This is a genomic window from Providencia sp. PROV223, assembly GCF_028479245.1.
In the GTDB taxonomy this organism is placed as follows: Bacteria; Pseudomonadota; Gammaproteobacteria; order Enterobacterales; family Enterobacteriaceae; genus Providencia; species Providencia rettgeri.
Genome location: NZ_JAMPNG010000003.1, coordinates 57,672 through 173,014 on the forward strand (window position 1 = coordinate 57,672; position 115,343 = coordinate 173,014).

101 protein-coding genes, 1 pseudogene and 1 riboswitch (2 of these 103 cut by a window edge) are annotated in these 115,343 nt (G+C 40.6%); of the genes and pseudogenes, 33 read left to right on the forward strand and 69 right to left on the reverse strand.

The window, feature by feature from the left end; genetic code table 11:
* The 20 genes from ftsZ to leuO all read right to left on the reverse strand — a co-directional run.
* Window positions 1-829 carry the 5' portion of a cell division protein FtsZ gene (gene ftsZ, locus PR767_RS05270; RefSeq protein ID WP_004262022.1) on the reverse strand. It extends 329 nt beyond the left edge of the window, so 829 of the gene's 1,158 nt are visible here — the first part of the coding sequence; its start codon is at window positions 827-829; the stop codon falls past the left edge of the window.
* Window positions 830-889: 60 nt separating this feature from the next.
* A complete protein-coding gene (gene ftsA, locus PR767_RS05275) occupies window positions 890-2,146 on the reverse strand; it encodes a cell division protein FtsA (protein ID WP_004262024.1) in 1,257 nt (418 codons plus the stop codon).
* Between the two features lie 35 nt (window positions 2,147-2,181).
* Window positions 2,182-2,988, reverse strand: a complete 807-nt coding sequence (gene ftsQ / locus PR767_RS05280) for a cell division protein FtsQ (RefSeq protein ID WP_004913170.1) — start codon at window positions 2,986-2,988, stop codon at window positions 2,182-2,184.
* 1 nt (window position 2,989) lies between these two features.
* Entirely contained in the window at window positions 2,990-3,910 is a 921-nt protein-coding gene (locus PR767_RS05285; RefSeq protein ID WP_004913172.1) for a D-alanine--D-alanine ligase, read from the reverse strand.
* A 2-nt stretch (window positions 3,911-3,912) separates the two neighbouring features.
* Window positions 3,913-5,376, reverse strand: a complete 1,464-nt coding sequence (murC, locus tag PR767_RS05290; protein ID WP_004913175.1) for a UDP-N-acetylmuramate--L-alanine ligase — start codon at window positions 5,374-5,376, stop codon at window positions 3,913-3,915.
* 46 nt (window positions 5,377-5,422) lie between these two features.
* The gene (gene murG / locus PR767_RS05295) at window positions 5,423-6,496 is read right to left on the reverse strand and encodes an undecaprenyldiphospho-muramoylpentapeptide beta-N-acetylglucosaminyltransferase (protein ID WP_004913177.1); all 1,074 of its coding nucleotides are present in this window, start codon (window positions 6,494-6,496) and stop codon (window positions 5,423-5,425) included.
* Complete coding sequence (gene ftsW / locus PR767_RS05300; RefSeq protein ID WP_109912942.1) at window positions 6,493-7,686, reverse strand: cell division protein FtsW; 1,194 nt, start codon at window positions 7,684-7,686, stop codon at window positions 6,493-6,495. Before ftsW ends, murG begins: the two co-directional genes overlap by 4 nt.
* Window positions 7,686-8,996 carry a UDP-N-acetylmuramoyl-L-alanine--D-glutamate ligase gene (gene murD / locus PR767_RS05305; protein WP_004913186.1) on the reverse strand — a complete coding sequence of 437 codons (1,311 nt, stop codon included), beginning with the start codon at window positions 8,994-8,996 and terminating at the stop codon, window positions 7,686-7,688. Before murD ends, ftsW begins: the two co-directional genes overlap by 1 nt.
* Window position 8,997: 1 nt before the next feature.
* Window positions 8,998-10,080 (reverse strand): phospho-N-acetylmuramoyl-pentapeptide-transferase, encoded by a 1,083-nt coding sequence (gene mraY / locus PR767_RS05310; protein ID WP_272519980.1) that lies wholly within the window; start codon window positions 10,078-10,080, stop codon window positions 8,998-9,000.
* Complete coding sequence (gene murF / locus PR767_RS05315) at window positions 10,074-11,438, reverse strand: UDP-N-acetylmuramoyl-tripeptide--D-alanyl-D-alanine ligase (RefSeq protein WP_272519981.1); 1,365 nt, start codon at window positions 11,436-11,438, stop codon at window positions 10,074-10,076. Before murF ends, mraY begins: the two co-directional genes overlap by 7 nt.
* Window positions 11,435-12,922 carry a UDP-N-acetylmuramoyl-L-alanyl-D-glutamate--2,6-diaminopimelate ligase gene (gene murE, locus PR767_RS05320; RefSeq protein WP_004913192.1) on the reverse strand — a complete coding sequence of 496 codons (1,488 nt, stop codon included), beginning with the start codon at window positions 12,920-12,922 and terminating at the stop codon, window positions 11,435-11,437. The genes murF and murE overlap by 4 nt, the downstream gene beginning before the upstream one ends.
* Complete coding sequence (gene ftsI / locus PR767_RS05325; RefSeq protein WP_004913194.1) at window positions 12,909-14,675, reverse strand: peptidoglycan glycosyltransferase FtsI; 1,767 nt, start codon at window positions 14,673-14,675, stop codon at window positions 12,909-12,911. Before ftsI ends, murE begins: the two co-directional genes overlap by 14 nt.
* Window positions 14,676-14,686: 11 nt before the next feature.
* Window positions 14,687-15,007, reverse strand: coding sequence for a cell division protein FtsL (gene ftsL, locus PR767_RS05330; protein WP_004913196.1), 321 nt, complete (start codon window positions 15,005-15,007; stop codon window positions 14,687-14,689).
* Window positions 15,007-15,960, reverse strand: a complete 954-nt coding sequence (gene rsmH, locus PR767_RS05335) for a 16S rRNA (cytosine(1402)-N(4))-methyltransferase RsmH (protein WP_272519982.1) — start codon at window positions 15,958-15,960, stop codon at window positions 15,007-15,009. Before rsmH ends, ftsL begins: the two co-directional genes overlap by 1 nt.
* Before the next feature lie 2 nt (window positions 15,961-15,962).
* The gene (gene mraZ, locus PR767_RS05340) at window positions 15,963-16,421 is read right to left on the reverse strand and encodes a division/cell wall cluster transcriptional repressor MraZ (protein ID WP_004262043.1); all 459 of its coding nucleotides are present in this window, start codon (window positions 16,419-16,421) and stop codon (window positions 15,963-15,965) included.
* Window positions 16,422-17,120: 699 nt separating this feature from the next.
* Complete coding sequence (gene cra / locus PR767_RS05345; RefSeq protein ID WP_272519983.1) at window positions 17,121-18,131, reverse strand: catabolite repressor/activator; 1,011 nt, start codon at window positions 18,129-18,131, stop codon at window positions 17,121-17,123.
* A gap of 84 nt (window positions 18,132-18,215) precedes the next feature.
* Complete coding sequence (gene ilvN / locus PR767_RS05350) at window positions 18,216-18,707, reverse strand: acetolactate synthase small subunit (protein WP_004262045.1); 492 nt, start codon at window positions 18,705-18,707, stop codon at window positions 18,216-18,218.
* Between the two features lie 2 nt (window positions 18,708-18,709).
* Complete coding sequence (gene ilvI / locus PR767_RS05355; RefSeq protein WP_004913206.1) at window positions 18,710-20,437, reverse strand: acetolactate synthase 3 large subunit; 1,728 nt, start codon at window positions 20,435-20,437, stop codon at window positions 18,710-18,712.
* 370 nt (window positions 20,438-20,807) lie between these two features.
* Window positions 20,808-22,640 carry an AMP-dependent synthetase/ligase gene (locus PR767_RS05360; RefSeq protein ID WP_196719844.1) on the reverse strand — a complete coding sequence of 611 codons (1,833 nt, stop codon included), beginning with the start codon at window positions 22,638-22,640 and terminating at the stop codon, window positions 20,808-20,810.
* Window positions 22,641-22,996: 356 nt separating this feature from the next.
* Complete coding sequence (leuO, locus tag PR767_RS05365) at window positions 22,997-23,965, reverse strand: transcriptional regulator LeuO (RefSeq protein ID WP_004913213.1); 969 nt, start codon at window positions 23,963-23,965, stop codon at window positions 22,997-22,999.
* Between the two features lie 894 nt (window positions 23,966-24,859).
* Between leuO and leuA the strand changes: the two genes are divergently transcribed.
* The 7 genes from leuA (at window position 24,860) to PR767_RS05400 (ending at window position 33,781) form a co-directional block, all read left to right on the forward strand.
* Window positions 24,860-26,437, forward strand: coding sequence for a 2-isopropylmalate synthase (leuA, locus tag PR767_RS05370; RefSeq protein WP_004262054.1), 1,578 nt, complete (start codon window positions 24,860-24,862; stop codon window positions 26,435-26,437).
* Window positions 26,438-26,439: 2 nt separating this feature from the next.
* Window positions 26,440-27,528, forward strand: coding sequence for a 3-isopropylmalate dehydrogenase (gene leuB, locus PR767_RS05375; protein WP_004913217.1), 1,089 nt, complete (start codon window positions 26,440-26,442; stop codon window positions 27,526-27,528).
* A 1-nt stretch (window position 27,529) separates the two neighbouring features.
* Window positions 27,530-28,933, forward strand: coding sequence for a 3-isopropylmalate dehydratase large subunit (gene leuC, locus PR767_RS05380; RefSeq protein WP_004913219.1), 1,404 nt, complete (start codon window positions 27,530-27,532; stop codon window positions 28,931-28,933).
* A gap of 7 nt (window positions 28,934-28,940) precedes the next feature.
* Entirely contained in the window at window positions 28,941-29,546 is a 606-nt protein-coding gene (leuD, locus tag PR767_RS05385) for a 3-isopropylmalate dehydratase small subunit (RefSeq protein ID WP_109912697.1), read from the forward strand.
* Between the two features lie 500 nt (window positions 29,547-30,046).
* Window positions 30,047-31,726, forward strand: coding sequence for an HTH-type transcriptional regulator SgrR (gene sgrR, locus PR767_RS05390; protein ID WP_004913225.1), 1,680 nt, complete (start codon window positions 30,047-30,049; stop codon window positions 31,724-31,726).
* Window positions 31,727-32,286: 560 nt separating this feature from the next.
* Complete coding sequence (mutH, locus tag PR767_RS05395; RefSeq protein WP_272519985.1) at window positions 32,287-32,973, forward strand: DNA mismatch repair endonuclease MutH; 687 nt, start codon at window positions 32,287-32,289, stop codon at window positions 32,971-32,973.
* A 76-nt stretch (window positions 32,974-33,049) separates the two neighbouring features.
* On the forward strand, window positions 33,050-33,781 hold the full coding sequence (locus tag PR767_RS05400) for a TerC family protein (RefSeq protein WP_004913230.1): 732 nt from the start codon (window positions 33,050-33,052) through the stop codon (window positions 33,779-33,781).
* On the opposite strand, the gene PR767_RS05405 is transcribed toward PR767_RS05400, so the two are convergent.
* On the reverse strand, window positions 33,778-34,026 hold the full coding sequence (locus PR767_RS05405) for a helix-hairpin-helix domain-containing protein (protein ID WP_110732106.1): 249 nt from the start codon (window positions 34,024-34,026) through the stop codon (window positions 33,778-33,780). The two genes, PR767_RS05400 and PR767_RS05405, sit on opposite strands and share 4 nt — an antisense overlap.
* Before the next feature lie 164 nt (window positions 34,027-34,190).
* On the opposite strand from PR767_RS05405, the gene PR767_RS05410 reads away from it, so the two are divergent.
* Window positions 34,191-35,066, forward strand: coding sequence for an alpha/beta fold hydrolase (locus tag PR767_RS05410; RefSeq protein WP_272519986.1), 876 nt, complete (start codon window positions 34,191-34,193; stop codon window positions 35,064-35,066).
* 62 nt (window positions 35,067-35,128) lie between these two features.
* Here the strand turns inward: PR767_RS05410 and PR767_RS05415 are convergent, their stop codons facing one another.
* From PR767_RS05415 to speA, 3 genes are all read right to left on the reverse strand, one after another.
* Window positions 35,129-35,908, reverse strand: a complete 780-nt coding sequence (locus tag PR767_RS05415; protein ID WP_004913238.1) for an acetoin reductase — start codon at window positions 35,906-35,908, stop codon at window positions 35,129-35,131.
* A 336-nt stretch (window positions 35,909-36,244) separates the two neighbouring features.
* Window positions 36,245-37,165, reverse strand: a complete 921-nt coding sequence (speB, locus tag PR767_RS05420; RefSeq protein ID WP_109912701.1) for an agmatinase — start codon at window positions 37,163-37,165, stop codon at window positions 36,245-36,247.
* A gap of 293 nt (window positions 37,166-37,458) precedes the next feature.
* The gene (speA, locus tag PR767_RS05425) at window positions 37,459-39,363 is read right to left on the reverse strand and encodes a biosynthetic arginine decarboxylase (RefSeq protein WP_004262076.1); all 1,905 of its coding nucleotides are present in this window, start codon (window positions 39,361-39,363) and stop codon (window positions 37,459-37,461) included.
* A 719-nt stretch (window positions 39,364-40,082) separates the two neighbouring features.
* Here speA and metK point away from each other — a divergent pair.
* Window positions 40,083-41,234 carry a methionine adenosyltransferase gene (gene metK, locus PR767_RS05430; protein WP_004262078.1) on the forward strand — a complete coding sequence of 384 codons (1,152 nt, stop codon included), beginning with the start codon at window positions 40,083-40,085 and terminating at the stop codon, window positions 41,232-41,234.
* A 173-nt stretch (window positions 41,235-41,407) separates the two neighbouring features.
* Here metK and PR767_RS05435 read toward each other — a convergent pair whose 3' ends face one another.
* Genes PR767_RS05435 through PR767_RS05445 form a run of 3 tightly spaced genes read right to left on the reverse strand, consistent with a single transcriptional unit; the run spans window position 41,408 to window position 42,588 of the window.
* The gene (locus PR767_RS05435; RefSeq protein WP_004262080.1) at window positions 41,408-41,818 is read right to left on the reverse strand and encodes a DUF6691 family protein; all 411 of its coding nucleotides are present in this window, start codon (window positions 41,816-41,818) and stop codon (window positions 41,408-41,410) included.
* A gap of 4 nt (window positions 41,819-41,822) precedes the next feature.
* On the reverse strand, window positions 41,823-42,260 hold the full coding sequence (locus PR767_RS05440) for a YeeE/YedE family protein (RefSeq protein ID WP_115166866.1): 438 nt from the start codon (window positions 42,258-42,260) through the stop codon (window positions 41,823-41,825).
* A gap of 1 nt (window position 42,261) precedes the next feature.
* Entirely contained in the window at window positions 42,262-42,588 is a 327-nt protein-coding gene (locus tag PR767_RS05445) for an ArsR/SmtB family transcription factor (RefSeq protein WP_110732107.1), read from the reverse strand.
* 106 nt (window positions 42,589-42,694) lie between these two features.
* Here PR767_RS05445 and PR767_RS05450 point away from each other — a divergent pair, with 106 nt between their 5' ends.
* Window positions 42,695-43,228 (forward strand): SprT family zinc-dependent metalloprotease, encoded by a 534-nt coding sequence (locus PR767_RS05450; RefSeq protein WP_147318185.1) that lies wholly within the window; start codon window positions 42,695-42,697, stop codon window positions 43,226-43,228.
* A gap of 32 nt (window positions 43,229-43,260) precedes the next feature.
* Here the strand turns inward: PR767_RS05450 and PR767_RS05455 are convergent, their stop codons facing one another.
* Entirely contained in the window at window positions 43,261-44,331 is a 1,071-nt protein-coding gene (locus PR767_RS05455) for a magnesium transporter (RefSeq protein ID WP_210838740.1), read from the reverse strand.
* A gap of 73 nt (window positions 44,332-44,404) precedes the next feature.
* Window positions 44,405-44,576, reverse strand: a riboswitch (M-box (ykoK) riboswitch).
* Window positions 44,577-45,161: 585 nt separating this feature from the next.
* Here PR767_RS05455 and PR767_RS05460 point away from each other — a divergent pair.
* Entirely contained in the window at window positions 45,162-45,398 is a 237-nt protein-coding gene (locus PR767_RS05460) for a HEAT repeat domain-containing protein (protein ID WP_004913253.1), read from the forward strand.
* A gap of 101 nt (window positions 45,399-45,499) precedes the next feature.
* Here PR767_RS05460 and hcr read toward each other — a convergent pair whose 3' ends face one another.
* A complete protein-coding gene (hcr, locus tag PR767_RS05465) occupies window positions 45,500-46,504 on the reverse strand; it encodes an NADH oxidoreductase (protein ID WP_004913257.1) in 1,005 nt (334 codons plus the stop codon).
* A gap of 75 nt (window positions 46,505-46,579) precedes the next feature.
* Entirely contained in the window at window positions 46,580-48,232 is a 1,653-nt protein-coding gene (hcp, locus tag PR767_RS05470) for a hydroxylamine reductase (RefSeq protein ID WP_272519987.1), read from the reverse strand.
* Between the two features lie 305 nt (window positions 48,233-48,537).
* On the opposite strand from hcp, the gene clcA reads away from it, so the two are divergent.
* A complete protein-coding gene (gene clcA, locus PR767_RS05475; protein WP_004913264.1) occupies window positions 48,538-49,935 on the forward strand; it encodes a H(+)/Cl(-) exchange transporter ClcA in 1,398 nt (465 codons plus the stop codon).
* Window positions 49,936-50,006: 71 nt separating this feature from the next.
* Here the strand turns inward: clcA and tehB are convergent, their stop codons facing one another.
* The 5 genes from tehB to PR767_RS05500 form a co-directional block, all read right to left on the reverse strand.
* A complete protein-coding gene (tehB, locus tag PR767_RS05480) occupies window positions 50,007-50,894 on the reverse strand; it encodes an SAM-dependent methyltransferase TehB (RefSeq protein WP_272519988.1) in 888 nt (295 codons plus the stop codon).
* A 121-nt stretch (window positions 50,895-51,015) separates the two neighbouring features.
* A complete protein-coding gene (locus PR767_RS05485; RefSeq protein ID WP_272519989.1) occupies window positions 51,016-52,095 on the reverse strand; it encodes a linear amide C-N hydrolase in 1,080 nt (359 codons plus the stop codon).
* Between the two features lie 174 nt (window positions 52,096-52,269).
* Window positions 52,270-53,043: a topoisomerase IV gene (locus PR767_RS05490; RefSeq protein WP_272519990.1), complete on the reverse strand. Its 774-nt coding sequence runs from the start codon at window positions 53,041-53,043 to the stop codon at window positions 52,270-52,272.
* A 319-nt stretch (window positions 53,044-53,362) separates the two neighbouring features.
* On the reverse strand, window positions 53,363-53,941 hold the full coding sequence (locus tag PR767_RS05495; protein ID WP_042851639.1) for a YceI family protein: 579 nt from the start codon (window positions 53,939-53,941) through the stop codon (window positions 53,363-53,365).
* Window positions 53,942-53,954: 13 nt separating this feature from the next.
* Window positions 53,955-54,512 carry a cytochrome b gene (locus PR767_RS05500; protein WP_272519991.1) on the reverse strand — a complete coding sequence of 186 codons (558 nt, stop codon included), beginning with the start codon at window positions 54,510-54,512 and terminating at the stop codon, window positions 53,955-53,957.
* Between the two features lie 383 nt (window positions 54,513-54,895).
* Here PR767_RS05500 and PR767_RS05505 point away from each other — a divergent pair, with 383 nt between their 5' ends.
* Window positions 54,896-55,525: a glutathione S-transferase family protein gene (locus tag PR767_RS05505; protein WP_272519992.1), complete on the forward strand. Its 630-nt coding sequence runs from the start codon at window positions 54,896-54,898 to the stop codon at window positions 55,523-55,525.
* Window positions 55,526-55,666: 141 nt separating this feature from the next.
* On the opposite strand, the gene PR767_RS05510 is transcribed toward PR767_RS05505, so the two are convergent.
* Window positions 55,667-56,287, reverse strand: coding sequence for a malonate decarboxylase holo-ACP synthase (locus PR767_RS05510; RefSeq protein WP_272519993.1), 621 nt, complete (start codon window positions 56,285-56,287; stop codon window positions 55,667-55,669).
* 210 nt (window positions 56,288-56,497) lie between these two features.
* Here PR767_RS05510 and PR767_RS05515 point away from each other — a divergent pair, with 210 nt between their 5' ends.
* Window positions 56,498-57,466: an FUSC family protein gene (locus PR767_RS05515; protein ID WP_004913289.1), complete on the forward strand. Its 969-nt coding sequence runs from the start codon at window positions 56,498-56,500 to the stop codon at window positions 57,464-57,466.
* 140 nt (window positions 57,467-57,606) lie between these two features.
* On the forward strand, window positions 57,607-58,248 hold the full coding sequence (locus PR767_RS05520; protein WP_004913290.1) for an NAD(P)-dependent oxidoreductase: 642 nt from the start codon (window positions 57,607-57,609) through the stop codon (window positions 58,246-58,248).
* Between the two features lie 84 nt (window positions 58,249-58,332).
* On the opposite strand, the gene iolB is transcribed toward PR767_RS05520, so the two are convergent.
* The 9 genes from iolB to PR767_RS05565 form a co-directional block, all read right to left on the reverse strand.
* Entirely contained in the window at window positions 58,333-59,163 is an 831-nt protein-coding gene (gene iolB / locus PR767_RS05525; protein ID WP_004913292.1) for a 5-deoxy-glucuronate isomerase, read from the reverse strand.
* A gap of 187 nt (window positions 59,164-59,350) precedes the next feature.
* On the reverse strand, window positions 59,351-60,244 hold the full coding sequence (iolE, locus tag PR767_RS05530) for a myo-inosose-2 dehydratase (protein ID WP_272519994.1): 894 nt from the start codon (window positions 60,242-60,244) through the stop codon (window positions 59,351-59,353).
* A gap of 30 nt (window positions 60,245-60,274) precedes the next feature.
* The gene (locus PR767_RS05535; RefSeq protein WP_272519995.1) at window positions 60,275-62,179 is read right to left on the reverse strand and encodes a bifunctional 5-dehydro-2-deoxygluconokinase/5-dehydro-2-deoxyphosphogluconate aldolase; all 1,905 of its coding nucleotides are present in this window, start codon (window positions 62,177-62,179) and stop codon (window positions 60,275-60,277) included.
* Window positions 62,180-62,204: 25 nt separating this feature from the next.
* Window positions 62,205-63,338, reverse strand: coding sequence for a Gfo/Idh/MocA family protein (locus tag PR767_RS05540; RefSeq protein WP_004913299.1), 1,134 nt, complete (start codon window positions 63,336-63,338; stop codon window positions 62,205-62,207).
* 316 nt (window positions 63,339-63,654) lie between these two features.
* On the reverse strand, window positions 63,655-64,083 hold the full coding sequence (locus PR767_RS05545; RefSeq protein ID WP_004262128.1) for a PTS sugar transporter subunit IIA: 429 nt from the start codon (window positions 64,081-64,083) through the stop codon (window positions 63,655-63,657).
* Window positions 64,084-64,137: 54 nt separating this feature from the next.
* Window positions 64,138-65,544: a sugar porter family MFS transporter gene (locus PR767_RS05550; RefSeq protein WP_004913304.1), complete on the reverse strand. Its 1,407-nt coding sequence runs from the start codon at window positions 65,542-65,544 to the stop codon at window positions 64,138-64,140.
* Between the two features lie 392 nt (window positions 65,545-65,936).
* The gene (iolG, locus tag PR767_RS05555) at window positions 65,937-66,923 is read right to left on the reverse strand and encodes an inositol 2-dehydrogenase (protein ID WP_004262138.1); all 987 of its coding nucleotides are present in this window, start codon (window positions 66,921-66,923) and stop codon (window positions 65,937-65,939) included.
* A 582-nt stretch (window positions 66,924-67,505) separates the two neighbouring features.
* Window positions 67,506-69,443: a 3D-(3,5/4)-trihydroxycyclohexane-1,2-dione acylhydrolase (decyclizing) gene (iolD, locus tag PR767_RS05560; protein ID WP_110732113.1), complete on the reverse strand. Its 1,938-nt coding sequence runs from the start codon at window positions 69,441-69,443 to the stop codon at window positions 67,506-67,508.
* Between the two features lie 12 nt (window positions 69,444-69,455).
* A complete protein-coding gene (locus PR767_RS05565) occupies window positions 69,456-70,967 on the reverse strand; it encodes a CoA-acylating methylmalonate-semialdehyde dehydrogenase (RefSeq protein WP_004913311.1) in 1,512 nt (503 codons plus the stop codon).
* A gap of 393 nt (window positions 70,968-71,360) precedes the next feature.
* On the opposite strand from PR767_RS05565, the gene PR767_RS05570 reads away from it, so the two are divergent.
* Together PR767_RS05570 and PR767_RS05575 are read left to right on the forward strand one after the other, a co-directional pair.
* Window positions 71,361-72,197 (forward strand): MurR/RpiR family transcriptional regulator, encoded by an 837-nt coding sequence (locus PR767_RS05570; protein ID WP_004913314.1) that lies wholly within the window; start codon window positions 71,361-71,363, stop codon window positions 72,195-72,197.
* A gap of 232 nt (window positions 72,198-72,429) precedes the next feature.
* On the forward strand, window positions 72,430-73,425 hold the full coding sequence (locus tag PR767_RS05575) for a hypothetical protein (protein ID WP_004913317.1): 996 nt from the start codon (window positions 72,430-72,432) through the stop codon (window positions 73,423-73,425).
* A 110-nt stretch (window positions 73,426-73,535) separates the two neighbouring features.
* Here the strand turns inward: PR767_RS05575 and PR767_RS05580 are convergent, their stop codons facing one another.
* Complete coding sequence (locus PR767_RS05580) at window positions 73,536-73,790, reverse strand: helix-turn-helix domain-containing protein (protein ID WP_004913320.1); 255 nt, start codon at window positions 73,788-73,790, stop codon at window positions 73,536-73,538.
* Between the two features lie 908 nt (window positions 73,791-74,698).
* On the opposite strand from PR767_RS05580, the gene PR767_RS05585 reads away from it, so the two are divergent.
* Window positions 74,699-75,583 (forward strand): helix-turn-helix domain-containing protein, encoded by an 885-nt coding sequence (locus PR767_RS05585; protein WP_004913323.1) that lies wholly within the window; start codon window positions 74,699-74,701, stop codon window positions 75,581-75,583.
* A gap of 50 nt (window positions 75,584-75,633) precedes the next feature.
* Here PR767_RS05585 and PR767_RS05590 read toward each other — a convergent pair.
* The 19 genes and pseudogenes from PR767_RS05590 to napF all read right to left on the reverse strand — a co-directional run bounded on the left by PR767_RS05590 (window position 75,634) and on the right by napF (window position 94,416).
* Window positions 75,634-77,667: pseudogene (locus tag PR767_RS05590) on the reverse strand (TonB-dependent copper receptor).
* 179 nt (window positions 77,668-77,846) lie between these two features.
* Entirely contained in the window at window positions 77,847-78,179 is a 333-nt protein-coding gene (locus tag PR767_RS05595) for a DUF2946 domain-containing protein (protein ID WP_371021336.1), read from the reverse strand.
* Between the two features lie 407 nt (window positions 78,180-78,586).
* The gene (locus PR767_RS05600) at window positions 78,587-79,618 is read right to left on the reverse strand and encodes a phosphotriesterase family protein (RefSeq protein ID WP_004913332.1); all 1,032 of its coding nucleotides are present in this window, start codon (window positions 79,616-79,618) and stop codon (window positions 78,587-78,589) included.
* A gap of 1 nt (window position 79,619) precedes the next feature.
* A complete protein-coding gene (locus PR767_RS05605; protein ID WP_004913337.1) occupies window positions 79,620-80,585 on the reverse strand; it encodes a DMT family transporter in 966 nt (321 codons plus the stop codon).
* 119 nt (window positions 80,586-80,704) lie between these two features.
* Entirely contained in the window at window positions 80,705-81,442 is a 738-nt protein-coding gene (locus PR767_RS05610) for a glutamine amidotransferase (RefSeq protein WP_109912712.1), read from the reverse strand.
* Between the two features lie 26 nt (window positions 81,443-81,468).
* On the reverse strand, window positions 81,469-82,689 hold the full coding sequence (locus tag PR767_RS05615; RefSeq protein WP_109912713.1) for a PfkB family carbohydrate kinase: 1,221 nt from the start codon (window positions 82,687-82,689) through the stop codon (window positions 81,469-81,471).
* Window positions 82,690-83,341: 652 nt separating this feature from the next.
* Complete coding sequence (locus tag PR767_RS05620; RefSeq protein ID WP_109912714.1) at window positions 83,342-84,415, reverse strand: cytochrome c-type biogenesis protein CcmH; 1,074 nt, start codon at window positions 84,413-84,415, stop codon at window positions 83,342-83,344.
* Entirely contained in the window at window positions 84,412-84,969 is a 558-nt protein-coding gene (gene dsbE / locus PR767_RS05625; protein ID WP_004262204.1) for a thiol:disulfide interchange protein DsbE, read from the reverse strand. The genes PR767_RS05620 and dsbE overlap by 4 nt, the downstream gene beginning before the upstream one ends.
* A complete protein-coding gene (locus PR767_RS05630; RefSeq protein WP_272519996.1) occupies window positions 84,966-86,897 on the reverse strand; it encodes a heme lyase CcmF/NrfE family subunit in 1,932 nt (643 codons plus the stop codon). Before PR767_RS05630 ends, dsbE begins: the two co-directional genes overlap by 4 nt.
* A complete protein-coding gene (gene ccmE / locus PR767_RS05635) occupies window positions 86,894-87,385 on the reverse strand; it encodes a cytochrome c maturation protein CcmE (protein WP_004913345.1) in 492 nt (163 codons plus the stop codon). The genes PR767_RS05630 and ccmE overlap by 4 nt, the downstream gene beginning before the upstream one ends.
* Window positions 87,382-87,594, reverse strand: a complete 213-nt coding sequence (gene ccmD / locus PR767_RS05640) for a heme exporter protein CcmD (protein WP_004262214.1) — start codon at window positions 87,592-87,594, stop codon at window positions 87,382-87,384. Before ccmD ends, ccmE begins: the two co-directional genes overlap by 4 nt.
* Window positions 87,591-88,331: a heme ABC transporter permease gene (locus PR767_RS05645; protein ID WP_004913347.1), complete on the reverse strand. Its 741-nt coding sequence runs from the start codon at window positions 88,329-88,331 to the stop codon at window positions 87,591-87,593. The genes ccmD and PR767_RS05645 overlap by 4 nt, the downstream gene beginning before the upstream one ends.
* Before the next feature lie 197 nt (window positions 88,332-88,528).
* Window positions 88,529-89,167: a cytochrome c-type protein NapC gene (napC, locus tag PR767_RS05650; RefSeq protein WP_109912715.1), complete on the reverse strand. Its 639-nt coding sequence runs from the start codon at window positions 89,165-89,167 to the stop codon at window positions 88,529-88,531.
* A gap of 9 nt (window positions 89,168-89,176) precedes the next feature.
* Window positions 89,177-89,626, reverse strand: a complete 450-nt coding sequence (gene napB / locus PR767_RS05655) for a nitrate reductase cytochrome c-type subunit (protein ID WP_004913351.1) — start codon at window positions 89,624-89,626, stop codon at window positions 89,177-89,179.
* Complete coding sequence (gene napH, locus PR767_RS05660) at window positions 89,623-90,486, reverse strand: quinol dehydrogenase ferredoxin subunit NapH (protein WP_004262229.1); 864 nt, start codon at window positions 90,484-90,486, stop codon at window positions 89,623-89,625. The genes napB and napH overlap by 4 nt, the downstream gene beginning before the upstream one ends.
* A complete protein-coding gene (gene napG / locus PR767_RS05665; protein WP_004262231.1) occupies window positions 90,473-91,183 on the reverse strand; it encodes a ferredoxin-type protein NapG in 711 nt (236 codons plus the stop codon). The genes napH and napG overlap by 14 nt, the downstream gene beginning before the upstream one ends.
* Window positions 91,184-91,189: 6 nt before the next feature.
* Entirely contained in the window at window positions 91,190-93,676 is a 2,487-nt protein-coding gene (gene napA / locus PR767_RS05670) for a nitrate reductase catalytic subunit NapA (protein ID WP_272519997.1), read from the reverse strand.
* Window positions 93,657-93,935, reverse strand: a complete 279-nt coding sequence (gene napD / locus PR767_RS05675) for a chaperone NapD (protein ID WP_004913364.1) — start codon at window positions 93,933-93,935, stop codon at window positions 93,657-93,659. The genes napA and napD overlap by 20 nt, the downstream gene beginning before the upstream one ends.
* Window positions 93,925-94,416 carry a ferredoxin-type protein NapF gene (napF, locus tag PR767_RS05680; RefSeq protein WP_004262238.1) on the reverse strand — a complete coding sequence of 164 codons (492 nt, stop codon included), beginning with the start codon at window positions 94,414-94,416 and terminating at the stop codon, window positions 93,925-93,927. The genes napD and napF overlap by 11 nt, the downstream gene beginning before the upstream one ends.
* Window positions 94,417-95,222: 806 nt before the next feature.
* Here napF and nrfA point away from each other — a divergent pair.
* From nrfA to yegD, 8 genes are all read left to right on the forward strand, one after another.
* Complete coding sequence (nrfA, locus tag PR767_RS05685; RefSeq protein WP_004913367.1) at window positions 95,223-96,656, forward strand: ammonia-forming nitrite reductase cytochrome c552 subunit; 1,434 nt, start codon at window positions 95,223-95,225, stop codon at window positions 96,654-96,656.
* 47 nt (window positions 96,657-96,703) lie between these two features.
* Entirely contained in the window at window positions 96,704-97,273 is a 570-nt protein-coding gene (nrfB, locus tag PR767_RS05690; RefSeq protein WP_004913368.1) for a cytochrome c nitrite reductase pentaheme subunit, read from the forward strand.
* On the forward strand, window positions 97,270-97,941 hold the full coding sequence (gene nrfC / locus PR767_RS05695) for a cytochrome c nitrite reductase Fe-S protein (RefSeq protein ID WP_004913371.1): 672 nt from the start codon (window positions 97,270-97,272) through the stop codon (window positions 97,939-97,941). The genes nrfB and nrfC overlap by 4 nt, the downstream gene beginning before the upstream one ends.
* Window positions 97,938-98,894 carry a cytochrome c nitrite reductase subunit NrfD gene (nrfD, locus tag PR767_RS05700; protein WP_004913373.1) on the forward strand — a complete coding sequence of 319 codons (957 nt, stop codon included), beginning with the start codon at window positions 97,938-97,940 and terminating at the stop codon, window positions 98,892-98,894. The genes nrfC and nrfD overlap by 4 nt, the downstream gene beginning before the upstream one ends.
* A 24-nt stretch (window positions 98,895-98,918) precedes the next feature.
* A complete protein-coding gene (locus PR767_RS05705; RefSeq protein ID WP_272519998.1) occupies window positions 98,919-100,793 on the forward strand; it encodes a heme lyase CcmF/NrfE family subunit in 1,875 nt (624 codons plus the stop codon).
* Window positions 100,786-101,832: a heme lyase NrfEFG subunit NrfF gene (gene nrfF, locus PR767_RS05710; protein ID WP_272519999.1), complete on the forward strand. Its 1,047-nt coding sequence runs from the start codon at window positions 100,786-100,788 to the stop codon at window positions 101,830-101,832. The genes PR767_RS05705 and nrfF overlap by 8 nt, the downstream gene beginning before the upstream one ends.
* Window positions 101,833-102,161: 329 nt before the next feature.
* A complete protein-coding gene (locus PR767_RS05715; protein WP_117162786.1) occupies window positions 102,162-102,560 on the forward strand; it encodes a hypothetical protein in 399 nt (132 codons plus the stop codon).
* A gap of 407 nt (window positions 102,561-102,967) precedes the next feature.
* A complete protein-coding gene (gene yegD / locus PR767_RS05720) occupies window positions 102,968-104,320 on the forward strand; it encodes a molecular chaperone (RefSeq protein WP_272520000.1) in 1,353 nt (450 codons plus the stop codon).
* Window positions 104,321-104,402: 82 nt separating this feature from the next.
* On the opposite strand, the gene PR767_RS05725 is transcribed toward yegD, so the two are convergent.
* Together PR767_RS05725 and PR767_RS05730 are read right to left on the reverse strand one after the other, a co-directional pair.
* Window positions 104,403-104,882 carry a DUF4822 domain-containing protein gene (locus PR767_RS05725; protein ID WP_004913390.1) on the reverse strand — a complete coding sequence of 160 codons (480 nt, stop codon included), beginning with the start codon at window positions 104,880-104,882 and terminating at the stop codon, window positions 104,403-104,405.
* A 185-nt stretch (window positions 104,883-105,067) separates the two neighbouring features.
* The gene (locus PR767_RS05730; RefSeq protein WP_272520001.1) at window positions 105,068-105,928 is read right to left on the reverse strand and encodes a LysR family transcriptional regulator; all 861 of its coding nucleotides are present in this window, start codon (window positions 105,926-105,928) and stop codon (window positions 105,068-105,070) included.
* A 109-nt stretch (window positions 105,929-106,037) separates the two neighbouring features.
* On the opposite strand from PR767_RS05730, the gene PR767_RS05735 reads away from it, so the two are divergent.
* The 7 genes from PR767_RS05735 (at window position 106,038) to dmsD (ending at window position 113,519) form a co-directional block, all read left to right on the forward strand.
* Window positions 106,038-106,508, forward strand: coding sequence for a multidrug/biocide efflux PACE transporter (locus tag PR767_RS05735; RefSeq protein WP_272520002.1), 471 nt, complete (start codon window positions 106,038-106,040; stop codon window positions 106,506-106,508).
* 378 nt (window positions 106,509-106,886) lie between these two features.
* Complete coding sequence (locus PR767_RS05740) at window positions 106,887-107,354, forward strand: hypothetical protein (RefSeq protein WP_272520003.1); 468 nt, start codon at window positions 106,887-106,889, stop codon at window positions 107,352-107,354.
* Between the two features lie 292 nt (window positions 107,355-107,646).
* On the forward strand, window positions 107,647-108,390 hold the full coding sequence (locus PR767_RS05745; RefSeq protein ID WP_004913397.1) for an energy transducer TonB: 744 nt from the start codon (window positions 107,647-107,649) through the stop codon (window positions 108,388-108,390).
* A 476-nt stretch (window positions 108,391-108,866) separates the two neighbouring features.
* Window positions 108,867-111,293, forward strand: coding sequence for a selenate/tellurate reductase subunit YnfF (gene ynfF / locus PR767_RS05750; RefSeq protein WP_147318183.1), 2,427 nt, complete (start codon window positions 108,867-108,869; stop codon window positions 111,291-111,293).
* Window positions 111,294-111,303: 10 nt separating this feature from the next.
* Window positions 111,304-111,921 (forward strand): DMSO/selenate family reductase complex B subunit, encoded by a 618-nt coding sequence (locus PR767_RS05755; RefSeq protein ID WP_004913401.1) that lies wholly within the window; start codon window positions 111,304-111,306, stop codon window positions 111,919-111,921.
* A 1-nt stretch (window position 111,922) separates the two neighbouring features.
* A complete protein-coding gene (locus PR767_RS05760) occupies window positions 111,923-112,780 on the forward strand; it encodes a DmsC/YnfH family molybdoenzyme membrane anchor subunit (protein WP_109912725.1) in 858 nt (285 codons plus the stop codon).
* Window positions 112,781-112,901: 121 nt separating this feature from the next.
* Window positions 112,902-113,519 (forward strand): Tat proofreading chaperone DmsD, encoded by a 618-nt coding sequence (gene dmsD / locus PR767_RS05765; protein ID WP_004913405.1) that lies wholly within the window; start codon window positions 112,902-112,904, stop codon window positions 113,517-113,519.
* A gap of 144 nt (window positions 113,520-113,663) precedes the next feature.
* Here the strand turns inward: dmsD and PR767_RS05770 are convergent, their stop codons facing one another.
* Both PR767_RS05770 and PR767_RS05775 read right to left on the reverse strand, forming a co-directional pair.
* The gene (locus PR767_RS05770; protein ID WP_004913408.1) at window positions 113,664-114,806 is read right to left on the reverse strand and encodes a trans-sulfuration enzyme family protein; all 1,143 of its coding nucleotides are present in this window, start codon (window positions 114,804-114,806) and stop codon (window positions 113,664-113,666) included.
* Window positions 114,807-114,829: 23 nt separating this feature from the next.
* Window positions 114,830-115,343 carry the 3' portion of a D-cysteine desulfhydrase gene (locus tag PR767_RS05775; RefSeq protein WP_004913413.1) on the reverse strand. The gene runs 485 nt beyond the window's last position, so only the last 514 of its 999 coding nucleotides appear in the window; its start codon lies beyond the right edge, outside the window — the gene reads right to left on this strand; it ends in the stop codon at window positions 114,830-114,832.

Genomic DNA, 115,343 nt, shown 5'->3' on the forward strand with positions numbered 1-115,343 from the left:
TTTCAAACTCATCCAAGCGCAGGTCGAAACCAGCTGTAATGTTAACCAACACACCACGAGCGCCAGACAGGTCAATGTCTTCCAATAATGGGCTAGAAATGGCCATTTCAGCGGCTTCTTCTGCACGGTCTTCACCGCGAGCTACACCTGACCCCATCATCGCGTAGCCCATTTCTGACATCACAGTACGCACGTCAGCAAAGTCTACGTTCATTAAACCTGGGCGAGTAATCAGTTCAGCGATACCTTGTACTGCACCTTTTAGTACGTCATTTGCCGCACCGAAAGCATCCAGTAATGAGATACCACGACCAAGTACTTTTAATAATTTATCATTTGGGATAGTGATCAATGAGTCAACATGTTTTGACAACTCAGTGATACCCGCTTCTGCGAATGCCATGCGCTTTTTACCTTCGAAATTGAAAGGCTTAGTCACAACAGCAACTGTCAGAATACCCAATTCTTTGGCAACTTCGGCAACAACCGGAGCTGCACCAGTCCCTGTACCGCCGCCCATACCCGCTGCGATAAAGACCATATCTGCGCCATCTAAAGCATTACGCAGCGCCTCACGGTCTTCTTCAGCGGCATTACGGCCGACTTCAGGGTTTGCACCCGCACCCAGACCTTTGGTAATACCTGTACCGATCTGGATAGTTTGTCCAACTGCGGTTTTACGCAGCGCCTGTGCGTCTGTATTGACAGCGAAGAACTCAACGCCTTCAATACGTTCACGCACCATGTGTTCAACGGCGTTGCCGCCGCCGCCGCCAACGCCGATGACTTTAATCACCGCATCGTTGGTTAGCTCCATTGGTTCAAACATAATGTCTCTCCGTTTTGTGCTTACTACTTTTGAAGCTAATAATATGCTTCTTTATCAAAATTAAAATTCTTTTCTCAGCCAACTGGTTATTTTACTAAACCACCCGCTAACTGATGCACGTTTTTCTACTTCGGTATCATCACCTAAATGGCTTTCTTTACCGTAATGCAGAAGCCCTACCGCTGTTGAATAATATGGCTCCTGCGCGTAATCCGTTAATCCTGTGATGTTGAGCGGTGTACCAATACGCACTTGCGTATGGAACACTTTTTGAGCGCACTCGACTAAACCATCGATCTGCGCAGCTCCACCAGTCAACACGATACCAGCTGCCAAATGGTGTTTGACACCTTGTTGACGTAACTGTTCCTGTAAATTTAAAATTTCTTCATTTACTAAATTTAACAGCTCAGTATACCTTGGCTCGATCACTTCTGCTAAGGTTTGACGCTGTAAACTTCTTGGTGGTCGCCCACCAACACTTGGTACTTCAACGGTTTCATCTTTACTGACGATAGAACCGACTGCACAACCATGGCGCACTTTAATGGCTTCTGCATCACTGGGTGGCGTTCCAAACGCATATGCGATGTCACTTGTCACCACATTGCCTGCATATGGAATCACTTTCGTATGGCGTAAAGCCCCACCAGTATAAACCGCCATGTCCATTGTGCCGCCACCGATATCGACGACACATACACCTAATTCACGCTCATCTTCCGTTAAAACGCTATAACTTGCAGCGAGACCGGCAAAAATAAGCTGATCAACTTTTAACCCACAACGTTCAACGGCTTTGACGATATTCTTCGCCATATCGTTATGGCAGGTGATCAAATGAACTTTTGCTTGCATACGTACACCCGATAGACCAACTGGGTTTTTAATCCCTTCTTGGTAATCTATTGCAAATTCCTGTGGTATTACGTGCAAAATTCTGTGTTCATCACGTACACGTACCGATTTTGCTGTATGCACAACACTGTCAACATCTTCTTGCGTCACTTCTTCTTCTGAAACTGGCACCATACCAATCTCATTTTGACAACTGACGTGCTTACCTGATAGCGCAAGGTAAACCGATGAAATTTGGCAGTCAGCCATTAATTCGGCCTGATCAATGGCTCTTTGTACACATTTTACCACTGATTCAAGGTCGTTTACGCCACCTTTGTCCATTCCACGAGATGGACAACTTCCCACCCCAATAATATTAACCATACCATCGGGCAGAATTTCGCCAACAAGGGCTGATACCTTGGAAGTTCCAATTTCAAGGCCTACCACTAATTTTCTGTCCGTTGCTTTAATCATTTTTTCTGCCTAATTTTTGTTATTAGTCATCGTCTTTATTGTAACTCCGGTGGAGCATCGACCAATAGTGGCGCCCAGCCCACCGCAGCACCACTGGAATAACGTAAGTCAACATAGTCAACGCGTTTATCCGTTGTTTGCTGCAAAAGCGGATACAGTTCAAGGAACCGATTTAACCGCTCTGACACATCTTTCTTACCTAATTCGATTCTAACATCGTTGTCTAAAATAATTTGCCAGGCATTTCTGGCTGTCATCGATAATGATTTTAGCTTTAGGTTATGTGCTGCTAACGTGTTCTTAAAAACTGCAAATTCTTTAAGGACATCTTTTTGGCTACCTTGTGGCCCATACAGCAACACATAATCCCCTTTACCATTTTCGCTAACTGGCAAGTTAAATACTCTGCCTTGTTCATCTACCATGTTTTGATCATTCCACCTAGCGAATGGGCGGTATTCAACAATGTGAATTTTCAATTCATCTGGCCATTGTTTACGCACCGTCACTTGGCGTACCCATGGCATCATGCTTATTTGGTTCTGGATAGCGTTGACATCAACGGTCATAAATGTCCCCGGCTGCCCTAAAGCTAAAATGGCCTTTCTGACATCATCATTTGTGGTGTAATGGCGCTCCCCCGTTAACACCAATTTAGACATCGGCAACCTGTCAGCATCTTTCATCCAAGTCATCACCATCCAACCACTCCAGAGGATAGTGCCAAGCACAAATAGGAAGAAAAATAACCCACCTAAAAATGCACCATTACTCGGTCCTGAACGTGGATCCTCGTCATTATTCTGATTATGATGCCTAACGTTTAGTGCTGCTTGTGACATATCAACGAGCCAATTTTAAAATTTGTACAACTAACTGTGAAAAACTCATACCAGCCTGTCGAGCTGCCATCGGTACTAGACTATGGCTTGTCATACCCGGTGATGTATTAACTTCCAGCAGATAAAATTGACCATCATTATCTTGCATTACATCAACTCGTCCCCAGCCTTCGCAGCCAACGGCTTGGTAAGCTTTCAGTGCTAATTCTGCGAGCTCAGATTCGAGCTGTTCACCTAAACCACTTGGGCAAAAATATTGAGTTTCATCAGATAAATATTTTGCTTCGTAGTCATAAAAAATACCCGGTGGTTGAATACGAATTGACGGTAACGTGTTATCTCCCAACACAGCAACCGTGAACTCTGGGCCACTCAGCCATTTTTCAATTAACAACGTTTCATCAAATTGAAACGCGAGGTCCAAAGCAGCCGGCAATGACTCTAGGCTATCAACTTTACTCATGCCAACACTAGAACCTTCTAGACTAGGTTTCACAATCAGAGGTAGCCCTAACAATTGCACTTTAGCGACAATTTGCTCATGAGATGCCTGCTTATACTGCTGCTGTGTTAAGTAAACATATGGCGATACACTTAACCCTGCACCTTGCCATAATTGTTTTGTTCTCAGCTTATCCATACTCAGCGCTGAAGCCATAACACCACTACCGGTATAAGGGAGGTTTAGTGTTTCTAACAACCCTTGTAATGTACCGTCTTCACCACCTCGGCCATGTAACGCAATAAAAACTTTATTAAAACCTGCATCTTTCAAGGTTTCTACAGGGAAATCTTGGGGGTCAATAGGATGAGCATCAACACCTGCTTGGCGTAACCCCGCCAGCACAGCATTTCCTGACTGAAGTGAAACTTCACGTTCAGCAGATGAGCCTCCTAATAGAACCGCAACTTTCTCTGTCATTTTTATTCCTCAACCATCGGTGGCTGTAATTTTGCTTCAGCTAGGTTTTTAGCTATTTTACCAATATTTCCTGCGCCTTGAACTAAAATTAAATCATTTTCATCAAGAGTTTGAGCTAATATATGCGGAATTTGTTCAGTATCGGCAACATAAATAGGATCAATCTGACCACGACCACGAATTGTTCTACACAATGAGCGGCTATCTGCACCCGGTACATGCTTTTCACCCGCTGAATAGACATCTAGCATTAGCAGTACATCTACCTGCCCTAAAACATTCACAAAATCATCGTATAAGTCACGAGTACGGGTATAACGATGTGGTTGGAATACCATAACAATGCGTTTATCTGGCCAACCCGCTCTCGCGGCTTTAATCGTTGCATCCACTTCTGTTGGGTGGTGGCCATAGTCATCGACTAGCATCACTTCACCCTCTTTGCCATTCACATTACGCAGAGGGAAATTCCCTAAGAAATCAAAGCGGCGCCCCGTACCTTGAAACTCAACTAGTGCAGATAAAATATGTAAATCGTCAATACCTTCTTCTGTGGCAACAGCTACTGCGGCTGTCGCATTGAGCGCATTGTGACGTCCCGGTGCATTTAGAACCACAGTCAGCTCTGGCATATTTTCACGAGCAATGGTGAAAAAGCCTTGATTTCCTTTTTGCTCATATTGCGTAATACGCACATCAGCATCTTCACTAAAACCATAAGTAGTAATGTAGCGACCAATTTTAGGTAGCAACGAACGAATGACAGGGTCATCAATACACATTACTGCACGCCCGTAGAACGGCAGATTATGCAAGAAATTAATAAATGTATTCGTTAAATTATCGAAGTCGCCTTGGTAAGTATCCATATGGTCAGCTTCGATATTTGTCACGACCGCAACTAACGGTTGCAAATGTAAAAACGATGCATCGCTTTCATCGGCTTCTGCAATCAAGTAACGGCTACTACCTAAACGCGCGTGCGTTCCTGCTGATTTAACTAACCCCCCATTCACAAATGTGGGGTCAAGACCTGCTTGTGCATAAATCCCAGAAATCATTGCTGTAGTGGTCGTTTTCCCGTGGGTACCTGCAACGGCAATACCATGGCGGTAACGCATTAATTCAGCCAACATTTCCGCACGACGAATAACAGGAATACGCAATTCTTTGGCGGCTTGAATTTCAGGGTTCTCACTCGAGATAGCCGTTGATACGACAACAACACTCGCGTCTTCAACGTTCTCTGGGCGGTGATTAAAGTAAATCGTTGCCCCTAATGCGGTTAATTGTTGAGTCACTGCATTCGGTGCTAAATCTGAACCACTAATTTCATAGCCTTCATTTGCCAACACTTCAGCGATACCACCCATGCCAGCACCGCCGATGCCGACAAAATGGATGTGCCTAACTCTTCTCATTTCTGGCACTGATGTTCTTAATTTCGCTAATTGTTGTGTATTCACTATATTTCTTCGCTTCTAATTAATTCGATATCAATTATGGCTAATATTATTTAGCCACTTCGCAAATCACGGTAGCAACTCGCTCAGTTGCGTCTGTAATTGCACAGCTATGCGCTTTTTCGGCCATTGAGAGTAATTCGTTTCTATCCCATTCTTCTAATAAGCTCGCCACAGCATCTGCGGTAAATTGTGATTGTTCTAAAATTTTAGCCGCTCCCGCTTTTTCTAGCGGTAATGCATTCCAATATTGTTGACGATCTTTATGTTGAAAAGGCACAAAAATAGCCGGTAAACCTGCGGCTGCAATTTCACTCACTGTTAATGCACCTGACCGACAGACAACAATATCTGCCCATGCGTAAGCTTGCGCCATATCATCAATAAATTCAGTAACTTTATACTCGGAATTGACTGAAACTTGCATATGTTCATTATACAATGCTTCTGTCGATTCCTTACTGCCTTTTCCCGCTTGATGCCAGATATTTAACTGTTTGCCTACTTTTTCAGCAACTCGCGGCATCACTTGATTTAGAATTCGAGCCCCTTGGCTGCCACCAACAACTAATACACGTATAGCACCTTCACGACCAGCTAAACGAACCTGTGGCGCAGGTAGTGCTAAAACATCTTCACGTACTGGATTACCGACAACTGGTGCGTTAGGAAATGCCCCCGGAAAGGCTTGTAATACTCTTTTTGCAATTCGAGATAACCATTTGTTCGTTAAACCCGCGATACCATTTTGCTCATGAAGTACAACAGGAACACCGCATTGCCATGCTGCAATACCGCCGGGCCCCGAAACATAGCCCCCCATACCTAATACAGCATCGGGTTGATAACGCTTAATAATTGTTTTGGCTTGGCGAATCGCTTTATAAATACGCCATGGCGACCCCAGTTGCGCTGCGATACCTTTGCCCCTGAGACCCGAAATTTGAATGAATTCAATATCGATACCATGTTTCGGCACTAATGTAGCTTCCATTCGGTCAGCCGTACCTAACCAACGGATCTCCCAGCCTTGAGCCTGCAAATAATGAGCCACGGCTAACCCCGGAAAAACATGCCCTCCGGTTCCACCTGCCATGACGAGTAATTTCTTTGCCTGACTCATTTAGTGCTCCTTACAAACGCCTGCGCTTTTTCAAGGCGTGTTTCAAAATCAATTCTCAGTAATATCGCAATGGCAGCAGCCATCACCAGTAAACTCGAACCACCATAACTAATTAGCGGTAGTGTTAAACCTTTTGTCGGTAACATACCTGATGCGGCGCCAACGTTAACTAACGCTTGGAAGGTAAACCAAATACCAATAGAACAAGCCAAATAACCACCGAATAATTGGTTTGACATCAATGCACGACGGCCGATCATCATTGCTCTAAATGCCAACATAAAGACCATCAGCAGAACCAATACAACGCCAAAGTACCCGAGCTCCTCAGCTAAAACCGAGAAAATAAAGTCTGTGTGTGCTTCTGGCAAATATTCTAATTTTTGTACTGAATTTCCAAGCCCTTGCCCAAATACTTCACCACGACCAAAGGCCATTAAAGATTGAGTTAGCTGATAACCACTTCCAAACGGGTCATCCCATGGATTCAAAAATGACGTGACTCGACGTAAGCGGTACGGCTCGAACCAAATCAAAGCCAATACCCCCACCGCACAAGCGGCAATACCGATAATAAAGGGGGCTAACCTTGCTCCTGCTAAAAACAACAACCCGAGAGTGGTAACCACTAAGACGATAACTGTCCCTAAGTCAGGCTGTAATAAAAGCAAAGACGCCATAACAATCAAAATACACATCGGTTTGATAAAGCCAAGAAAACGGGTTCTGACTTCATCAGATTTACGCACTAAATAACTGGATACGTAGCAAAACAACGTAAATTTCGAAATTTCTGCCGGCTGAATTTTTACCAAACCGATGTCTATCCAGCGTGATGCCCCGTTAACGGAACTTCCTGCAACCAACACCACGACTAGCATGCCAAGAGAAGCCATCAACAATATGAAGTTGTACTTCTCCCAAACCGCCATCGGAATACGCATAACACCTAGAGCTAAAATAAATGCGATAACGATATACACCACATCACGCTTAGCAAAATAAAACGGGTCTTCGGTTAAGCGCTGGCCAACTGGCATGGACGCAGAGGTGACCATAATAAAGCCAACCGCGGCTAAACCGAATGCCAACCACACCAATGTACGGTCGTAAAGCGTTGAGCCTGAAATCACGCCATTTTTTTCACCAATGACCCAATTTTTTAAACGCATCGCACCCGGTATCGTCATTAACCTAGCTCCTGGGCTAATTGAGCAAAGACAGTTCCACGCTGCTCAAAACTTTTAAACTGATCCAAACTGGCGCACGCTGGGGATAACAGCACCATGTCCCCCGCTTTTAGTTGAGGCGCAATTTGGCGTAAGCTTTGTTCCATCGTCTCAGTCAAAACTGATTTTTCAGGTGCCATATCCGCTAACTCTTTGCCATCACGGCCAAAGCAATATAAACGGTAGTTATCCGCAGCAATATATTGTTTTAATGGTGAAAAATCAGCTGACTTGCCATCACCACCTAATAATAAGTAGATATTGCCGTCCACATGTAACCCATTTAACGCCGCTTCAGTACTTCCAACATTGGTGGCTTTCGAGTCATTAATCCAGCGAACACCGTTATTGAATAACACTAATTCGAAACGATGCGCTAACCCCGCATAGTCTTTCAATACTTGAAGGCAAGCTGGGCGAGGAATACTCACCGCATCTGCCAGTGCTAGCGCGGCCAACGCATTGAGGTAATTGTGTTGGCCAGTTAAGTGCATCTCATTGACAGCGAGCAGCTCTTTTCCTTGAGCCACTAACACCCGTTTTTGGGTATCAAAGAAATAATCACCACTATTTAAGCCAAAGCTAATACATTCTTCCAAGGTATGATTGACAGGTAAGGTCAGTGCATCTTGTACGTTAACAATGCAGTTTTTAGCATCGTTATAAATTTTTAATTTAGCTTCACGATACTGCGCTAGACCTAATGGGTATCTATCCATATGATCTTCACTAATATTTAAGACTGTCGCGGCGGTCGCTTCTAAACTTGAAGTGGTTTCTAATTGGAAGCTGGAAAGTTCTAAAACGTATAGACGATGCCCTGCATTGAGTAATGAAAGCGCTGGCGTACCAATATTGCCACCAACACCAACTGAAATACCCGCAGCTTTAGCCATTTCACCAACCAATGACGTGACGGTACTTTTACCATTTGAACCTGTAATGGCGACAATCGGTGCATCGGCTTCACGACAAAACAATTCGATATCACCCACAATTTCGATGCCGTTTTCTGCCGCTTCCTGCAACTGAGGTGTTGCCAACGCAATCCCTGGACTCGCGACAATTAAATCGGCTGCCTGTAACCAGCTATTATTCAAGCTGCCACTATGGCATTCCACGTTCGCAGGGAGTTTATCTACCCCCGGAGGCACTGCACGGGTATCCATAACACGAGGCACAACGCCGCGCGCAAGGAAAAAATGAACGCAAGATAGGCCAGTGATCCCCAGCCCAATAATAACGACGTTCTTACCCTGATAATCGACCATCTTAACGCACCTTCAAGGTTGCCAGCCCAATGAGGACTAACATTAATGAGATAATCCAGAAGCGCACGATAACGCGAGGTTCTGGCCAACCCTTCAATTCATAATGGTGATGAATTGGTGCCATGCGGAAAATACGTTGCCCGCGCAATTTAAATGAACCGACTTGTAAAATAACGGATAATGTCTCAACCACAAACACACCACCCATAATCACTAATAAAAACTCTTGGCGCAGTAATACAGCGATAGTTCCTAGTGCACCACCAAGAGCCAATGAGCCAACATCACCCATAAATACTTGGGCTGGATATGTGTTAAACCATAAGAAGCCTAACCCTGCCCCCACAATGGCAGTACAGACAATCACTAATTCACCTGCATGTGGTAAAAATGGAATATGTAAGTAACTGGCAAAATTAACATTACCTGTTGCCCATGCCACTAATGCAAAACCTGCAGCGACAAATACCGTTGGCATGATAGCCAAGCCATCCAAACCATCTGTTAGGTTTACTGCGTTACTGGTTCCTACAATCACAAAGTAAGTCAGCAAAATATACAGCATGCCCAGTTGTGGCATCACATCTTTAAAAAATGGCACCACTAGCTGCGTTGCTGGGGTGTCTTTACCAATCACGTACATGGAAAAGGCAACAATTAACGCAATCACGGATTGCCAAAAATATTTCCAACGTGCGATTAGACCACGAGTGTCTTTACGTACCACTTTACGGTAGTCATCAACAAAACCGACAATGCCATAGCCAACTAACACAAGTAATACACACCAAACATAAGGGTTGTCTAAGCGAGCCCATAACAAAGTTGAAACGGTGATTGAAAATAAAATCAATAACCCGCCCATAGTTGGGGTTCCGCGCTTACTAAAGTGAGACTCAGGGCCTTCATTACGAACGACTTGGCCTATTTGCATTTTTTGTAAATAAGCAATTAAATGCGGCCCCATCCACAAAGCAATGGCAAGTGCCGTCAGCAAACCGACAATGGCCCTGAACGTCAAATAAGAAAAGACGTTCAGAACAGAAAACTTGTGGACCAACATTTCGGCAAGCCAGACTAACATTCGAAGCACTCCTTCAATGCATTCACAACATCTTCCATCGCGGAACTGCGTGAACCTTTAACTAAAATAGAAACAACGGCCTTCTGCTGTGCTAGCGGAATTAGTCGGGTTAATAAATCGGATTTCACTGTGAAATGCTCACCACATTCACTAAATTGGCTGATCAACTCACTTAATTGACCAACACTGAATACTTTGTCTAAGCCTGCTTGTTTAGCGGCGACACCAACACGCTGATGGCAATCTTCTGCATAATCGCCCAGTTCACCCATGTCCCCCACCACTAAGATGCGGTAACCTGGCATTTTTTCGAGAACATGGATTGCTGCGATCATCGAACCATCATTTGCGTTATAAGTGTCGTCTAAAACCACCTTGTGCTCCGCTAAGCGCACAGGGTATAACCGCCCCGGTACCGACTTCGTTTTCGCTAAGCCATTTTTAATATTGTCGAGGCTAGCACCGACTGAAATGGCTAATGCACTCGCCGCTAACACATTAGCGATGTTATGCAGCCCTGGTAATGGCAAGGTGATATCAACACTACCAACGGGAGTGTGTAACACAAAATCCGTTGTCAGCTGGTTCACTTGGATATCAGAAGGATAGAAATCCACTTTTGCTTGTGGCGTTAGTGAGTAATACCAAACGGTTTGACGTGGCTGAAACTGCCACTTTTCACTGTAGCTATCAAGGTTAACAATTGCAGTTCCTTCTTCTGGAATACCTTGATAAATTTCACCTTTCGCTTTAGCAACCCCTTCCGGTGAACCAAAACCCGCTAAGTGTGCAGCAAATAAATTGTTAACTAATGCGGCTTCTGGTTTGACAATATTGGTTGTGTAGGCAATTTCATTTGGATGATTAGCGCCCATTTCTATCACTGCAAAATCATCATCATGGGTTAAACGAAATAGGGTCAAAGGTACACCTATATCGTTGTTTAAATTACCTGCAGTATATAAGGTTTTACCGCGCTCAGATAAAATGGACGCAGTCATTTCTTTGACCGATGTTTTGCCTGAAGACCCCGTTAAGCCAACGACCCGGGCTCTACTCTGCTGACGAACCCATGCAGCCAGTTGGCCCATCGAGATACGCGTGTCTTTGACGATAATTTGTGGGCAATCCACTTCTAGTTTGCGCTCAACGAGTAACGCCTTAGCGCCCGCCATAACGACTTGCTGCGCAAAATCATGGGCGTCGAAGCGTTCACCTTTTAACGCAATGAATAGGCAATTTTCAGCAATTTTGCGGCTATCAGTACTAACCGCGCTAACCATTGCATTGGTGTCTGGAGCTGATTCAATCTGCCCTTGGGTAATTTGTGCCAATTGAGCGAGTGTTAAAGGGATCATGCGATTACCCCCAACAAACGAGCCACCGTTAGACGGTCTGAGTAATCTAACTTGCGCTGACCAATAATTTGATAATCTTCGTGCCCCTTACCTGCAATCACAATCACATCATCAGGAGATGCCTGCAAAATAGTGTTTGTCACGGCTTCTGGACGACCCGGTATGGCCAAAGCACGGCTGGAATCTAATAAGCCCGCCATAATATCATTAATAATATCGATAGGGTCTTCACTGCGCGGGTTGTCGTCTGTGATCACGATTTTATCTGCATACTCTTCTGCAGCAGCCCCCATTAGTGGACGCTTGCCTTTGTCACGGTCACCACCGCAACCAAATACACACCATAATTGACCTTTGCAATGTAAGCGTGCTGCCGCTAAAGCTTTTTCTAAGGCATCAGGAGTATGCGCATAATCAACGACGACTGTCGGTTTATTCGGTGCACTGAATACTTCCATACGCCCACATACTGGTGATAATGAAGAGGTAGTAGCCAGCAGTTTATCTAACGGATAATCCATCATTAGTAAAGTTGCCATTGCCACTAATAAATTGCTGACATTAAATGCACCCATTAATGGGCTTTCAAAGCGCCCATTTCCCCATGAGGAATCAAAATGGATGCTGGCACCTTTATCGTGATATTCAACCTCAGTGGCTTTTAACCATGGGCCTTGCCAGTCATTTGGGATACGGTTTTCCATGGTCACTGCGCACGCCTGTGGTAAACGTTGTAGCCATTTCAAGCCAATAGCATCATCCGCATTAATGATTTGCGATTTTGTATTATGCGTGGAAAACAACAGCCATTTTGCGGCTTCATAGCTTTCCATATCGCCATGATAATCAAGGTGATCACGACTTAAATTGGTAAACACCGCGGCATCAAACTGTAAGGCAGCAACTCGGCCTTGCACTAAGCCATGGGAAGACACTTCCATCGCTGTTAATGTCGCTTTTTGGTTCAATAATTGGGTCAATTCAAGTTGGATATCTACCGCAGAGCCGGTAGTATTTTCGCTTGGCGACACATGGCCTAATAGGCCATTACCCACGGTTCCCATTACAGCGCTAGTTTCCCCTAGCCCTTGAGCCCACTGAGCAATTAATTGTGTCGTCGTTGTTTTACCGTTTGTACCCGTCACACCAACGAGTTTCATATTAGCTGATGGCTGCTGATAAAACTCCCCCGCAAGGGCTGATAAACGGTTATTCAGGTCATTTAAATAAATGACAGGGACGCCATGAACGAAACGAATTTCACCTTCAACAGCTTCACCTTCCGCTTCCGCTATCACAGCAGAAACCCCTTGAGCAATTGCTTGAGGAATATAGTGTCGCCCATCTGATTGATGGCCTTTTATTGCAATAAACAGATCGCCCGCGGCAGCCTTTCGACTGTCTAGCGTCATCTCACGCAGTGAGATTGGAGTTGTGCTCACACCAAAGGGTGAGAGTAGATCACAAAGATTACGATCTGCCACTTTTAACCTCTTTTTGACTATTTACAATTTCATTTTGTTCATTTGGTTGCAATGCATCGGGTTCAACGTTCATCAACCGTAGAACCCCTCCCATGATTGAACCAAATATCGGTGCAGATACCGCACCACCGTAGTATTTACCTGCACTAGGCTCATTGATGAGCACTACTAACGCATAGCGTGGGTTACTCGCAGGAGCCACACCCGCGGCGTAAGCTAAATATTTTTCAACGTAACGCCCTTCAGGACCCACTTTCTTCGCAGTCCCTGTTTTAATAGCAATGCGATAGCCTTTAATTGCTGCTCGTGCTCCCCCGCCTCCGGGTAAAGCCACACTTTCCATCATATGAACCACTGTTCGCATGATCGGCTCAGGAAAAACACGTGTTCCTGATACAGGAGGGTCAACCTTCGTGATAGATAATGGCCGATAAATACCAAAACTACCGATAGTTGCGTAGGCTCGCGCTAACTGTAACGGTGTTACCATTTGCCCGTAGCCAAAAGAAAAGGTGGCCCTTTCTAAATCAGACCACCGTGTTTTTTTACTTGGAAAGATGCCACTACTTTCCCCGACTAACCCCAGATTAGTCGGCTTGCCAAACCCAAAGCGGCTATACACATCCACCAGCTCAGTGGCAGGCATCGCTAACGCAAGTTTTGAAACACCTACGTTACTCGACTTCTGTAAAATCCCAGTAATTGTTAGTTCAGCATACCGTGCTACGTCTTTGATCTCATGACCACTAATACGATATGGATAAGTATTAATTACTGAGTTTTCTTTAATAATTTTGTTGTGTAGCGCACTCATTACCACCATGGGTTTCACTGTTGAGCCCGGCTCGAAAATATCGGTGATAGCACGGTTACGCATCGCATCCATTGATGTACCCGTTAAATTATTTGGGTTATAGGATGGACTATTTGCCATTGCTAAAATTTCACCGGTATGAACATCCACTAAAATTGCTACGCCTGATTCAGCTTTATTTTCCTGTACACCACGTGTTAATTCACGGTAAACAATGGATTGAATGCGTTCATCAATACTTAATGTCAGATTATGCGCAGCTTGACTGTCAACAGAGGAAATCGTTTCAATCACTCGCCCATTACGGTCTTTGCGAACTGTACGTTCACCTGGTGCACCTTTTAACCAACGGTCAAAGCTTTTCTCGACACCTTCAATGCCTTCGCCATCAATATTTGTTACCCCCAATAAGTGAGCGGTAACTGGGCCTGATGGATAATAACGACGAGACTCTTTGCGTAAGTAAATACCAGGTATTTTTAGTTTTTTAACGTAATCGCCAATAGATGGGTTAACTTGACGCGCTAAATACACAAAACGGCCTCTTGGATTGGCCGATATTTTGCTGGTAATTTGTTCTAGTGGGATCTCAAGGGCATCCGCTAATGCTTTCCAGTGCTCGTCATTGCTGATCCCCCCTTTTTCGAACACTTCTTTGGGGTCAGCCCAAATTGCATTAACTGGCACACTCACCGCCAGTTGCCGCCCTTCTCGGTCGCTGATCATGCCTCGGGAAGTTGCGACTTCTTGCACTCGTAAAGAGCGCATATCGCCTTCTTTCACCAGTTTCTCTGGTGCGATAATTTGCAGATAAGCCACCCGCGTCAGCAACCCTGCTAACGCCAAGACAATGCATCCGCACAGCAAAATAAAGCGCCAGCGGACAAAGCTGGTACTTTCTTCTTGTTTCTTATTTTTCGCTGTTTTTGGTGCTTTCATTAGGAACCTTTTTATTGCTTAGAAACAATAATTTTTTCTTGTGATGGTTCAACTTGTACCATCTGTAATTTTTCAACCGACAAACGTTCTATTCGGCTATGGCTCGCAAGGGCGTTTTCTTCAAGGATCAAATTGCGCCATTCGATATCTAATAAGTCTTTTTCTTCATACAATTTATCTTTAGCTGCCGTTAACAAACGCGTTTCATGTGCGGTAGTCACAACAAAAACGGCACTGATTATAATTGCAGCCAATAAAATCAAAGGAACGATGCCATAACGAAATAAATCACGCCCAATGACGCGAGCTAGGCTGTGCCTTTCTGGAACCATTATTCCGCCGCCTTTTCAGCAAACCGCAACACAGAACTCCGTGCGCGAGGATTTTCGTCAATTTCGTTTTCCGAAGGTTTCATCTTACCTAGGTCACGTAACTGCGCTGCACCTAACTCTTTAATCTGCGCTTCAGTCAGTGGAATACCGGCTGGCACTGATGGTCCTTTACTATTTTTGCGAATAAACCGTTTTACTAATCTATCTTCCAAAGAATGGAAGCTGATAACCGATAAGCGCCCTTGTGGTGCTAAAACGTTCATAGCGCCTTCTAACGCTTTTTCAATCTCTTCCAATTCGCTATTAATATAAATACGAATCGCTTGGAAGCTACGTGTTGCAGGGTGTTTATGTCGGTCTTTCATCGGACTGACTTTGGCAATTAACTCTGCAAGATGCCGTGTACGTGTTAATGGCTCTTCCTCTGGGTTATGGTTACGTTCAACAATCGCTCTCGCAATTCGTTTCGCAAAACGCTCTTCTCCAAAGGTTTTCAATACCCAAGCAATGTCATCCGCTTCTGCGTCCATCAACCATTGCTGTGCGGATTGCCCTTTGGTTGGGTCCATTCGCATATCTAACGGCCCGTCACGCATAAAGGAAAAACCACGCTCTGGGTCATCTAACTGCGGTGAAGAAACCCCTAAGTCAAGTAATACGCCATCAATTTCCCCTGTTAACCCTTCTTCTTCCACATACTCTGCAATCGCAGAAAATGGGCCATGCTTAATCATAAAACGCGGGTCATCGATAGCCTGTGCCGCTTTTATGGCTTCTGGATCACGGTCAATGGCGATTAACCTTCCTCGTGCGCCAAGCTGGCTTAATATCAACCTTGAATGGCCACCACGACCAAAGGTGCCATCGATATAGATACCGTTAGGTTTAATGTTTAAGCCGTTCACGGCTTCATCCAGTAATACTGTTACGTGTTTAAATTGCTGTTGCGTCATTATTAAAGTGACAAATCCTGTAAGCGGGCTGAAAGTGGTTCATTGGTAAGGCGCTCAGCGGCAATATCGTCTTCCACTTGCTGATACCAAGTCTGTTCATCCCAAAGTTCAAATTTATTAATCTGGCCAACCAACATGACCTCTTTGGTTAGCCCTGCGTGTTGACGCAATGTACTGGCTAACAAAAGACGCCCCGCGTTGTCCATTTGGCATTCACTTGCATGACCTAATAACAGCCGTTGCACGCGTCGTTCTGCTGGGTTCATCGTCGATAGCCGAGAAAGTTTTTCCTCGATAATCTCCCATTCAGGTAAGGTATAAAGCAACAGGCATGGCTGGTGAAGGTCAATGGTACAAACCATTTGCCCTTTCGATTCCTCGTTCAGCATTCCTCGATAACGAGTTGGCACGGTTAGACGCCCTTTGCTGTCGAGATTAACCAGTGTTGCCCCACGAAACATACCCGATTAAACCCCTTTTATTTTCTACCCACCCACTTTACCCCACAATTCACCACATATAAAGTTTACGAATGGTATGAAAACGTTGTCAAGCCAGTAACATCCGGCTTTAGCTTTATTTACAGAACAATTCAGAAAAAATAAGGGGAGGTAAAATCTAACTTGGAAATAAAATGGGAAATAACAAGTTGATATGATTAACATATTTTATTAAGTATCACCTAAATAAGCGCTAACATAATAGTTTGCTGCAAAATCATACAAATTAATGGAAATTCAACTTATGTCTCATTTTTAATCAGTGTATCTTGTACCGGTTATTTACTTCTGTTGAGTCCTCAAATAGTCATTAATTTTTAAATAGGCCCAAAACGTGCTGCCAATAAAATAAAATCATTACATATCAATAGAATAAATAACTGTTTTAATAAACAGTAATTTAATTCAAAATATTTATCGCACAAATCAGTAATACAACCGTAATAAATTTATATTAATTTATTTATCCGATTTAGCTTTCATTTTAAAATCCGCAACAAACCAATTAAGATAAATCCTAAAGTTAAATATTTACCTAATTTTTGCCTATAAAAAAAAAGCCCCTACAAGATAGGGGCCGTTATATTACTCATTATTGTGACCAACATCACTCATTATCGTGTAAATATTCACTGTTCGATTAAAGTTAAGTCTATTTTATTACTGCTTACGACCTAAACTTCCACGGTGACATAAATCACGACGAATACGTGTAATACCAGGTTCTGGTTTTTGCTTTTCATCAAGGCTGGCAAGCACCAATTCTAAGATGCGTTCAGCGATGTCTCTATGGCGCTGTGCCAAAGAAAGCACTGGGCATTCAAGGAAGTCTAATAATTCATTATCACCAAATGTGGCAATAACCATATGCTCAGGTAAACGACCACTGCGCTTCAATGCGACATCTAGCACGCCTTGTAGTAAGGAGAATGATGTTGTAAATAGTGCGTCTGGCATCTTGTTGCCACTATCAAGCCAATGAGCAAAAACCTCTGCGGCTGAATCGCGTTCATAGCTATTTGCATACAGGTAATCAATCTTGCGCGGGTCTTCATGCCATGCTTTACGGAAACCTTGCTCGCGCAGGTAACTGACTGATAACTCAGGTAACGCCCCCAAATACAATACCGATTCAGCTTTAAATTTGCGTAATTCTGCTGAAATCATGAAAGCATCTTCTTGGTCATCACCAACAACACTAATAAAGTGTTCTTTTTCAAGGGCTCTATCCAGTGCGATAATCGGTAAAGAACGATTCGCCCAACGCTGATAGAACGGGTGTTCTGGCGGTAATGCTGTCGAAACAATTATGGCATCAACTTGTCGTTGTAAAAGGTGTTCAACACAACGAATTTCATTGTCGGGTTGGTCTTCTGAGCATGCTATCAACAATTGATAACCACGCTGACGCGCCTGCCTTTCAAGGTAATTTGCTATACGGGTATAGCTCGTATTTTCCAAGTCAGGGATCACTAACCCTATAGAACGGGTACGCCCTGCTCGTAGCCCCGCAGCAACTGCATTTGGATGGTAATTGTGCTCTCTGACGACTGCCATCACTTTTTCTACAGTTTTATCGCTGACTCGATACTGCTTGGCCTTGCCGTTGATCACATAACTAGCCGTTGTGCGGGAAACACCCGCTAGACGGGCTATCTCATCCAGTTTCACGTTAACCTCTTTACAATTTTGGGAATAGCCCCGAGTCATTCGGGGCCTTAAACGCGATTATTCTACCTTCGGAAGATAAATTTTTCATCGCATAATTTTATCACCGCGCGAAACACCGACGATCCCTGAGCGTACAACTTCAACAATTTCAGCAACACCACGCACTGATTCGATGAAAGCGTCCAGTTTTTCGCTTGTCCCCGCTAGCTGAACGGTATAAAGCGTTGGGGTGACATCAACAATTTGTCCACGGAAAATATCTGCACAGCGCTTCACTTCATCACGCCCATATCCAGAGGCTTGTAGCTTCACTAACATGATTTCACGTTCGATATGTGCTGACGCCGTCAGCTCACTGACGCGCAACACATCAACTAGTTTATGCAATTGTTTCTCAATTTGCTCCAGAACCTTTGCATCCCCTTTAGTTTGGATAGTCATACGTGACAGGGTTGGGTCATCTGTTGGTGCAACGGTCAAACTTTCAATATTATAACCACGTTGAGAGAACAGACCTATGACACGGGACAAAGCACCTGATTCATTTTCTAATAAAACGGATAAAATACGACGCATGATCAGGTCCTCTCTGTTTTGCTCAACCACATTTCATCCATTGCACCACCACGGATCTGCATTGGATAAACGTGCTCAGTTTCATCAATATTGACGTCAACGAAAACTAATCGCTGATTTTCATTCACTTCAACAAGGGCTTGTTTTAGTTTTTCTTCTAGCTCATCAGGTGTTGCTATCGAAATACCAACGTGGCCATACGCTTGTGCTAACTTGATGAAATCAGGCAATGATTGCATGTAAGATTGTGAGTGACGGCCTTGATAAATCATATCCTGCCACTGTTTTACCATGCCTAAAAAACCATTATTTAAGTTGAGCACTAAAACCGGTAAGCCATATTGCAGAGCGGTTGAAAGCTCTTGAATGTTCATCTGGATGCTACCATCCCCTGTCACACAGACAACGGTCGATTTTGGATGCGCTAATTTCACCCCTAGAGCAGCAGGTAAACCAAAGCCCATCGTGCCGAGTCCTCCTGAGTTTATCCAATGGCGAGGTTTATCAAAGGGATAATACAATGCGGCGAACATTTGGTGCTGCCCAACGTCAGACGTTACATACGCTTCACCTTTCGTTAAACGATAAATCATTTCAATGGCTTGCTGTGGTTTAACTTTTGTTTGGCTTGTTTCGTAACGTAAACACTGTTTGCTGCGCCATTGCTCAATTTCTTTCCACCACGCAGTGAGTGCTTGGTTGTCTTGTTTGGCTGAAGCTTGGTCTAACTGACCTAACATTTGTTTTAATGTGAGTTTTGCATCGCCAACAATTGGGATATCGGCATTGACCGTTTTTGAGATAGACGTTGGGTCAACATCAATTTGAATGACGGTCGCATTTGGGCAATATTTTTCTAAATTGTTCGTTGTTCTATCATCAAAACGAACACCAACGGCAAAAATCACATCCGAGTTATGCATCACCTTGTTGGCTTCATAGGTTCCATGCATCCCAAGCATTCCCACGGATTGCTTGTGCGTTTCTGGGAAAGCCCCTAATCCCATTAAGGTTGATACCACCGGTAATTGCAGTTTTTCTGCCAACTCTATAAGTTCAGCAGAGCAATTCGCGTTAATCGCCCCTCCGCCAATATAGAAAACTGGTTTTTTGGCTGAAACCAATTTAGTTAATGCTTTTTTGATTTGGCCTTTGTGTCCTTGTAATGTAGGGTTATAAGACCGCAAAGAAACGTTCTCTGGATAACGGTAAGCAAACTTCAAAGCTGGGTTAACGGTGTCCTTAGGAAAATCAATCACCACAGGCCCTGGACGGCCACTTGCTGCAATATAAAACGCTTTCTTGATGGTTTCAGGAATTTCTTCTGCGCTTTTAATTAAAAAACTGTGCTTGACTATTGGCCTTGAAATTCCAACCATATCGCATTCTTGAAACGCATCGTTACCAATTAGCGAGCTTGCAACCTGCCCTGATAACACCACCATTGGTACGGAGTCCATATAAGCTGTCGCAATACCGGTAATCGCATTTGTTGCCCCAGGACCAGATGTCACTAAAACAACCCCAACATCCCCTGTTGAGCGTGCATAACCATCTGCCATATGAACGGCGGCTTGTTCATGGCGCACTAAAATATGTTCTACCCCACCAACTGTATGAAGTGCATCATAAATATCTAATACCGCACCGCCTGGATAACCAAACACGTGCTTTACTCCTTGGTCAATCAACGACTTGACGACCATTTCCGCTCCCGACAACATCTCCATGAGTTTGCCCCCAGACATTATTTGCAAGTGAAGAGGTATGAACTACCTCTTTATTTTTATCATTAAAATTGTGAAATTCGTGCTATTAACATATCGCTCTGGCTGAAACGAAGCAAACACCATTTCAGTGCAAGGATCACGAAACTTTCACATCATCTTGAACATGGGTATTTGATAGATAAATTGACTGCGTATAAAAATAATGGGAGAAAGAATGACTGCTATGAATGGAAAAACAGTGCAACTTTAATTAGTTGGAACCATTCTGATTTTAATATTAAGTGATAATCTGAATAAATAAATATGAATAGAACAAAAACAAGACCTGACCTACCCATAATACAGGTAAGTCAGATAATTAGATGGTAAATTATTCTTTGTACATCGATTCAATTTCTAATTGATAGCGCTCAGAAATAATTTTACGGCGCAGTTTCAACGTCGGCGTTAATTCACCTTTTTCCATTGAAAATGTGGTAGGTAGTAATATAAAACGCTTAACTTGGTGGAAATTATCGATATTTTTTTGCAAATCTTTTAAACGGCTCTCAAATAAGGCCACAATATTTGAGTCTTTTAAGAGTTCTAAACGATCTCGATATTTCAGGTTTATTGAATGGGCATATTCTTCTAAGCTGTCATAACAAGGCACGATCAGCGCTGAAACAAACTTGCGTGCATCCGCAATAACTGCAATGTGTTCAATAAACTTGTCTTGCCCTAATACCCCTTCAATCATCTGTGGTGCAATATATTTTCCGTTAGACGTTTTCATTAAATCTTTTAGCCTATCCGTAATATATAAATTGCCTTGTTCGTCAATCTTTCCTGCATCACCCGTTTTTAGCCAGCCATCTGCTGTAAACGTATCCAAGGTTTCAATTGGTCGATTGAAATAGCCTTTCATGACCACTGGCCCTTTTACTTGTATTTCATCGTCTTTACCAATACGCACTGAAACAGAAGATAGTGGTGTACCTATCGAACCTAATGGGTATTTACCTTCTTCCCAGCAAGATACCGTGGCACAGGTTTCTGACATACCATAGCCATATTTAATATTTACCCCTGCTGAAAGGAAAAATGCAATCACATCGTCATCAAGACGGGCGCCAGCTGCTGGCATGAAACGAATTCGACCGCCTAACCCTTCGCGAATTCTACTGAGAACCAGTTTATCAACCATCGGAAAAATAGCGCGGTTAACTAAAGAGGGTTTGTGGCCTTTTGCTAAGGCTTTCACACGGCGCTTGCCAAGAGATATTGCACAGCGAAATAGCGCCCTACGGATGAGAGGTGCTTTGGCCACTTTACTGTGTATTGCTGAATAAACTTTTTCATAAAAACGGGGAACCGCACACATCACAGTCGGTTTTACTTCCGTTAATGCTTCTCGAACTTGATTGGTGTCTGTTAAATAAACGTTTAACGCCCCAACGTGCATAACGTAAAAGCTCCACGCACGTTCAAAAACATGTGAAAGTGGTAAAAAACTTAAAGAAACATCATCAGCAGTTAGTTGTAATCGTTCGTCATGGAGATACAGTTGGGCAGCCATGTTGTAGTAATCCAACATAACGCCTTTGGGCTCCCCAGTAGTGCCTGATGTATAAATGATGGTAAATAAATCACCGAGATTATGTGCAGCGATGCGCTCATCAAGTTCCGTTTGGTATGCGGTTTGTGCTTGCGCCATAAATGTGGATAAATGCAGGGTGTCGATTGAAATATCAGCCAACTCAACATTGTCGTTCATCACGATAATCGTCGTTAATTGAGGACAAAGAGCTGGCAATTGGCATGCAACTTGATATTGCATATCGTCCCCAACAAACAACACTTTAATATTGGCATCATTAATAATATACGCCGCTTGCTCAACACTGCTAGTTGCATAAAGTGGCACTGTGACAGCCCTAATTTGTAACGCGGCAAAGTCAACCAATGACCAATTCATGCTGTTATGGGCAAATAACCCAATATTTTCTTGTGTGATAACGTTTAATGCTAAGAGACGACGAGAAATCGCTGATGTGTGATCGCCTACCTCGCCCCAAGTTAATGAGCTCTGTTGCCCGTTATCCCATTGACTGAAAGCTATCCGGTTCGCCGATTCGTGCGCAGTAACCCTGCTACGTAAGCGATTAACCAAGTGGTATGGATATAGATTTTCAGTAATCAAAGTGTATTCCCTATAGGTCATTATCGATATAAGTTACTCGGTAGATTCACAAGCACTTAACTATTCTTATTATTTCAGCTTACAAGTGTTAGCTGAATATTCGCAGTGTATCGACTAAAGAGATGCGTGAAAAGCATTTATATGTAAATTTTGTGCAAATGTTATGTCTGCTACAAAACTCATCATAACGCTCACGATAATGAGTTAATTACCTTGTTGGCGTATCTATCTTTGTTATAAGCACGTCTATAGAAATATAGAGGTTATTGGCTTTAAGGGGCAATTTCATTTGTTATTGCCCCTTAACAATATGCGTTATTTATTGCTCACAATGTCTGAGCTCGCCAACAACCTCTAACAATTTTTAAATAGGAGTACTATGCAGCAACAGCCTGTTCAGAGAGTTCCTCAATCAACTGATTAAATTGAGATTTCATCCATTGATGGCCTTTATCCCTAACCGTTGATTCATGCCAAGTTAAATAGCAAGGCAGTGTATCTCGAAGCCAAGGCAACGTTAATGTCCGTAATTTTAGTTGTCCAAAGTAATGACTCACTAGCCATTTTGGCACAATAGCGACGAGATCAGTTTGAGCAACAAGACTCAGGACACTATTTAAGTCAGTACCTTGATAGCTAATCGTATGCGATAACTCTGTATTATTATAATAAGGTTTACTAAATGATCCCATGTTATCCATTGACATAATAGCATGACGTTCATTATTTAATTCAATTTCAGAAATTGAATTACCAATACGTGGGTGATGACTAGCCACCACTAATACCAATTCATCATCAAATAAAACCTGATGTTGAAATTCTGTCTTTTCTAATTGATTATAGCCAAGGAAAAAATCCATTTCTTGGTATTTTAATTGATGAGCAATTTTATTATCCATAAAAGAATGAATGACTATATTAATATTAGGCGAAACTACCTTAAATTTTTCGACAATAATAGCAGCTAGACGAATATCTAACGGTGAACAAATAGATAAATTAAATACTCGATCACTAGTTTGTGGATTGAAACCTGCACTAGGTAATTCATTATGAACTAATTGTAATGCTTGCCTAATAGGCCCGAACAGTTGCTTAGCACGAGATGTCGGCTGAATACCACGCCCATACCGGACAAACAACTCATCATTAAACATTGATTTTAAACGTGAAACTGCGTTACTCACCGCAGGTTGAGACATCCCTAGAACTTGCGCTGCTTTTGTTACGTTTTGCATCTGCATAACCACGTCAAAAACCGTTAATAGGTTGAGATCAACATTACGTAAATGAATATCGCTACTGTCTTTTTTAGCTGTTGAAATTGTATCAAAATCAGTCATTTTTTACTCCACTAATATATTTATCATTTTTCATTAACGAAAAGAGTCATTCATCTTAAAAAACCGACGAATATATAAATTCATTAAATATTATTCTTAAAACAACTTATAGATAATAAGTCATTTCGCTTTCCCTGCATTTATTAAAACGACGTTTATATTACTTTACCTATTAATTAAACTTGCAGTATAAATATCATTATAAAACGTAAATATTCATCAAAATAATGAATGATAACCACTTATTAGCATTGCAATCACTCACCGTAAAAATAATAAAGCAATTTTTGCAAGAAATCATAATAAATCGTATGTAGAATCAATAAATATTCTCATTATCAGATTATTTTTTAAATACTCATTTATTAGATAATTAACTTAATTAAAAAGTATTGGCGAAGATGATTCATTCCCTACCTTGAGTCTCACCTTACATCAAAAAATAAAAATTGCATAAAAATCAATAACTTTAATCATGAAAGCATTTGAATGAGCATAGCAAAAGAATTTTACCCTTATAACAACGCAAAAATCCAGACAAAACAGAAGGGATACACAAAAAAAACAGCAACAACCACCAGCCAGAAGCCATAATTCATGATTGGTAAAAATATGCTAAAAATCTATTATTGACATTAACTTTAAGATAACGTATCAATAAATACAGTTTGATTAAGATACTCAAGAGAGACAGTTAAAAATGACATTTTCTATTCGCCTACTAAGCCTACTACTACTCGCATTAAATTTGCGCGGTATGCTTATGGACGAAAAATAGAAACAAACTGTCCACAAACATTAAAAACCCGCGCAACCCGCGGGTTTTTTTATGCCTGCGGCTTTGGAAGAACATAACTCTCAGCAAAAAACAAAATTCGATATGAGGAACACAATATGAGCAACCAAGTCATTATCTTCGATACCACCTTACGCGACGGTGAGCAGGCATTACAGGCAAGTTTGTCAGTCAAAGAAAAATTACAAATTGCCTTCGCATTAGAGCGTTTAGGGGTTGATATCATTGAAGCGGGTTTCCCAGTCTCTTCACCGGGTGACTTCGAATCCGTACAAACCATCGCGAGAGAAATCAAAAACAGCCGAATTTGTGCATTAGCGCGTTGTATTGAAAATGACATTGATGTTGCAGCTGAGTCATTAAAGGTTGCCGAAGCCTTTCGTATCCATATTTTCTTAGCTACCTCCAATTTACATATGGAGAAGAAATTAAATAAATCCTTTGATGGCGTAATGGATATGGCAATTAATTCCATTAAGCGCGCAAGACGCTATACCGATGACGTTGAATTCTCCTGTGAAGATGCGGGCCGTACTGACCCTGATAATTTATGTCGTATCGTAGAAACGGCTATTAATGCAGGTGCAACAACAATCAATATTCCAGATACTGTAGGTTATACAACACCTTACCAGTTTGGCGGAATTATCACTGATTTGTATAACCGTGTGCCAAATATCGATAAAGCTGTTATTTCTGTGCATTGCCATGATGATTTAGGGATGTCAGTTGCTAACTCAATCAGTGCTGTGCAAGCCGGTGCCCGCCAAGTTGAAGGTACCATCAATGGCTTAGGCGAACGCGCCGGCAACACGGCATTGGAAGAAGTGATTATGGCCATTAAACTGCGCGAACAAATGTTGAATGTGCATACCAATATTAATCACAAAGAAATTTACCGTACCAGCCAATTAGTTAGCCAATTATGTAATACACCAATTCCAGCTAATAAAGCCGTTGTGGGTAGTAACGCATTTGCTCACTCATCAGGTATTCACCAAGACGGTGTGTTGAAAAATCGTGAAACCTACGAAATCATGACACCAGAGTCTATCGGCTTAAAAGAACAACAATTAAATTTAACCTCACGTTCAGGCCGTGCCGCTGTTAAACACCGTATGGAGGAAATGGGGTATCACGAAGGTAAAGACTTCAAATTGGATGAATTGTATACTGCATTTTTGAATTTAGCTGATAAAAAAGGTCAAGTCTTTGACTATGACTTAGAAGCCTTAGCTTTCTTTACGAAACAACAAGATGAAACTGACCACTTCGTGATGGACTATTTCAGTACACAATCAGGCTCTAGTATTGTTGCAACAGCAACAGTCAAAATGCAGTGTGGCGATGAAGTGAAGTCTGAAGCGGCGACCGGTAATGGCCCCGTTGATGCCATCTACCAAGCCATCAGCAACATCACACAATTCCCTATGAAATTAGTCTCGTACCAGTTATCTGCTAAGGGCCATGGTGAAAATGCGTTAGGCCAAGTGGATATCGTGGTTGAATGCCATAACCGTAAGTTCCACGGGATGGGATTAGCAACAGATATCGTCGAATCTTCAGCGAAAGCCATGGTGCATGTATTAAATAGCATTTGGCGCTCTGAACAAGTTGAAAAAGAAAAACAAAAAATAAATCAAGAATCACAATCAAACACAAAGGAAGCAGTTTAACAATGTCTAACTATAAAATTGCCGTATTACCGGGAGATGGCATCGGTCCAGAAGTGATGGCGCAAGCTCACAAGGTTTTAGCCGCTATCAGCAAACGTTTTGCAATAACAATTAACACCACTGAATACGATGTTGGCGGCGCGGCAATCGACAAACACGGTGAACCGTTACCGCAGGCTACAGTAACAGGTTGTGAGGAAGCTGATGCGGTATTATTTGGCTCTGTCGGTGGGCCTAAATGGGAACACTTACCACCTGATAGCCAGCCTGAACGCGGTGCATTATTACCTTTACGTAAGCATTTTAAATTATTCAGTAATTTACGCCCTGCTCGCTTATATCAAGCATTAGAAGCATTTTGCCCATTACGTGCAGACATCGCAGCTCAAGGTTTCGATATTCTTTGTGTCCGTGAATTAACCGGTGGAATTTACTTCGGTCAACCGAAAGGCCGTAAAGGTGAAGGCCAAGAAGAATATGCATTTGATACTGAAGTTTATCACCGCTATGAAATCGAGCGTATCGCGCGTATTGCTTTTGAATCGGCTCGCAAACGTAATAACAAAGTCACATCAATCGACAAAGCAAACGTGTTGCAAAGCTCAGTATTATGGCGTGAAGTGGTCAATCAAATTGCTCAAGAATATCCAGATGTTGAAGTCAGCCATATGTATATCGATAACGCAGCAATGCAAATGATCAAAGCCCCATCTCAATTTGATGTGGTGTTATGTTCTAACTTGTTCGGCGATATCATTTCTGATGAATGTGCGATGATCACCGGTTCTATGGGCATGTTACCTTCTGCGAGTTTAAATGAAGCTGGATTTGGTTTGTATGAACCTGCGGGCGGCTCTGCACCAGATATTGCAGGAAAAAATATTGCCAACCCAATTGCACAAATTTTATCTGCTTCCATGCTGTTAAGATTTAGCTTAGACCAAACGGATGCGGCAGATGCCATCGAGCGTGCAGTCAATAAAGCCTTAGAAGAAGGTTATAGAACATCAGACTTAGCAGGTGCAGGTCAGTCAATAAGTACCAGTGAAATGGGCGATATTATTGCTCGTTATATTGCAGAAGGGGTTTAACATGGCCAAGACTTTATATCAAAAATTGTATGATGCCCACGTTGTCCGTGAGGTCGAAAATGAAATCCCTTTGATTTATATCGATCGTCACTTGGTACATGAAGTTACATCACCTCAAGCATTTGATGGTTTGAGAACTAAAAAACGCCCATTGCATCAACCAAGTAAAACATTTGCCACCATGGATCACAACGTATCGACGCAAACCAAAGATATTAATGCTTGTGGCGATATGGCTCGTATTCAAATGCAAGAGTTAATGAAAAACTGTAAAGAGTTTGGCGTAACTTTATATGATTTGAATCACCCATACCAAGGTATTGTCCATGTGATGGGGCCTGAGCAAGGTATCACTTTACCCGGTATGACCATTGTATGTGGAGACTCCCACACCGCAACACACGGTGCATTTGGCTCATTAGCCTTTGGTATCGGGACGTCAGAAGTTGAGCACGTGATGGCGACCCAAACACTGAAACAAGCACGCGCTAAAACAATGAAAATTGAAGTCGTCGGCAAAGCTCCTGCTGGCATTACCGCAAAAGATATCGTTTTAGCGATTATCGGTACAACTGGTAGCGCAGGCGGTACTGGCTATATTGTTGAGTTTTGCGGTGAAGCCATCGAAAACTTGAGCATGGAAGGCCGTATGACGGTATGCAACATGGCTATTGAATTAGGTGCGAAAGCGGGGATTATCGCACCAGATGAAACCACCTTTGCCTATATGAAAGGTCGCCAATTTGCACCTAAAGGCCAACAGTGGGACGACGCGGTTGCGTATTGGAAAACGTTAAAAACTGATGATGATGCACAATTTGATAAAGTCATTACTATTCAAGCAAGTAGCATCGCACCACAAGTCACATGGGGAACTAACCCGGGGCAAGTAATTGCCATTAACCAACCGATACCTGCCCCAGAATCATTTGCAGACCCTGTTGAGCGTGCTTCTGCGGAGAAAGCATTAGCTTACATGGGGTTAGAGTCCGGTATTAAATTATCTGATGTAAAAATTGATAAAGTATTTATTGGTTCATGTACTAATTCGCGTATTGAAGATTTACGTGCAGCAGCTGCAATTGCTAAAGGAAAAAAAGTTGCCAATGGCGTGCAAGCCATTGTTGTTCCGGGATCTGGCCCTGTTAAGGCCCAAGCGGAACAAGAAGGTTTAGATAAAATTTTCATTGAAGCGGGCTTTGAATGGCGTTTACCTGGATGCTCTATGTGCTTAGCGATGAATAACGACCGTTTAAACCCTGGCGAACGCTGTGCATCAACCAGTAACCGTAACTTTGAAGGTCGCCAAGGTCGAGCAGGCCGTACTCACTTAGTTAGCCCAGCAATGGCGGCTGCAGCAGCGATTAATGGCCATTTTGCTGATGTACGTGATATTCAAATCTAAGGAGAAAATGATGGAAAAGTTTATTACACACGTCGGGATTGTTGCTCCTTTAGATGCAGCCAATGTGGATACTGATGCCATTATCCCTAAACAATTTTTGCAAAAAGTGACTCGCACTGGTTTTGGCCAACACTTGTTTAATGACTGGCGTTTTTTAGATGAGAACGGGCAACAACCTAACCCTGATTTCGTCTTAAATAAGCCAGTTTTCAAAGGGGCAAGTATTTTATTAGCTCGTGAAAACTTTGGTTGCGGTTCATCCCGTGAGCACGCACCTTGGGCATTGACTGACTTTGGTATTCAAGTGGTTATCGCCCCAAGTTTTGCTGATATTTTTTATGGTAACTCGTTTAACAACCAATTATTACCAATTAAATTAAGTGAAACCGAAGTAGATGAGCTGTTTAACTATGTTAATGACCATGAAGGTTGCCAGTTTACGGTAGACTTAGAAGCTCAAACAGTCACTGCGGGTGATAAAACCTATCATTTTGAAATTGATAGCTTCCGTCGCCACTGCATGATGAATGGTTTGGATAGTATTGGTTTGACGTTGCAGCATGTCGACCAAATCAAGGATTTTGAGCAGCAAATCCCTGCATTCATGAGCTAAGATACTCGTCATATTTCACGTGGCGTGGGTGTTAGCATCGCTCGGCTACACGCCACATGAACTATTTAGAGTATCCCACATTCAGATTTTTTACTCCCATAAATGCGGAACCTGTCAATATTTACCAGCTTTACACTCCTTAGTCACTTCCCCATTAATTTCTTCCTGTATAATTAATAACAAAATAAGATTTTTGCTTTTAACTGAACAATTTTTTCTAAATAGTTCGCGTTATAGCAAGGCGGCAAGTGAGGATACGCCTAGGAGCATACATAAGTATGTGACTAGGGTAGCTGAACGAAGCTAACACAGCTATAACGCGAAATATGACGAAAAAATAAAAAAAAGCCGGTAAAAACCGGCTCGGTGATAATACACCATTACTCTAAATGGGGGAGTCGGCCTGCAACTGCAGACCAAACGAGCTACTTACTACCTTCTATTATCGTGAGAATTTAGGAAATTAAAATTGATGTATTTTTTGCCGGAGTTCCTCTTTTATGTCTAATTCGCGATTACAAACCCAATTCATTCGTCTCTGGCAACATTTTCAGGGTCAAGACAGTGAAACAACACTACAAGACATCGCTGATACGCTGTTTTGCTCTCGCCGTCATGTCCGTACTCTGCTTAATAATATGCAGTCACAAGGTTGGCTTAGTTGGCAGGCAGAGTCTGGTCGAGGAAAACGCTCTACCCTTATTTTTCATGTTAATGGCTTGGAGCTACAGCAGGCACAGGCTGAACAACTACTCAAAGAAGAAAGTATTGAAAAACTTGTCGCCCTAGTGGGTGATAAGGAAACCATTCGTCAAATGGTATTGTCTGAACTGGAACGCAGCTATCGACAAGGTAAGAATTTATTACGAATTATTTATTATCGAGATTTCCCGACATTGCTTCCTGGTGCGCCAATGCGCCGCTCAGAAATTCACTTGATGAGCCAAATATTTAATGGCCTTACCCATATAAATGAGGAAAAAGGGGAAGTAGAAGATGGCCTTGCCCACCATTGGCAATCCACCAGCGATACCCAATGGCGTTTTTATTTACGCCCCGCTATTTATTTCCATCATGGGCGAGAAATGGTTACCGACGATATTATTTATTCCCTTTTACGCTTAAAAACCTGTTGGCCGCTATTCTCACATATTCAATCCGTTAGCTCACCGCAGCCTTATGTCATTGATATCACGTTAAGTGAGCCTGATAAACAACTACCTTGGTTATTAGGTAGCCACCATGCCGCCATTTTACCGAAAGAGTGGGAGAGCCTCGAAAACTTTAGCCGTTGCCCAATCGGCACTGGCCCTTATCAAGTAGAAAAAAACTTGCCACAAAAGCTGACCATTACGGCTTTCGACCGCTATTTTGGCTATCGTGCGCTACTCGATGAAGTGACCATTTGGGTGGTTCCTGAACTCTCTGAGCAAATGGTCTGTACAACATTAAAAATGGATGGTGATAAGCACCATAATGGCTCGCTCGAAAGTCGTATGGAAGAAGGCTGTTATTTCCTGTTAATGGATCAGCGTTCACCGATAGCTCAGCGTGAAGATGTTCGTAAGTGGTTATGTAGCTTTTTAACCCCTGTCAACCTACTTGCACATTGCGAACCTTTTTATCAGCGCCATTGGGCACCTGCTTATGGCCTGTTACTCCATTGGCATCACAGTAAAATGCTAACCTTGTTTCCCAAGCCTGAAGATTTAACTGAGCTTACTGTCACTTTTTATCGCCACCACCATGAGTTCTACGCAATTAGCCAAATTATGAAACGGGTTTTACAGATGCAAGGTGTGGAACTTAAGATCAATATCATTGATTACGATGATTGGTTTAATGGCAATGGAGAAAGTGATATTTGGTTAGCAACAGCTAACTTTTTTAAACCTCTCGAATTTTCCATCTTTGCAACCTTGTACGAAATGCCATTGCTACGACAATGCCTTAATAACCCTCTCAGCAATGAACTTAATCTGTGGCGTAATAACCAATTAGATGTCGAAGCTTGGTGTGAAAGCTTAGTTGACTCACAAATCTTTCACCCCGTTTTTCATCATTGGCTTGAATTGCAAGGCCAAAAAACCATGCGCGGTGTACGAATGAATACCTTTGGCTGGTTTGATTTTAAATCTGCGTGGTTTAAACCGTCTGAGGATAACCTAGAAAAATATTGATAGTTATAAACAGATGAAATGAATAATAAGGATGTTATTCACTTTTTCTGTGGATATCCATGTGAACAACCTCATGGTAATCAGGGTATATCCCCAAGTCGCTTTTTTATCAAAAAAAAGCACAGTTGAATAATCACTGATAAATCAAACAAATAAATAGCAAAACAGCCTTTTATCCACTGACTACTTTTTTAACTAACATGCTTAGGACTTTAACTGAGCAAAGATCAAACAACGTTGTATTTATCCACAAGATATGTGCTTAACTTACTCATATTTTGTGATTTGCGTCATAAAAACCGTTTCGTCAAGGCTGTAAATACACACAGTAATCTCTATTTTTCACAGTTATCCAGAAATCCTGTGGATAACCTAGTGCATGATCCTGTGATTATCTTGGGATGAACTTGAATAACCTCTGTAATAATTTATAACTTGGATGAATAAATGATATTATACCCCTATATATCAGATAGTTAAAAATACCAAAGAAAAAGTGTTATACTTCTTGAGTTATATGTATTTTCACTGGCTACTTTTTATACATTACTATTCAAACCATGACGCCATTTATTGCACCACCACCACCTGATAACGAAGCGACCTTAATGAGCCGAGCGCAAGCTCTTGCTGGCTACACGCTTGGTGAGCTCGCCCAACACGCAGCTATCCCTATTCCTCCGGATCTCAAGCGCGATAAAGGCTGGGTTGGTATGCTATTGGAATATTATTTAGGCGCGAATGCGGGAAGTAAGGCAGAGCAAGATTTCGCCCATATTGGAATTGAATTAAAAACCATTCCGATTGACCGGTATGGTGTTCCACTTGAAACCACTTTTGTTTCTGTTGCACCGTTAACAGGAAACAGTGGTTTAACATGGGAAAATAGCCATGTTCGCCGCAAGCTGTCCCGTATTTTATGGTTTCCTATTGAAGGGGAAAGGCAAATCCCACTCTCACAACGCAGAGTTGCAAACCCATTAATTTGGAGCCCGTCCCCGTTTGAAGAACAGTTGCTACGGCAAGATTGGGAAGAGTTAATGGACCTCATTGTGTTAGGCAAAGTGGAAAGTATTACTGCACGTCATGGGCAGGTATTACAAATTCGCCCTAAGGCCGCAAACAATAAAGCACTAACGGAAGCTATTGGTGAGTTTGGTCAGCCTATTATGACGCTACCACGTGGTTTTTATCTTAAAAAAGATTTTACCGCGCCCTTACTAGCACGGCATTTTAGTTTAAGTTAGTCGCTAACCATCGCCTGTACCAAAGCAGACGATAAATTATTATCACTGTTTAATTCGTTAATTAGAAGGTACCAAGATGTTTGAGTGGATACTGGATCCCAATGCCTGGATGGCACTCGCTACATTAACCATATTAGAAATTGTCCTAGGCATCGATAATATTATTTTCCTCAGTATTGTGGTGAGCAAACTTCCTAGTCACCAACAAAATAGTGCCAGACGGACTGGCCTTATTGCAGCAATGGTGATGCGTCTTGCATTATTGGCTTCTATTGCGTGGTTATCACGCCTTACCACCCCACTTTTTACTGTCGCTGACCATGTGGTATCCGCTCGCGATCTCATATTATGTGCAGGTGGGATCTTCCTTATTTGGAAAGCAAGCCAAGAAATTTTTGATACGATTGAAGGAGAAGGTGAAAATAGCCTAGCAAATAAAAAAGTGAGCTCATTTTGGGGGGCTATCGTTCAAATTGCTTTGTTAGACATTATCTTCAGTTTAGATTCCGTGATCACGGCTGTGGGGCTATCAGACCACTTATTTATCATGATGGCTGCGGTCGTCATCGCTGTGCTCATTATGATGCTTGCAGCCAAACCCATTGGCGACTTTGTTGAGCGCTACCCTTCTGTAAAAATCTTAGCCTTATCATTTTTGATTCTTGTTGGTTTCACCTTACTACTTGAAAGTGTTCAAGTTCATGTATCAAAAGGCTATATCTACTTTGCGATGTTCTTTTCCATGGCAGTACAAGTTCTCAATATCTTGCGTAGTAAGAAATGGAAAACGAGAAACCAAACTGATTAAGATGGCAATCTAACCGCTTGTTTAGCTGCTAAAATAGCCCCTTCTACCGCTTTTTTCGCTTGTGGGCTATTTTTCCAGCAACTTGAGCCAGTTAATGCGGCCCCATAAATTAAAATTTCATCGTAGGAAGCTTCACTTAATTGTGCGAGTGAACTAAACCCCATTTGTTCTAAACGGCTAATCACTGTGGGCCCGACCCCTTTAACTGCCAACAAAATCTGTTTTTCTGATTCAGAAAATGCCATTTTACTCTTCTCATTGTTAATGAATTGATATTTATTAAGCTAATATTTTGCATTTTACCTATTTAATACTTTAAAATTGCAACTATAACAATGCCAGTTTTAATAATTATTAGCTGACCTATCTTATCACCCAATCTGTACCTGCTCTGTGTTAGGAATTCACCATGTATAACGCACCACTGACCAACACACATCAACACACGATGAAATTACCTGATAACCGCCAATTTTGCTGGTTTGAATCAGGCCCTAAAACAGGTTTTCCTGTTATTTTTTGTACAGGAGCAGGGATGAGTGGTTCATTAGGGTTTGGTTTGGATTTACTCGAACAACTGAACATTCGTTTGATTGTTCCTGAACGTGCGGGCCTTGGTGAATCCACTTTTCACCCTGAAAAATCATTGAAAAGCTTTGCTATGGATGTGCAAGCACTGCTAAATGAGCAATCCATTACCCGATTTTCTGTCGTTGGTTTTTCTCAAGGTGCTGTTTTTGCGATGGCTATCGCCCACTATTGCCAGCCTATTTCACTGTCTATTGTGTCTGGGCAAGACCAATTTGAATACCCTGCAACTCGCGCGATACTCCGCATGGATGTCGTGAACATGCAAGAACAAGCTCTTAACACCCCTGAAGCCCTGTCAGATTGGCTATTAAAGAATGTCACTGGTGAGTGGCTGTTGGCATTTATTCTTAATTGCAGCGCAGATATTGACCAACAACTTTATAATGAAGAACAATTCCTTGATGCCTATACTGCGTGTATTCGACGCGCTTTTGCACAAGGTAATCAAGGTTATGTACAGGATTTAATCCTCTCTTTACAGCCTTGGGGATTCACCCCTGAAGATATTCAATGCCCGACATCCTTATGGTATGGCGAATTAGATATGAGCACCGTACACTCCCCCGATTTTGGTAAAATTTTGTCCGGTCGCTTACTAAACTGCAACCACCATTTACATTCGCAAGAAGGCGGCTCTTTGCTTTGGACTCAAGCAGACAATATCTTAGTTGATATTCAGAAATACGCCGCATAAACAAAAACCGCGATGAGTTATTCATCGCGGCTATTATTGCATCCTAGATTCATATGAATGAATTAACGATACACAATCCCGCCATCAGTCAAAATAGATTGGCCAGTAATATAGTCAGAGTCATCGCTCGCTAAAAATGCAACCAAACCTGCCACATCATCTGGCGTTTGTGCACGACCTAATGCGATGCCTTCGACATATTTTTTATAGGTTTCACCTTTTGGCGTACCTGTGATTTCAGAGAAGCGCTCATCAATCTCTACCCACATATCTGTCCCAACAATACCTGGGCAATAAGCATTCACAGTGATACCTGAACTGGCGTATTCTTTTGCCGCGGCTTGCGTTAATGCGCGTACGGCAAATTTTGTGGCAGAGTAAACGCCTAACATTGCAAAACCATCATGTCCTGCAATAGAGGATGCATTGATGATTTTTCCTTTGTGTTTACGTTCTTGGAATTTTTCACTAGCAGCTTGAATGCCCCACATGGTTCCATCTACGTTGATTTTGAAGATTAAATCCATATCTTCTTGGCGAACATCAGCGATTGGCTTAACTTGTGCAATCCCCGCGTTATTAATCATTACATCAAAACCACCCAATTCAGCTTCTGCATGAGCCACCGCAGCAAAAACTTGGTCACGTTGACTGATATCTGCGGCAAATGTTGTTACTTTACGGCCTAACGCTTCAATTTCTTTGGCAACATCTTGGAGCTTGTCTTTTTTCAAATCCACCAGTGCGATATCAGCGCCTTCTTTCGCTAAACGCAATGCGATACCACGACCAATACCTTGAGCTGCACCAGTAACTAAGATAACTTTATTATTTAACGCCATACTTTTCTCCTACTGAATAATAGCCAAATTGACTAGTTCACCTTTAATATTAAGTTAGCAACAATAACAATAAGTTACAAAGTATTAATTTTAGCCTAATATTTGTTATTTATAAAAAATATTTCACTATTTACAAGGTTAATATGTTTTTTTTACCGTAGAAAAATACATATAGACGTAAATTATAAGATTATTGTTAATAAAAATCATTCTCAATTTAATAAACAAAAAATGCGATTTATTGATTTTTAGTATAATTGATAACCACTTATATAAAATATGGACATAAAAAAGCCACCAATCGGTGGCTTAATGATGCAATTGAAAATAAATGACTTATTTTTTAGCGGCTTGGATATACAGCATCTCTAATGCGATAGATGCTGCGGCTAATGCCGTGATTTCAGATTGGTCATAAGCCGGAGCGACTTCCACTAAATCCATACCCACGATATTTAATGACTGTATTCCACGCAATAATTTCAATGCACGATCTGACGTTAAACCACCAATAACAGGGGTTCCTGTGCCCGGTGCAAATGCAGGGTCAAGGCAGTCTATATCGAAAGTCAGGTAAACAGGTAGGTCACCGACAATCTCTTTGATCTGCGCGACCATATCATCCACACTGCGATCATTCACCTGACCTGCATCCAATACAGTAAAGCCATTATCGCTGTCATGTTCGGTACGAATACCAATTTGTACTGAATGATTTGGGTCGATCAGACCTTCTTTTGGTGCATGATAGAACATGGTTCCGTGGTCAAATTTGCTGCCATTGCCATAGGTGTCAGTGTGCGCATCGAAATGAACCAAGGCCATTTTACCGAAGTGTTTTGCATGAGCGCGCAGCAATGGTAGTGTAACGAAATGGTCACCACCAAAGGTCAAGCAGCGTTTACCTGATTCAAGTAGTTTTTCAGTATGTGCTTGCAGTTTATCACTCATGTCTTGCGCATCACCGAAAGCAAACACCACATCACCACAATCGACGACATTTAAACGTTCGGTTAGTTTAAAGTTCCACGGCCAACGGTGACTTTCCCATGCAAGGTTAGTAGACACTTGGCGAATAGCGGCTGGCCCATGACGGCTACCTGCACGGCCTGAGGTTGCCATATCGAAGGGCACACCCGTGATCACCCACTCAGCGTCTGAGCTGTAAGGCTGAAAATTCAGCGGAAAACGTAAGAAACCAAATGCGTTAGAAACCAGTGAATTATCAACTTGATTGCCTAAAGTACTATTAATCATTTTTCTTCCTCAAATAGGCCAGCCCGTTAGCAAGCCCTTTTTATATTTGGTTCGAATAGTTTTACCTAATTAACTTCGCACAGTATAAATAATAAACAAATCATGTTATTTGCACAAAGTTATTATCTGTTCACTATCTTAATGCCCTATGAGTCATTTAATGCGCTAAATAGTTTATGTTGTGGCTAGGCGGCAAAATGAGCCAATTCCTAGGAGCATACACAAGTATGTGACTAGGGTTGGCAAATGCAGCCAACAACGCGACGGTGCGAAATATAACGCGCATTGAGCATTTATTCGTCTTCTAAATAAGTATACCCATATAGGCCATTCTCGAACTCTTCCACAAAGTCTTTTTGAAGTTGCTCACTTAAACCGGTGCCTTTTACTTGCTCTGTAAAGCTTTCTAGTAGGACTTCCGGTACTAATTTGACGTATTGCAGCATATCTGCCACAGAATCGCCCTCTTCACTTTGCAAGTAACGCAAGTTGCCTTGGCTATCAACCCAGACATCTATCGCGGCGGTATCACCAAATAGGTTATGCATATTACCTAAAATTTCTTGGTATGCCCCAATCATAAAGAAACCTATCATTGGTGGGTTTTCTGGGTCATATGCAGGCATTGGCATTGTGGTTTCAACGCCATCACCATCCACATAATGGTCAATAATACCGTCTGAGTCACAGGTGATATCTAACAGTACCGCGCGACGGTCTAATGGTTTATCTAACCCTTCAATCGGTAATACTGGGAACACTTGGTCGATTCCCCAAGAGTCTGGTAGCGATTGGAATAAGGAAAAATTCACATAAAATTTATCAGCCATGCGCTCTTGGAGTTCGTCGATTATCGGACGATGAGCACGATTACTTGGATCTAAATCCTGTTGAATACGGCGGCAAATATTTAGATATAACTCTTCTGCCCATGCACGTTGCGTTAAATCTAGTACGCCGTGTGCATACTGAGTGTGCGCTTCTTGTAAGTCGAACTGGCTATCATGCAGCCATTCACGTAATGAACGGCTATTACCTTGATGCTGCATTGACTCCCACGTTTCCCATAAGGAAATCAATGAACGTGGTGCATCTTCATGAGGTGGTGTTGTTTTGGTAAATTCATTACGCTCAACACCAATTACATTGGAGACTAAAACGGTATGATGAGCAGTAAGAGCTCGGCCAGACTCTGTGATTACGGTTGGGTGCGGTAAATCGAATTCTTCACACGCATCCCCAATTGCCCAAATCACGTTGTTAGCGTATTCATTTAAACCATAGTTGACCGAGCAATCGGATTGAGAACGAGTACCTTCATAGTCAACACCAAGGCCACCGCCCACATCAAAGCACTGAATGTTAACGCCTAGGCGATGTAATTCCACATAGAAACGCGCTGATTCACGGACACCCGTAGCGATGTCGCGAATATTGGCCATCTGAGAGCCTAAATGGAAATGAAGCAACTGTAAGCTGTCTAGGCGATTCGCATTGCGTAAAATTTCCACTAATTGCAGTACTTGAGTTGCAGCCAAACCAAACTTAGATTTTTCACCGCCACTTGCCTGCCATTTACCTGAGCCTTGGGAAGCCAAACGGGCACGAACCCCTAAGCGTGGCGTGACATTTAAGCTTTCCGCTTCTGCCAATACCATCTCAATTTCAGACATTTTTTCGATAACAAGATAAACCTTGTGACCTAATTTTTCCCCAATTAACGCTAATCGGATATATTCACGGTCTTTATACCCATTACAGACGATAACAGTCTGTGTTTTACCTGCGTTGGCTAAAACAGCCATTAATTCAGCTTTTGAACCCGCTTCAAGGCCGAGCGGCTCGCCAGAATTAACCAGCGATTCAATGACTCGGCGTTGCTGGTTAACTTTTATGGGATAAACCAGAAAGTAATCGCCTTTATAGCCATAAGACTCACGTGCGCGTCTAAATGCCGCGTTTATTGAACGTAAACGATGCTGTAAGATTTGCGGGAAACAAAACAATGCAGGTAAGCGTAAATGCTCCTGCTCTTCTTTAACCTGATTAACGAGGTCAGCTAAATCAACAAAGGTGTCAGGGTTCTCAGGATTCGGGCAAACACAGACATTTCCGCGCTCATTCACCTGATAGTAACCACCACCCCAATACGCGATGTTGTACGTCTGACGCATTTTGCGAGCGATATTATCATTCATAATAAACTCCTTTTATGGAGGGGTGAGTGACGCGTTCTCCTTCCTGATGCATGTCAGTGAGGACATAACACTGCAAGGCAGTTATGTCGGGGAAACGGCAATACTCAGATTTTAATAAAAAGTGCTTAGAACTTCTAAACAGTGACAATATACGACCTTAAGCTGACAGATTAATGACTCAGCCTCGAAGGTGTATTAAAGATGTGACGGTAACTTCGTGATGAAGTAAAGAATGACAGGAAAGTAAATGCCAAAGTCACGCGGCGATCCGCATATGACGGTTGGATACTGTTATTCAGTAGATTATGGATCATTACCCATTAACCCCCAATATAACTGTTTACCCCTTTAAAATTTCAATGTGGTAGCACTATTTTGGCAGTTTGACCTGTTGATTTAAGCTATATCACCTTATTTTTTATTGAAATTCAAAAGTTTATAAACATTCCTGATAGATAGCAGAAGTTTTATATCATTCTGCTGGTATATAACGGGAAACAACAACCATCCGTTACGGTCGCAGTTTATACATCTATTGCGCTCAAAAAGCAAAACCAAAATGACTAAATTGCGATAAAACTTTACCCATTGCTGTTTTATGGCTCTATTCCTTTTTTGTATAAATACAGGTAGAAATTTTTACCGTATGGGACTAAAATAGCCGTCTAGATGTTAAAACATCCAATTATAAATTTGCGAATTCTTAAGGTATTAATCTCATGGCTACACATCTCTTTACTTCTGAGTCTGTATCAGAAGGGCATCCAGATAAAATTGCTGATCAAATCTCTGACGCAGTACTTGATGCTATTCTGGAACAAGACCCGAAAGCTCGCGTTGCCTGCGAAACCTACGTCAAAACAGGTATGGTAATGGTCGGGGGAGAAATCACCACCAGTGCTTGGGTTGATATTGAAGAAATCACGCGCAAAACTGTTCGCGAAATTGGCTACACCAGTTCCGAAATGGGCTTCGATGCCAATTCATGTGCTGTTTTAAGTGCAATTGGTAAACAGTCGCCTGATATCAACCAAGGTGTTGACCGTGTTGACCCATCAGAACAAGGCGCGGGTGACCAAGGCCTAATGTTTGGTTATGCAACCAACGAAACTGATGTATTAATGCCTGCTCCTATTACTTATGCACACCGCTTAGTTCAGCGCCAAGCGGATGTTCGTAAAAATGGCACGTTGCCATGGTTACGCCCAGATGCGAAAAGTCAGGTAACATTCCAATACGACAATAACAAAATTGTAGGTATTGATGCCGTTGTTTTATCTACTCAGCATTCTGAAGATATTCAACAAAAAGACCTGCATGAAGCGGTGATGGAAGAGATCATCAAGCCAGTTCTACCAGCAGAGTGGTTATCAAAAGATACCAAGTACTTTATTAACCCAACGGGTCGTTTTGTTATCGGTGGGCCGATGGGTGACTGTGGCTTAACAGGCCGTAAAATCATTGTAGATACCTACGGCGGTATGGCTCGCCATGGCGGTGGGGCATTCTCTGGTAAAGACCCATCAAAAGTTGACCGTTCAGCAGCCTATGCAGCACGTTACGTGGCAAAAAATATTGTCGCCGCGGGCCTCGCAGACCGTTGTGAAATTCAAGTTTCTTACGCTATCGGCGTGGCAGAACCGACATCGATTATGGTAGAAACCTTTGGAACAGGTAAAGTTGATGAGTCATTATTAATTCAATTAGTTCGTGAATTCTTTGACTTACGTCCTTACGGCTTAATCAAGATGCTTGACTTATTACACCCAATTTACCAACAAACTGCTTCATACGGCCACTTTGGTCGTTCACAGTTCCCATGGGAAAAAACTGACAAAGCTGAAGCATTGCGTGCCGCCGCAGGCTTGTAATTACGTCGGTAAATAAACCACATACAAAAAAACCCATCTAATGATGGGTTTGAGGTTGTTGACAAAGCGGGATAAAAGCGTGGTTTTTCCCGCTTTGTGTTATCAGCCGAAATCAATAAATTGATTTTCCTCGTTTATTTTCAAAACCGATTAGACTTGCGCTGAATTAACGGTTAATTTTTTTGCGTAAACTGGAAAATAGCCATTCCAGCAACCATCGCTAATGTAAATATTATCCCTTGTGTTAATCCCATTCCCGTTAACAATAATGCAGGTCCTGGGCAAATCCCTGCTAGCCCCCATCCCACACCAAATAACACACTTCCGGTGACTAGTTTTTTATCTATCGTTTGATTGGTCGGAATTTGCAATGGGCAATTTAGTACACTAACAGAGCGTTTTTTAACCCCTAAGAAAGCAATACCACTGATTACCATTCCAACTGCCATCGTAATTAATAAAGAGGGATCCCACGTTCCAGTAATATCTAAAAACGCTAAAATCTTTGCTGGATTTCCCATTCCGGCAATGACCAATCCTAAACCAAACAGTATCCCTGAAATTAATGCGATAAGAATAGGCATTGGTTTATCTCCCTATCCCATAATGGTTAGCTAATGCGACTGTCACAAAAGCAACAATCATAAAGACCAATACCGCAACAATTGAACGACGAGATAACCTAGCCATGCCACAAATCCCATGGCCGCTAGTACAACCACTTCCAAGCCGTGAGCCAAAACCAACAAACAGCCCAGCTAAAACTAAAATAGGTGTACTGGTTGCAATGCTAACTTCTGGTGTAAACGCCAACCAAGTAAATAGTGCTGGGGCGCTCATCAGACCAATAATAAAAGCGACTTTCCACGCAGTATCTCCCTTCGTTGGTTTTAGCAACCCACCTAAAATACCGCTAATACCCGCAATACGGCCGTTAAAAACTAATAAAATTGCAGCGGCTAACCCAATCAATACACCGCCAATTGCAGCAGACAGTGGTGTAAAATTAGCCCAATCGATTGTCATTTCATATCTCCTTCACAGGGCAATAAAGCTGGTATAATGTATTGAGTAACGTAAATAATTTCGCATCTGCAATCGCATAGTAAATGCGCTTTCCTTCACGACGCGTCATCACTAAGCCTTCATTACGCAATACCGTTAATTGTTGAGAGAGTGTCGGTTGTAATATTCCTAACTGCTCTTCTAACTCACTCACGCAGGCTTCACCCTGTGTTAATTGGCATAATAAAATTAAACGATCAGGATTCCCTAGTGTTTTCAATAATGAAGCTGTTTCTGACGCGGCCTGCTTCATCGCTAATAGTTGCTGTTCAGATGGATTATTGTGCATATGTTCTTGCTGTTTTATATTATATAAAAATACAATATATATTTTGGTATAATATATGTCAATTATTGCTTGTTTATGCCCATTGCCTTCACGTATCCTTTACTCCATGAAAACAATCCGTGTTCCACTTTTTCTACAACAACAAGTTATGCGCATATTGCGAGAAAAGCTCGCACTTGCAGAGCATAAACTCGAACAGTCATTTCCAGAACCAACGGTTAATTACAAACAACGGGGAACAACTGCGGGTAGTGCTTACTTAAAAGAATGGGAAATTCGCCTCAACCCCAGTTTACTCATCGAAAATACAGAACAATTTATTGATGAGGTTGTGCCTCATGAATTAGCGCATTTGTTGGTTTTTCATATATTTGGCCGTAAAAATATCGCACCACATGGCAAAGAATGGAAATGGATGATGCAACACGTACTGGAAGTCACAGCGAAACGTACACACAACTTTGCGGTTACGACAGTAAAAAGTAAAACTTTTCGCTACCATTGTGCCTGTGAAATGACTCATGAATTAACCATACGCCGTCATAACAAAGTGCTACGAGGTGAAAACCAATATTTATGTCGAAAATGTGGGGAAGTGTTAAAACAAGAAGAGGTTTTTGTCGCTGCGGCAGAAAATTAACCTTTCTGCCGCACCAAGTTTGAGGTGTGCGCTTAGGCAAACTCTGTCATCACTAATTTTGCGATTTCAAAGTAAATAATTAAGCCAGTTCCATCAATAAAAGTGGCAATGAACGGTGCAGAAACGACTGCTGGGTCCACTTTCAGTTTTTTCAATACCATTGGAATAATCGAAGAAACAACCGCGCTCCACATTGTAATCGCAACGATGGTTAAGCTAACCACAATAGTCACTTCGTGGCCAACACCTAAAATCCATGCACGGATTAATGCCGCACCACCGATAGTCACCGCAACTAAAAATGAGGTAGAGACCTCTTTCTTTAGTACTGTGCCGAGATTACGTAAACTCACCTCGCCCAATGCCATTGCACGGACTAATGTTGATGTAATTTGTGTTCCACTATTACCGCCTGTACCAATCAACAGCGGAATGAAAAACGCTAACGAAATTGCGGCTTCGAGTTGTTCTTCAAATGCTTTTAATACAGTTCCTGTATACGCTTCGGCCACAAATAGCATCAACAACCAAACGACACGTTTACGCCATAAAGTTACAGGACTTGTCGTTAAGTAGGGCTCATCTAATGGGGTGGTAGCGCCTTGTAGCTGCGCATCAAGTGTATTCTCATCTTCAATCAGTTCGGCGATATCTTGCGGACGCAAAACACCCATTAATTTGCCAAATTGCACCACAGGTATCATATCTAAACCGCTATGATTAATCAGGTCATAAACATCATGACGTGATTGTTCTGGGGCAACAGAAAAATAATTGTGTCTCATGATATCAGACACTAATAAATTTTCAGGTGAAGCTAATAATGATTTAACTGAAAGAATACCATTTAAATAATTGTCGTTATCGACAACAAATAAATAGGTTGGGATTTGCTCGCCATCAAGGTGCTCAATAAGATTTTGTTTCACACAAGCTATTGAGTCTGCGACAGAAACTGGCAAATATGATTGACTCATATAAGCGCTGACTGTTGCATCATCAACTTTTGGTGACGGTGTATTATTGTCTTTGAGGCGCGCGCCTTTCATTGCGGATTGAGCAATAGCAACTGCTCCCGCTTTGTTCTGGGTAGTGAATGTCATTTTTTTAGTCCCTATTACTGTTGGTTACTCAAACAGTACTCACATAGGGGCGAAACCAGATGAGAGAATGCGAAAGCTATCTCTTCGTCTCGGTTTTAGCACTATACAACGTATCCTGATTTAGCAGGAAGTTACATGGGGATATACCTTCGGTCGATATATCCTGTCCTAATCTTGGGCGTCTCTCGACGTCGTCAGATCAGTAACCTATGTTTGTATAGGAGCCTCGCCTAACGAGATACTGCACTTTGGATGCGGCGCGAATTATACCCATTGGTGAATTAATTGCCACCCTATATCTACGGTTTTTTACGCATGAGAAACTTATTGTTTAGGTTTCGTTTAAGTTTATATTAAATAAATCTTCACAAAGTAACAGAATGTAACTAATAATAAAATTAAATATTCAAATTAAAATAAATATATTTAGTTACTTATCAATAACCAACCCTTAGATAAATCTAAATAATATTTGTAATATTATTTAGTAAATCTTATCGATAATTAATCAAAACTTACCTGTCGATTTACCTTATAATACAAAAAAACAATATAAAGGAGTTAGCCTAATTAAATATAACTGAAACGCTTTATTAGAGTATATACAATCACTAATATTAATCACCTATTGGTTTTTTATATTAAAAATAATCAAACAAGTAAATTATGATATAAGAAAATACACTTATATCACTATTTAATTCGACATTATCATTAAAAACTATTCTTTTAAATTGTTAATATTTAATTTCAGACATCAATACAGTATTAAATATCACAAGAATTATCTTAGAATATTTTTTATTTTATTTAACAGTGAAAGTTTTATTATGGATAAAGTAATTGTTGGAATGTTAACAAACTTAACATTTCGCGTAAATGATGAAATCAAAATTGCTGCCATTTCTGCTTTAGGAGATTTCAAAGCAACGATTGAGTATAATGATGCCATCATAAGAATCATAGACTTATGTCAAGACCCAAATAAAGAGGTTGCTGTGTCAGCGATTAATACACTCAGCAAATTATCTATTTATTTTTTACGTAGTTCACTACCGGAACATTAATTACACTCTCAATTCGAGTATTGTAAATAATTACTATGATTTATTTTATAATACTGTCCCATTAATAATCTAATGAGACAGTTTGCATATATTAAATAATTTTACGCTATTTCAGTGTCGCCCTGCAATTGGCAACTACACGCTAAAACATAACCTTCCGCTATTTCTGCTTCGGTTAATGTCATTGTACTTGTGGTTGTATAATTTCCTGACAGCACTTTTGTTTTACAACTTCCGCAAACACCCGCTCGGCAAGCCGCAATAACAGGTTGTTTATTTTGCTCCAGTGCAGATAATAAAGACGTCCCCACTGGGACTTTAAAATCGACCAATCGTTGACGAATTTTTAACGTAAGAATATCTTCACTATCAACAACTTCTGGTTCAGTAGAAAAACGCTCCATAAAGAAATGTTCAGCAGGAACACCTAAATTTGCAGCAAATTGCTGTGCATTTTTCATATAAGGTACAGGCCCACACGTCATCACAATTCGTGAATTAATATCGGGTACTAACGCTTTCAATTTCTCTTCGGTTAAACGCCCTTGAGCAATATCGCCATTATCTGGTGTTTCCGCCATGACACACAATTGCAACCGTTCTGGATATAACCGGACGAGCTTTTGCCACTCCTCAGCAAAAATAACTTGCTTATCATCGCGAACATTGAATAGCACTTTTACATGGGAATTTGGGCGATTCACCATCAGCCAACGTGTCATTGACATAATCGGTGTCACCCCACACCCAGCAGCTAACATCAAATACTGCGAGTTTTGTAGATTGGCACAGGTGAATTCCCCTTGTGCTTCTGAAAGCCAAAGGTAGTCACCTTCTTTAACTGAGCGTGTTAGCCAATTTGACCCTTCTCCATCGTCTAACCGCCTGACAGTAATGGAAATAAAACGACTTTGTCCCGGTGATGATGAAAGAGTGTAAGCACGCATGACATCATCACTATTTTTAATACTGACCAAAGCATATTGACCGGGTGAATATGTATAAAAATCATGATTGATAAGGTTGATTGTCCAGACATCTGATGTTTCTTGAATAATAGAATGAACTTGCATTCTATTTGGACATAAACTGCTTGGCATGGTCATCGCACTACTCCTTTAAAGGGGGTCGCTGCCCCCATCTTTCACATCGTTTTTAAGCTTTTTCTATCGGTTTATTGATCATGCAGGTAAAATTTCTGCCAGATCTTGCTCAACTGTTGTAATACTTCGCATGCCAAATTTCTCATTTAACACATTCAATAAGTTTTCAGTTAAGAAACCAGGCGCTGTTGGGCCGGTATAAATATTTTTCACACCCAACGCTAATAATGTTAAGAGGATAACAATTGCTTTTTGCTCAAACCAAGACAGAATCAAACTCAATGGTAAGTCATTAATACCACAACCAAGTTTCTCTGATAGATTCACCGCAAGCATAATGGCAGAGTACGCATCGTTACATTGGCCCACATCCAATAAACGCGGAAGCCCTTCTAACGTACCAAAATCTAATTTATTAAAACGATATTTACCACAAGCGAGTGTAAGGATTAAGCAATCTTCGGGTACACTACGCGCAAAGTCCGTGTAGTAGCTACGCTCACCGCGGCTACCATCGCATCCACCAACGAGGAATACGTGACGTAATTTTTTCTGTGAAACTAAATTAATCACCGCATCTGCCGCACCGAGTAGTGTTTGACGACCGAAGCCAACTGTAATTTTGTGTTCGATTTCGGTATACGGGAAACCAGCCAGCGACTGAGCTTGAGCAATCATTGCAGAAAAATTATCACCTACTAAATGTTTTGCACCCGGCCAACCCACAATACTACGCGTCCAGATACGGTCTTTATAATCACCGACATCAGGGTCAATAATACAGTTAGAGGTCATCAAGATAGACCCTGGGAACTTAGCAAATTCCACCTGCTGGTTTTGCCAACCGCTACCATAGTTACCGACTAAATGCGCATATTTTTTCAGCTCTGGATAACCATGTGCTGGCAGCATTTCACCGTGGGTATAAACATTGATACCCGTACCTTCAGTTTGTTCTAACAACATTTTTAAGTCTTTCAGGTCATGACCTGAAATTAAAATACACTTCCCTACGACTGGACGAACGTTAACTTCCGTTGGTGTTGGATGACCAAATTCGCTCGTTTCACCTGCATCCAAAATTTCCATGATCTTGAAATTCATCAGACCAATAGCCATCGCATTATCAAGCAGCTCATTCATATCTGATGGCAATGTTCCAAGCCAAGCCATAATTTCATGGTATTGGCCATAAACCTCATTATCATACTGACCTAAAACATGGGCGTGTTCCATATAGGCTGCCGCCCCTTTTAGGCCATATAGGCATAACATACGTAAACCGTGAATGTCTTCGCCGACTTCAGCTTTATCAATATCTAATGAAAATTGAGCCGCTTGTGCCTGTAGGGTTGGAATGTCAGTCCCATTTAATTGCAAATTAATTAATGGATGATTGAAAGCCACAACACTATTCACAGATTGACAATGTTTAATTAATTTATCACGCAAATAAATAGCTTCACGGGCATAACCGATAATACGTTCTGAATCAAAGTTGACGTTAGTTAAAGTAGAGAAAAATGCGCGCGGAGCAAAACTATCAATATCATGGTCAATAATACCCAGCGAGCGAGCAGTGACTGCGCTTGCAGATAAGCTTTGCAATACAGCAACTAATAAATCTTGAAGGTCAGATGTTTCTGCTGTTTTACCGCACATACCCTGCGCGTATGCACAGCCATTTCCAGCTGGAGTTCTAATTGTTTGTTCACATTGCACACAGTACATGTTGTTAGCCCCTTAAAGTTGCATTTCAAATACAACATTAAGACTACGCTCTTTATTAGAATAAAAAAGTGGAATTATTCATTATCTAATGGTTTATTGATCTATATTAATATTCATTGCAAATGAGAACTATTCACAGTAATGAAAGTATGCTATTCGTGCTGCTGTTTTTTGTATTTCAGCTGCCTTGCTTAAATACACTATTTTGCATTTTATTTTTTTCCTGATACCGTTCTTACGGTAACTCTTGTTATACTTACCTATAAGTGTTTGTTATTCCATCGTATAAAGAGAATCCAATAAAGATGAGCCAGGTAAATTCAGCAAGTAAATCTATGATAAAAAGCCGGTTACGGATTTTTAAACGGTTAAAAGAATCAGATAAAACACCTGTAAAAATCTTACTACTCGCGGCACTCATTGGTGCTGCGGTCGGTCTTATCGGTTCTCTATTTGAAATAGGAACAACTTGGATTAGCAACTATCGCGTTCAATCAGTGAGTGAATGGGTTGCTCCAAAATGGCTGATGGTTGTTGGGATGTTTTTTATCTCGGCACTTCTTGCCATGTTAGGCTATTACCTAGTTAAACGGTTCTCCCCTGAATCGGGTGGGTCTGGGATCCCCGAAATTGAAGGTGCATTACAAGATTTGCGCCCCGTAAGATGGTGGAGAGTCATCCCAGTTAAGTTTATTGGTGGATTAGGGACATTGGGTTCAGGCATGGTGTTAGGGCGCGAAGGGCCAACTGTACAGCTTGGTGCGAACCTTAGCCAAATGTTTTATGATTTATTTCGTTTAAAAGATAATGAGTCGCGCCATACCTTACTTGCCTCTGGTGCTGCTGCTGGTTTATCTACAGCATTTAATGCCCCTTTAGCTGGCATTTTATTTATTATTGAAGAAATGCGCCCGCAATTTAAATACAGTTTAATTTCAATTAAAGCGGTATTTATCGGTGTTGTTACCTCCACCATTGTCTATCGGTTAATTAATGGGGAAGCTATTATATTAAATATCGGTCAATTCTCTTCTGCACCGATGAATACTTTATGGCTTTATTTAATTTTAGGATTAATGTTTGGTGTCATCGGTATCTGTTTTAATGGTTTTTTATTGTACCTACAAAGTAAATTTTTAGCATTTTACCAAAATAAAATTTCTCGCTTTGTATTGATGGGCGGGCTAATTGGTGGTGCCTGTGGTGCAATTGGCGTTTATCTTCCTGAAATTGTTGGTGGCGGCTATTCAGTGATCCACCAGATGGTTGCAGGCCAATTTACCATCACTTTATTATTCATATTTTTTGCTTTACGGTTTTTAACTTCGACGATTAGCTTTAGCTCTGGCGCTCCAGGGGGTATTTTCTCCCCTTTACTCGCCCTTGGTACCTTATTTGGTGGTGTTTTCGGCTACGCTGCCCTCGAAATATTCCCTAATTACCAAATTGAAGTGGGGACTTTCGCTATAGCAGGCATGGGAGCATTATTTGCCGCAACCGTCAGAGCACCATTAACTGGGATAGTTTTAGTTTTAGAAATGACAAATAACTACCAGTTAATCTTACCGATGATTATTACCTGTATTGGCGCCACAATGATAGCCCAATTTTTAGGTGGTAAACCGCTATATTCTGTCTTGCTCGAAAAGACTTTAGCCCGAAGCGAAAAAGAAACCGCTAATTCCGCCGCTAGCAAACCTTAACGATTAGAAATAAAAAAGAGTTGCCACCCACGGAAACTCTTTTACTAAGATAACCTATGCAAGTCTCTTACTTACTTTTTCCGTGCAATGAGTGTTGCAAAATTTAATTTAATACGATTACCTTGTGAATCAGTGCGGTGTAAATGACCAGGGTTTTCGTTATATTTTAAAATATCCCAATCCTTATAATACCCTTCTAGCTCCCCTGGTTTTAAGAAGCATTTAAATGGCACTAAATCCAGCGGTGCATCTGGCGTTTCAACGGCACACACAATAACGTTAACTCCCCCTGGCAGGGTATGTTCTTGCATATTAGTAATAACATTGGCGATTTTTTCTCGCTGCAAGAACATTAGCACGACAGTGGAAATGATAAGTTCGTAGTTCTCTTGTATTTGGTGACTATTAATATCATAAACAGCCGTATGAATATTCTCTACCCCAGCTTGTTTTTTAACGAAGTCAATTGCTTGGATATGCTGAGGGTTGATATCTACCGAGGTTACGTCATAACCCTGTAAGGCAAGATAAAAGCTATTTCGGCCTCTTCCCGAACCTAAATCTAATGTTTTACATGGCTTACTAAGGTGGTTCTCACACAGGTAGCGCACTTCTGAATGTGGAGGCGTTAACCCGTGTTCTTTATAAAATTTCAGTTCTGGTTTGCATAAAAAAGCCAATTGGCATTCCATGTCATCACTACAAGCAGAAATACGATGCCAAACTTGAGGTTCGATAATAGGCGGCTGGTTATGAATATCAAAAGTAAAATGTTGTTCGCTGCCATCCTCATTAAAAATGATAAAATCTAAAGAGCCTTTTAGCACTTTCAACTGTGCATATGTATCCTCTTTTGTATTATGACGCTCTTGGAACATTAACGGTAAAGACGCTTTATTCCAAACCGGCATGGTTTTGTAACACACGAGATTATTCATATCATCACCAATAAGTTGCATTTTAAATACATCTTATACCGTTCGTTTGCTATCTGCAAAACATTCATGGATAAATTATCGAGGACTTGATTCATATCAACCCCCTATAGATAAAGAGGGCTGATACGCGCTATAGGATAAGTTAGTAACCTAACTGTTTCGCACTTAACCCTAAGAATTCAAAAGGTTTTGTAACCACATATTTATTGGTCGCATCCCCCGAATAAATATGGCTCTGCTCTTCACCCAGATCCAACTTTTTCACTTGTCCAGTTTCTGCTGAAAAGTCAATTTTTGCCAAATCAGTCCAAAAAATATTTGGCGTCAATGCAGATTCAAAAAAATAGAGCTGACGTTTATGGTCAACTAATGTCCGCCAGCGCGTTGACGATATTTCAGGCGAATTTTCGGACGTCAATCCGTAAGGGACAGACACATTACGTACGACACTGAAAACACTGGCGACCGCTTTATTAGGCGTTGTTTTCTGAGGAATTGCATTAATATAAAATTGCGCACGAGCAAATCTATCAGCGGAACGATTTGTCCCCGGTAGCATGACAGTACCACCAATTCCTTGCCAATATTCCTGCATTGCTAATTGCTTCTCATAAGTAGGCGAATTAGTCATAACTTGATACTTGCGACTATGATGAATGACCTGCTTACCATCAATATATTCAATAATTGCGCTATCGCCACTCGCATCTGATAATGACAAATGTAAAGTCGCTAACCTATCTTGCCCAGGAACATTATCCGTTGCCACGACCAGTGGATTTTTTTCTAACGCTGCAACAGCCTCTTCCACTGTCGCATAATTATCTAGCACATATTGTGCCCATAGCGATATCGACAACGCAGGTTGCTTATTATCTACTTGAGGGTATTTTGATTCAGCAAGCCATAATAAATTGGCAACTAGACCTTCTTCGTTCACTCCATCAGTTGTTGAAATATCATAACCTGAGGCGATCACACTACCGTATTTTGATTTCCATTTTAAAGAGCTAGGTCCTGCAATGCCATCACGCTCCATGCCTCGAGGAAAGATCCATAGATTAGTGCCTATATCGTATTTCCAATCCATTGTTCTACCGGTCATTATCTGTTCATTTTCACCTAAATAAACAACCCGAGTACAAGCTTGACTTACTGCAATTGGCATTGATATCGCAGTCGCAGCGGCAAGTGCGATGATACTTTTCTTAATAAATTGCATGCCATCTCCAAAATAGTTAAAAATAAATTTATATAATAAGCATACTACATAAATACGAACTATTTATGCTCAAATAATAATGCATTAAAAAAAGTGCGATTAACGCTATGAAATGTAATACTTAATGACACAAAATGGTACCAATATTAATCAGTACCATTTTGCTAAAAAGAATTAATTATTTACTGATGAAAATAAAGAACGTAACAATGCCGCTTTTTTCGGATTATCTGGAATAGATAATATTTCATCATAAAAACTAATAGAAATACGGCACGCTAGTGCAGGTGATTTCTTCCCTGCTTCTAAATTCCCAAGAATTGCAGTATCTTCACCATACTTTGCAGAAAGCTCGCTAGCAAGTTGGGTTAATTCCTCAGAATATTCTGTCGGGGACATTAACGCCTGTTTTACACCCGCTTCACTTGAAATTAAAAGTTCATTGGTTGCCTGAATTTGTTTCAACAAAACAGCTTGGCTTTTTTGTGGTGGAATAATTTCTGCTGTTTCTCTCAAATGCGGAAATAGTGAATAAAAACACGTTTTTCCCGTTGGGTCTTCTTCCAATAAGATTTTTAGGTAATCATTAACTCTGCTAGTAAAGTTAATCACGGAGTCATCAGAGGCATATTCCATACGCTCTAGTACTAACTTCATGACATTCCCGACTACTTGGTCAAACAGTTGACGGCGTAAATCTTCATTAGTTGGGTCGTATTGTGTAATTAGATGCTCAAAACTTTGATAGGTTTCAGGGCTTATTTTCTTAACCGTCGCGATAATCGGTAATTCTTTTTCAACTTGAGCAAGTGCCTCTGAATGAATTGCACTATTATTTTCTGTAGATAACACATTGTTATCTTTACTTAACCAATAAAAACCGAATGCAAATGCAATAAAAATAATGCTAACAATTAATGCGGTTTTACGTGAGTTATTTGTATTCAAAGTTACCCTGCCTTTTCTTGTAAAACGGTTCCCCACAAACACTTTCAAGCTACTTATATACTGTAGAACCAATTGCATATAATGCCATGGCATCTAAAACCGATAATATTCACGTATCTAAAGTGTTAATGCCACGAATTGAACGATAAAAAGTAATAATGCTTATTTTAGCTTGTATTAAAGTCGTCTAGCTATAGGAATAAGGGAAATTGCGAGGTTCAGACGGGGGAATTTGCCACAAAGAAACAATTTATAATACGGTAGATATAAAAAAACCTCCAGCACTCGAAAGCCTGAAGGTTTTTTTATGATAAAAATCTTATTTAACTTGAACACCTTCAACTGAAATCAACAGTTGTGCTTCTTGAGATTTAGGACCCAAATCAGATTTGATGTTAAATTCTTTTAACTTAATATTACCTTCTGCTTCAAAACCTGCACGGTATCCACCCCAAGGATCTTTACCTTCGCCCATTAATTTAGCGTCTAATGTAATTGGCTTAGTGACACCATTTAAAGTGAAATCACCAGTGATTTTGTAGGCTTCACCGTCTTTCTTCACTTCTGTTGAAACGAATTTCGCTTCAGGGAATTTGGCTGCATTTAAGAAATCACCACTGCGTAAATGTTTGTCACGCTCTGCATGGTTAGTATCAATGCTACCTGTCTTAATAGTAACTTCGACTTTATCTTTTGATGGATCTTTTGCATCATAAGTAAAAGACCCATCAAAGTCTTTAAAACTACCATATACCCAGCTATAACCTAAATGCTGAATACGAAATTCAATAAACGCGTGTTGGCCTTGCTTATCAAATTGGTAAGTTTCTGCTAATGCTGAACCTGCCGTTAAAAAAAGTGCACCAGTAGCCAGACCAAGAACCGTTTTCTTCAACATAATTATCTCCACGTTACTTATCGGGGTTAAAACCCAACATTCTTTTTAATGTAATATCACGATCAAAAAAGTGATGTTTAAAAGCTGCAAAAACATGCAACACTGATAATAGAACCACTGCCCAAGCTAAATATAAATGAACTTCACCTGCGGTATCTGCTTGTGTCGCAGCACCGGTAAATAGTGCAGGAACATCAAACCAACCAAACACACTAATAGGTTGTCCATCAGCGGTTGAGATTAAATAACCACTGATCAAAATACTGAATAAAATAATATAAATCAGAATTTGAACAATAATAGAGCTAGCTTTCGTTAATTTACTGTAGCTTGCTAATGGCTTCGGCGGCGGTGAAATAAATCGCCAAATCACACGAAATGCCATAACAATAAATAATAATATTCCTATACTTTTATGTATCTCAGGAGCTTGATGATACCAACTATCATAATAGCCTAGTGTCACCATCCATAAACCTAAAGCGAACATTCCGTATACGACAATTGCGACTAGCCAATGTACGAGCAAAGAGATATGCCCATAGTGGCTTGCATTATTTTTCCATTGCATGATAAAAACCATTTAGAGAAGAAGGTAATATTTTATTAACTAAGCCGTAATAATCATAAGGTGAAATTAATTTTATTCCTATCCCAAAGTTAAACAAATATTTTGTTGAAGACATTCAAATACGATCAACATAATGAAAAATAGATTAGTATTTGATTTTGTCTAGTTTTAATTATAAAAGTTGAATAAAGATTCTTCCACTTTTGTAAATGGTCGTAACTAAATACTTAGTTCATTTATTTATTAATTTCAATTAAATCTAGCTTATTCCTAATAGATATAAGCTATTTTCGATAAAATAACATTTGTAGGTCTGCCTTTTTCCCCATACATTGGTATTCGTCCTTTTAACATTGCGCGAACTGACTGATAGGTTAAATACTATGTATAAACTTTGGATAGCAAATAAAAACTACTCTTCATGGTCATTGCGCCCATGGGTTTTACTAAAGGTATTACAGATCCCGTTTGAAGAAAATTTGTGTTTATTTGAAAACGGTAAAAGCAGTCATGAGAAATTCAGTCGTTTTTCCCCTACCGGTTTAGTCCCTTGTTTAATCGATGAAAACCAAACAATATGGGATTCATTAGCCATTTGCGAATATATTGCAGAAGACTTCCCACAAGTCTGGCCAAAAGATCGCAAAGCCAGAGCATGGGCTCGAAGTGCCAGCGCAGAAATGCACTCAGGTTTTAGTGCGTTACGCCAGCAGTGTCCAATGGATGGTGCTCATAATGCACCACTTAATAATATTTCAATTGAATTACAAACTGACTTAAACCGCTTGCAGAAACTATGGCAGGATGGGTTGAACCAATTTGGCGGCCCTTGGCTTGCGGGCAGTGAATTTACGGCTGTAGATGCCTTCTTTGCACCCGTTGCCTTCCGAATCCGCAGTTATCATTTACCTGTAAGCCCAGCGGCTAAACAATGGGTTGACCGAGTTTTAGTTTTGCCTGCAATGAAAGAATGGCATGACGCAGGTTTACAAGAACCGAATATTGAACATTAATAATAGGCGAGTGGGGAGGCATTATGTGCCTCCGATTTTATTTGATTAGTAAAAAATCACCTGCTCGAACATCAAAATTAATATTTAATCAATTTGTCGGCTATTCAAGCTACAGTCGGTTATTTAACAGACAAATAGCAGCTATAATTTTTCATCCCACGGGTCTGCCGTCATAATATCGCCAAGTGGTGTGTGTAATGTAACCTGTTCATTTTTAAACCACTCTGCTAATGAAAACCCACCCTTCGGCGTTTCAACATAGATATCGATTGGGCAATAGGGTGTATTCGCCTTAATAGCAAACTCAGCAAAATCTTCTTTTTCTTGAGGGTTCGGACAGCGAATGACCACATCAAGGTCGCAGTCTGACAACATACTTTGGATATCTGTCGCTAAAGTGTAAGCACAGCTGCCTGTGACTCCCCATTGCCAAGGCCATTTAGTTTGCGAAATGATCCATAAAACCTGCACAGGTGGTAAAGCAATAAACATTGAACGTTGTAGTTCCACCGAATTTGCCACCAAGGATTCCACATTCATAATATGCGTGATTGCCGATTTTTCAATTTGTGTCGTGATGCGTTGGTGTGGCTTAATTCCTCGAATTGCGACAGTCAGTTTATTCTCATCCGCTTTATTTCGGTATACTGTCAACGGTAATTTACTGTTCCATTGTGAGCCAACCCATTCAGGAAGCGATTCTATCGCGACATCATTATTACTGCTGACCCAAACAAAATCATGAGGATTGATTATTTGCATTTTATTACCTTTATGATTGCTACGACTGCTCTTCCCTATTATGCCTTTTTTGTCACATAAAAACAGAATATCAATACTAACAACGCCACTGATACCATTTAATGGTAACTTGTCATAAATACTGAGTGATTGCCTTGAAATTTCACACCGTATAATATTTAATTACGTTATTAATTAATGAGTTAAGCTTCTATTTACGAGCATCGAATTATGAGAACGTTTCCTGCTATTCATGATGGGATTATTTTTACCAGCTGTATGTTTTTTAGTGCCGCAACTGCTTTTGTGATTTTAGATGCGCAAGCAGCGATGTGGGCGACATTCTCAACACTGTATTCATTTAATTTATTCAATGCAGCAAAAGAATATAAAAACTATGCTTACACCGCTTGTTGTTTATTGATGATTTTAGTGGCTATTTTTATCGGTGATACCCTGCGGCTTGGTACGGCGTATTATATTTATCTCGCCATTTTTTCGTTCATTTATTACCAATTGTATGGCACAGATCCCGCAATGGATTTAACGATGAAGTTTATGATTATCATGTCGACAATTGGCACCATTTTACCTGATATATCAAGAAGTTTGGCGTTAGGTTTTATTATTGGCAGTGGAGTAACGCTAATCACGTATTATCTCCTTAGTCATAAAATGACACGCCATAGCGTTATTACGAGTGCTTTAGTTGAACAAAATTTGTTTACGTTGAGAAAAAATATTATTCCCCGTTCGATGATTTATGCTTTAGGGCTATTACTCGCACTTGCCATTCCACGCAGTATAGATCTAGGGCACTTTTATTGGACATTATTGACCTTTGTTTTTGTATTGCATCCAAAATCACAAAGCATCGTTAAAATTACTTTGCAGAGAGTCTTAGGCAGCCTTATTTCTGTTTTATTGCTGTATTTTTTATTCAACCTACCACTTATGCCATACATCGGTTTAATTGCAGTTGTGGTATTCGCCTTTTTAATGCCAATGAGTTTTCATCATGGATATACGTTTATGACATTTGTCGTGACAAGCTTAATTTTATCCATTCTTGAGCTCGTTATATATTGGCGTCACCCAACCTATGAATTATTGTTTGACCGCGTTCTTGAAACCGCCTTAGGAGGAACCATCGCCATCATGACGAGTATTATTTTAAAGTTATTTAGAGAAACAAAATAAAATTAAGCATATTCCCCAATAAGAACGTCTGTTCTATACTCAAAAAAGAACACATTGGGAAAAGAAGTCTTAGTCCTAAAGCCTAGCCCTATCAGTATCATTATTCTTGAGTGTGACATTCAAGCAAAGAGGAACTGAAGATGAAAATATCGATTATTGGCGCAACAGGTTTTGTTGGCAGAGCATTAGTTGCTGAAGCACTACTTCGGCATCACCAAGTAACAGCGATTTCTCGTCATAGTAATCAACTATCTCAACACGCTCACTTAATCACCGCGGCTGGAGATATCACCGATATTCCATGGTTAACCTCTCGGCTAAAGGGGCAGGATGTTGTCATCAGTGCGTTTAATGGCGGTTGGCAGAACCCTAATTTGTATCAAGATACTGTTGCGGGTAACCTCGCAATTTTACATGCTGTACAAAAATCCATGGTCAAACGGTTCATTGTGGTGGGTGGTGCAGGAAGTCTAAAAACCACTGCAGGTATTGATTTAATTGATTCCCCTGATTTTCCTGCTGAAATAAAGCCTGGCGCCCAAGCAATGAGAGAATTTAAAAACCAATTACAATCCATTGATTCATTAGATTGGACCTACGTTTCTCCTGCCGCCATGCTTGAAGAAGGAGAAAGAACAGAAACCTTCCGGCTTGGCGGGAATCAATTATTAATGAATGGTAATACTCCCGCTAAAATTTCTGTTGAAGACTTTGCAGTTGCTATTCTTGATGAAGTGAATAATTCACAATTTATTCGCCAACAATTTACCGCAGCCTATTAAGTTTAAGCATAAAAAAGCCGGTAAATAGTTACCGGCAAAGATAGATAACAGAACTTAATTCATTCACATATTGCTGTTTTTAACTTACTTTTCACGATGTTTCGCTGCATAGATTTCGCTGTTCACCCAGTTATGGTCTTTTTCCCATGTAAATAACCATTTACGTGTTGGTCCCGCCATCACATTAAGGTAATAGTTATCATAGCCAGCCACTGTCGCCATTGGGTGATACCCTTTTGGTACCATAACAACATCTTTGTTATATACCGCCATGCACTCATCTAACTCGCGGTCGTCAGTGTAAACACGCTGCATACAAAAACCTTGAGATGGATTTAAACGATGATAATAGGTTTCTTCTAGATAAGTTTCATTGGGTTCATTATCGGTGTCATGTTTATGGCTTGGATAAGAGCTGGTGCAGCCTTCATCTGTAAAGACCTCCACGACTAATAAGCTATCAGCGGCTTTATCATCCGGTAAAATATTATGCACGTAGCGCTTGTTATAACCATGGCCACGTTGCTCTGCACCAATATCATCTGGACCAATTAAACGTGTTGGATAGGTGCCCTTTCCTTTAGCACTGCAAACGGCCAATTCAAGATCGGTATCTGCGATGACCTCAGCAAACTCTTGGGCTGTCACATACACAGCATAGGGTTTTTTACGTTCGAAAGGATCCATTCGGTCGCCAATGTTTTCAAACGTTTGATTAGTTGTTTTAATCGTCGCTTTACCTGCTACTAAGACTAAGCACATTTCATTTTCAGAAGCAGGTAAGGAAATAGACTCACCTTGTTTTAATTCGTAAACATCAAAGTGAACATAACCCCAGTTAGCGATTTGTGGAGTGATATGCTGAGTACGCTTATGTGCATCTGGAGCATGGTATTTCGACAATAATTTTGACATAACTTTCCTCTGACACTTTTTAGATTCTAGATAGGCAATTCTTTTTAGTCACTAACCGTTTCATCAATCAAATAGTTCAGTTTGTGGCTAGGCGGCTAGCGCACCAATCCCTAGGAGCATACACAAGTATGTGACTAGGGGGGGTAAGCGAAGCCAACAACGCCACAGACTGAAATATGACGACGATTTAGATTAAACCCGCATCCTTAGCAAACTTAGACAAATTGTTGTAACCCAATGTGGCATAAGTTAATGGATGCGCAATCGCAGGGTCTTGCTCTGCTTCAACCACCAGCCAGCCATTTTCATATTGGCTATTTTTCAATACCTTAAACACGTCAGGATAGTTAACGCAACCATCACCCGGTACCGTGAACACACCGGCTAATACGGCATCTAAGAAGCTGGTTTTACGGTTTTTAACATCTTTTAGGACATCTGCACGGACATCTTTGCAATGTACGTGATTGATCCGTTTTGCCCAACGTTTAGCCACTTCAACCGGGTCTGCGCCAGCAAAGGTTAAGTGGCCAGTATCTAGCAATAAACCGACCTCATCGCCCGTGTGCTTCATTAGGTTATCAACATCTTCTGCTGACTCAATCACGGTTCCCATATGGTGGTGATAGGCGATTTTCACGCCTTGAGATAAGGTATATTTCGCGAATTCGGTCAGTTTCTCACCGTATTCTTCCCATTTATCGGCTGGGAACAATGGACGCATATGAACAGGTTTGTTTTGGTCGCCATGAATACAGTTGGTCACTTCTGCAAACACCATCACTTTAGCGCCTAAATCACGCAGTAACGCTAAGTGCCCTTGTACCGCTTCAATTTCTTCTTCCACGCTGCGAGATAATAGTTCTCCCGAATACCAGCCTGAAACCAGTTGTAAGTCATGCTGTTTTAAAATCGGCCCTAGAATCTCCGCTTTGCGTGGAAATTTATTACCTAATTCAAAACCAGCGAAACCTGCTTGACGGCCTTCAGTTAAACATGTTTCTAGAGATGTTTCTGCCCCTAAAGTGGGTAAATCATCATTCGTCCATGTCAACGGGTTAATACCAAGTTGGATTGCCATGATGAAGCTCCTGTGTAGGTAAAAGTAATATTATTTACGCTGACGCCATAGGGCTATCAGGTTTAAGTAATTAGTTTTGATTTTCTGAACCAGCTCATCGTCATTGATTTCACCTTTCATCCACTCCAACGAAGGCTTACCAAATAAGGTACGACCAACAGCAAATCCTTTGACGATGGATTTTCCAGCTGCGGCATTAAAACCCGCTTGTAACTCAGCTTGTGGCGCATCAAGCCCTAAGAGTACGACACCGCGGCAATATGGGTCACGCTCTTGAATCAATCGGTCAACCGCATCCCAATTTTCTGCTTGTAGTGGTGGTAATTTCCACCAATCAGGCTTGATACCTAAGTTATAGAAGCGTTTGATTGCGCGTAAATACAGCTCATCATTGCGTTCCATATCTGCGGGTAATATCACTTCAAGCAATAATTCATGACCTGATTGGCAGCAAGCGCTGTAAACTTCTTGAACTGTTTTTTCTTGCTCTAAACGCAGGGGATGGTTGTCTTCTGGATGGAAAAATACCAAACATTTCACAATATGCTCTTTTGGCCAACTGATCAGCTGAGAACCGATATTGCCATGTTCTAAGCACAATGGTCTTGATGCCGGTAGCTCAATTGGACGGCCTATCCACCAACCACGACCAGTCACGTCATTCAATACGTCTTGGCCAAAGGTACTGTCGCAAAGTAGCCCTGCTTTACCTTGTAAATTTGCTTCTTGCGCCACTTCACTACTGGCACGGAAAATCAATTTCTTCAGATAAGGAATACAAGAAATATCAGCACCAGCATTACGAGCCATATCAACAAATTGGATGCGATGGTCGAATGCCATAACACAGAGCTCATTCCACTGTGTGCGACGTGAAGTCACTCGATGCAGATGGTTGAGTATAGGATCGAGATCTGGACGTGGTACTGCCACAGCACGTTCAAGGTAATTATCTAACTCGATTTTTGTTGGCATTGCAGGCGCACAGCCATGGCGAGAAACCACTAAAGCCCCACAAGCGTTCGCATAAGCACAGGCTTTTTCCCAACCATCACCGTTTAAATAACCGCGTAGTAGACCAGACATAAATGCATCGCCAGCACCTAATACGTTAAGTACTTCAACTCTGACACCATGAACAGTGATCCCTTCGTCCAAGGTTTCGGGGATTGCACCGCTAAATACGGAGCAGCCAAGAGAGCCACGCTTGCATACTAGTTCTGCATCCGTTAATTGACGGATATTTTTAAGGGCTTGAACGGTATCCGTTGTGCCACCAGCAATGTGGAACTCTTCTTCGGTACCTACAATCAGGTCAAACTGCGATAATACTTCTTGTAGCTGCGCAGTCACGCTATCAGACGCAATAAAACGCGTTTCACCATCACCGAGAGACGTTAACCCCCATAAGACTGGGCGATAATCGATATCAATGGCTGTTTTGACGTTATTACGTTTAGCATATTCCAATGCTTTCAATACCGCCGCGCGGGTTTTCGGATTAGATAAATGCGTTCCTGTAATTGCCAAGCAACGCGCGGATGCAATATATTCTTCCGTAAAATCATTTGGCGTAATCGCCATATCTGCACAGTTATCACGATAGAAAATTAATGGGAAAGTATCCTGATCTTTGATCCCTAAGATAACTAATGCCGTTAATCTGTCTTTGTCTGTAATAAGATGGCTGGTATCACAGCCTACCCGCTGTAATTCCTCACGTAAAAAGCGTCCCATGTGCTCATCCCCCACACGGGCAAGCATTGACGATTTTAATCCTTGTATTGCAGTGCCGAATGCCACGTTTCCAGAAGAGCCGCCTAAATATTTGGCAAACGAACTCACATCTTCTAAACGAGAACCTATCTGTTGTCCGTACAGGTCAACGGCAATACGGCCCATACAGATAACATCTAACTTCTTCTGCTTATCCATTAATTACCCCTTAACTACAACAGAATTAATTGATTTCTTTAACGTTAACCCAACGTTGTTCATCATATGAACGTGCTATCGCGTCTAATATTCGTGATACTTTCCAGCCCTCTTCAAAATCAGGCCACATTGGCTGCCCTGTTGCAACGCCATCAATTAAATCACGCACTTCAACTGTTTTTTGGTCATTAAAGCCAATACCATGGCCTGCACCATTACAAAATGGCGCATAATCCGGGTGCTCTGGCCCCACAAAAATGGTTTTAAAACCTTGACGATTGCTAGGTTCATCATGACGATAGAGCTTTAGCTCTGCCATTCTTTCTTGGGTGAAAGACAGTGTTCCTTTGGTGCCAGTCACCACATAAGTTAGCCCCATTTTACGGCCAGCTGCGATTCGTGAAGTTTCTATGACACCCATTGCGCCACCAGCAAAACGCACCATGGCATGCGCCTGATCTTCATTTTCAACCGTAACCATAACGGCTGAACCCGCTTTTTCTGGACGCTGTTTAATGACAATTTCCATATCACCACAAACGGTTTCAATATCCCCTACGAGGAATTGCGCCATATTAATAATATGTGCAGATAAATCACCCAGGGCACCTAGGCCAGCTTTTTCTTTAAAGCAATGCCAGTGAATCGGCGCGCTAGGGTCAGCCATATAATCTTCATTATGGGTGCCATAAAAATGGATAACTTCTCCAATTTCACCATTTGCAATGATTTCTTTGGCTAGCTGAGAGGTAGGGTTTTTCATATAATTGAACCCCACTAACGTTAAGACTCCCGCCTTTTTAGCCGCTTCGACCATTTCTTTGGCATCTTCAGAATTGAGCGCTAATGGTTTTTCGCAATAAACGTGTTTACCGTGCTTAATTGCCTCCATTGCCATTTCTTTGTGCAGGAAATTAGGCGAACAGATATCCACCACGTCAATATTTGGATCTGCAACTAATTTTCGCCAGTCATCGGTTGCACGATTAAATCCCATTTCCTGAGCTCGGGTCTGTGCTAACTCAGGGGTAATTTCTGCTATCATTTCACGAACCAATTTTCCCTGTAATGGAAAAACGGTTGCTGCTTGTGCATAAGCAATGGCATGAGCTCGTCCTATATAGCCAGTACCTATCATCCCGATACGGATCTCTTTCATCTGTTCTACCTCTCGCTCATTTTCTGTAACACAATGGCTGGCCTAATACTTGTTCCAGATTTTTATTTCAATAATCATGTTATACGGAACATTCGTTTCATTATCAATATTATTAGGAATATTAATTTCATTATGTGATCCAACGTTAACTTTTAATGTAATTAGCTAATATATAAGAAAATAATTATTAATTTCAGAGAGGATGAAAACAATAAAGAGGTAATAACCTGGAATGAAATGAAATAGAATAACCAAAGATGAAATTTATTGAGTATGGGATCAGGTAAAGATCCCATACTCGCTTCAAAACCCAAAGCTAGCGATGAAGAATGCTTAAAAATTCTTCTTTACTTGACGTCAAAGACAATGCATTGGCAATAAACTCATCACTGAAAATCAGTGCAATTTCCCTAAGTACATCAATGTGTTCCCTTGATTTTGCAATCACACCTATTGCGATAAACATCACATTGGTTCGGTCCCATATCACCCCGTCAGGAAATTGAAAAATTTCAACACCGGTATGCAAGATAATATCATTGGCGGACTTAGGTAGATGAGGCAACGTAATGCCATTCCCCAAGAATGTTGATATTTGTTGTTCCCTTTCCGTTAAGAAATGCACACAATCCCTATCAACATAACCTTTATTTTTAAATTCCGTACCCACCATTTTGAGTACTTCAGCTTTATTTCTTGCCTGACAACCTAAATGCAAATTACTTGTGGTTAGTTGTTCTATCATATCCAACCCTCGATTAAGTTAATTAGGTATATTCACACCACCAATAAGTAATAATTACATTGATGAGAGCTCTTCTTCTAGTTGTTCTAATGATTTGTTTGATGTTTCTGGTAATAACTTCACCACAAAAACGATAGCTAAGTAGTTTATTACCGCAAAAATTAAGAATACTGGACCTAAACCAAGTTCTGCTTGTAATACAGGGAATAAATAACTCACAATCGCATTCATAATCCACATAAAGAAGACTGAGATCCCCATAGATAACCCGCGGATTTTAAGTGGAAATAGCTCTGCAAGTACTACCCAAGTTAAAAAGCCCATTGTTCCTTGCATAACCCCAACAAACACCGCGCCAAGTAACCAAATTAATGTTGCTTTAACATCCCCGGTTAAGAAGTAGTCTGTTGCTGCAATTAATAAGTGTAACGATGCCATTAGAGCAAAACCACCAACAATCAGTGTCTTACGTTTAAATCGGTCAACAAGGAATAGTACCCCTATCACCATACCACCAACAGAAAAAACACCATTTAATACGTTGAAAACTAAAGAAGTTTGTTCAGAAAAACCCGCTGTTTTGAGAATTTCTGTACCATAATACATAATAACGTTAACCCCAGTCGTTTGCTGTAATGCCGCCCACACCATCCCAATTAATACCAATTTAAAAATCCAAGGCGTATTAAAAATTAAGGCTAAATTTTGTTTATTGGCATTCGGATGACGTTTAGCTTCCGCAGCTTCAACATCTAATAAGGTCACGATATCTTCATATTCTTGAATAGCACGTTTTTCAGGGCGAATTTGCTTTAAAATTTTCAGCGCTTCTTCACGACGGTTTTTACTCATTAGCCAGCGTGGGCTTTCAGGCGCTTTCCACATACCAAATAATAGGCACAATGCAGGTACCGCCTGCACTAACAACATATAACGCCAGACATCCGGTAGATGACCCCAAATAGAACCGATAATCGCATTGATAGCAAATGCCGCTAGCTGCCCGATAACAATAGCAACTTCATTGAGTCCGGTAAGTTTTCCCCGCATTTCAGTCGGGGCCACTTCCGAAATAAATGTCGGTGCTGTCACTGAAGCCCCGCCCACCGCAAACCCCAATATAAACCGAGCAATAAGAAGAACTTCAATGTTTGGAGCCGCCGCAGATAAAAATGCCCCAAATAAAAACAGAAATGAGAGGTAAAGCAAATAAGTACGGCGCCCGACAAAGTCTGCTACACGTCCACCACAAACACTGCCTAATGCCGCGCCCACTAATAGGACACTCATTACCAGCCCTTCCGTGGTTGGCGTTAATCCCATGTTTTCTTTCAGTGATGAAAATGCACCGTTAATGACACCAGTATCATAACCAAATAGTAATCCACCAAAGGTTGCAACCAAGGTTATTTGGTGCAACCTTTTTCTCTGTTGTTGATTGAGATTCATGATTAATGACATATTATTACCTTATTATTTGAATCATTATGTCTTACCAAAAAAACAATTTTTCAATATTTAAATAAATGTTTAATGTTAAATGTTAAATAATGAAATAAGTTTCTGGCACTCTGGTTTGAATCGCTACTTTGCTAGCTTTAGGCCTGATCGATAAACTCTTTGAAAATAGTTTTCGCGAATTTAAAACGATAAATACATCAGTTAAATTAAAGAAAGTAAGATTATAAAAAGCCTCAATTAATCTCAGAATATTGAAAGCCTAAAGAGTATTAAATAAAAGTAAGGTCAGTATTTTATATACTCATTGATAAATGAATATATTTGCTATTGCGGCTAAAAATACATTTTTAACCGCAAGTCTATAATTAAGTTAAATAGTATTACCGCATTAATTACAATTTAACTTCTTTACCCGTTTTTAATGATTCCAGCGCTTTGTCTGCAAGATATAAAGCCAATTCACCATCGGTACCTGTCGTTTCAGATTCCGCACGGCCTGCTAAGATATCAACAAAATGCTGCCACTCTGCTTGGTATGCTTCATGGTAACGTTGTAAGAAGAAATACTCTGGCTTGGCAGATAAACATCCAACTTCGCTTAACAGCGCAACACTGTTCTCTTTAATATTACCTGCCGTTAATAAGCCTTTTTCACCATGTAATTCAATGCGTTGGTCATAACCGTAACCTGAACGACGGCTGTTAGAGATGGTCGCCATTGCGCCTGATGGAAATTTTAAGATAATAAATGCAGTATCAATATCACCTGCTTGGCCGATAGCAGGGTCAACAACATTGCTGCCTTGTGCGTAGACAGAGCAAGGCTCTTCGCCAATCATAAAGCGCGCCATATCAAAGTCATGAATCGTCATATCTCTGAACATACCACCGGAGACTTTGACGTATTCCGCAGGTGGTGGTGACGGATCACGAGACGTGATAATTAAAGATTCTGCTTTACCAATAGCGCCTTGTTGGAATAAATTTTTCAAGTGGCGAAATTGAGGGTCATAGCGACGATTAAAACCAATAAACAGTGGAACATTATGTTCTTTCACGCTTTTTAAACACTGTTTCACACGCTCAAGATCAAGATGAACAGGCTTTTCACAGAAGATCACTTTTTTATGTTTGGCTGCGAGTTCGATTAAATCAGCGTGAGTATCTGTGGCTGAAGCGATTAAAACCCCTTGTATATTAGGGTCTTGCATTGCTTCTTCTGTCGTCTGTACTTTTGCTTGGTATTTTTCAGCCAAGGCAACCGCATTCGGTTGATAAGGGTCGATGACAGAATAAAGTTTGGTTTCTTTATGGCCGGCAATATTAACAGCATGAACCTGTCCGATACGTCCTGCGCCGAATAGTGCTATATTGAACATTCAAATGCTCCTTGATACCTTAAATCCACTATTTGGATATTACGGAATATACCAAATAAAACGTTCATTTCAATTTATAATTTTTTGAAAATTATATTTTTGGGCTCTAGATAACAAATGTTATATTAAAGTGTATTTTTAGTGTTATTCAGATCACAAATTGACAATGCAAGCGAATAGCATTTAACAATAAAGTCTGTGTTTGTTGGCATATTAAATTTCCATAACTTCTTTTTTTGTTCTTTCCCTACCTCGCAATAAAACATATATTTCAATAAATAAATTTTTAAACTATAAAAACCATAAAAAAACCCAGCCAAAGCTGGGTATATAATCCAAAATGATTCGAGTTGTGTTGGCGATGAGCGTAACGCTATCCCCATTTAACTTGAAGTATGACGAATATAGAACGGCAAGTGATAACCACTATGCAAATAAAAACCAAAGCAATCCCTGCTAAGTTTCCAGTAACTACCCTACTTAGTTACACATCTGACTCATTAAGAAAACGAAAAACATTCCTCGACGGTAAAACACCGTCGAGTTATTTTGACACTATAAGGCACTAGCGCAATATGTTGATTAATAAAGACGAACTTTATGTTCAACCATCTCTTTAATTTTTTCAGCGGAAGCAACTATTTGAGGCTTTTTAGAAACTTGAGCCGTTCCTGTGCGCCACCAAGCTTCATAACCATCGGTCATTGTTTTCGGAAGTACTTTAATATCAATCAATACACAGCCCGAATGGGACTTCGCGTCTTTCAGTGCAGCAATCAATTGTTCCTCATCATGTACCCGATAACTTTTACAGCCATAGCTTTCTGCGTTTTTAGCAAAATCGACCTTCACTAACGGCCCATCCATCAACCCCGTCTGTGGGTTTCGATGCCGGTTCTCTGTACCAAAACTTCCCATGCCTTGGCTCATCTGCAGATTATTAATACAGCCGAATCCCGCGTTATCAAACAATAAGATGGTGATCTTAATATTCTCCTGAATCGCAGTTTGCAGCTCACTGTGTAGCATTAAATAAGAGCCATCTCCGACCATCGCATAAACAGGTTGTTTTGGCGCAGCAATTTTAGCCCCAACAGCAGCGGCAATTTCGTACCCCATGCATGAATAGCCATATTCAAGGTGGTATGTATCCCGTTGTTTTGGTAGCCAAATACGTTGTAAATCACCCGGTAATGAACCTGCAGCCCCGACAATAATGGCATCGTCTTCCATGTATTGCTGCATCAAGCCTAGCACCCGTGTTTGCGCCAATTCTGTACCAAGCGTTTTACGGTACTCTTCAAGCTTGTCATCAAGATGGCCTGCAATTTCAGGGACAAAATCTAATGGCCGATACTGTATACTAAACAAGCGCTCCAGCTCATTTTTCCACTGTTGTTTAGCCTGCTGAATTTCATCCCCCCACTGAGCTTCATAGTGAGAATCTTTCAATTTTACACTCAGTGCTTGTAACGCTTCTTTGGCATCTGCGACCACTTTCAATGCATCTAACTTACTTGCATCAAACTCCGCAACATTGATATTTAAGAACATCACATTCGGATGACTAAATAACGACTTAGAGGCGGTGGTAAAATCCGTAAAACGAGTCCCCACACCAATCACTAAGTCGGTTTCTTTAGCCAACAAATTTGCCGCTAACCCACCTGTTGTACCAATTCCGCCCATATTCAAGGGATGACTAGCAACGATGGCACTTTTACCTGCTTGAGTTTCGCCAAATGGAATACGGTAATCTTCCGCAAATTGCAAAAATGCGTCGTGAGCTTCGGAATAACGTACCCCACCACCACAGATGAGCAATGGTTTTTTCTTGCCACGAATTAAATTTACGGCTTCTTCGATACTCACCGTTGTCGGTGGTCTACGTTCAATACGATGGATGCGTTTTTGGAAAAAATAATCGGGGTAATCCCACGCCTCGCCTTGAACATCTTGAGGTAGGCAAATGGTTACCGCGCCAGTATCCGCAGGGTCAGTTAACACTCGCATGGCATTAACCATCGCCGCCATCAGTTGTTCAGGCCGTGAAACCCTATCCCAATAACGTGAAACCGGGCGAAAACAATCATTAGTACTGATAGTCCCATCACCGTATTGTTCGACTTGCTGCAGTACTGGGTCGGGCTGACGAGTCGCAAAGGTATCCCCTGGCAACAATAATAATGGAATACGATTGGCAGTTGCCGTTGCTGCTGCGGTAATCATATTTGCGGCACCGGGGCCGACTGAAGATGTCACAGCAAAAATTTGTTTACGTTTTTTTTGTTTAGCAAAACCCGTCGCAATGTGCGCCATACCTTGCTCATTACATCCTTGATAAACGCGTAGATGACCAGGCGCTTCTTCAAGCGCCTGACCTAAACCCACAACATTACCATGGCCAAAAATCGTAAATACTCCCTGAATAAACGGATATTGCTCACCATCAACATCAACGTATTGTTGGTTTAAAAATTTAACCAACGCCTGAGCGGTCGTCATTTTCTGCTTATTCATACGGGTCTCCGTTTATTCCATGGTTGGCATTGTGAAACTACTTTCATGGTGCTCTAAGCGAACACTGGCAGGCCAACGGCTAGTGACTGTTTTCATGCGAGTATAGAAACGAACACCGTCATTTCCATGTACATTTAATGGACCAAAAATAGACCGTTTCCAACCACCAAAACTGTGGAATGCCATCGGTACTGGAATAGGTATGTTAATTCCGACCATTCCCGCTTGAACATTTTCTTGGAATTCGCGCGCTGTTTCACCATCACGGGTGAAAATAGCCGTTCCATTACCATATTCATGTTGGTTAATCAGTTTCAAACCCGTTTCAAAGTCTGGAACTCGCACTACGGCTAATACAGGCCCAAAAATTTCTTCTTGATAAATGTCCATTTCAGGCGTGACATTATCAAATAATGTTGGCCCTACAAAATAACCATTTTCGAAGCCTTTCACTTTAAAGTCACGGCCATCGACCAATAACGTCGCACCTTGTTTTTCGCCACTGGTAATATAGTCACAGATTTTGGCTTTATGTTGCGTGGAAATCACAGGTCCCATGTCATTTTCTTTACCGTCAGTAATACCAGGACCCACGGACATTTTGGCAATTTGGCCTTTCAGGTTAGCAATGAGCGCATCTGCCGTTTCATCACCGACAGCTAAGACGACGGATAATGCCATGCAACGTTCACCTGCAGCACCAAACGCAGCGCCCATAATAGCATTAGCTGCCTGCCCCATGTCTGCATCAGGCATTAAGATACAATGGTTTTTCGCTCCACCAAGTGCTTGGCAACGCTTACCATGAGCGGATGCCGTCGTGTAAATATATTCAGCAATAGGCGTTGAGCCAACAAAACTAACGGCTTGAACTTCTGGTGCAGTTAAGAGCACATCAACGGATTCTTTGTCCCCTTGAACAACATTAAATACGCCATCAGGTAAGCCAGCTTCTTTTAATAATCTAGCTAATGCTAATGCTAATGAAGGATCTTTTTCTGATGGTTTTAAAACAAAGGTATTACCTGTTGCAATAGCTACTGGGAACATCCACATCGGTACCATTGCTGGAAAATTAAATGGCGTGATCCCCGCACAAACACCCAAAGGCTGCATTAATGAGTGGCTATCAACACCTGTAGCAACATTGGCTGAGTGCTCACCTTTTTGTAAGTGAGGAATACCGCATGCAAATTCAACGACTTCCAAACCTCGGGTTAATTCACCTACCGCATCAGAAAAAACTTTACCGTGTTCTCTTGAAATTAAACGCGCCAGCTCATCCATATTCTCTTCAAGTAAAGCTTTAAATTTGAATAAAACCCGAGAACGTTTTAGGGGAGATAGTTTTGACCATTTAGGGAATGCTTTATTCGCAATCTCAATGGCTTTTTTTGTTTCATCGGCACTGCTGAGTACAACTTGAGCAATTTGCTCCCCCGTTGCCGGGTTGAATACAGGCGCAAAACGCCCACTTTTGCTGGATACTATTTCACCACCAATGAAATTATGAATCTGTTCCATGTTGCCTCTCTTTAGCTGACAGAGTTACCTTGTTACTCAATGTATATGAAATATTTGTTTCATTTACAACTAAATTTGAAATAACATTCAATTTATGTGATCTAGACAAAGTTTTTGTGAAATTTTAATCGCGACTAAAAAAATACCAATCCTAAACTTATGTCCATCACCTATTTATTGGCTATTTTGCCGTTGTATTGAGCTAAACATGGCCTTCTTTCAATCAAGAAAATAAGAGAGCAAATTGATGTAAGCTGTTCAATTTATTATCCCAAATTCAAATTATTTCACGATCCTAAAAAAAGAAAATTTTTAAATATGAACTAAGTGTTTCAAAAAGATTCGACTAACGCTGTAAAACAACTACAATTAGAGCCAAATTCTGGAGGTTATATGTCAAGTGCATCAAATTTAAATGAGTTTCAAGAGCAAGTTCGCTCACGATATGACGAACTAAGTAAACGGTTACAGCAAGTGGCACGCTATGTATTAGATAATACGAATAGTGTGGCATTTGATACCGTTGCCGTCATTGCAAAGGAAGCTAAGGTTCCGCCTTCGACGCTGATCCGCTTTGCAAATGCTTTTAATTTCAGTGGGTTTAATGAAATGAAACAATTGTTTCGTATGAACCTTGTGGAAGAAACGGCCAGCTACACAGATAGAGCCCGTATGTTTCGTGAAATGGATGGTTCCCAAGAACTGAGTGATGACCCCTCACAAATTTTGAAGGAGTTCGCTCATTCTAACGCCCAAGCGTTACAACAAATGGCAGCCAGAACCCCTGCTGAAGATATTGAAAAAGCCGTATCACTTTTAGCGAATGCACAGAATATCTACATTATCGGTTTGCGTCGTTCATTCAGCGTTGCAACATATTTAAGTTACGCACTTAGCCATTTGGAATGCCGCCCTGTCCTTATTGATGGTCTTGGTGGAATGTTCAAAGAGCAGATCAGTCGGATCAGTGAAAACGACGTTGTAATTTCAATCAGTTTCACACCTTACGCCTCGGAAACTGTCATGGTAAGTGAGAAAGCGGCTCAAGCGGGTGCACAGCAAATCGTGATTACTGATAGTCAAATCAGCCCATTGGCAAGTTTCAGTGATGTTTGTTTTGTTATCAAAGAAGCCCAAGTAGATGCATTTCGTTCGCAGTCAGCCACCTTATGTTTAGCACAATCACTAACCGTTGCATTAGCCTATCGTCAAGGCAGCAGCTTAGTCTAGTTATACGGCTCTGTAATTAAACACCTCCATTAATTCAGAGCCCCTTCCTACCTTTTCCCTGATTAACATAAACGTCATTATTGAATACTAATTAAGTTTCATCTTTTTCTTTAATTTGTGAATCCCATCAGAAAATACAAGTTCTAAAATAACAATAAAATGAAATTATTATTTCACCCTGTTATGTTGGAATTATATCGCGTGTTAGATAAACCAAGAATAAGGGCTAAGCATGTTAAATACACACTTTCTTTATTTACTCGGCCACCTGCGTTTACTTGAAGAACAGCATTCTGTCACGTCAATTAATCGTTCTGGTATTGGTTTAATCGGCACTGCACCTTATAACCAACTTTATATAAATGCGATAAAATGCTGCACCCATCATAGTGAGCTAAAGTCAATTTGCCATTTGTCCCCATCTCTTCCTTCTATGACTGACTTCATGTGCCAAAAGAAAAAAATAGAAGCGCTAATCAACAATGATGACGTTGATTGCATCATAGTGACATCCACTTGTAGTGATGAATTACTAAAGTTTGCTATTCAGACAGCGGTAACTGCTGGAAAAGATGTTCTATTGAATGATATCCCTAACTTTAGTGAAAGCGAACTGAATGAAGTATTAAAGCAAGCCATGCGCCATGACGTATTTATTGACTACAACCAACCTTTGAGCTCTGATAACCAGTTCAATCAAATAAAAGCATCTTTAATGCCTAAACATGGTAGCGAAACAGGGTTATTACGTATCACAACACACCGAATAGTAGAGCCAGAAAACCAACTACCATTCAATATATTACGAAACACCATCACAAAGAGCATAGAATTATTGTTATCACTAATGCCTGATTTTGTCCTTTCACTTCCTTCTATTCAGTTCTCGCATCCCTTCAATCAAAGAGCCGATGGCGACGTCTTAATAATTAATTTACGCCAAGAAAACGGTTTATTGGTTTCATTTGAAATCTTTTTTAATACAGGAAAGATCTCAGACAAACTATCATTGAAGCAGTGCAATAACCGCTATGAGGTAGAGAAAAAACTTTCTTTTAATGAAAAATATCAAGAGGTTAATCAAGATAATTTCATTGTAAAGCAACTTGACCAATTTGTTTTAAGGCTCAGTAGTAATACAAAATTAGCTAAGATTAATCAATGGAGCCGCGCTAATGAGCTAACAGATAAAGTAATAAAACAGTTAAATATCTATGGATATATTTGATTACCATAAAATATAAAGATTATTCTGATAGAAACAGAACACATTATTATATTAGTGGGTTATATAATAATACTCTAAAATTTAATGTAACATAATCAAATTACTTATAATCAGTGTATTAACCTACACGTTCCACTATTTACATTGACAATCCCATATAAAAAAGAAGCCGGGTCAACATTGAAGAGGTATGCAAATTGGAATAATGAATCAACATCAATACAACTCTCTCCTGTCTCAAATCGATTCATTTCTTCTTCTGTTACACCGATTAAACTCGCCATTCTTTCTATCGATATTTTATGGTTTTCTCGTTGTTTTCGGATTTTTATCCCTAGCATTTTAGCAATACTTTCTTTCCCCATAATAACCTCTACTAAATATTAAAATTAATATAATTAACCGGCGCGTAAATTATCACCAACCATAAATTTATAAATTGACTTAAAATAATAAAACCCTAATTAAATAAGTCATTTAAAGACCATTCATTTATGATTTAAAAAACCAAAACATTAGCTAACTTACTGATATAAAAAGGCTAGATGATTTTCATCATTACATTTAACTCGTGAAGCTGGTCACATTATTTAATCTCACTATCAATAGTTAAATTTACATTATTATCAGTCGACGACTAAAAGTTGTATTTTCAAGTTAACTAAAATTCTAGCTTAGCTCTTCAGTTAGATAAAACTATCTTGCTTGATTTAATGTTATAACCTTAAGAAATTAGTGACAATTTGTATTCATGCGTATCAATAAGTTTCCAGAAGATAATTATAATAAATTGAATTTTTTCACATCATAAAAAAAGACGTTTTTTTTTATTTATTAGTCGGAATTACAACATTAAATTTAGACGATAAAGCAAAATATTTCATATTATGCTTATAATACTAAATGACCTTTTCAGATTAATGGTTTACATTACACACCTCTTATATTGAGCCTCCAAAATAGATTACTTCAACAGGCTGTTTTCGATAAAAATAAAATTACTTCACCCTATTTATGCCATGTTCATTACTTTCAGTCCATACTGCAATATGTAAAAATTAGATAAATTACACAAACTCTAAATAGGTGTATTTAGGTAATATTCCTACTTTTTTACTCCCCAAAACTTACTTAACTTCACATCTTTTTAATAAAATTGTCAGTTGGCGTGGTATCATATTACGAGCACCTATGAATACTTACCTGTCATAACCTTGATGTATTTTATGGCTTATTTTTTTTTGGTAAGTAAAAGAGACCTGAAAGGAAAATCATGCTACAAGAAAGTGTTATCAGGGAAATCATTCTCTGGATAGAACAAAATTTAGAATCTCGCCTATCCCTAGATACTGTTGCCGATAAATCAGGATACACCAAATGGCACTTTCAGCGCCTGTTTAAGAACCAAACAGGGCTCGCGCTTGGTTCCTATATCCGAGCAAGACGCCTTTCTTGTTCTGCTGTCGCATTACGACTAACAAATGACAGCATAATGGATATTTCTCTGAGGTACCGTTTTGACTCACAACAAACTTTTTGCCGCGCGTTTAAAAAGCAATTTAATCTCACGCCTTCTGAATATCGAAAACGCGAAGGTTGGAAGATTGAAGGGTTCTGTTTACCTCTACGAGAAAGTAAAGAGTTAAATGTTCGAGTTAAATTGACTCAATTACCAGCCATTAATTTACTCGGCACTAAACATCGTTACACTAAAGATATTAATGAGTGGAACCTAAAAACGGATGAGCTACGCCGATACTATTGGAAAGCTTTTTTCGATAAAAACCCTTATGTCACTCAGCATTTATATGCAATTCATGGTGTAGACCAAAGTGCGAATGCAGAAGGCCATTTCCTATATACCACGGCTCTAGATGAACAAGATGTAGAGATTGCACTTCCCCAGACAACCCATTTACAATTACCTGCAGGTAATTATTTAGAAATCAAGATAACCAGTAGCCTTCATGGTATAGATTACAATGATATTATTTATACTGCTTATGGGAAGGTACTTGCTGAAATGGACATCGTCCGTGGCGAAGGACCAGATGTAGAACAATATGTCCTGAAATCGAAGCCCTCTTATGAAGCGTTCGTGAATGACTCACGAAATTTTATTCAAGAGCTAAATTACTATATTCCTGTTATTATTTAATAAATAGCAAACAACCCATACGGAAACTGTACGGGTTGTTTACCTAATAATTAAAATGTCACATTAATTTTTGCCCAGAAATTTCTTCCTGGTTCATTTACTGGCACATTGGATGAATAACCAAAACCGCTATTTCCAGCTAAGTTAAGGTGCTCACTGTAGGTTTTGTCGAACAGGTTATCAACGCCTGCGCTTAACTTCATGTTTTCATTAATTGTATATGCTGTATTTAATGAAAAAATCGTAAAACCTGCACTTTTACTAAAGTCTTTACCCACCACATTGCCATCGTTTATAGCAACGCGATTTTGGCGGCTAACAACGCGTACTAAACCTGTCGTGGTCCAATCGCCTTTTTCCCATGATAAGCCAAAACGGCTTTCCAACGGTGGCATCTGCGGTAATGCCTTTCCATCTGTGCGATTTTCTCCCCACGAATAAGCCAAGCTTGCATCTGCTTTCCATTCATCACTGAGTTTTTGTGCTACACCGAGCTCGCCCCCCATGATTAACGCATTCACATTTTCAACCTGACTCATTCTTGGGTTTGTTGCGCTATAGCGGAAAAGAATAAAGTCATCAACATGCCCCACATAAGCAGAAATCCAGGCATTGGTATCTTCATGACTATATTTAGCACCAATATCTAACTGAGTCGTTTTTTCTGTTTTTAGCTTATCAAACACATTATTGCTACCATCTGGGCCAAGTTTAGGCGAGAACAGCTCCCAATAATCCGGAAAGCGTTCGGTATAGCCGACACCTGCATATAGCATAATAGGCGTGCCAGATAATGAATGCTCATAACGCGCAAAGCCCGCTGGCATCACCGTATTACGCCCTGAAGAACCTACTTCTGTATTATTTTCAACTATCACGCGATCTAAACGAGCTCCACTGACCACTTTGCCTTGTTCAGTCGCATGCCAAGTTAATTCACTAAAAACACCATAGTCTTGGAATTGTGCATCTTTTTTCCAGCTATTATTATTGTTTTTACGGTGTTTATTGGTCTGCATGTCAGCCCCTGCACGCAGTTCATAATCTTTCCACAACCATGTTCCCATGGTACGGCCACCCATGGTTTCGCGATCAACACGCATTTTCATTGGCATATTCATCATACCGTGGCCTCCATGCCCCATATGGCCACCGCTCATTCCACCGCCTGATGGAGAGCGAAGCGAGTAGTTATCCATAATATGGTCGGCATAATTGTAGTAAATATTAGCCTCAATTTTATCAAATACCTCGCCGATATTACTCTTTTCAAAGCGCAAGCCTAAGCTTTCGCGTTTAAATTGAGCCCCATCCATTCCTCTCCCCGCATAGCGAGCTTCCCCATCACCTTTACCGGCGGTCAGTTCTAATAATGTGTATTCATCAGGCGTCCAGCCAACAGCAATATCTGCATTCCACTTATCCCACTTCGAAGGAACCTTATCACCATTGCCATCTTTATAATCATTTGAACGTGATTTATTACCAATGACACGAATATACCCCGTTTCATTACCTAAACTGATATCTGCATTGCCATCCCAACGCTCATTAGATGCTGTTAAGGCACTTGCGTTGCCTTTAATACCCGCTTCAGTAAATAGCGGCTTTTCGCGCTCAAAACGGATTGTTCCAGCAGAATTTCCTGGCCCCCATAAAACAGTTTGCGGGCCTTTAATCATATTCAGTACATCAAAGTTTTCAGGTGAAATATAAGAAGTCGGCGCATCCATACGAGAAGGACACGCACCTAACATTTCACTATCATTGGTTAAAATACGCAAACGAGAGCCGAACATGCCACGAAAAACCGGATCACCGTTAGTTCCACCATTACGTATTTGTGAAAAACCAGGAATGGTTTTGAGGTAATCAGAACCATCACTTGCAGGGACTGGCTGCCTTGGTGTCTTTGGCGACGTGGTGATTGTTAATGGCGAATCAACAGGCGCCGTCACAATCATTACTGAGTTTTCAGAAATAGGGCTTTGATTAACTTAATTTTTCGCTAATGTTGATGCCGTAAAAATCGCACTAATTACCAGTGTCGCAATAGGAGCCACTTTAAAAACGTGTGTATTCATTTTTCACCTGTTTCTTAGAAAAGGAAGATGCTACCTTCATCTTTTAGGCTGCAAACACATTTCAGCTCCCACAGATAAATTGCTTAATAAGCAAAGAAATTCAAGGCGAGCGAACGCGTTTTGCCCAGTGAAGGCAAAATAGCAATAAATTGATTTGTAATATTTACAATGCTAAGACATCAGGAAATAGGCGGGGCTCGAGCAAGGTGTAATGACCATGGTCTAAATAACCAAATGTGAACACTACGTTCAAAAGGAATAAATAGTGCCAGTGTCGCTAATTGCCGAATAACTACGGCAATAAATAAGATAAGAAATGGGAAGTGGATCAATAATTGGCAGTAACCACATGCAATGTCTTCCATCGGAGATTGCCCAATCCCCGTCATTAACATGTGATTCATTGGTGCAGAAACGTCACAATTTTCAGGCATCAGCATACCTTGATGAGAATGCATCGAATGGCCTGCCATTGATGAATGCTCAATTGTACTATTAGGGTTAGTGCTCACGCAGTGTTCCATCAGCCTCATCGATTTAGAGAACAATGGAGCGATAAACAGCATAACCACAGCCAATAGTGCAAGATAGGCAGCAAATTGTCTGATTGAAGTGCGCAGGTGCAACGTTTTTCCGTCATCTGAGTACGAATTTATAGCGCAGAATTGTATCTTATTTAGATACCCATTGTTATTGATATTTACCGAAAATGTTAATTTAAGATGAACTTTATTGATAAAATTGATTATCTATCATCAATACAAACCCATTGAAAAATCAATCAATTGACTGATTTATAGTATTAGGTACATTTCTCTAAGTCAGCAAACTGTTTTAAAGGCGCCATAAAAAAGTAGCAACCACAAGTGATTGCTACTAATTTTCCATCCAAAGAATTCTAAAAATAACAAAGGGTATTCTATGCTAATAAGTTTGCAGGATTATCAATACAAAGGCGGTTAATCATCGATTTATCCACCCCTTTTTTGGCCAATAACGAGAGAAAAACATTGGGTACAAATCCCCAGCCATTACCCCCATTTTTTGCCCACATTTGTTTGAGAAAAACATCATGACTCAACACGATTTGTGCCCCATACCCCATCTCAATCAGTTTACAAACCGCATCCGCAGTTTCTGTTACTGTTGGTGCAACACCTTCTTTTGGAAATGAAATATCTAGACCAATCATGTCAAACTCAAGCCAAACACCTCTATCAAGCATACGGCGTTGATAGTCAAAATCTTTACCTGACGGGTCTGAGTGTGCCAATGAAATTTTAGCGGGATTAACACCCATTTCTTTGATTAAAATATCGAGAACCTCATCTCCTCGACGTTGCCAACCAGGCATATGAATATTCATTGAAACATGGTCATTAGCCAGTTGCGCTACTGATGCCGCTCTTAGGCTATTCTTTTCACCATCAGTAAAAAAAGGAGATACCCCGATTTCACCAATCATTCCTGCACAAATATCCGTTCCATCAATGCCTACATTGAGCTCATCATCAATCATTTTAGCCATAGCATCGATATCATTGACTAACCGGTCACCTTCAAACTTTTCAATATACAGGCCAGAAGAAGCAACCACATTAATACCCGTTTTAATGGCAACTTCGCGCAATTGATGTACATCACGGCCAATCGCTTTGGAACCTGTAGCATCTACCAATGTTTTACCACCAAGTTCCTTAAAATTATTGACTTCATAAATCACATCTTCGATTGGCTTTTTATCCATATTGTCACAGCAGCAATATGGGTCGTGCTTCAGTCCCCATTGAATATCAGCACTGACTTTTTTATCAACCAACACATGTGAGAAGTCATAAAATGGCTCATCGACAACCGTTGATAAATCATTAAACAGATGTTCATGTGGTAATGTCAGTCCCATATCTTCTTTTTTAACGGGCCCTGTCACCGTTTGGATATAACCTTTCATTTTATACTCCTGCGGCTTTTGTCGCTTTGGCTTCTCTAAACTCAGGAATGGTCGTAATAATTGCGCCGACTAAAGCAAATACTGTTCCAATAATAGTCACTAAGTACACGGTATTGCCCAAAGACGGTAGCAATAAGTCAATCAGTACCGAACCCAATAACTGCCCTGCCGTTGAAGCAACACCGAGCATCAACAAACCTAAGCCGCGGACTAAGATTGCCATTAATGCAATGGACATTAAACCTAACGGGCCACCTAGGTACATCCACCAAACACCCGGTAAATCTAAAGTGAGATGACCTAATGCCATACGGATCACGAGAGCTATCGTCAGTACGGTAAAACCAACAATAAAGTTCCACGTAATAGAAACCATCATTGAACCTGTTGCTTCTGCAACTTTTGAGTTACCTGCGGGTTGCCACCCTGCTAACAAGCCAGCTAAAAAAGGCAAAATAGCTAAATAAATGGCAGAACTTGAATGCCACTGTGGTGAAACCACAAACAACGTCGCGACAACCGCAAAAATGGCACCTAATACACGAAAGGTAGTGAATGGTTTTTTCTCATCGATACCAATACCAAAACGGTCACACAGCAAGCCTGATAATAATAGTGCAGAAATCAATGCAGTTTGGAAAGTTGCGATACCTAATGCACTCGCGGATGCGCCTTCAGAAAACACCACCATCGCACCGCACAGGCCTGCAAACCAATTCCACAATGGAATTTTTTTATTTTTAATTAAGCTAGGAATTGCTGCAAATTGTTGTCTGGTTTGTTTCTTCGCAATAATGATAAAAAACATCACCACCAAACCACTGGCAAATGAAATAACGGCGCTCGCATTTCCATCTTTTAATACATCACCCAGCTGCCCATTCACTGCGGATTGCATTGGCGATAACATACCGGCTAATACCGTCGCTATCATTAAAAAAGGGGTAGAATAACTTTTAACACTCATAAAATATTCCTTTTGGATTTTTGACTATGAGTCATTATTTTTTGTAATCGGCTTACAAGGTGCTGAATTAACTCAGCACCCATTTTCTTTATTTTGATTTTTTACTTTTAAAGAATTAATTAACGAGCGATTTGCTTAAGAATATTTACCCACATATCTGAATAATGCTCCCAAGCCATAAACTCACGACTTCCCCAGTGTGGCGAGCAGTCACTCATAAAACAGCCTGTTTTTCCTTTGTCATATTCACCGAATACCAATAATGGGTCTTCACCAATATTTAAAACAACTTGTGTATTTTCTTTAGCAGCAACTTTGTTATAACCTAAAAACATTGGCCAATTACCAAAGTTTTTAATTGATTCATGGCCTGTATTAGCGGGTGTTGCAAAAACTCCCTCAGGGGTTTCAACGCGGTCGTCACCATCTAACATTTCAACCGGTAATACATCGGCTAATAATGTATTTTTATAATTAGCTTTGGCTTCAATTCCCATAAATGACAAGTAACCACCGATCATTAATAAACCACCACCTTGGCTAACATATTGTTTAATTAATCCAAGTGCGTTAGGTAATACTTTCATATTATAGAAAGTGTCATTTTGTAATAAGAAAGTATTGGCACCGATATCGCTAATAACGACAACATCGTACTTTTCTAATTCCTCTACGGTTTTAGGGAATGCCATTTGCACGGTATGTGCAGGCATATAATCAATTTCAACGCCTTTATTTCTTAAACATTCTAATAAGAAAGTTGCACCTTCTTCATATTTACTTGAAGTAAAGCTGTCATAACCTTTAGTGTGGATCATATGGATATGCCATGATTCACCAATAAATAGAATTTTCATTTTTTTCCTCTTTTCAGAATATTAATTTATTCAGGGGATTGAGTCACAACCTGAGAATAGGTTGTTTGATTAATACGATGCATAACATTTATATCTTCAGGCATTTCTGAAGCATTACTTGTTTCAACAGCAAGGGATGAAAACGCCGATGCATAGCGCAAGGCGTAAGAAAACTGTTTACCTTTCGCCAAAGATGCAGCAAGAGCCCCATTGAATGCATCGCCGGCACCCGCCGTATTCTTAACAACAGCAGTGTAAGCCGGGGAATAAATGAACTTATTACCATCAAATGCAATAGAGCCTTTGCTTCCGAGTGTAATAACTACTTTTTTTACACCTTTGTGATAGATAACTTCAGCCGCTTTTTTAGCACTTTCTAAATCAATAACATTAATATTAGAAAGCAGACTTGCTTCAGTTTCGTTAGGGGTTAAAATATCAATCTTTTCAATTAATTCATTAACGATGTCGTTATACGGCGCAGGATTTAAAATAATTGGAATTTTATATTCATTACCAATCTCAATAATTTCCTTTAACGCTTCAATATTCGTTTCTAACTGAAGAAGAATAATATTTGAGTTTACAATTTTATCTTTTTGAATCTTCACTTCGTCAGCAGTAATATCCATATTAGAACCTGGATATATTGAAATAATATTTTCTCCACTATTTTCAGATACAAATATAGATGCTGTACCCGTTTGATATTTTTCAGTTTGGTATATGGTCGAAGTTTTAATTTTAGATGACGATATGAAGTTTATTGCATATTCACTAAATTGATCTGTTCCTATCTTCGTAATAAAGTGGACAGGTGAATCTGAATAACTCGCTGCTAATGCTTGGTTACACCCTTTACCACCAGGAGAAAAAATAAATTTATTTGATAATAATGATTCGCCTGCCTCTGGTAACCGAGGTAAGTAACTAATCATATCTACGTTAAATGAACCTAATACACATACTTTACCTAACACGGCATCATCCTTATCTGTTCTTTCATTAAAACTTTCATTGCACTCAAGAAATTGAATTATTTCTTTTTTAGCAACTTTATCTAGTGTTTCAAATTCGATGTATGCGCCACCATGGCAACGGCTAATAATTCCTTTTTTTGCTAAAGAGTTTAAATCTGCTCTAATGGTTTCTTTAGTGACATTAAGTTCTTTCGATAAAACAGAAACTTTGGCTGATCCAGTATTTTTTAAAATATTAATTATTTTCTTATGTCGTTCTGCTTTCATGCCATTTTACCTCATGGCATTTACTCTAATTTATACCTTGTTACATTAATGTGATTGTACTCATAGGTTCTCCCTGCAAAGCAAAAAAAAGCAAAAAGCATAAAAGTAAAAACAAAAAAAACCAAAAAAGAATAACTAAAGGTAAATCTTCTATTATTATCAAAATAATATAAGAATTGATTAGTTTACTTTATGGAATTTAGACCAAGAGGGAAGTACATAAGTAAATATAATAATTCGGATTATTTATTATATATTTCATAAATATAAAAACTTTAAAATAAAACAAAGTTAAATTAATAAGTTATATTTATAGCTTCATTAATTAAATAAGATAAAATAACCCTGATTAATCGTTATAATCTATTATGGGTAAAATAATGATAGGTTGAGAGAAGGATCACAATTTGAGTAAATGGATTATTCACCAGATAAACAAAAGGGAGCGATTGCTCCCTTTTTAGACTTGCTGCCAAACCTATTATGTTTGGCAGCAAGTCTAATTGGTTTTGAAAATACATTAGGAAAATCAACTCATTGATTTTCGGCTGATAACACAAAGCGGGAAAAACCACGCTTTTATCCCGCTTTGTCAACAACCTCAAAAGGGAGCGGTTGCTCCCTTTTGGTCATAGTAATTGACTGCCGTTAACTATTCCGCTTTCGCTGGCAACCCTTTCTTTTCGTGTACCATCATCAGTGCTTGTTCAACACTGCGCTCGATGATAGGGCGACGTTGGTCATTCTCTGGCAGTAGTTTTAACATCATTTGCCAAGCAGAAATGGCTTCAGCGTAGCGTTCTTGCTCAAACGCATTGAATGCAAAAATGCTCAACGCTTTCACATTGGTACGGTCTTCTGCAATCAGCTTTTTAAGTAGTTCCGCACCTTGACGGTTATCTTCTGGGTCAGAAGAGCGCGTCAAAACTTCCGCATAGCCCATCACTACATTTTCATTTTTAGGTGCTAGGCGATAAGCACGGCCATAGGCATCGGTTGCCATGGTCGCATTCCCCAACACCATACCAATACGGCCTAGCATTTCCCACGCTTCTACATTTTGCGGGTCTTCTTGAAGGCGAGTACGTAGACCTAAGGCGAGGTGTTCCATTTCCGCATTATTAAGTGGCGGCTCTGACGGGTCTAGCGCTCTATCTAGCAAGGCCGGAGCTTGTTGGTAGGCATTATTCCAATCCGCCACTTTCTCGTAGCTACCTACCTGATAATAAGCACCACCCGCAACACCTAATGCAATGATAAAACCGGGTAAATAAACCCAATTGCTAGTGCGAGAAGCCTCAGGTAATGATTCTTCATCACCCTGCTCAACCTGTTTTAATCTAACGCGTTTTTTAGAACGGGCAAAAATGATCCAACCGCCTACCGCTATCGCAACAAACGGTAATCCCCACAGCATAACCGTTAGCGGTGTCAGCGGTGGGTTATAAGTGACGAAGTAACCATAACGGGCAACCATGTAATCAACAATTTCATCACGGTTCTTGCCTTCTTTCATTAACTCATACACTTTTTGGCGCAAGTCCAGTGCAATCATTGAGTTAGAATCTGCAATGCTGTTGTTTTGGCATTTAGGGCAACGCAGTTCCTCGGTTAATTTACGGAATTGCTGCTCTTGTTGTTCATTATCGAAAGTAAAGACTTCTGTCGATGCATATGTCACCGTTGCACTTAACGTTAACATCAATAAACCCAGTAAATACCTCATTGGTTCGCCTCCTGATTATAGCGCTCCCAAAGGGGTTTAAACTCTTTTTCCCAAACGCGCTCGTCCATTGCCCCTGCGTGACGATAACGGATCACACCATTACCATCAATTAAGAACGTTTCAGGTGCCCCATATACCCCTAGGTCAAGGCCTAACATCCCTTCACCATCAAATAAGCTTAAGGCATAAGGGTTGCCCAACTCACGCAACCACACAATGGCTTTATCCCGTTTATCTTTATAGTTCAACCCAACCACACGAACACCCTGAGCAGACAACTTATTCAAATATTGATGTTCTGCTCGGCATGTTGGGCACCATGTTGCCCAAACATTCAATAAGATAGGTTGCCCTTGTGTTAATACATCAGATTCGTAGTGCTGCCCCGGGTTTTCTAATGACTCAAGACGAAAAACAGGCACTGGCTTACCAATTAAAGCAGATTCTAATAAACGAGGGTCATCCCCTTCTGCATTACGCATCAATTGCCATAACAGAACCGCGGCAATTCCTGCAAAAATAATAAAAGGAATTAAGAAGACTTTGCGGTTCATGCTGTTTCCCCTTGTAATTTACGACGACGATAACGTGGGTCAAACAAGCAGAATAACGCACCAATAGCCATTAATACGCCACCAGACCAGATCCAACGAACAAACGGTTTATAATACAAGCGCATAGTCCATGTATCTTTAGCAATTTCCTCACCCAATGCAGCATATAAATCGCGAGTAAAACCACCATCTATCGCCGCTTCAGTCATAACAGCTCGACTAACACTATAAAAACGTTTTTCTGGCATTAACACACCGATGACTTTGTCTTTTTCCTTCACTGAAATACTGCCAATGACACCTTGGTAGTTAGGGCCATCAGCTTCTCGTACTCCATTAAATACAAAGGTATAAGCACGAATTGAAATGCTATCACCCGGCTTCATTTTCACGTCACGCTCAATACTGTAATTTTGGCTAAAGGCAATACCGACGATAGTTACCGCCAAACCTAAGTGCGCCAGTACCATTCCCCAGTAACTTGGTGTGAGCTTGATTTTCTTACTGATGCGGACTCGCATTTCTGCGAAGGCAAGAATAGCAATCCAGCACGCCATCATTAAGCCGACAACCGTTAGGGCTTCTACCCTATCTTCCATCAATAATGGCAGGGCAAATGAGAGAATAACGGTTAAAACAGTTGCAATGATTAATAACTTTTTAATCGCCGCAGGGCGGTCACGCCCCCAACGTACGAGTGGCCCAATTCCCAGTAACAAGGCAAATGGCACCATCAACGCGATAAACATGGTATTAAAGAACGGTTCACCAATGGAAATCGTACCTAGACCAATTTGTTTATGAACCAACGGTAGCAAAGTACCGAGTAACACGACTAACATCGCGGCTGTTAGGATAACGTTATTGCCCAATAACATGGATTCACGGGACCATAGCGCATTGTTAACTCTTGAGCGTACTTTGTGCCCACGCAGTGCAAACACTAATAAAGAGCCGCCAATCACTAACACCATGAAGGCTAAGATGAATAACCCTCGAGATGGGTCTGAGGCGAAGGCATGTACGGAAACCAGTACCCCCGAGCGGACTAAGAAAGTCCCGAGCAAACACAATGAGAAAGCAAAAATCGACAATAATAGTGACCATGCTTTAAAAGTGGCTCGCTGCTCAGTCACGGAGAGTGAGTGGATCAATGCTGTTCCCACTAACCATGGCATAAAGGAAGCATTTTCCACCGGGTCCCAGAACCACCAGCCCCCCCAACCTAATTCATAATAAGCCCATGCGGAACCTAACATGATCCCTAGCGTTAAAAAGAACCATGCTGCCATCGTCCAAGGGCGAGCAAAACGCGTGAAAGAGCTATCTAACCGGCCACTTAACAATGCAGCAATCGCAAAGGCGAATGCCACTGAAAAACCGACATATCCCATGTATAACAATGGTGGGTGGAAAATCAGCCCTGGATCTTGCAGTAATGGATTGAGGTCACGCCCTTCAATCGGAAAGGCGGGTAGCGTGCGCGAAAACGGATTTGAAGTGAAGATGATAAACAGCAAAAAACCAACGCTAACCATCCCCATAACAGCTAAAACACGAGCAACAATGTCGAGAGGCATGCGATAACTGCAAATTGCCACCGCAAATGTCCAGCCACTCATTAATAATACCCAAAGTAATAATGAGCCTTCGTGAGCTCCCCATGTTGCCGCAACACGATACCAAATAGGTAATTGCGTATTAGAGTTATTGGCAACATAAGTGACTGAGAAATCATTAACAACAAAGGCATTCACTAATACTAGGAATGCCCCTGTTACACAAAGAAAAAGTAACCATGCTAATGGACGTGATGATGCCATTAAGCGTGCATCATTGCGCGTCACTCCCCATAGCGGGTAGAAAGACAGCAAAACGGCAAGACCTAATGCCAAGCACAGTAAAACGCTACCAATTTCAGGGATCATGATGCATTGTCCTTATAGGCAGCAGCTGGCCTGCGATGGTTTTCTTGCATCGCTTTTTCAACCTCTGGTGGCGTATAGTTTTCATCATGTTTCGCAAGCACTTCTTTCGCTAAAATATGATTATTCTCTTGTAATTCCCCTTGAACAACGACACCTTGCCCTTCTTTGAATAAGTCGGGCAAAATTCCATGATAACTTACGTTAACCTCACCTTCGGCATCATAAACAGTGAAAGTGATATTGACAGCGTTAGAGACAGGGTCAGAATCACGTACTACACTACCTGGCATGACCATGCCACCGACACGTAAGCGTTGTCCAACTTCAGGGATTTGCTGAGTTTCTCGCTTACCATAAATGATTTCACCGGGGGTATAAAACAAGTCAATACTTGAGCGTAATGCATAGAGAATTAATGCGAGGGTTAGCCCCACACCAACCAATATGGAACAGATCAGCCAAAGTCGGTTACGACGACGAATATTCACACTCCCTCCCTACGCGCTCTTGCTGCTTTTTGCCTGACTTCACGAGCTTGCTGTTGAATAATTGCATTTATTATCATTTTTCTTTGTATATACGTATGCAAACAGAGTAACAAAATAGGTATTAATGTCAGCGCAACCGCCAGCCATACATAAAAACCATAGCCGCCCATCGCCCAAAATTCACTCCAAGATGCAAATGCGCTAGTCATGATTGACGTCCTTTTTTATTCACAATATCTAATACCCATGGACGGTTACGTTCTAACATCAATAATTGGCTACGTAAACGGATTAACGTTAATGAGATAAAAAGAAATAGGTAACCAAGGATAGCTAAACGAAGTGGTGTACGCATAGCAGGGTTGATGCTTTCTTGCATGCGAGTCGAAGGCTGGTGCAAGGTTTGCCACCATTCAACTGAATAATGAATGATAGGTAAGTTAATCACACCAATTAATACTAAAATTGCAGCGGCCTTTCCTGCGGTGCGACGGTCATCAAACGCATGCCATAAAGCAATAATCCCCACATACAGAAAAAATAGAATTAATTCAGAGGTTAAACGTGCATCCCATACCCACCATGCACCCCACATTGGTTTACCCCATGTCGCACCTGTAACTAATGCAATAAAGGTAAATACCGCCCCTATTGGTGCCATCGCCGCTATCGCCAATTCCGAGACTTTCATTTGCCAGACTAGCCCAACAAAAGCAGTAATGGCCATCGTGGCATAAATTCCCATCGACCACATTGCGGCAGGAACATGAATATACATAATACGATAGCTTTGGCTTTGAACTTTATCGGTTGGCGCAAAACCAAATCCCCAAATCCATCCCACCGCTAAACAAATTACACTCAATATAATAAACCACGGTATTAGACGCCCACATAACCGATAAAGGTTGACTGGGATGGCTAGTTGATGAAGCTTTTTCCACATAGTTTAATTACCCTGATTTATTATATTGTTAGTAAATGCTGCGTGACAGCATCATACAATACACATTAAAAAAGCAAATATATTGATTTAACACAAATATAACTTAGGCTGATCATACTCAAACGCATAACCAGCCTATTTATTGATCATTACTTATAATTCATCGATGTAACTCATCATAAAATGATTACCTTGAATTAAAAGCCAGGTTCAACTTCACGCATGTCCGGCAACTTATGGGCGATCCCTTTATGGCAGTCAATGCAGGTTTTACCATCCGTGATGGCTTGGTCATGCATTTTGGCTGCAACTCCTTTTTGTGCTGTAAAGTCCATATACTCAAAGTTATGGCAGTTACGACACTCTTGTGAGTCGTTATTTTTCATTCGTCGCCACTCACTTTGCGCCATCGCTAACCGATGGTCTTCAAATTTTTGTGGCGTATCAATGATGCCAAAAATTTTTCCGTATAACTCTTTACTCGCTTGAATTTTACGCACCATTTTGGGACCAAACTCATGCGGTACGTGACAATCAGGGCAAGTTGCGCGGACACCACTACGGTTAGTATAGTGAATAGTATCCATATATTCTTCATAGACATTCTCACGCATTTCATGGCAGCTAATACAGAACTCTTCCGTATTGGCCATTTCCATACCGGTATTGAAGCCGCCCCAGAAAATAACACCACTCACGAAACCAATCAGCAATAAGGTTCCTAATGCTAATCGGCTTGGCCTACGCCACCAGCGCCATACTCTGCCGATTAACCCAAACAAGCCCTTTTTCTTCGGCTTGTCATCATTTGTTTGCTTATCATTGTTATTTGACATAATTCCCCCTTATTTCCCAAAACCTTTGGATGGGGTAAATGTGTTATCAACAATCGGTGCTGTGTCTGACTGAGGCACGTGGCACTGTAAACAGAAGTAGCGGTTTGGTGCGACTTCGCCAAGGACTTTGCCTGTTGCATCCATAAAGTGCGTTGGGCTGACTCTTGGTGCCCCTGTCGTGCGGTAATTTTCCACACCATGGCATTGCAAGCAACGATTAGTATTGGTGGTAATTTGATAACCTTCAACACTATGTGGGATCATTGGTGGTTGATTCACATAGTTTAATGCCATTCTTTCTTGCTCTTTCGGAATATGAATGCTTCCTTCTGACGTACCGGATACTTCTGGTGATTGGGTCAGGTCTACACCATTAGCAGCCCAAACAAGACTGCTTACAACAAAGGCCATTCCAGCCACCCAACGGCTGATCGTCTTTTTCAGGACAGGATTTTTCATGATTTTGCTCCCGAACTCCATCTTAGTGTTATTTTAAAAACATCCTCAGAACAAACATCGATGCAACGACCGCAAGTGATGCAATCTTTATCGGATATCTGCGCTGGAGCTTGTTTATCTAGGACCGGTGCGCGCAGAACTTGCGGCTCCGGACAAATGTGGAAACAGTCCATACAACGGCTACAGTTTTCTTTATTTTCCGCTGTAACAACCAATGCGCCCTTGCACCCTGCCACGCCATATAGCGCACCTAATGGGCAAAGGTGACCGCACCAACCATGTTCCACAACTAATAAATCGAATAAAAACAGTGCAACTAAAACCAATGCACCGCTGCCAAAACCAAAAATTAAACTGCGCCCCATTAATGAAACTGGATTAAGCCATTCCCAAAGTAAGGTACCTGTAATAGCAGAACCGATCAGGATCACGACCAGCAATACATAGCGAATATTGCGCGGTATTGTTGCGGATTGGTTAAAATCAAATTTACGTCTTAACCACGCCGCCGCATCCGTCACTGGGTTTACAGGACAGACCCAACTACAGAAAATGCGCTTACCCAGCAGTGCATAAACCCCGAATACGATAGCAGCCCCAACTAATGCTGAGATCCCCGGTAAGTAACCACTTGCTAAGCTCTCTAAGGTGATTAATGGGTCAGTCAAAGGTACGGTGTCTAACAATAAGCTACTGCTGTAGTTACCATGTAAAATCCATACCCCAAACCATGGCCCACTCAAGAACATCGCTAACACCAGCAATTGGCTTATACGTCTAAACACCAACCATTTGTGGCTCTGCCACCAGCCTTTTTTTGCCTGAGCTTCACGTCCGGCATCACGTTTACGATTCGCCATTGTTACCCTCCAGCCAACCAAAGCGGTAATGGTGTCCTAACTCACCTTTCGCCAGCGACCTTGGTAATACCTTGATAGCTGCCTCTTCCAATACACATGCCTGTTCACATTTACCGCATCCCGTGCAGTAGTTGCTATTGACGGTGGGTAAGAAGCGCGCGTGCTTACCTGTTCGGTGGTTTTGTTCAAGTTCCAATGTGATGGCTTCATCAATCAGTGGACATACGCGGTAACATACATCACACCTTAGCCCTTGAAAGTTCAGGCAGTTTTCCTGATCGAGTAAAACGGCTAACCCCATGCGTGCATCGTTAATCGACTCAATGTCTTTATCCAATGCACCACTTGGGCAAACCTTGGCGCAAGGAATGTCCTCACACATTTCACACGGATTTTCTCGGGCGATGAAGTATGGCGTTCCAGAAGCCAAACCGGATGCCAATGTCGCTAATTTCAACATGTCATACGGGCAGGCTTGAACGCATTGTCCACAGCGGACACATGCACTGGCAAATGCTTTTTCATCAAGGGCTCCCGGCGGACGAAGCTTGACGCCACTCGCACGGGAAGTTTGTTGCTGAAGCCCCAGCACCACACCAACAGCCGCCAACCCACCCGCAGTACGGGCGACATCGCGTAAAAAGCGACGACGACTATTCTGGGACTTAGCCTGTTGAGACTTAGCTTTCTGGGGCATGAGCAATTACACCTTTTCCAGTTTAACGGCACATTTTTTGTAATCCGTTTCTTTTGAAAGCGGATCGGTTGCATCCAGTGTTAAGTTATTCACTAGCTGCGCAGCATCGAAGAACGCCATGTAAACTAAGCCTTTTGGTGGTCTATTACGGCCACGTGTTTCGACAATCGTGGTCACATCACCACGGCGTGAAACCACTTTGACTTTATCACCACGGCGTAAACCTCTCTCTTTCGCATCGATTGGATGTATAAACACAAGAGATTCAGGGAAAGCACGGTGCAGTTCAGGAACACGGCGTGTCATACTACCGGTATGCCAATGTTCTAATACACGGCCTGTTGATAACCATAAGTCATATTCTTTATCTGGCGATTCCGCAGCAGGCTCAAATGGCAGAGCAAAAATCACCGCTTTACCGTCTGGTTTACCGTAGAATTGATAACCCGCGCCAGCCTTAACGTAAGGGTCATTTCCTTCGCTATAACGCCACTGAGTTTCTTTGCCATCAACCACTGGCCAACGGATACCGCGCGCTTTGTGGTAGTCATCAAAATCAGCCAAATCATGACCATGACCGCGACCAAAGCCAGCGTATTCCTCGAACAGCCCTTTTTGTAAGTAAAAACCTAATTCACGAGACTCATCATTAAGTTGGTCTTCTGCTAACTCGCTCACAGGGAACTTCGTTACAGCTTGGTTAGCGAATAACACGTCATATAGGGTTTTCCCGCGTAATTCAGGTTTTTTCGCGAGTAACTCTTCAGGCCACACTTCATCCGTTGTAAAGCGTTTAGAAAACAGTACCATCTGCATTAAGTCAGATTTTGCTTCGCCTGGTGCCTTAACTTGCTGGCGCCAAAATTGGGTACGACGTTCCGCATTACCGTAAGCCCCTTCTTTTTCTACCCACATGGCTGTCGGTAAAATTAAGTCGGCAGCCAATGCGCTGACCGTTGGGTATGGGTCAGATACCACGATAAAGTTACGTGGGTCGCGCCAACCAGGCATACGCTCTTGGTTGATATTCGGGCCCGCTTGCATGTTGTTGTTACACATTACCCAGTAGAAATTCAATTTACCGTCTTTTAAAGCACGGTCTTGGGCAACAGCGTGTAAACCCACTTTTTCAGGGATCGTCCCAGCAGGTAACCCCCACACACCTTCTACTTTTTCACGGTGTTTTTCATTGGTAACCACCATGTCCGCAGGTAAACGGTGTGAGAACGTACCGACTTCACGAGCAGTACCACACGCTGATGGCTGGCCTGTTAATGAGAACGGCCCACAACCCGGTTGAGAAATTTTTCCTGTCAGTAAGTGCAAGTTATACGCTAAGTTATTCGCCCAAACACCGCGAGTGTGCTGGTTAAAGCCCATGGTCCAATAAGAAACCACTTTCGTTTTAGGGGCTGCGTAAAGTTTAGCGAGTTCTTCTAACTGATCTTTTGGAACCCCGGTCATTTCTGCGGTTTTGTCTAACGTATATTCTGCAACAAAGGCTTTATACTCGTCCCATGTCATTGGCTCAGACGCATCAGAACCTGCATTTTTCGCATTTTGTTCGAGTGGGTGAGTTGGGCGTAATCCATAACCGATATCTGTTGCACCACGACGTAAATTCACGTGTTTATCGAGGAATTCCTGATTAACTGCGTTATTTTGAATGATATAGTTTGCAATATAGTTCAGGATCACCAAGTCAGATTGTGGTGTAAAGACGATGCCGTTATCCGCTAATTCAAAGCTACGATGTTTGAAAGTCGATAACACCGCAACACGCACGTCAGGGTTAGACAGACGACGGTTGGTGATACGAGACCACAAGATTGGGTGCATTTCTGCCATGTTTGAACCCCAAAGGACAAACGCGTCAGCATGTTCAATGTCATCATAACAACCCATTGGTTCATCCATACCGAAAGTACGCATGAAGCCCACTACCGCAGAAGCCATACAGTGGCGTGCATTAGGGTCTAAGTTATTAGAACGGAAACCACCTTTGAACAGTTTTGATGCCGCATAGCCTTCCCAAACTGTCCACTGGCCCGAACCGAACATACCAATCCCTTCAGGACCTTTTTCTTTTAATGTGGTTTTGACTTTTTCTTCCATAACATCAAAGGCTTGCTCCCACGTAATCGGTGTGAACTCCCCATTTTTGTCATATTCGCCGTCTTTCATACGCAACATTGGCTGCGTTAAACGGTCTTTTCCGTACATAATTTTTGGTAAGAAATACCCTTTGATACAGTTTAGACCACGGTTTACAGGGGCTTCTGGGTCACCTTGGCTGGCCACAATACGACCATTTTGAGTGCCCACCAGTACCCCACAGCCTGTACCACAAAAACGACAAGGGGCTTTGTCCCATTTAATACTTTCTTGTTGACCAACCACTGCTTTCGCAATGCTCGGTGCGCCAATACCTGCCGCCGCAGCAGCGGCCGCTATCGCATTGGCTTTCATAAAGCTACGACGACTGAGTTTCATAATCTTCCTCACCTTGCTCTTCCTGCTGATGGTAAACCAGCGAAACATCTAGTACGCCGTCAATATCGCGTACTAAATCAATAGTATCTAACAACGTTCTACTACCTTGCCCTTCAACAACCACAATCAGTTTTCCGTTTTCCGGGGCGCTTAGCGCCACTTCACAATGGGAAAGTTGATTAATTTCTTCGGCCACAGTAGACAGTCGCTCACTTTTTACTTGTACTATTAAACTGCACACTTGATAGTTACTGTGCATGTTCATGCTCCACGGTAATGGCTGAAACTGGGCAACCTGCGACGCAAGCACCACAGCCTGTACAACCTGGTGTTTCTACTTTTGGCTGGTATATACCGGCCATTGACGGACGAAAAGAGATGACTTCAGGCTCACAACTGTCTTGGCAACGACGACATTCAATCGAAAGATAAGCAAGACAATTTTGGCCAATCGAAATTGAGATATCCCAAGGTTGGGAATGTTTTGGTAGGAAAATAGGTTCTGGACATGCTGTTGCACATGCATAGCAAAATGTACATTCACCACGCTTAAAATCAACAACAGGGTAGCCCCCTGCTCCTGGTTGGATAATTGCCGTTTCGCAACTTTCAACACAGGCATTGCAACGGGTACACAATTCGATAAATTGCGTTTCACTACCACTCCATGGCGGCCGAACCACTGGGGCTGCACTACGCCACGCACCAGTTAATACTCCCCGACGGGTGAGATCAACCATGTTTTTTTCCTTTACATTGCCAACAAAAAAACTAAAACGTATTGATAAACCGCATTTTTTATATGTGTATTTATGAGAAATATTAACGATAGAGGTTATAAAAATACATACTACCAAGTGGGTAAAAGAGGTAATTACCCGTATACGACTAGAAATGATAACATTTACGTTATTTACTCACCATTAGCTAAAAGTAGCACCAAAATGATAACCAAGTAGGCCTTTTTAATTATTTATTAACATTTTTTTAATATGTATTATTAATTTAAACTCAAGTTTTAATTTTTTAAATTATAATTCCAGCTCAAAACTACCACTAAAGTGGTATGTGCAATGTCATTTAGCAAAAAAATATCTGTATTTTTTTTGATATTAAACAACTTTCATTTCTAACTTTATTTTAAAAACAGCACTCAAATATTTAAAATAAAAAAATCATTTTAAAATCAATAAAATAAAATCAGATAACGCCAAATATCAAAATAAGAATCATTACTAATTAATTATTAAAAGTAACAGTTTAAAACTACAGAAAAATAACTATATCAATTTCAATAATACCTATTTTTTATTATTTCCTCACATTCTATTTCCTTATTACAAATTATCTTTTGATCAAAAACAATATTTTTAGTGTGGTTTTTTGTTACACATATAAATTGGCAATGTCTTGGTAGCAGATGAAAGCTTGCTATCAAACCTAAATAACAAAAAGATACCCAAAATAGTTCGAGTCACAGGTCACATTACAACAACAACTCGAAAAATGAAGGGATGACTGGCTAAAATTACTCGAGGCCCTTTTTATGGCAAACATAAGAAATAATGCACTATGCTTATTGAGTCTGGTTGCAGGAATATTTCTCTTTACCTCTGTTCATGCTCAAACTCCGACTAAAGATAGTACATCTACCATCAACGCTCGAAATGAAACTTTCGAAGCTGCTCACCCTGATCAATACCACTCTTGGCGAGCAACATCCGAGCAATCAAACCGAGAAGACGCATTAGCGGAAGACCCTCGCTTAGTCGTTCTCTGGGCTGGATACCCATTCTCACGCGACTACAACAAACCTCGTGGTCACGCCTATGCCATCATCGACGTCCGTGAAACCTTACGAACTGGTGCTCCGAAAGATGCCCAAGATGGCCCGCTTCCGATGGCATGTTGGAGCTGTAAAAGTCCCGATGTGGCAAGGCTTATCCAAGAACATGGCGAAGATGGCTATTTCGAAGGTAAGTGGGCAAAAGGTGGCCCAGAAGTGGTGAATGTCTTAGGTTGTGCAGATTGCCATAAAACCGACTCAGCGGATTTTGCAAAAGGTAAACCAGAGCTAACACTTTCTCGCCCTTATGCAGAGCGTGCAATGGAAGCGATTGGCAAACCGTTTGATAAAGCCAGCCGGTTCGACCAACAGTCCATGGTGTGTGGCCAATGCCACGTAGAATATTATTTCTCTGGTGATAAAAAAGCCGTGAAATTCCCATGGGATAACGGCACCAAAGTGGAAGATATGGAAGTCTACTACGACAACATTGGTTTCTCTGACTGGACCAACTCACTGTCGAAAGCTCCAATGCTAAAAGCCCAACACCCAGAATATGAAACTTGGAGTGCGGGTATTCATGGCAAAAATAACGTGACCTGTATTGATTGCCATATGCCAAAACTGCAAAACGAAAAAGGCGAACTGTATACCAGCCATAAAATTGGTAATCCATTCGACAATTTCGAACAAACCTGTAGCACTTGCCATACCCAAAGCAAACAACAACTGCAAGATGTGGTTGCTGAACGTAAAGTCGCTATCCAAGAGATGAAAATCAAAGCGGAAGACCAATTGGTTCGCGCTCACTTTGAAGCGAAAGCCGCATGGGATGCAGGCGCAACAGAAGATGAAATGAAACCAATTTTAACCGATATTCGCCATGCACAATGGCGCTGGGATTTAGCTATCGCCTCCCACGGTATTCATATGCACGCACCAGATGAAGGCCTACGTATGTTAGGTGGTTCGATGGATAAAGCGGCAGATGCACGTACCAAACTCGCTCGCCTGTTAGGCTCTAAAGGCATCACCCATGAAATTGCCATTCCAGATATTTCAACCAAGGAAAAAGCACAACAAGCCATTGGTTTAGATATGCAAAAAATCAATGCGGAGAAACAAGAGTTCTTAAAAACTGTCGTTCCGCAATGGGATGACCAAGCTCGTAAAAATGACCTATTAGCCAAATAACCATGATTTGCCCCAAATAATGGGGCAATACAACCAATGGAGTGAATATGAGCGTACTACGTTCGTTATTAACTGCTGGGGTGCTGGCAACAGGCTTATTATGGGCAACAGCCGCATCCGCAACCCCACAAATGGCACAAGAAAATGCAGAAGGCCGTTGGGTTGTCACGCAGCAACGCAGTGCTGACAGCGCCTGCTTAGACTGTCATAAACCAGACCAAGAAGGCATGCATGGCACTCACGCAGAAGTGATTAACCCTAACAATAATTTACCCGTGACTTGTACCAACTGCCACGGTAACCCAGGGCCTGATCACCGTGAAGGCGTCAAAGATGTCATGCGCTTTAACAACCCAATGTATAACGTTGAACAACAAAACAGTGTCTGTCTGTCATGTCACTTACCAGAGCAACTACAAAAAGCGTTCTGGCCTCATGATGTCCACGTCACCAAAGTGGCCTGTGCCAGTTGCCATGACCTTCATCCGAAACAAGATACGATGAAGGTACTGACTGATAAGGGCAAAGTAAAAATATGTGTCGACTGTCACTCAGATCAACGCAATAACCCTGATTTCAATCCAGCAGCGGTGAAATTGCGTAAGGAGCAGCCATGAGTTGTTCTCGTCGTCAATTCATTATCTACACAGGAGCACTGGCGGCGGTAGGAGGGGTTGCTAGCCATACGCTAGCTAACACCATGAAAATAGATGGCGTTCGCTACGGCATGGTGCACGATGAAAATCTGTGCATCGGCTGTACGGCGTGTATGGATGCGTGCCGAGAGGTTAACCAAGTACCGGAAGGTGTTTCACGGTTAACCATCATCCGTAGTGAGCCCATAGGCCAATTTCCTGATGTTAAATACCGTTTTTTTCGCCATTCCTGTCAACATTGTGAAAGTGCGCCTTGTGTTGATGTTTGCCCTACTGGTGCCTCTTTTATCGACAAAACAACGGGGATTGTTGATGTAAACCCTGACTTATGTGTCGGCTGCCAATACTGTATTGCTGCCTGCCCTTATCGCGTCAGATTCATTCACCCTATCAATAAAACTGCGGATAAATGTGATTTTTGTCGTAAAACGAATCTAAAAAAGGGTAAGCAACCAGCTTGTGTCGAGTCTTGCCCGACCAAAGCATTAACCTTTGGTAATTTAGATGATCCTAAGAGCGATATTTCGTTGATGCTAAAAGAAAAACCGACTTATCGATTCAAGATTGCACTCGGTACTCACCCCAAAATGTATCGAGTCCCGTTCAAATATGGGGAGGTTAGCCAATGACAACAGCTTCTGCTTTCCATTTTGAATCCTTAGTGTGGGACTGGCCCATTGCCGTTTACTTATTCTTAATTGGTATTTCAGCTGGGCTCGTGGTACTTGCGGTACTTATGCGCCAGTATTATCCCACTGCGGCTGGCAGTGATAGCACTCTCATGCGCACAACACTGATTTTAGCTCCGACAACAATCATCTTTGGGTTATTGATCTTAATTCTCCATTTGACGCGTCCATGGACATTCTGGAAATTAATGTTTCATTACAGCCCAACTTCGGTGATGTCGATGGGGGTAATGTTATTCCAAGTGTATATGGCTGTACTTGTTATTTGGCTTGCTAAAATTTATGAAAAAGAGCTCATGGTTTTACAGCAAAAATGGCTGCCTAAGTTTACGCTTATCCCAAGAATATTAACCCTGCTAAATCGTGCGATGCGTTCTCTGGATATTGTAATGCTAGTCTTGGCTGTTTTGCTTGGGGCTTATACCGGATTTTTACTTTCAGCATTAAAATCTTATCCATTCTTAAACAATCCATTATTACCAGCTTTATTCCTATTTTCAGGAATATCGTCAGGTATCGCGGTATCATTAATGGCAATAGCATTACGCTACCGTAAAAATATCCATAACGACGAAACCGCATTTTTACACCGTATCGAAGGCTTTGTTATTTGGCTCGAGATATTCCTATTAGCAGCCTTTTTTGTCGGGCTAGCGTTAGGGGATGACGGGAAAATTCGTTCATTAATTGCCGCATTAGGCGGTGGTTTCTGGACTTGGTGGTTTTGGATTGGCGTTGTCGGGTGTGGTTTTATTATTCCTCTGCTATTCAAAAAATGGATGGATAAAGGACAAGGTGCAGCAAGAGTATTGATTATCAGTGGTGCAAGCTTACTGGGTGTCTTCTGCTTACGCTTCTTTGTGTTATACGCAGGGCAGTTGACCGTCGCATAACTCACTCAATAATAAGGGTAATCATTGGAACTAATACTCCCAGAAATTGGCTTTCTCTGCCTCGCATTGGCACTCTGTATTGCCTGTTTCCAAGCATTGTTTGGAGTTATTGGTTTCTTCCGCCATATTCCGAGGCAAATGCCTCGGAGTATTCTTTGGACCTACTTACAGTTTCTTTTCTTGCTCGTTGCCTATGTTTGTTTAACTCTCAGCTTTATTCAAAGTGATTTTTCAGTCGTGTATGTGGCGCAACATAGCCACCGGCTATCGCCGCTATATATTAAAATTGCCGCAGTATGGGGAGGCCATGAAGGCTCAATATTTCTTTGGCTACTGTTTATCTCTGCTTGGAGTTGCCTATTTGCATGGTGTTATCGTCGGCAAACTCACCCCGTATTTCCTCTCACATTAACCCTACTCGCTATTATTAGTACCGCATTATTACTGTTTATCGTCTTTTATTCGGACCCCTTTGTTCGCATTTTCCCTCCTGCTATTGAAGGGAGAGATCTCAACCCAATGCTGCAACATTGGGGGTTGATATTACACCCTCCACTACTTTATTTAGGTTATAGCGGGTTAATGGTCGTAACCGCCTTGGCACTTGCATCCACGCTGTGCACGCAATTTAACCAAACTGTTGCAAGGCTCTGTTGGCGCTTTGTCGTTCCTAGTTGGTGCATACTCACTTTGGGTATCACACTGGGTTCATGGTGGGCATACAGTGAACTTGGTTGGGGTGGATGGTGGTTTTGGGACCCAGTTGAAAATGCATCGCTGTTACCATGGCTAAGTGCAACTGCGTTATTCCATAGCCTTACCATTTCATACAAAACGGGTCATTATCGTCATTGGTCAATATTACTGGCGATCCTCACATTTATTTTATCTCTATTGGGCACGTTGATTGTACGCTCAGGTATTTTAATGTCTGTCCATGCGTTTGCTTTAGATAACGTTAGGGCTGTCCCCCTCTTTTTACTATTCAGTTTCCTGAGTTTCGGTGCTTTATGTATATATGGTTGGAAAGCTAAAAACATTGATAATTTACCAACCAAAACTAATCGCCGTCAGCTTTATTTATTACTCACTTTAATCCTATTTTCTACTGTATTATTTATTGTCCTGACGGGCACACTTTACCCGATGATTTACACGTTATTTGGTTGGGGAAAAATATCGGTTGGGGCACCTTATTTTAACCAAGCATTACTACCATTTGGTATTTTGATGCTAATCATAATGGCGGTAAGTGCCATTTATCCGCTTAACAAAACTCGGATTAAAGCCCAATGGCGTATTCTTTTCATTATACTTCTCAGTGTATTAGTAAGCTTATCTCTTTGGTCTAAAGGGATTATTATCGCTCTTTCTTGTGGTTTTTTATTTGCTATTTTACTTATCTTTTGGCTACGACCCATCGATGCTATTCGTCAACAATTCCCTTCCCTTATCGCTCATACAGGGGTTGTGATTTTTGCGGCTGGCATTGCCTTATCCATTGGTAGTCACCATGAAACCAGTGTTAGTCTTTCTGTTGGGCAATCTATTTCACTCGCAGATTATCAATTTCAATTCAACGAGTTGCAACTTGAAGCTAAATCTAATTACACTACCGAAAAAGCCATTATACAAATTAGCAAAGCTAACCAACCATTACACCAGCTAATCACCGAGCGCCGCTTTTATACTGCTCGCCAGCAATTAATGATTGAACCCGGTATATATTGGGGGTGGCTACGTAATTGGTATGCGGTATTAGGTGAGAAAACGGGAACAAATAGCTATGCAATACGCCTTTACGTACAAGATGGCATTCAATGGATTTGGAGCGGTGCGTTTGTAATGTGTTTTGGCCTATTAATAAGCTGGATAAAAGGGAGGATAAAAAATGCTTAAAACCCTATTAGCACTATTTTTCCTATGTTGCTCTTTTATATCCAATGCTCAGATTGTTGAAGTGTGGCAATTTAATTCTATTGAAGAACAAGAATATTCTTTGCAAATAGCCTCACAATTACGTTGTCCGCAGTGCCAAAACCAAAACTTACTCGAATCCAATGCACCCACTGCAGTAAGTATGCGCCACCAAGTTTTTAAAATGGTTGCAGAGGGGAAAGATAAAGCGCAAATCATGCATTATATGACCGAGCGATATGGCGATTTCGTGCTGTATAACCCTCCCTTGACTATTGGCACCGCACTGCTTTGGGGATTACCGGGCATTGCTCTAGTTGGCATTTTTTATTTCATTTTCAAATTTTATCGCTCACAAAAACAGCCGATTTTAGAGAACAATTTTCACCATCAGCAGGTATTCGAGCAATTATTGTCAGATGATGTAACAGCGCCATCAGTTGCAAAGCAATGGCATATTAATAAATTACTCGCCATATTAATGGTGTCAGTTGTTATTGGTTACTTTTTTTCGCCTCGGTTTGAATTAGCCTACCAGGAATACCAACGTATTTCAGATCCTCTACTCTCATTCACACCATTGCAGCAAGAACAAAATGATTTATTACGCTTGCAAGATGATATTCGCCAATCCCCTAAAAATAGTGAGCTTTGGGCTACACTAGGTGAATACTATCTCTATCAAAATAGTTATGATAACGCATTAATTGCTTATCATAGAGCGTTAAAATATGGAGGAGAAAATGCTCAGATATACTCCGCTATTGCAACCGTTTTATATTACCAAGCAGGTCAACAACTAACAGAAGATGTCAGAGCGGTAATCAACAAAGCATTAAACCTTGATAAACAAGAAATTACTGCTTTAATGCTAGTCGCTTCAGATGCTTTTATGAATGCAAATTATGAACAAGCAATTGATATTTGGCAAAAATTATTAGATAGTAATAGTTCTCGTATTAATCGTTCTCAACTCATTGAAGCTATTCATATGGCAAAAATAATGAAGAACAAAAAATAATAATCTTATTCTATATATTTTCGTTACTCTAGGGATTAATACATACTGAATTATCACAATAGTGATAAAGTATCCTTTTATGAAATGTCTATTTATTTAAATGTGTAATTTTTCGTTTCTTATTGGTTACCATTGTTTCCCTTCTATATTACTTCAAATAATCTTATGTTAGATTGGTAACCGTTAATTATCCCAAATGTAATCCAAGTACATCTCCGTAAGTGAAATCACCAATTAAAAGTTAGCCTATGGCAATGAATTTTTATTCAATTTTTATATTTTGGCATTCATTGGGAGATTCAAAACTAATAACATAAGAAATAAATACTATGAAAAATAAAATATTTTCATTTTTAGTCGTTGGCCTAATTGCAGGCGCTTCCTTTATAGGAGGCGTTGTAAGTAACTATACACCTGATTTAGATATTGTAGAAAAATCTCAAAAAGCGGTTGAGGATTTTTTAGCATTCCCCAAAACGGCCGAGTATAAAAATGTTAAATATCATGAGATAAGAGAAACCTTAGACCATGGTATGCTAGGTTATGTATGCGGTGAAGTGCTTATTTTCACTAGCCAAAACTCATATTCATTTAAACGTTTTGTGGTCAAAACCTATCTTCATAATGACGGCCGTAATGTTGTTTCTATTCCATTAATTGATAGAGATGATAAAGAATTTCCTAATAATGATTTTAATATAATTTGGAATAAGTATTGTAATAGTTAAATATATATAAAACCCAACTGTTTAAATAAGATATTTCTGAGAATCTCTTTAACATTACATTAGAATGTTAAAGAGGAAGAGAAATAAAATATTACATCACAAACCACACTCTAAATAAAAATAGCTTTAAATAACCTTAATATTATCGATAGGTATTTTTATTTATCCACCTTAAGCTAAATTAATTACGCCTTTTTTATGAACATCAATAAATCAATCCTTCTATAACGGTTGCATTTTGTCATAGTGCTTCTGTGCTTTCAGAGCATCTAGACAACATACAATCAATTCAAGCTATCTCCTTTTGAGTTTTCCCCTTCATATCGAACTATTTTTTCGATAGTAATTCATTCCTGCTTGATATAAAGTCTCTGCCTTTTTTCAAAGTCGTTACTCTTGGAGGCGAAATGTTTATTGGTTTTGATTACGGTACATCTAACTGTGCTGTCGCAGTCATGAAAAACGGGATACCCACACTATTACCATTAGAAGGCGATAACGTTTATATTCCATCAACCTTATGCGCGCCAACAAGAGAATCAGTTTCTGAGTATTTATTTCGCCATTTTAAAATCTCCCCCTCGAATGAAATCGGACAACAAATTTTAAAAAGATCTATCGCGTTTAACCGTGATGAAGGGATCGATTTACTACCCGAGGACATTGTATTTGGGCAAGCTGCTTTAGATTTATATCTGAGCGACCCTAGAGATGTTTATTATGTAAAATCCCCAAAATCTTTTTTAGGGGCTTCAGGCTTACATGATACTCAAATTAGTTTTTTTGAAGACCTTGTCTGCGCGATGATGAAAAATATAAAGGATACTGCAGAACATTCTTTACAGCAGGTTATTGATGACACAGTCATTGGCCGGCCAATTAACTTTCATGGGCGTGGCGGGGAACTTTCAAATCAACAAGCAGAATCCATACTCTATCGTGCGGCAAAACGCGCAGGTTTTAATCATATTGCTTTCCAGTTCGAACCTGTTGCTGCCGGGCTTGAATATGAATCCACATTAAGTAAAGACCAGATCATCTTAGTCGTTGATATTGGCGGTGGAACAACAGACTGTTCATTAATTCAAATGGGACCGACTTATCGAGGTGCACAAGACAGAACACAATCCTTACTTGCACATAGTGGCCAACGAGTGGGTGGAAACGACCTTGATATTTACCTAGCATTAAAACAATTGATGCCACTTTTTGGGATGGAAAGCCAATCTTTATCGGGCATTAAAATGCCATTTCTACAATTTTGGAACCCGATTGCTATCAATAATGTTGAAGCGCAAAAAGAATTTTACTCACGACAAAATTTGACGGCGTTAACACGCTTAAAGCAAGATGCAAAAGAACCTCAAATAATATCTCGATTGTTAGAAGTTTATAATGAAACATTAGGTTATAGCTTAGTACGTAAAGCTGAAGAAGCTAAAATTGCTTTATCGGACGCTTCCAGTTATTTAGCTCAAATTAAATTAATTTCTGAAAAACTAGAAGTGAATATTCCACATGAACAAATGGTGGAATCAATTGAATCACCAAAAAGTAAAATGATTGAATTAGTTAAAGAGGCTGTCAACCAAGGTGGGGTCAAACCTGATGCTATTTACGTTACAGGTGGAAGTGCTCGCTCACCAGTATTACACCAAGCAATTAGCCAAGAATTACCAAATATTCCGATAATACGTGGAGATGATTTTGGTTCCGTTACTGCTGGACTAACGCGCTGGGCAGAAACCTGTTTTAAATAAAGCTACAATAGAGCAATAATGCCGCAGAATAAATTACTCAATCAATGAGCTTTATATCTAGACTGCGGCATTGGTTTAAATGTTATTTTTTAACTTTATGGACAATATCAAAGTACTTATCTTTGCTATCTTGCTCTGGATAAATACGATACGTATATTCTTCAGGTGTTACTGTGACATTTTCAACAACACGAGTAAATAAAACTTTACCGTCATCATCTTTCGCTGTTAATGAGCGGCTTTTGCCATTTTCATCAAATGACCAGTCACCTTTCATTTTTGGTTTGCCATCGAACGTGGTCATATTAAAAGTCCCGTCTGGATAATATTCGGCAACCCCAAAGAAGTTTGCAACTTGTTTATCTTCTGCATTAACTTCTTTTTTATCTTGATCTAAAGCTTCTGTCGTTACCCAGACTTTGCCTACCATAATTTCTTCGTAAGCATTTAATTTATGTTCTGCCTTCTGTGATTGGCTTGCTGCTGGAGTTGTAGCTGCATTAACAGCAAATGACATAGTAGATACAACAGCAAAGAGTGTAGGTACTAATAATTTTTTCATTTTTATCCTCTAATAAATTAACTCAAACAACAACTTGATTAAGTTTAGATTAGCGATATAAAGCCAACTTTAAAAATTATATTACGTTTATTTACAAGATAACATCTTATTACATTTAACATAGACTGTTTTACAAAATAAAATATAGTACAAACACATTGATTTTAAAATTAATCTCCTTAAATTTAGCTATTAAGTAATTTATTAATCAGCCAGTAACCCGCTTTCCCTGGTGGATTATTCTTAGACCAAACTAAATCCACATCAATTTTACGTGGCCATAAATCATAATTAATACTCACTAAACGGTTATGGCCAAATTGCTTAACTAACCATGTCGGTAATATTGCCCATCCAGCTCCTTGTTCTGCCATTTCTAATAATAGTAAATAATTTGGTGCAAACCAGTTCTTTTCACTATTAATAATAATTTGGCTACTACTGCTTAGCCGTAGTTGGCGTGTCATTGTTAAATGCTGATAAATAATTTTTTTCTCTTTAGCTTTAGCTAATGGATGGCTATTTAATACATATAAACCTAATTCACCTTGAATAGGTAAACGAGAAAAAGAAATATCTGCAGGATATTCTGTTCGAGATTCCATCATACCAACATGAGCCTGTTGGTTTTGGATCATTTCAATAACGGCATTATTTTCTGCAATTAAAAACTCGAACTCAAGATGCGGAAATTGTCTATCTAATGTCGTTACAATATGTTCAGCATGAGGGGGCTGATAAATATCTGAAAAAGCGCAGCTTAATCTTGGTTCTATATCTGGTAGCAGTTCAACTCGAAGCGCTTGAAGACGCTCATCTGCCGATAAAATATCCTCAACTAAACTCAAAACTTTTCTACCTGCAAAAGTTAATGTTGATTCACGTCCCTGCCTATCGAATAACAAAAAGCCCAAGTCGTCTTCAAAACCACTGATTGTCGTACTCACAGTTGATTGGCTTTTATTTAATTTACGAGCCGCAGCAGAAAATGACTTTAGGGATGCCGCCTCCACAAAGGTACGTAATGTTTCTATAGAATAATTCATAAGGTATCGCTTTTTTCGATGGCTGCCATTTTGTATATATATAAAAAATAGCAAATAATTGCATCCGATTTTTACCCAAAAAATAATTTTCCATATCTTTGAGGTAGTTATGAGCAGGTATACAAAAACATTAACTGAACGAATTTTTCATGCGGTTTCATTTGAAGTCATCGCGATCGCGATAACTGCACCGGTCAGTGCGTGGCTTTTAGGACGCTCAATTTTCCAAATGGGAACAGTCGCTATTGTCTTGTCGACACTGGCAATGCTATTAAACTTATTTTATAACATGGTCTTTGATCGTTATTGGCCCTTATCCAAAGGGCCTCGCCCAGCCAAAGTACGCATTTTTCACGCCGTTGGATTTGAATTGAGCTTTGTGATCATGGGTGTACCAATGCTGGCGTTTTTACTTAAAATGTCATTCTTAGACGCATTCTTACTTGAAATCGGCTTTTTTGCCTTTTTCTTATTTTATACTTATGCGTTTAATCTTGTATATGACATCTTACGTGAGCGTTGGTTTGCGAATAAAGAAAATGCAATACGCGTCTCAGAAACAGCGGTTAAACGTTCTTAATTTTAATTAAATATTCAAACACCGTGTAGCTTATCTATACGGTGTTATTTATGTATCATAAATACGATAAACACGCCGAAATAATTCTCTCTTTTTTTTTTGCAAAATGATGAATGCGTTTTATGCACTCATCATATGCATAGATGTCAATTTCATCATTGAACATGATCACCTATATTGACGCCATCGTAATGATTAGTCCTACGATAACTTTATAAAAATACTACTTAGATGCGTTTATCTATCAATAACAAACCTAAGTTCGAGTGCAGTAAATGGAAGTTAAACATTAAATTCTTTCATTTTTTATAACTCATTTATATAAAGTTATCCATTATTTTATCCAAAGTTTAGGCAATGTTATTTAAAGGTATTCCGATGAACAAACTATTTATTTCTTCTGCACTTTTTCTGGTATTTAGTTTAAGTGCTCATTCAGACGTAACCGCACATAAAAATGCCATTATTTCACTCAGTTTTATTGAAAATAATACCGCTTATGCAAACCAAGCCGCTATTGCTAACCATGCAAAAGCCGCTAATTTATCACCTAATGGTATCCAAGGTATTACGAAATCTTTTGCACAGATGAATTCGCATGAAAAAGCCGCTACTGCATTAAGTTTTAATGAAAATAATATGTCCGCAGCGAACCAAGCAGCCATTAATTCACATCTAAAAGCTGGTAATTTAGCAACAGATAAAATTAATGGTATCAGCAAAAGTTTTTTAGCAATGGATGGACATGAAAAAGCCGCAGTCGCGTTGAGTTTTACCGAAAACAACCAATCCCCTTCTATCAAATACGCTGTACAACAACACTTAAGCAGGAGCCAGACAAAATAATAAAATAGAGAATGATATTTAACTGATTTATCACACAATTAATCTTATTAAGGCTTGGTGACTCACCAAGCCTTTTTCATTTTTAAATTATATTATTAAAAATCAATACATTAACAGCAAATAACATATACCCATCAAAGTTGATAATAACTATCATTTGCAATTGATAATTATTAACATATAATTCGAATCGTTATTTTATCTTATGAGTTATAACTCAAGCATAACTACTTAAGACCTGTTTTGGTCTACCCTCTTTAGGTTCAACAAGAAAGAATATTGAGGTCTTATGATGAGTCGAAAATTAATCACTTTTACGCTATCCATAACACTGCATATTCTTGTTATTGGGTACTTAACCTATGTTACGGCTCAATCATTATCCTTAAAAAACCAAGCACAACAGGATGCGCCGATTATATCGATCGCATTGACTCAAGCGGTTAACGTTGCAGAACCTGAAGAGCTCCCCCAACCGATAGAACTCCCTAGTGAGGTAAAAATAGAACCCAGCCCAATTATTGAAAATGCCGCCATTGTTGTGCCTAAAAAGCAAAAAAAGGTGAGCAAAACACAAAAAGAACCCGTAAAACCCAAAGAACTCACTAAAAAAACTGAAAACACTCGCAAACAAGCTGATTCCGAAATTAAAAATGATTTACCGATTGCACAACAACAAAAAGCCGGTGACCTTGTTTCTTCTCAATCAGCAGGAATTAAAGGCCCCAAAAACCAACATGCGACTAGTGACACTAATAGCCAACTAATTAATGCCTATCGAGAAAAACTGCGCCAAGAAGTTGAGCGAAACAAGCAATACCCTCGCCGCGCAAAAAAAATGAAAAACCGTGGTATCGCAACTATTCAATTTCAATTAAGCCAAACCGGAGAAATTAGTTTAATTCGCTTAGCAAGCAGTTCAGGAAATGATTTATTAGATCAAGCCGCTTTACTTGCAGTACAAAAAAGCCGCTCTGTCGGTAAGCCACCAGCAGGTTTTGCTCAATCTATCACTCTCAATATTGAATTTAATTAACCAACACTGATAATAACAATTATTTTCAATAAAAAAGTACACCTTAATTGGATATTAGATGTTCACTTTATAGTTAGTTATTCTGTATTTATTTTTCATTCCAAAAAATAATAATAAATTTTGTTGTTTTTTCAGAACAATCAATGCTTCTAGAGAAATTTATTATTATTTTACAACTATATGACTAAAAGTCTTCTCCCTATTTTCCGAAAATGGCCTTACCGAGAGAAATATTTTCTCTACAAAACTCAATATTAACATTTCTAAATTTTTAGACACGAGCAATAAAAATAAAACCTGTTTTTATTCATAACGTTATAATGATATTAATTATCATTAATATTTATTTATTATAAAAAAGTTACCAGTTTTGCAAATATAACTTCGTTGATATGGCGCAAAAAAAACTAAATATGTCAGAGTAAGATAGCCCCTGAATAACACTATATTTAATATGGTCATAAAGGCTAATATCAATGAATACAAAAAATAAATTATTAAATAGCCCTATCTCAAGGCGCAATGTCGTGAAATCTGGCGCTGCTGGCGGTTTATTTGCTGCAGTTGGCGGTTTATCACTTCCTTTTAATGCAAAAGCAATCGATACCTCTCAAAACTCAACATCCCCTGAAGAAAAAGCCGTTTGGAGTTCATGTACCGTTAATTGTGGTAGCCGTTGCCTATTACGCCTCCATGTGCGTGACGATGAGGTATATTGGGTTGAATCTGATACCACGGGAAAAGATGAATATGGTAATCATCAAGTCAGAGCTTGCCTGCGTGGTCGCTCAATCCGCAGAAGAATGAATCATCCAGATAGATTGAAATACCCAATGAAACGTGTGGGTAAACGTGGTGAAGGCAAATTTGTCCGAATTTCATGGGAAGAAGCCCTTGATACTGTTGGTAATAGCTTACGCGATATTCTAAAAAATTATGGTAATGAAGCCGTTCACGTTTTATATGGTACTGGCGTTGATGGCGGTAATATCACCAACTCAAATGTTCCTTATCGCTTAATGAATTCATGTGGTGGTTTCCTGAGCCGCTACGGCAGTTATAGTACTGCACAAATTCGTGCAGGTATGAATTACCTATACGGCTCCCAAGAAGCAAATAGCCCCGATGATATTGCAAATACAAAACTAGTTGTGATGTTTGGTAATAACCCTGCCGAAACTCGTATGAGTGGCGGAGGTGTCACTTATTATGTCGAACAAGCGCGCGAACGTTCAAATGCGCGCATGATAGTCATTGACCCTCGTTATAATGACACTGCTTCTGGTAGAGAAGATGAATGGTTACCTATTCGTCCTGGTACTGATGGTGCACTTGCTGCCGCATTGGCTTACGTGATTATTACTGAGGATATGGTCGACCAAGAATTTGTCGATAAATACTGTATCGGCTATGACGAAAAAACCTTGCCAGCTTCGGCACCTAAAAATGGTCACTATAAAGCGTATATTTTAGGCCAAGGTGCTGATGGTATTGCTAAAACACCACAGTGGGCCGCTAAAATTACAGGTATCCCAGCAGATAAAATCATTAAGTTAGCCCGTGAAATAGGCCAAGCAAAACCCGCTTATATTGTTCAAGGTTGGGGACCTCAACGTCATTCAAATGGTGAGCAAACGGTTCGAGCAATTGCCATGTTAGCCATTATTACCGGTAATGTTGGCATTAGTGGTGGAAATTCAGGCTGTCGTGAAGGTACTTATGATTCCGGTGTTGAATGGTTCCCGATGCTCGATAACCCAGTAAAAACCCAGATTTCTGTTTTCACATGGACTGATGCCATCGAACGCGGTACCGAAATGACAGATATTCATGATGGTATCAAAGGGAAAGATAAATTAGATGTTCCCATTAAATTTTTATGGTGCTATGCCAGTAATACATTGATAAATCAGCATAGTGATATCGCTCGCACCCATGAAATTTTACAAGATGACAGCAAATGCGAAATGATTGTCGGCATCGACCACTTCATGACGGCCTCTGCAAAATATTGCGATATTTTACTACCTGATTTAATGCCGACCGAACAAGAAGATCTTATTCCTAGTGAGTCCGCAGGAAACATGTCGTACATGATCTTAGGCCAACCAGCCACTAGCGCTAAATTTGAGCGTAAGCCCATCTATGAAATTTTGTCAGAAATAGCTAAACGCTTAGGCCCTGATGTCGAACAGAAATTTACCGAAGGCCGCACCCAACACGAATGGGTTAAATATTTATGTGAAAAAAGCCGCGAGCGCTTCCCTGATATGCCAACTTATGAAGAAATGAAAACCGTGGGTATTTTCAAGCACAAATGCCCAGATGAGCATGTCATTGGATTTAAAGCCTTCCGAGATAACCCTCAAGCTAATCCACTGAAGACGCCTTCCGGAAAAATAGAAATTTACTCAGAAAGCCTAGCTGAAATAGCAAAAACATGGCAATTAGCACCAGATGATGTGATTGACCCGCTGCCAATTTATACCGAAGGCTTTGAAAGCCATACCGATAGTCTTAATAAAAAATACCCATTACAAATGACAGGGTTTCACTATAAAGCCAGAACACACTCAAGTTATGGCAACATTGATATCTTAAAACAAGCTTGTCGCCAAGAAATATGGATTAACCCTATAGATGCCAAAGCACGTGGTATTAAACAGGGTGATATGGTCAAGGTTTTCAATGACCGAGGTGAAGTTCATATTCCAGCGAAAGTGACACCACGGATCATGCCAGGCGTGACTGCTATGGGCCAAGGGGCTTGGTTAGATGCCGATATGTTTGGCAAAAAAGTAGACCAAGGCGGGTGTATTAATGTCCTCACGACTCAACGCCCTTCACCGCTTGCTAAGGGGAACCCTCAGCATACTAACTTAGTTGAAATTGCAAAACTATAAGGAGCCCGGTATGTCACAACAATATGGTTTTTATATTGATACACAACGCTGTACGGGCTGCAAAACGTGCGAACTCGCCTGTAAAGATTTTAAAAACTTATCCGCTGATGTTCATTTCCGTCGTATTTATGAATATGCAGGCGGCGACTGGACAGAGCAAGATGGTGCATGGCATCAAAATGTATTCTCTTATTATCTTTCCATTTCATGCAACCATTGTGAGGACCCTGCTTGCGTTAAAGTTTGTCCAAGTGGCGCGATGCACAAACGTGAGGACGGCTTTGTCATTGTCGATGAAAGTGTTTGTATTGGTTGTCGTTATTGCCATATGGCATGTCCTTATAGTGCGCCTCAGTTTGATGCAGTTAAAGGGCATATGACTAAATGTGATGGCTGCTATGAACGTGTGGCTGAAGGCAAAAAACCCATTTGTGTTGAGTCTTGCCCGCTACGTGCATTAGATTTTGGGCCCATTGAAGAGCTACGTGCAAAATACGGCACAATCAATGAGATAGCACCTCTACCCGCTGCACATTATACCAAACCCAATATTGTGTTAAATCTCAATGCAAATTGCCGTCCTGTTGGTGACACCACAGGTTATTTAGCGAATCCGGAGGAAGTTTAAAATGGGCGCAGGCTTACATGAATATCCGTTAATCTTCTTTACCGTTATAGGTCAAAGTGTTGCCGGTGCATTTATTCTCATGGCTCTGGTATTGTTAATGAAACCCTTGCAAGAGCAGCATCATAAAATAGTGATGAGCATGTTTGGTTTATGGGCGTTAATGGGAATTGGCTTTTTACTTTCCATGCTGCATATGGGCTCGCCGATGCGTGCATTCAATTCAATGATACGTGTTGGTCATTCCGCTCTTAGTAACGAAATAGTTAGTGGTTCAATATTCTTCGCCTTAGGTGGGGTATATTGGTTACTGTCATTATTGAAAAAAATGCCTAAGTCTATTGGTACTATTTGGTTAATTATCACTATCATTTTTGCGGCAATATTTATTTATGCCATATCCCGCGTTTACCAAATTGATACCGTCCCAACTTGGTTTAATCACTATGGTAGTTTGCAATTTATCCTAACCAGCTTTATTGCAGGGCCTGTTCTTGCCGCATTTTTATTACGCATAGCAAGCTATGATATCAATAACGTCCGTTTCTTTACATTAATCAGTATTGTTGCAGTGGTTGCGAGTAGTATTTTGGTGACGGCACAGGGGTTTGAATTAGGCTCTATCCAAAGCTCAGTACAAAAAGCATCAGAGCTTGTTCCAGATTATGCTTCACTGATGGGTTGGCGTACTGTTTGCTTAACATTAGGGCTAGCTTTCTGGATTTACCCACATGTTAAAATGAAAAACCCTTCAATTATCGGGCTATTAGTCGCCGTATTATTGGTGATTTTTGGTGAATTGATTGGTAGAGGCATTTTCTACGGGCTACATATGACGGTAGGTATGGCTATCGCCGGATAACGACTATTCCATTGTTTTTACGATGATAAGGGGGCTAATTACCTTCTTATCATCGACAACAATCGCATGTTTCGCTACGATCGCACCAAAGCGTCATCATCAACATAGCAAGTGGACAAATATGGAACAAAAATTATTGGCAGATTTTTCGCTTTGCGCGCAAACTTTGGGGGCATTATTTTATTATGACCCTTCTGATGCACGCGTAAATAAACTAATTGATTTATTTACGACGAGCGAATGGTTAGCTGAGTGGCCATTTACTCAGGATTATGATTGCCAACGTATTGATAAACTTTTTCAAGATAGTCTTTCTGAATCAGAAACTTTACAAGAAGCCTACCAGCGCTTATTTATTGGCCCTTATGCATTACCTGCACCACCTTGGGGTTCTGTTTATCTTGATAAAGAAAATGTTATTTTTGGTATTTCGACACTTGAATTAAGAGCATGGCTTCGTAATAACCAAATCAATATTGAATTAAATCAAAAAGAACCCGAAGATCATGTGGGGCTAATATTTCTTCTCACTGCCTGGGTGATTGAAAATAAACCAGAACTGTTACGTGAATTACTAGAAATACATTTTTTACCTTGGGTATATCGCTATTTAGAAAAAATGCAATTGCAAAGCGGGAATGCTTTTTATGAAGCCACTGCGCTGCTGGCGACAGAAACTTTAAGACATATCCAACAAAGCGCTCAATTAACCCCAGCGAATAAAGAGCTTTGTCTTTAGTTTTATATCGTTCAAATAAGCATTTTGTGAAGTAAAAACCCTCTAAATAAATCAGACTATTTAGAGGGCTTAAAATATTATGGGCGTTTTTTAGGTGTGTGGTAGGTATCACTCAGAAGTAAAAATGCGTTACTAATGGCCTAATTACTGTACCTGCGATAAAGCAAAATCGGCATCAGCGAGTAAATCATCTATATCTTCACAGCCCAATGAGAACCGCAATAATCCATCCGTTACGCCTTGCAGTAATCTTTCCTCTTCAGGGATACACGCATGAGACATCATTTTAGGGTAGGAAATAATTGATTCAATTCCCCCTAAGCTGACCGCAACGAGTGGAATACGAATTGCTTCTAAAAATTGTTTTACATTGTCATAGCTACCCAAATCAAAGGAAACCACCATTCCGCCATTTTTGGACTGTTGCATATGAATCATATGGTTTGGGTGTGAAGCTAACCCCGGATAAAAAACGCGTTGTACTTTTGGGTGCTCATTCAGATATTCTGCAAGCTTTTGCGCATTTTCACTAGCTCGTTCAACTCGCATTGCCATTGATTTTAAACCACGCATCGTCAGCCAGCTATCAAATGGAGCTGCAATACTGCCAATAGCCACCGCAGACTTATGTAACCACCTCGCATATTCAGGGTTATTCGTTGCTACTGTCCCCAAGATCACATCACTATGGCCATTTATAAATTTAGTCGCACTATTAATAGAAAAATCAATTCCAAGAGAGATAACATCTGATAACAATGGCGTCATAAAGGTATTGTCACAGATGGTAATAATATTATGCTGTTGCGCAATTTCAATAACAGATTTTAAATCAGTCACTTGTAATGTGGGGTTAGATGGCGTTTCAATATAAAACGCTTTGGTATTCTCCGTTATTGCTTGCTGATAGTTCATTGGGTTAGTCGCATCAACAAATGTCACTGAAATACCATAACGAGGCAGAAATTCAGTCATTAACTGGAAAGAACCACCGTAAATATTTTTGCAAGCAACAATATGGTCACCCTGGCTAAAATTAAGTAATACTGCGCTTATTGCTGCCATTCCTGATGAAAAAATCTCAGCAAATTTCGCGTTTTCAATCGCGCAAATTGCCTCACTTAATGCATCTCTTGTTGGATTGGAAAAACGCGAATAAATATGGTCGTAACTTTCCTCAATATTGGCTTGTGAAAATGTGGATGATTGATATAACGGAATAGAAGAACTTCCGGTATATTTATCTGTCATGGGGTAACCATGAATAACCTTGGTATTAATTTTCATAAGTAAATCGCATTATCAAAAGTCTATTTAATCGTTGCTACATTGATTTCAGAATAAGCAAAAATAGCGGGTGCTCCGCCAGTATGAATAAAAAGTAATGGCTGATTGCCATCAATACTTTCTTTTAAAATATGATCAACTAAACCCGCCATGGCTTTACCGGTATACACAGGGTCAAGTAGTATTCCTTCTTTTTGAGCTAATAGCTCAATGGCTTGTTGGCCCTTGTTATTCGGCTGACCATAGCAAGGTGAAAAATACTGATCCCACAGATTCACTTTAGGAAAATCTGTCAGGTTTAATAATTTACCAATTTCCTGCTGTAAGGTTTCTACCTTAGGTTGTTGCTGCGCAACTGTTCTTGAAACGGTAACACCTATCACTGGAGTTTGAGGAAATACCGATTGTAATCCCATAGCTAGCCCTGCATGCGTTCCTGCGCTACCAGAAGCAACAATAACTGCGGCAAATTCAATATCTTTAGGAGTCTGCTCGGCAACTTCTAATGCACAATTAACATAACCTAATGACCCTAAA

Coding starts and splice junctions, on each gene's coding strand:
- speA (WP_004262076.1), bottom strand. CDS start 39,363: ATGAATGATAATATCGCTCGCAAAATGCGTCAGACGTACAACATCGCG.
- dmsD (WP_004913405.1), top strand. CDS start 112,902: ATGGAACAAAAATTATTGGCAGATTTTTCGCTTTGCGCGCAAACTTTG.
- napD (WP_004913364.1), bottom strand. CDS start 93,935: ATGCACAGTAACTATCAAGTGTGCAGTTTAATAGTACAAGTAAAAAGT.
- PR767_RS05770 (WP_004913408.1), bottom strand. CDS start 114,806: ATGAAAATTAATACCAAGGTTATTCATGGTTACCCCATGACAGATAAA.
- sgrR (WP_004913225.1), top strand. CDS start 30,047: ATGTCTAATTCGCGATTACAAACCCAATTCATTCGTCTCTGGCAACAT.
- PR767_RS05400 (WP_004913230.1), top strand. CDS start 33,050: ATGTTTGAGTGGATACTGGATCCCAATGCCTGGATGGCACTCGCTACA.
- PR767_RS05450 (WP_147318185.1), top strand. CDS start 42,695: ATGAAAACAATCCGTGTTCCACTTTTTCTACAACAACAAGTTATGCGC.
- hcp (WP_272519987.1), bottom strand. CDS start 48,232: ATGTACTGTGTGCAATGTGAACAAACAATTAGAACTCCAGCTGGAAAT.
- PR767_RS05605 (WP_004913337.1), bottom strand. CDS start 80,585: ATGAGTGTTAAAAGTTATTCTACCCCTTTTTTAATGATAGCGACGGTA.
- PR767_RS05580 (WP_004913320.1), bottom strand. CDS start 73,790: ATGGGGAAAGAAAGTATTGCTAAAATGCTAGGGATAAAAATCCGAAAA.
- murF (WP_272519981.1), bottom strand. CDS start 11,438: ATGATCCCTTTAACACTCGCTCAATTGGCACAAATTACCCAAGGGCAG.
- metK (WP_004262078.1), top strand. CDS start 40,083: ATGGCTACACATCTCTTTACTTCTGAGTCTGTATCAGAAGGGCATCCA.
- PR767_RS05520 (WP_004913290.1), top strand. CDS start 57,607: ATGAAAATATCGATTATTGGCGCAACAGGTTTTGTTGGCAGAGCATTA.
- murD (WP_004913186.1), bottom strand. CDS start 8,996: ATGGTCGATTATCAGGGTAAGAACGTCGTTATTATTGGGCTGGGGATC.
- PR767_RS05620 (WP_109912714.1), bottom strand. CDS start 84,415: ATGAGGTATTTACTGGGTTTATTGATGTTAACGTTAAGTGCAACGGTG.
- iolE (WP_272519994.1), bottom strand. CDS start 60,244: ATGGCAATCCAACTTGGTATTAACCCGTTGACATGGACGAATGATGAT.
- nrfB (WP_004913368.1), top strand. CDS start 96,704: ATGAGCGTACTACGTTCGTTATTAACTGCTGGGGTGCTGGCAACAGGC.
- PR767_RS05285 (WP_004913172.1), bottom strand. CDS start 3,910: ATGACAGAGAAAGTTGCGGTTCTATTAGGAGGCTCATCTGCTGAACGT.
- leuA (WP_004262054.1), top strand. CDS start 24,860: ATGAGCAACCAAGTCATTATCTTCGATACCACCTTACGCGACGGTGAG.
- PR767_RS05630 (WP_272519996.1), bottom strand. CDS start 86,897: ATGATCCCTGAAATTGGTAGCGTTTTACTGTGCTTGGCATTAGGTCTT.
- PR767_RS05510 (WP_272519993.1), bottom strand. CDS start 56,287: ATGCAAATAATCAATCCTCATGATTTTGTTTGGGTCAGCAGTAATAAT.
- leuO (WP_004913213.1), bottom strand. CDS start 23,965: ATGACTGATTTTGATACAATTTCAACAGCTAAAAAAGACAGTAGCGAT.
- napA (WP_272519997.1), bottom strand. CDS start 93,676: ATGAAACTCAGTCGTCGTAGCTTTATGAAAGCCAATGCGATAGCGGCC.
- PR767_RS05455 (WP_210838740.1), bottom strand. CDS start 44,331: ATGACATTCACTACCCAGAACAAAGCGGGAGCAGTTGCTATTGCTCAA.
- PR767_RS05505 (WP_272519992.1), top strand. CDS start 54,896: ATGTATAAACTTTGGATAGCAAATAAAAACTACTCTTCATGGTCATTG.
- mraY (WP_272519980.1), bottom strand. CDS start 10,080: ATGTTAGTCTGGCTTGCCGAAATGTTGGTCCACAAGTTTTCTGTTCTG.
- tehB (WP_272519988.1), bottom strand. CDS start 50,894: ATGCAACTTATTGGTGATGATATGAATAATCTCGTGTGTTACAAAACC.
- PR767_RS05600 (WP_004913332.1), bottom strand. CDS start 79,618: ATGAAAGGTTATATCCAAACGGTGACAGGGCCCGTTAAAAAAGAAGAT.
- PR767_RS05550 (WP_004913304.1), bottom strand. CDS start 65,544: ATGTCATTAATCATGAATCTCAATCAACAACAGAGAAAAAGGTTGCAC.
- PR767_RS05645 (WP_004913347.1), bottom strand. CDS start 88,331: ATGTGGAAAAAGCTTCATCAACTAGCCATCCCAGTCAACCTTTATCGG.
- yegD (WP_272520000.1), top strand. CDS start 102,968: ATGTTTATTGGTTTTGATTACGGTACATCTAACTGTGCTGTCGCAGTC.
- iolD (WP_110732113.1), bottom strand. CDS start 69,443: ATGAATAAGCAGAAAATGACGACCGCTCAGGCGTTGGTTAAATTTTTA.
- rsmH (WP_272519982.1), bottom strand. CDS start 15,960: ATGACGCAACAGCAATTTAAACACGTAACAGTATTACTGGATGAAGCC.
- napG (WP_004262231.1), bottom strand. CDS start 91,183: ATGCCCCAGAAAGCTAAGTCTCAACAGGCTAAGTCCCAGAATAGTCGT.
- PR767_RS05545 (WP_004262128.1), bottom strand. CDS start 64,083: ATGATAGAACAACTAACCACAAGTAATTTGCATTTAGGTTGTCAGGCA.
- ilvI (WP_004913206.1), bottom strand. CDS start 20,437: ATGGAGATGTTGTCGGGAGCGGAAATGGTCGTCAAGTCGTTGATTGAC.
- clcA (WP_004913264.1), top strand. CDS start 48,538: ATGAGCCAGGTAAATTCAGCAAGTAAATCTATGATAAAAAGCCGGTTA.
- PR767_RS05570 (WP_004913314.1), top strand. CDS start 71,361: ATGTCAAGTGCATCAAATTTAAATGAGTTTCAAGAGCAAGTTCGCTCA.
- murG (WP_004913177.1), bottom strand. CDS start 6,496: ATGAGTCAGGCAAAGAAATTACTCGTCATGGCAGGTGGAACCGGAGGG.
- nrfF (WP_272519999.1), top strand. CDS start 100,786: ATGCTTAAAACCCTATTAGCACTATTTTTCCTATGTTGCTCTTTTATA.
- PR767_RS05740 (WP_272520003.1), top strand. CDS start 106,887: ATGAACAAACTATTTATTTCTTCTGCACTTTTTCTGGTATTTAGTTTA.
- PR767_RS05735 (WP_272520002.1), top strand. CDS start 106,038: ATGAGCAGGTATACAAAAACATTAACTGAACGAATTTTTCATGCGGTT.
- PR767_RS05460 (WP_004913253.1), top strand. CDS start 45,162: ATGGATAAAGTAATTGTTGGAATGTTAACAAACTTAACATTTCGCGTA.
- hcr (WP_004913257.1), bottom strand. CDS start 46,504: ATGACCATGCCAAGCAGTTTATGTCCAAATAGAATGCAAGTTCATTCT.
- mutH (WP_272519985.1), top strand. CDS start 32,287: ATGACGCCATTTATTGCACCACCACCACCTGATAACGAAGCGACCTTA.
- leuD (WP_109912697.1), top strand. CDS start 28,941: ATGATGGAAAAGTTTATTACACACGTCGGGATTGTTGCTCCTTTAGAT.
- PR767_RS05565 (WP_004913311.1), bottom strand. CDS start 70,967: ATGGAACAGATTCATAATTTCATTGGTGGTGAAATAGTATCCAGCAAA.
- leuC (WP_004913219.1), top strand. CDS start 27,530: ATGGCCAAGACTTTATATCAAAAATTGTATGATGCCCACGTTGTCCGT.
- nrfD (WP_004913373.1), top strand. CDS start 97,938: ATGACAACAGCTTCTGCTTTCCATTTTGAATCCTTAGTGTGGGACTGG.
- PR767_RS05585 (WP_004913323.1), top strand. CDS start 74,699: ATGCTACAAGAAAGTGTTATCAGGGAAATCATTCTCTGGATAGAACAA.
- PR767_RS05360 (WP_196719844.1), bottom strand. CDS start 22,640: ATGACCTATAGGGAATACACTTTGATTACTGAAAATCTATATCCATAC.
- ftsQ (WP_004913170.1), bottom strand. CDS start 2,988: ATGTCACAAGCAGCACTAAACGTTAGGCATCATAATCAGAATAATGAC.
- PR767_RS05715 (WP_117162786.1), top strand. CDS start 102,162: ATGAAAAATAAAATATTTTCATTTTTAGTCGTTGGCCTAATTGCAGGC.
- PR767_RS05610 (WP_109912712.1), bottom strand. CDS start 81,442: ATGAAAATTCTATTTATTGGTGAATCATGGCATATCCATATGATCCAC.
- ccmD (WP_004262214.1), bottom strand. CDS start 87,594: ATGACTAGCGCATTTGCATCTTGGAGTGAATTTTGGGCGATGGGCGGC.
- napC (WP_109912715.1), bottom strand. CDS start 89,167: ATGTCAAATAACAATGATAAGCAAACAAATGATGACAAGCCGAAGAAA.
- PR767_RS05495 (WP_042851639.1), bottom strand. CDS start 53,941: ATGTTGAAGAAAACGGTTCTTGGTCTGGCTACTGGTGCACTTTTTTTA.
- speB (WP_109912701.1), bottom strand. CDS start 37,165: ATGATTAATAGTACTTTAGGCAATCAAGTTGATAATTCACTGGTTTCT.
- PR767_RS05540 (WP_004913299.1), bottom strand. CDS start 63,338: ATGAAAGAGATCCGTATCGGGATGATAGGTACTGGCTATATAGGACGA.
- PR767_RS05615 (WP_109912713.1), bottom strand. CDS start 82,689: ATGAAAGCAGAACGACATAAGAAAATAATTAATATTTTAAAAAATACT.
- PR767_RS05415 (WP_004913238.1), bottom strand. CDS start 35,908: ATGGCGTTAAATAATAAAGTTATCTTAGTTACTGGTGCAGCTCAAGGT.
- iolB (WP_004913292.1), bottom strand. CDS start 59,163: ATGTCAAAATTATTGTCGAAATACCATGCTCCAGATGCACATAAGCGT.
- iolG (WP_004262138.1), bottom strand. CDS start 66,923: ATGTTCAATATAGCACTATTCGGCGCAGGACGTATCGGACAGGTTCAT.
- PR767_RS05435 (WP_004262080.1), bottom strand. CDS start 41,818: ATGCCTATTCTTATCGCATTAATTTCAGGGATACTGTTTGGTTTAGGA.
- PR767_RS05535 (WP_272519995.1), bottom strand. CDS start 62,179: ATGGATAAGCAGAAGAAGTTAGATGTTATCTGTATGGGCCGTATTGCC.
- PR767_RS05725 (WP_004913390.1), bottom strand. CDS start 104,882: ATGAAAAAATTATTAGTACCTACACTCTTTGCTGTTGTATCTACTATG.
- dsbE (WP_004262204.1), bottom strand. CDS start 84,969: ATGAACCGCAAAGTCTTCTTAATTCCTTTTATTATTTTTGCAGGAATT.
- ftsI (WP_004913194.1), bottom strand. CDS start 14,675: ATGAAAGCACCAAAAACAGCGAAAAATAAGAAACAAGAAGAAAGTACC.
- PR767_RS05575 (WP_004913317.1), top strand. CDS start 72,430: ATGTTAAATACACACTTTCTTTATTTACTCGGCCACCTGCGTTTACTT.
- PR767_RS05410 (WP_272519986.1), top strand. CDS start 34,191: ATGTATAACGCACCACTGACCAACACACATCAACACACGATGAAATTA.
- mraZ (WP_004262043.1), bottom strand. CDS start 16,421: ATGTTTCGTGGGGCAACACTGGTTAATCTCGACAGCAAAGGGCGTCTA.
- PR767_RS05500 (WP_272519991.1), bottom strand. CDS start 54,512: ATGCAATGGAAAAATAATGCAAGCCACTATGGGCATATCTCTTTGCTC.
- napB (WP_004913351.1), bottom strand. CDS start 89,626: ATGAAAAATCCTGTCCTGAAAAAGACGATCAGCCGTTGGGTGGCTGGA.
- PR767_RS05760 (WP_109912725.1), top strand. CDS start 111,923: ATGGGCGCAGGCTTACATGAATATCCGTTAATCTTCTTTACCGTTATA.
- PR767_RS05405 (WP_110732106.1), bottom strand. CDS start 34,026: ATGGCATTTTCTGAATCAGAAAAACAGATTTTGTTGGCAGTTAAAGGG.
- ftsL (WP_004913196.1), bottom strand. CDS start 15,007: ATGGTTCCAGAAAGGCACAGCCTAGCTCGCGTCATTGGGCGTGATTTA.
- PR767_RS05440 (WP_115166866.1), bottom strand. CDS start 42,260: ATGACAATCGATTGGGCTAATTTTACACCACTGTCTGCTGCAATTGGC.
- ftsA (WP_004262024.1), bottom strand. CDS start 2,146: ATGATTAAAGCAACGGACAGAAAATTAGTGGTAGGCCTTGAAATTGGA.
- ftsW (WP_109912942.1), bottom strand. CDS start 7,686: ATGACGATACCGGGTGCGATGCGTTTAAAAAATTGGGTCATTGGTGAA.
- napF (WP_004262238.1), bottom strand. CDS start 94,416: ATGGTTGATCTCACCCGTCGGGGAGTATTAACTGGTGCGTGGCGTAGT.
- PR767_RS05745 (WP_004913397.1), top strand. CDS start 107,647: ATGAGTCGAAAATTAATCACTTTTACGCTATCCATAACACTGCATATT.
- PR767_RS05515 (WP_004913289.1), top strand. CDS start 56,498: ATGAGAACGTTTCCTGCTATTCATGATGGGATTATTTTTACCAGCTGT.
- PR767_RS05730 (WP_272520001.1), bottom strand. CDS start 105,928: ATGAATTATTCTATAGAAACATTACGTACCTTTGTGGAGGCGGCATCC.
- PR767_RS05485 (WP_272519989.1), bottom strand. CDS start 52,095: ATGCAATTTATTAAGAAAAGTATCATCGCACTTGCCGCTGCGACTGCG.
- PR767_RS05445 (WP_110732107.1), bottom strand. CDS start 42,588: ATGCACAATAATCCATCTGAACAGCAACTATTAGCGATGAAGCAGGCC.
- napH (WP_004262229.1), bottom strand. CDS start 90,486: ATGGCGAATCGTAAACGTGATGCCGGACGTGAAGCTCAGGCAAAAAAA.
- nrfA (WP_004913367.1), top strand. CDS start 95,223: ATGGCAAACATAAGAAATAATGCACTATGCTTATTGAGTCTGGTTGCA.
- PR767_RS05755 (WP_004913401.1), top strand. CDS start 111,304: ATGTCACAACAATATGGTTTTTATATTGATACACAACGCTGTACGGGC.
- leuB (WP_004913217.1), top strand. CDS start 26,440: ATGTCTAACTATAAAATTGCCGTATTACCGGGAGATGGCATCGGTCCA.
- ynfF (WP_147318183.1), top strand. CDS start 108,867: ATGAATACAAAAAATAAATTATTAAATAGCCCTATCTCAAGGCGCAAT.
- ilvN (WP_004262045.1), bottom strand. CDS start 18,707: ATGCGTCGTATTTTATCCGTTTTATTAGAAAATGAATCAGGTGCTTTG.
- nrfC (WP_004913371.1), top strand. CDS start 97,270: ATGAGTTGTTCTCGTCGTCAATTCATTATCTACACAGGAGCACTGGCG.